The organism is Telluria sp. ZB2R32, assembly GCF_059685715.1.
Window position 1 is genome coordinate 230,687 of the sequence record NZ_JCASIG010000004.1, and the last position, 112,146, is coordinate 342,832.

Sequence of the window (112,146 nt, forward strand, 5' to 3'; positions counted from 1 at the left end):
CACGACCGGCCCCTGGAACGTCAACACCCGCGCCAGCTATTTCGGCGACGTGCAGGGCCAGGGTTTTACCCCTGGCTTCATCCAGACCTGGGAAGCCAAATGGCTGGTCGACCTGAGCCTGCGCTATGCCTTCACCAAGCGCCTGAGCCTGGCCGTCGGCGCGAATAACCTGTTCGACACCTATCCAACCAGGTGGGACCCGGTGCGCGCGGCACCGTTCCCGCAACTGGGCTTTACCCATTGCTGGGAAACCTGCCCAATCGGCATCAACGGCCGGCAAATGTACGCCCGTTTGGACTGGGCCTTCTAAGCCCCCAGGCACGCGGCGTCAGGGTTTCGACGCCTGCGTGCCGGCCGGCGCCGCTTCGAGCCAGGGCGCGCCGGACACGTCGGGCTTGGCTTCGACCAGGGCCACCTGCGCCCTGGTCGATTCGCGGATCGTGCGTACGACGTCGAGCATGGTCTTTTCGGCGAATTTTTCCGGGGTACCGAGCACCATGCCGGTGGCGCGCCGCGGCCATTCGAGCCATCCTCCCTCCTTCTTGGTAAAGCCGGCATACATGTCGAGGTGGTAGCCGGTTTTATAGGCGTACAGGCAGGCGACGATGTGCATGTCCTGGCCGCCGCGCACGTCGGGGCGCGCCTTGGCGGTCCAGGTGGCGCCGTCGCAGCTCGGTCCGCGCGCGGCGCCGGGGGCGTCGGCCAGTTTGAAGCGGCCCGGCTGGTCGAGGACCTCGGCCGTTTCCGGCAGCGGCGTGGCCAGCGTGGCGTTGCTGATGTTGCGGCTGATGCCTTCGCTGGCGGCACGGACCACGGCGGGTGCCGGCGCGTCGGTCTTGATGTCGAACACGCGCACGTATTCGATCGTCCGGTCCTGCGCGGCGAAGATCTCGCCCGCGCCCGTGCTGCAGCCCGCCAGCGCCGTTCCCACGGCAGCAGCCAATATGAATCGTTTCATTGCGCACCTCTCCTGTCCGTTGGAAGAATGGTATGGCGCGAAAGGAAAGACGCCGACCCAACAAGCGGGCTCGTCAAGTCGTGCGATCAATCTCTCGTCGTTACCAATCGATTGTCCGGGCCGGAACAGAGAGAAATGCTGAGAAAACTCAAGTGTGCGCGGGAGCGCGCCGACGTCTCACAGGACGCGCTGGAAGGTGCCGCGCACGCGTTCGCGGTCGCCGCAATCGAAATGCCACCATTCGGTATTGATGCCGACGAAGCCGGCGCCGAACATGGCGCCGCGCAACAGGCGGCGGTTGTCCACCTGCTGTTCGCTCAATTGTCCGGCGGCGAGAAAACCGTCCTCCAATGCCGGGTGCGACAGGTCGGTCATGTCGTCGAAGCCGGTGCCCATGTCGAGTTCGCGCCCATGCGGGTCGAGGATGGTGACGTCGAGCGCCATGCCGTAGGAGTGGATCGAACCGCGCGCCGGGTTGGCAAGGTACATCTGCAGGCCGGTGCCGGCCAGCGCATCCCACAACTGCTGCTGCACCCGCTGCGGACGCAGGGCGTCGAGCACGAGCAGGGTGTGGCCGGGCGCTTCCCTGCCCAGCCAGGCCACCGCCTTTTCCAGGGCCGCGGCCGCCTCGACGTGCAGCCAGGCGCAATCGAAGGGAGAATACAAATCGCGTCCGACGAAATTGTCGGGGCCGGCATAGCGCAGGTCGACCGCGATGCCGGCGATCGACGCCAGGTGGCGGAAGGCGGCGCTGGCGGCGATGTCTTCGCTGGCCAGCGTCAGGGCCGGGTCCTTCATGCGCACCCCTGGTCGAGGCAGGCGCGCGCGGTGGCGCCGATGCAATTGGCCAGTTCGCGCGCGCCGTGCGACAGCGGCGCGTGGTTCGCGGTCAGCAGGAACAGCTGGACCGGGATCGCCGGCGCCCACTGGCGCCGCTGCACCTTGTCGGATGCCGCCGAGGCCGCCGTAAACGGGTCGACCACGGCCGTGCCGGCGCCGGCTTCGACCAGCGAACGGGCGATCTGGTAAGTTTGCACCACGGTGCGAAACACCGGCTGCACGCCTTGCGCTTCACAGGCGGCGACGACGATTTCGCCCAGCGGGTCGTTGTCGGCCAGGCCGATCAATTCGCCAGTCAATCCGGCGGCGCCGATCGGCTGCGCGCACTCCGCTGCACTCCAGGTGCCGGCCGGCGCCATCACGGTGAGTACGCCTTGCGCGATCGGTTCGGCCACGATGCCGGGGTGGCGCGGATCCTGCAGCGACAGGGCCAGGTCGGCTTCGCCCAGGCGCAGCGCGTTGACGATCTCGCTGGTGTGGTAGGTCGCCAGTTCGCAGCGGGTTTGTCCGAAATCGCGGCGCCAGGCCGTCATCGCCTGCGGCAGCACACTGATCGCCAGCGTCGGTGTCGACACCAGGCGCACCGTTTCCACCGCCCGCCCCTTTAAACTGGCGGCGAGGCGGCGGATGCCTTGCAGGTCGCGGTTGAGCTTTTCGGTTTCGGCGAACAGGCGGTGCGCTTCCGGCTTCGGATACAGTTTTCCGCGCACGCGCTCGAACAGCGGCATGCCCAGTTGCAGTTCGGCATGCTGCAGCACCTTGGTGACGGCCGGCTGCGAGATGTGCAAGACCTGGGCGGCGCCGCTGATGGTGCCGACCTGCATGATGGCGTGGAAGACTTCGATGTGGCGCAAGCGCATGGTTCAATCCCTCAAAGGCCCATGCAAAGTGGGCAGGCCGAAGGATACAGGGAAACCCGATGCGCGGCGACCGTCACTGTGGGCCTTATGCAACCGGCGGCGTGTTCGGCGGTGTATAGGGCACCGGGGTTGGCGGCGCCGGCGGGGTGGCGGGTTGCACCGGCTGCGTCGGCTGCGTTGGCTGAGGCTGCACGGGCTGCAGTGGCTGAATCGGCTGCGCCGGTTGCACCGGACGCATTTCCGGAATCGGCGCCGGCGGCACTGGCGGCAAAGGTGCGTTGGCTGGCGTGGTCAGTACTTCCAGCATGGCCGCGGTTTCCGCATCCGGTTCGCCGGCAATGTTCGCCGGGCGGTATTTCATCTGGAAGGCGGCGATGACGGTCTTGGTCGGCTGGTCGAACAGGCCGGTCTGGGCCAGTGCGAAACCGTGGCTGGCCAGCTTTTTCTGGAACCATGCCGCATCCGGGGTCTGGACATCGAACACCTGGCGTACGGCGGCGACGCGGTTCATATCCGGCCACACCACCAGCCCGGCCTGCGCCAGCTGGTACCACGGGAACAGCGGCCCCGGATCCTGCTTGCGCAGCGGCGCGATGTCGCTGTGGCCGACGACGTTTTCCGGCAGGATGCCGTGGCGCGCGACGATATCCTTGACTAATGGAATCAGCGCGTCGATCTGGGTTTGCGGGAACGGCGCATACACCCGGCCCTGCGGCGTGTCCTTCCAGCCGGCGTTCACGATTTCAATGCCGATCGAGCTGTTGTTGAGCTGGGTGTAGCCGCGCCAGCTCGAGTTGCCGGCGTGGTAGGCGGAGCGGGTTTCATCGACCAGGCCGTACACGGTCGGGCTGGCGTCGTCGGTCAGCAGGTAGTGGGCGCTGACCTGCTGCTGCGTCAGGATCTTCAGCGAAGCCGGCTTGTCGGCCACCGTGTAGTGCAGCACCAGGAAGCGCACGCGGCTGCCCTGGCCCTTGGCGGTATACGTTTTGTCGATGCCGCCCGGGGCGGTGGCGCAACCGGCCAGCAAGGCGATCAGGAGGGTAGCTGCAAGGGATTTCATGGCGGTCCGTTCAGTTCAGTTCAATAAAATAATCAGGCAGCGGCGTCGCAGGCGGCCAGGCGGGCAGCGGCGTGGTGCGCACGCATCTCGGTGTGGGTGACGACGGTATTCGGCGGCAGGCTGGCGCGCATGCTGGCCGCGATCGCCGGGTGCAGGCCGGCGGCACGGCCGCTGAGCACTACCGGACGCGGCCCGAAGCGGCGAATCAGGGCGCCGGCCAGGCGGCCCAGCTCGCGCCCGGCGTCGTCCAGGATCGCGGCGGCGGCCGGGTCCTCGGCGGCGCTGGCGGCCACCGCCAGCGCCAGCTTGCCGACTTCGCCGCGCTCCTGGCCGTAGATGAACTGGCGCGAGTATGCCCAGTCCGCTCCGCCGACGTGGGCGAACACGGCGCGCGCCATGGCCGATTGTTCCCAGCTGCCGAGGGCTTCGTCTTCCAGGCGCCAGATATGGCGCAGCGCGGCGCGTGCGATCCAGAAACCGCCGCCGCCATCGTCGAGCACGACGCCGCGGCCGCCGGCGCGGTGGAACTGGCCCTCGCCATCGATAAAGGCGCCGATCGAGCCGGTGCCGGCGTACACCAGGTAGCCCTCGCCGGGATTGAAACTGGCGCGGTAGGCGATGTCGATGTCGTTGCACATGGCGATGGCGCCGGGCCCGATGCCGAGCAGTTCGGCCAGCCAGCGCGTCAATTGCTCGCCGTCGCCGCCGAAACCGGTGAGGCCGGCGCGCACCCGGGCCGGGCGCGCATGCGCCAGCACGTCGCGCGCCAGAGCGGCAAAGGTGGCATGCACGCTGGCGCGGCCATCGGGTTTCGCCATTTGCAGGGCCGACAGGCCGGCCACCGTGCCTTCGGCCAGGACCGCGCCGTCGGGCGCCGCCAGTGCCCAGCGGGTCTGGGTGCCGCCGGCGTCGATGCCGAGGCCGATGTCATGTGGATGCAGCATGCGTAAAAATATATGAATACAATTAATGAATCAGGCCGTTAATACATGAGTAGGCGTAATGAATGTAGGGTGGGCGCCTCCATCGCGATCGAAGCTTCCACGCTGGATGCTGCGGCATATCGAACGTGCGAACGTGCGAACGTGCGTTAACGCGTGGACGGCAAAGCCGTCCACCCTACGGTTTGCCCCACACCTGGATGCGGTCGCTTTCGATGCCGAGGCGATCCACCGCCGCCACGAACACCGCATCCACCGCGCCCAGCTGCGCATCGTCTTCCACCTTCCAGTCGACCTTCGAGGCCGGCACGACGGTGAACTTCCATTCGTCGCCATGGCGCGCCCACACCGTGTACAGCGCGTTCGACTTGCCGGCCGTCAGTTTCAAATCGATGCCCCGGCCGCTGCGCACCGCTTTTACGCGCGGCAGGCCAGGCTTGACGTTGCCGAGCCAGGGCGTGGCCGGCACCAGCGCCGGCGTGGCGTACGAGCCGGTACTCAGCTGGTCGGTGATGCCTTTGCGGTTTTGCATCAGGGCGATCATGCTGAAGTGTACGTGACCGCCGGCCTGCGGGCGCGCACGGGTCGAGGCGATCTGGTCGACGATTTCCTGCGGCGGATACGCCTTGGCCGGCGCGCCGATGCGGCTGGTGAACAGGCCCGGCCACAGGTGGCGGCCTTGCGTGTTCTGGCCGATCCAGTAATCGAGCAGCACGTCATACGCCTGCGGCGCCTGGCTGCGCGCCCAGTACAGCTGCGGCGTGAAATAGTCGAGCCAACCCTTTTGCAGCCACAGTTCCGCGTCCGCATACAGCTTGTCGTACTGCGAGAAGCCGGCGATGCCGGGCGGACGCCGGTCCGGACGACCGAGGCCGAAGGGACTGATGCCGAAGCGCACCCAGCTCTTTTCGCGGTGGATGCCCTGGTACATGTCCTTAATTAACTCGTTGACGTTCTGGCGGCGCCAGGACGCACGGTCGAGCTTGCCGCCACGGGCGAGGTAGCGTTCCCAGGCCGGCGTATCCGGAAAATCGAGTTCGCCCTTGGCCGGCGGCTTGCCGTCCAGCGCGGCCTCGTTGCCGGCCACGCTGACGGTCGCTTCGATCGGGTAAGGATAAAAATAATCGTCGATGTGGACGCCGTCGATGTCGTAGCGGCGCACCACGTCGAGCACCACGTCGAGGGTCTGCTTCGAGGCCGATTCCTCGCCCGGGTCCATCCACATGAACTTGCCATAGCGTTTGACCGCGGCCGGGTTCGAGCGCGTGATGTGGTTCGGCGCGGCCGGCGAACGGGCGCCGTCGTGGCGGGCGCGGTAGGGGTTGAACCAGGCGTGCAGTTCGAGGCCGCGCGCATGCGCCTCGGTGACCCAGAATTTCAGCGGGTCATACCAGGGCTGCGGCGCCTGGCCCTGGGCGCCGGTCAGATATTCCGACCACGGTTCCAGCGGCGAGGCATAGATGGCGTCGGCCGACGGGCGCACCTGCAGCACGATCGCATTCAGGTTCATGGCCTTGGCGCGGTCGAGGATGGCGATTGCCTCGGCCTGCTGCTGCGGCGCCTTCAGATTTTGCCGGCTCGGCCAGTCGATGTTGGCCACCGTCGAGACCCAGGCGGCGCGGAATTCGCGCGGCGCGGCGGGCGGCAGCTTGCCGCTGGCGTGGATCGTCCCCTTCGGCGCCGTCGCCACTTTTATTGGGGTGGAACAGCTCGCCAACAAACCGCTCAGGGCCAGCATGCCGGCCATCCCGCCCAGCGCAAACGCGCGTTTCTTCATATCTGCCACTACCGCTCCCTACCTCTCATAAATTTCATACTTTGACAAACCAGCGCCGGCGCCACATGGCCCAGGCCAGCGCGAACATGCAGGCATTGAACAGCAGCGCATACAGCAGCGAGGTGTTCACGGCGCCCAGCGGCAAATCTCGCAGCGGCGCATATAGCGTGCGGCCCAGCGCCAGCTGGCTGCCGTCGGGCTGCGCCAGTTTGATAAAACCGAACATCTTCGCCACCAGTCCCGAGAACGCGAAAATGAACAGCGCATTCATGCCGTAGATCCGCAACGGCGTGCTCCAGCGCGCCGCCACCCGGCGCACGGCTGCATGTGGATTCGCGTCGAGCAGCCAGAAGAAGGCGCTGAATAGTAGCAAAGCCCAGCCCGTCATCAGGAAACAATAGGATGGCGTCCACAGGCTTTTGTTGATCGGCATGAGGATGGCGTCGCCGATTGCACCGAGCCAGAGGAACAGCAGCCCGGCCAGCAACAGCCAGACGGTCTGCTCGGTGCGTGGCAGCGCCGTCAGCAAAAATCGTCCGGCCAGCACCCCGAACAGCTGGCTGCACAGGGCAGGCAAGGTGGAAAATAACCCTTCCGGATCCCAGGTTGTCGATTGCACCCACAGGTGGCCACCGAGCAGCATGCGGTCGATGTACGCGCCAAAGTCCTGGCCCGGTTCCAGCACGCCGGCGCCGATGCCGGGCACCGGGTACAACAGCATGAGCGCGCTGTACAGCGTGAGCAGCGCGGCGATGAGCGCCAGTTGCATGCGCCAGCCGCAGTAGACCACGATCGGCGCCGCCAGCAAGGTGCACAGGGCGATGCGCTGCAGCACGCCGGGAATGCGCACCGTCTGAAAATTGAAATGCGGGATCAGGTTCAGCAGGAAGCCGATCAGGAAGATCAGGCAGGCGCGTTTTGCCAGTTTACTCAGCAGCCGCGGCTTGTCGGCGCCTTGTGCAGCCAGGCGGCCCAGCGACAGCGCCATCGCGACGCCGCCGATGAACAGGAAGAAGGGGAAGATGGTGTCGGTGAAGGTCCAGCCATGCCACTTGGCGTGGGCCAGGGGCCCGTACAGGTGGCTCCAGTCGCCGGGGTTGTTAACCAGCACCATGGCGGCGATGGTAAAACCGCGCAAGGCGTCGAGCGAGTCCAGCCGGCTCACTTCTTCCCGAACTCCGGATCGATCTTCACCAGCGCCGCCATGATGAACGCCGGAATCGTCGCAATACACACCCAGATAAAGAAGTTTTTATACCCCAGGTATTCCTGCAAATCCCCGCTCCACATGCCCGGCACCATCATCCCCAGCGCCATCAGGCCGGTGCAGATCGCGTAGTGCGCCGTCTTGTGTTCGCCGTCCGCCACCATGATCATGTACAGCAGCATCGCCGTGAAACCGAAGCCGTAGCCGAACTGTTCGACCGCGAGGAACAGCGACACCAGGTAGACGCTGGTCGGCTGCGCCTGCGACAGGTACACGAACACCAGGTCGGGCAAGTGCACGGCAAACACCATCAGCCACAGGCAGCGCTTCAGCCCGACGCGCGAAATCAGGTAGCCGCCGGCCAGGCCGCCCAGGGTCAAGGAGATGATGCCGACCGTGCCGTAGGCCCAGCCGTACTGGGCGGTGGTGAGGCCGAGGCCTCCCTTTTCCAACGGATCTTTCAAGAAGGGCGCCACCAGCTTCAGCAGCTGCGCTTCGCCCAGGCGGAAGGTCAAAATAAAACCGAGGATCAGCCAGATGTCGCGCTTGCGGAAGAAGGAAATAAACGTGCCGAAGAATTCGCGCAGCGGGTTGGCGCCGGCTTTTACCGCGCGGTCGGCTTCCGGCACCGGCAGCATCAGCTGGTGCCAGGCGAAGGCGGCGGCGAACACGGCGGCCAGCACGAAGAACACGATCGACCAGGCCTGGTGCGCGTCGCCCAGCGACACGGACAGATAACCGGCCAGCACCACCAGCGGCCCCTGCCCGGCCAGCGTCGCCAGCCGGTAAAACGTGCTGCGTACGCCGACGAACGCGGCCTGGTCCTTCTGGCGCAGCCCGAGCATATAAAAGCCGTCGGCCGAAATGTCGTGGGTAGCGGAACTGAAGGCCATCAGCCACATGACGGCCAGGCTGACGGCAAAGAAGGCGGGCAAGTGCAACACCGTGCCGACCGCCACCAGAGAAGCGGCGACGACGAGCTGCAGCAGCACCGTCCAGCGCCGCTTGGTGCCGAACATGTCCACTACGGGCGACCACAGCGGCTTGATGACCCAGGGCAGATACAACAGGCTGGTATAGAAGGCGATGTCGGAATTCGAGACCCCCAGGTCCTTGTACATGATGACCGACAGGCTCATCGCGACGACATAGGGAATGGCCTGGGCAAAGTACAGCGATGGCACCCACAGCCACGGACTTTTCGCTTGAGAACTTTTCATGACGCTTTCGTGATCGGGCAAGGGGCCGGCCAGCGCCGCCGGCCAGCGCCATGCTGACTGGACTACTGGGCGAGTGCCTGGCGCACGCTGCCGCGCGCCGCTTCCAGCAAGGCCCGTGCTTGCTCGACACCGATGTTGTTGGACAAGGCCACGATCGCGGTCTTGACGTGGAAATCGCATTGTTCCAGCACCGCGCGCGCCGCTTCCTCGTCGGCGCCGGTAGCAAAGGCGGTCAGGCGGATGGCGCGGCGCACCAGCTTGGCGTTGGTGGCCTTCAAGTCTACCATCAGGTTGCCATAAACCTTGTTCAAACGCACCATCAAGGCACTCGAAAAAGTGTTCAAGGCAATCTTTTGTGAGGTCCCGGCTTTTAAGCGCGTACTGCCGGAAATGACTTCCGTGCCGGTATCGAGGGTCACGCCGATCTCGGCTTCGGTGGCAACCGGGGCGTCGACATTGTTGGCAAAGCCGATCGTCAGCGCACCCACCGCACGGGCGGCGCGCAAGGCGCCCAGTACATAAGGCGTGGCGCCGGAGGCGGCCACCAGCAGCACGACGTCGTCGTGGGTCACGTTCACCGAGCGCAGGTCGGCCGCGCCCTGTTCCAGATCGTCTTCGGCGCCTTCGACGGCGACGAACATGGCATCGTTGCCGCCGGCCAGCAGGGCCACCGCGCGCCCATGCGGCCAGGAAAAGGTCGGGTACAGTTCCACGCTGTCGAGCACGCCCAGGCGGCCCGAGGTGCCGGCGCCGACATACACCAGGCGCCCGCCCGCTTCCACCCGCGGCAGTGCGGCGGCGACGGCGGCGGCGATACGCGGCGCGGCGGCGCGCACGGCGTTCACCGCATTGACCTGGTCGTCCACCAGCACATTCACCAGCTCCGCGGTCAGGTATTGGTCGAGCAGGGCGTGGTCCTGGGCTGGGGTTTCGGTTTTCAGCATGATGGCGGTCCGGCGGGAGTATCGATAAAACCAGTGTAATACCAATTGAACAAGACTTCCCATGAAAGGAAGGGCCGGCGTCATTCCATCAGGTTATGCCGCTCAGCTTGCCGGGCGGCGCAGCTCCGCCACGAAATCGTAATAATCGCTGCGGCAATACGAATGGGTCAGCTCCACCGCCACGCCCGATTCGAGGTAACCGACGCGGGTGATGAACAGCACCGCCTGCCCTTCCGCCACGCCCAGCTGCTGCGCCAGCGCCGGCGACGCGTTCATGGCGCGGATGTGCTGCAACGCGCGCACCGGCATCTGGCCGCCGCGTTCCAGGTGCGCATACAACGAACGGTCGACCGCCGCCGGATCGGGCAGCACGCTGGCGGGAATCACGCTGGTCTCGTAGGCCATCACGACCTCGTCGGCCAGGCGCAAGCGCTCCAGGCGCGCCACCCGCGCGCCGGGCGACAGGCCCAGCGCCAGCTGCTCGTCGGCGTCGGCGGCCACCACCTCGCGTTTCAACCAGCGCGAATTCGGCGTATAGCCGCGCTGCTGCAACTGCTCGGAAAAGCTCGACAGGGTCGACAATGGCTGCTCGATGCGCGGCGCAATGTAGTTGCCCGACCCGCGCCGGCGCACCACCAGCCCCTGCTCGACCAGCTGGTCGATCGCTTTGCGGGCGGTGACGCGCGAGACGCCCTGCTGCTCGGACAGCGTGCGCTCCGACGGCAGCGCCTGGTCGGCCTGGTAGCGGCCTTCGCGCACATCCTGCGTGAGTTTGCGCGCCAGCTGCAGGTACAGCGGCGAATTGTCGTTGAGATCGATTTTGAAATCGGCAGTGGCTTGGTTCATGTTCTTGTTCTTGGGCGGGTATGCATCACCGCCAGTGTAAGGCGAGTGCGGGCCCGGCAGGCTGAAAATCGCGTGGACGCATCGATTATGATGTGGCAAACACGTCGCTACGGGAGACAGCATGAACAGAAGAACGGTGCTTGGATTGGCTTTATGTGGCGCGATCAACCCGTTGCTGGCCGCGGTGCCGGGCGGCAACCGCCACGCGCCACTCGATCGCGAACTGGCCGCCATCGCCGCCGACCCGGCCTGTACCCTGGCCAGCCTGTCGGTGCTGGCGATCCGCGCCGGCAAGGTCGTCTACGAAGGCCAGTTCGGGCGGCGCCGGATCGGCAATGGAGAGCGTCCTGACCTGCCTGCGAACCGGGACACCCTGTATCGGATCGCCTCGGTCTCGAAAATGGTCACCACGCTCGGCCTGATGCGCCTGGTCGAAGAACATACCCTCGATCTCGATGCCGACGTCTCCGTCTGCCTCGGTTTCAGTTTGCGCAATCCGCACTTTCCCGAACGCGCCATCACCCTGCGCCACCTGCTCACCCACACGTCCTCGCTGCGCGACGATGCCGGCTACTCCTTCCCGGCCGGGACCGCACTGCGCGAGTTCGTCACGCCGGGCGCGCGCCTGTACGGCAATGGCGCCATGTGGTCCAACAAGGCCGGCCCCGGCGACTATTTTACTTATTGCAATCTCGGCTGGGGCTTGATCGGCACCCTGATGGAACGTGTCAGCGGCGAACGCTTCGATCGCCTGATGGGCCGCCTGCTGCTGCAACCGCTTGGCCTGCAGGCCGGCTACAACCCATCGGTACTGGCACCGGCGGCGCTGGATAATCTTGCCACCCTGTACCGCAAGCGCACGGTCGACACCGAAATCTGGGATGCGAACGGTCCCTGGATTGCCCAGGTCGACGATTATCATGCGCAGCCGCCGGCGCCGCCCGCCATCGAACGTTACGTGGTCGGCGCGAATGCCACGCCCTTCAGCCCGACCGGCGGCCTGCGCATTTCCGCGCGCGATCTCGGTACCCTCATGCTGATGCTGATGAACGGCGGCGTGCACGAAGGCCGGCGCATCCTGGAAAACGCCACGCTCCAACGCATGTTCACGCGCCAGTGGACGGCGGACGGTGCAGGTAGCAATGGCGACACGATGAACGGCTTCTTCAACGCCTGGGGCCTGGGCAATGCCCAGTTTCCCGACCAACCGGGGCGGCGCCTGGTCGAGGGCGGCTTCGATGCGGTCGGGCACCTGGGCGACGCCTATGGCTTGCGTTCGGTGTTCGCGGCGGACCTGAAACGCCGCAACGGCATGATCGTGCTCGCCGGCGGCAGCTCGAGCGACCCCGGCCTGCAACAGGGTGCGTACTCGGCGCTGGCGCGTTACGAGGAACGCATATTGACGAGCATGTTCCGGCATGCCATCGCCGGCTAGCGGCAGATTGTCTCCAATATTCTCATGACTGCCGGTTATGGCGTGACGTGTCACTTTCATTGGCCGTGCACGCCGCCTGCCCCTAAGCTGTTCGCCCATGACAGCAAAATAACGGTACAGGGATGCAGCAGATAATCGTCATTGGCGGCGGCGTGGTGGGCCTGACGTCGGCCTGGTGGCTGCTCGAGGCCGGCTTTGGCGTGACCGTGGTCGAGCGGGCGCCGGAAGTGGCGACCGGCGCCAGCAACGCCAATGGCGGCCAGCTGAGCTACCGCTACGTCTCTCCCCTGGCCGACGCCGGCGTACCCGTGAAAGCGATCGCCTGGCTGTTCCAGGAACACGGCCCGCTGCGCTTCAAACCCGAATTCGACCTGCGCCAATGGACCTGGCTGGCGAGTTTTCTCGGCCAGTGCACGGCCGGCGCCAACCGCCGCACCACGGCCAAGCTGCTGGAACTGGGAGAACTCTCGCGTGCCGGCATGAAGCAGCTGGAACACATCGTCTCGCCCGACGATTTTGCCTGGCGCGACGCCGGCAAGCTGGTGGTGTACCGCTCTACTAAAATTTTCGAGCAGGCGGCCGGCAAGGCCACCGCCGGAGAAATCTGGAGCGGCGCCGAATGCGCCGCCCGCGAACCGGCGCTGGCGGCGGCGCGTGCGCAGCTGGCCGGCGGCATCTATAACGGCGGCGAAGCGGTGGCCGATTGCCACGCCTTTTGCGTGGCACTGGCCGACCGGGTGCGCGCCCACCCGCGTTTTAGAGGGTTTGTACAGGCCGAGGTGAGGCGCATCGCCGCCACCGGCGGCAAGGTGGTGGGACTGGACACGAACGTCGGCGCCATCGGCGGCGACGCCTTCGTGCTGGCCGCCGGCATCGACAGCCGCAACCTGGCCGCGCACGCCGGCGTCAAATTGCCGCTGTACCCGCTGAAAGGCTACAGCCTGACAGCGCCGATCCGTCCCGGCGACACCGCGCCCGAGATCAGCGTAACCGACTTCGAACGCAAGGTGCTGTATGCGCGCATCGGCGACAAACTGCGGGTGGCGGCGATGGTCGACATGGTCGGCGAAGACCTCACTCTCACGGCGAAACGCATCGCCAGCCTGACGCGCCAGGTGCGCGCCACCATGCCGCACGCGGCCGACTACGACCGGCTCTCGGCCTGGGCCGGCCTGCGTCCGGCGACCCCGAACAGCGCCCCGTTGATCGGCGCGACGCCGCTGTCGAACCTGTGGCTGAACGTCGGCCACGGCCCGCTCGGGTTTACCTTTGCCGCCGGCAGCGCGCGCGTGCTGGCCGACCTGATGCTCGGTAAAGCGCCGCCGTTTGCGCTGGACATGCTGGCGCTGAAGCGCTGAGGCACGCACACGCCACGTGTGACCCGCTGCCGCGGGTTTTTTCTTGCCCGGCGTTAGGTACGCCACGTCCGTCGGCGAGCGCATGCACTATCATGAAGCCAACATTATAAAAAGAGCATCAGCATCATGACCCAGTACAACTTGCAGCAAAAATTCTTCCTGATCCTGCTGACCATCGTCACCCTCGCCTTCGGCTGGATCCTGCTGCCGTATTCCGGCGCCGTGTTCTGGGGCGTGGTGCTGGCGATCCTGTTCGCACCCTTGTACCGCTACCTGCTGCGCGCCACCAGGTACAAGCCGACGGTGGCGGCGCTGCTGACGCTGCTGTTGATCGTCGTGATGGTGATCCTGCCGTTGTCGCTCATCAGTGCTTCGCTGGTCACACAAGCGCTTGCGATCTACGAGATGGTCAGCTCGGGCCAGATCGACTTCGGCGCCTATTTCCTGCGCATCGTGCATTCGCTGCCGCAGTGGATGGAAAACCTGCTGGAGCGGTTCGAATTGACCGATTTGTCGTCGCTGCAGCAAAAGCTGACCGAAGGCGCGGCCCAACTGAGCCAGACGGCGGCGCGCCAGGCGATTGCCATCGGCAGCCGCACCTTCGACTTCCTGGTGAGCCTGGTCATCATGCTGTACCTGCTGTTCTTCCTGCTGCGCGACGGCCAGTCGCTGGCGACCCGCATCAAGCGCGCCTTTCCGCTGAGCAGCAACTACAAGCAGCGCCTGTTCAGCAATTTCACGACCGTGATCCGCGCCACCGTCAAGGGCAACGTGCTGGTGGCGGCGGCGCAAGGCGCGCTCGGCGGCCTGATCTTCTGGTTCCTCGGCGTCCAGGGCGCCTTGCTGTGGGCGGTGGTGATGGCCTTCCTGTCGCTGCTGCCGGCCGTCGGCGCCGCCATCGTGTGGGCGCCGGTGGCCGTGTATTTCCTGGTGACGGGCGCGATCTGGCAGGGCGTGGTGCTGATCGCCTTTGGCGTGCTCGTCATCGGCCTGGTCGACAACGTGCTGCGTCCGATCCTGGTCGGCAAGGATACGAAAATGCCGGACTACCTGGTGCTGCTCTCGACCATCGGCGGCATGGCCTTGTTCGGCCTGAACGGTTTTGTGATCGGTCCGGTGATCGCGGCGCTGTTCATCGCCTGCTGGGACCTGTTCGTATCGACCGAGGAATTCCAGCTGCATTGAAGAGATCGAAGGGCTGGGGCAGAATGTCATTGTCGAGCGGCTGGCGTGAAACTATGACATCATGCTGCGCGCACCTTTCACGCGGCCAATCCTGCGGCCGCGACATCCTCGCTCCTGGACCCCATGTCGCCCGACTATCTATTCGTTTCTTCAGGACCCGACCCGCACCCCAGTTCCGAGACGCGCTTTCGCGAACTGTTCGAGCAGGCGCCGACCAGCATCCAGATCCTCGCCCCTGACGGGCGCACGCTGCGCGTCAACAAAGCCTGGGAAGACTTGTGGGAGATCCACGCCGGCACCTCGCTGCACGCCTTTATCCTGAGCAGCGAGTACAACCTGCTGAGCGACCCGCAGCTGGTCGACAGCGGCATCGCCGGCTACCTGCGCCAGGCGCTGGACGGGGAATCGGTCGAAGTGCCGGCCGTGTATTACGACGTGACTGTCCTTGGCGGCAGCGGCCGGGCGCGCTGGGTGACGGCGCGCGCGCACCCGATCAAGGATGGCGACGGCCGCATCCTCGAAGTCATGCTGATGCACGAGGACATCACCGAACGTGTACTGTCGGAAAACGCCTTGCGCGAGCGCGAACAGCGCTTTCGCTCGCTGGTGATGGCAACCTCGCAAACCGTGTGGAGCACCGCGCCCGACGGCCGCGTGCTGGAAGATTCGCCCTCGTGGCGCGCGGTCACCGGCCAGAGCTACGAAGAGTGGAAAGAAGACGGCTGGCTCGATGCCGTGCATCCGGACGACCGCGAACGCGCGCGCCAGACCTGGGTCGAATGCACCGCCACGCGCGCCGTCTACGAGACCGAATACCGCCTGCGCCAGCTGGACGGGACTTACCGCTGGACGGCGGTGAAAGGGGTGCCGATCGAGGGCGCCGACGGGACGGTACGCGAGTGGATCGGCTCCAACAAGGATATCCATGCGATGGTCACGGCCCAGGCCGAACTGGCCGCGCGCCTGGACCGCGAGCAGCGCCATTCGGCTTTATTGATCAAGGTGGCGCAGGCGTCGCGCACCCTCGGCAGCGCGCTGGCGAGCGAGGACATCGCCGCCGGGCTGGTCGAGGAAGTGCGCGCGATCCTGGAAGTGCACCAGGCGGTGGTGTCGCTGAACGTCGGCGGCGACCAGGAAATCAATGCGGTGTCGATGTCGGACAAATACGCGCGCTACCGCGACTATGACGTCAAACCGGACGGCAGCGGCATTTATGCGCACGTGTGCCGCACCAACCAGGTGCTGCGCCTGACCCAGGCGCAGCTGGAAGCGCATCCGGCGTGGAAGGGGTTCGGCAAGCACGCGGCGCAGCACCCGCCGATCCGCGGCTGGCTGGCGGTGCCGCTGGTCGACCGCAAGGGCCAGAACATCGGCCTGATCCAGGCGTCCGACAAGATCGAGGGCGAATTTAGCGAGCAGGACGAAGCGATCCTGGTGCAGCTGGCCTCGATCGCCGCCAACGGTTTCGAAAATGCGCGGCTGTACAGTTCGCTGAAAGAGCAGGACCGCCGCAAGGACGAATTTCTTGCCATGCTGGCGCACGAATTGCGCAACCCGCTGGCGCCGATTTCCGCAGCCGCCGAGCTACTGAAAATCCGCAGCGCCAACGAAGAACGGGTGCGCCGCTCGAGCGAAGTCATCTGCCGCCAGGTCAAACATCTCACCTCGCTGGTGGACGACCTGCTCGACATCTCGCGCGTCACCCGCGGCCTGATCCAGCTGGATAACATACCGGTCGACGTGAATGCCGCCATCGGCAGCGCCGTCGAGCAGGCGCGGCCGCTGATCGAAGCGCGCGCACACGCCTTGACGGTCCAGCAGGCGCCGCCGGGCAGCACCGTCGCGGGCGACCCCAACCGGCTGGTGCAGGTGCTGGCCAACCTGCTCAACAATGCGGCAAAGTACACACCGCGCGGCGGGCGCATCCTGCTGGCGGCCGAGTGCGATGCCAGTACCGTACACATCGACGTGCAGGACAACGGCATCGGCATCGACAGGCACCTGCTGCCGCAGGTATTCGACTTGTTTACCCAGGCCGAACGTACGCCCGACCGCTCGCAGGGTGGGCTCGGGATCGGGCTGGCGCTGGTGAAAAACGTCGTCCACCTGCATGGCGGCACGGTGACGGCGCATAGCGACGGGCCCGGTGCCGGCAGCAGGTTTACGGTGTCGCTTGCGCTGGCGGCGCCATAAAAAAACCCAGCGCGCGGCTGGGTTCGGGGGTGAAGCGGACTACGATCAGCCGCGCTTGCGGCGACGCACGCAGGCCAGGCCGACCATCGCCAGGCTCATCAGTGCCAGGCTGCCCGGTTCCGGGACCGGCTTCACGTCCAGGTCGGCGGCGCTGACCGTAAAGGCGACGCCATTGTTCAGGTTAGCCGTGCGATAACCGACGGTCGTCACTTCGGTCAGGGTGGTCTTGCCGGCGGCTTTCTTGCCTGGGACGGCATGCACGTCGGCGCCGCTCAGCGAGGCCAGTTCCTGCTTGGACGGGTTCAGCCAGGCGTCGAAATTATTGTAGACGGCGCTGTCGTCGGTCTTGTACAGGTAACCGAATACGCGGTAATCCTTGCCGGCTTGCAGGTTGCTGCCGGTGATGAATTGACCTTCCTGGCCGCCGAAGCGCACGAAGACGTCGTCGGTGCAGGCTTTGCCGCCGCCGCAGTTGGCTTTCACGCCGATGCTCGGGCTGTTCGAATCGCCGCCGAACCAGAAGGCGAAATAATCGTTGTCTTCCAGGCCACCCAGGAATTTCGGGTTGGTCGAACCGGTAAAGCTGAAGGTGAAGTCGATGCTGATGCCATCGCGGTCCGGGCTTGGCAGTACGACGGAAGCTGCCTTGACGTTGTCGCCCTTGTAGATGCCGGTCATGCCGACCAGGGGAGTGGCGTGGGCACTTGCAGCCAGGCTGAACAGGGTAGCGGCGAATACAGCGGAAATTTTGGACATGGTACGTTTCTAAAAATTAATTGTGATTTTTATTAAGCAATAGTCATGCCAATAAGCAATTAATGTTTTATTTCATGTACTTACGATTATTGGCGATTCAGACAAGTTGACGGTTGTAAGATTTTTCGACAAGGTCCAGCGTCCGCGCCTGCTCCTCCGAAAAATCCCCAAGTCGCGGATAATGCCAGGATGGCTACCACGAACACATTTCCTGCCGGCTGCCCATGCGGCGGCCCGGCGCTTGCCACCTGCTGCGGTCCCTTCATCGCCGGCGACGCCCTGCCGCCCACCGCCGAAGCCCTGATGCGCTCGCGCTACACGGCATATACCCAGCGCAACGAAGCCTACCTGCGCGCGACCTGGCATCCGGGCACGCGGCCGCATGACGCCATCCTCGACCCCGACGAACAGCTGCGCTGGCTGGGATTGGAGATAAAATCTGCTTTACGTTTACGTCAACGTAAAGCAGAATTGCCGCAAGATCCAGATAGCGATACGGTCGAATTCGTCGCGCGTTTCAAGGTCGGCGGACGCGCGCACCGCTTGCACGAGCTGAGCCGCTTCCTGCGCGAACCCGACCCGGCACTTGGCGGCCAGGTGCGCTGGTTCTATCTGGACGGCACATTTCCGAAGTAACGAGACAGAAGAATAGAGGACGGCATGCCCCATATCGAGAGCAAACTCAATCCACGCGGCGACGATTTCAAAGCCAACGCCACGGCCATGCAGACCATCGTCGACGACTTGCGCGCCAGGGTGGCGGCAATCGCCGCGGGCGGCGGCGAATCCGCGCGCGCCAAGCACGTCGCGCGCGGCAAACTGCTGCCGCGCGACCGCGTGCAGATGCTGCTCGACCCGGGCACGCCCTTCCTCGAGTTTTCCCAGCTGGCCGCCTACGAGATGTATGACGGAGCGGCACCCGCCGCCGGCATCATCACCGGCATCGGCCGCGTCGCTGGCCAGGAATGCGTGATCGTCTGTAACGACGCCACGGTCAAGGGCGGCACCTATTACCCGATGACGGTCAAAAAACACCTGCGCGCCCAGGAAATCGCCGAGCAGAACAACCTGCCGTGCATCTACCTGGTCGACTCGGGCGGCGCCAACCTGCCGAACCAGGACGACGTCTTCCCCGACCGCGACCACTTCGGCCGCATCTTTTACAACCAAGCGAACCTGTCGGCCAAGGGCATCCCGCAGATCGCGGTGGTGATGGGTTCGTGCACCGCCGGCGGCGCCTACGTGCCGGCGATGAGCGACGAATCGATCATCGTCAAGGAGCAAGGCACGATCTTCCTCGGCGGCCCGCCTTTGGTAAAAGCGGCGACCGGTGAAGTGGTCAGCGCCGAAGACCTGGGCGGCGGCGACGTCCACACCCGCCTGTCGGGCGTGGTCGACCACCTGGCCCAGAACGATTTACATGCGCTGTCGCTGGCGCGGAACATCGTCTCGAACCTGAACCGTGTCAAACCGGTGCAGGGCGCGATCCGCGAAAGCGTGGAGCCGAAATATCCGGCGCAGGAACTGTATGGCGTGATCCCGGTCGACACCCGCAAACCCTTCGACGTGCGCGAAGTGATCGCGCGCGTGGTCGACGGCAGCGAGTTCGACGAGTTCAAGGCGAGATACGGCACCACGCTGGTGTGCGGCTTCGCCCATATCTACGGCGTGAAAGTCGGCATCATCGCCAACAACGGCATCCTGTTCTCGGAGTCGGCCCTGAAAGGCACCCACTTCATCGAACTGTGCTGCCAGCGCAAGATCCCCCTGGTCTTCCTGCAAAACATCACCGGCTTCATGGTCGGTAGAAAATACGAAAACGAGGGGATTGCCCGCAACGGCGCCAAGATGGTCACTGCCGTCGCCACCGCCTCGGTACCGAAGTTCACCGTCATCATCGGCGGCTCCTTCGGCGCCGGTAACTACGGCATGTGCGGCCGCGCCTTTTCGCCGCGCTTCCTGTGGATGTGGCCGAACGCGCGCATTTCCGTGATGGGCGGCGACCAGGCGGCGTCGGTGCTGGCCACCGTCAAGCGCGACGGCATCGAGGGTAAAGGCGGGCAGTGGTCGCAGGACGAGGAAGCGGCCTTCAAACAGCCGATCAAGGAACAGTACGAACACCAGGGCCACCCGTATTACGCGTCGGCGCGCCTGTGGGACGACGGCGTCATCGACCCGGCCGACACGCGCATGGTGCTGGGCCTGGGCCTCTCGGCGGCGCTGAACGCGCCGATCGAAGAGACGAAGTTCGGCGTGTTCCGCATGTAAGGAGAGTCGACCATGAACTATGACACCCTCAGCATCGGCATCGCCGATAAGGTCGCCACCGTCACCCTGAACCGCCCGGAACTGCGCAACGCCTTCAATGAACAGGCGATCGCCGAACTGGCCCTCGCCTTCGATGAACTCGGCCGCAACGAACTGGTGCGCGCCGTGGTGCTGGCGGCGAACGGCCCGGCCTTTTGCGCCGGCGCGGATCTGAACTGGATGAAGAAGATGGCCGGCTACTCGCACGACGAAAACCGCGCCGACGCGGCGCGCCTGGCCGACATGCTGCGCACGATTTACCTGTGTCCGAAGCCGGTTGTCGCCAAGGTGCAGGGCGACTGCTATGCCGGCGGCATGGGCCTGGTCGCGGCCTGCGATATCGTGGTAGCCGCCGAAGGAGTAAACTTCTGCCTGTCCGAAGTCAAACTCGGGCTGATCCCGGCGACCATTTCTCCGTACGTGATCAAGGCGATGGGCGAACAGGCGGCGCGCCGCTATTTTTTAACGGCCGAGCGTTTCGACGCCGCCGCCGCGCTGCGCATGGGTTTTGCCCATGAAGTGGTCGTGGCGGAGAACCTCGATACGAGCGTCGCCGCCATCGTCAAGGCGCTGGTGTCGAACAGCCCGAACGCGGTGCTGGAAGCGAAAAAGCTGGTGCGCGAAGTCGTCGGCCAGCCGGTCACGGACGCGCTGCTGCTCGACACCGCCGAGCGCATCGCGGCGATTCGCGCATCGAACGAGGGACGCGAAGGCGTGGCCTCCTTCCTCGAGAAACGCAAGCCGGACTGGCTCAATTAAGACGTAATAGAAACAACAGGAATCATCGTGAAGCAGCACACCTCCTCCGACTGGATCGCACGCAGCCTGCGCAGCGTATGGCACCCCTGCACGCAGATGCAGCACCACGAAGAGGTGCCGCTGATCGCGGTCAAGCGGGGGGAAGGGCCGTGGCTGTACGACCACGAAGACAAACGCTACCTGGACGCGATCAGCTCTTGGTGGGTCAATTTGTTCGGCCACGCCAACCCGCGCATCAACGCGGCCTTGAAGGAGCAGCTCGATACGCTGGAACACGCGATGCTGGCCGGATTTACCCATGAACCGGTGATCGAACTGTCGGAGCAGCTGGCCAGCATGACCGGTCACGCGCTCGGCCACGCCTTTTATGCGTCCGACGGCGCCTCGGCGGTCGAGATCGCGATGAAGATGAGTTTTCACGCTTGGCGCAACGCGGGCTTCAGCGACAAGCAGGAATTCGTCTGCCTGCAGGGCAGCTATCATGGCGAGACCATCGGGGCCCTGTCCGTCACCGACGTGCCGCTGTTCAAGGATGCCTACGGCCCGTTGCTGCGCGCCTCGCACGTGGTGGCCTCGCCGGACGCGCGCAATGCGATGGAGGGGGAATCGAGCCAGGACGTGGCGCGCCGTGCATTGAAGGACGTCGAAAGCTTGTTCGCGGAACGTGGGAACAAGATCGCCGCGATGATCGTCGAGCCGCTGGTGCAGTGCGCCACCGGCATGGCGATGTACGACCCGCTGTACCTGGAGTTGCTGCGCGAACTGTGCGACCGTTACCACGTCCACCTGATCGCCGACGAAATCGCGGTCGGTTGCGGGCGCACCGGCACTTTCTTTGCCTGCGAACAGGCCGCCATCTGGCCGGACTTTTTATGTCTCTCGAAAGGCATCAGCGGCGGCTACCTGCCCTTGTCGCTGGTGCTGACAACCGACGCCATCTACCAGTCGTTCTACAGCGAAGACATCACGCGCGGCTTCCTGCACTCGCACTCGTACACGGGCAATGCGCTGGCTTGCCGCGCGGCGCTGGCGACCTTGCAGATCTTCCGCGACGACGACGTCTTGAACCGCAACCGTGAACTGGCGACCAAACTGACCATCGCCATGGCGCCGCTGGCCGAACACGAACGCGTGCGCCATTTCAGGCAGCGCGGCATGATCTTCGCATTCGATGCGGTCGAACCGGACAGCGACCGCGCCGCGACCTTTGCCCGGCGCTTCTTTACCAGCGCGCTCGACCAGGAACTGCTGCTGCGCCCGATCGGCCGCACCGTGTACGTGATGCCGCCGTATGTGCTGGACGAGGAAGAGATCGACCTGCTCAGTATACGTGTGAAAACCGTATTCGAATCCGTGATCGCAGGGTCATGATGGAGCTGATCGAGAACGTCAACCGCAAGCTGGCCGCGCTCGACGCACAGAGCCTGCTGCGCCGGCGGCGCATTGCCGACACCCGCTGCGCGCCGCTGCAGGTGGTCGACGGGCGCGCCATGCTGGCCTTTTGCAGCAACGATTACCTGGGCCTGGCCGCGCACCCGCGCGTGGTCGAAGCCCTGCGCACCGGCGCTCAGCTGTATGGCGCCGGCAGCGGCGCCTCGCACCTGATCAGCGGCCATAGCCGCGCCCATGCGCTGCTCGAGGAGCGCCTGGCCGAATTCGCCGCGCCCCATGTCGAGGAAGCGCGCGCGCTGTATTTCAGTACCGGCTACATGGCCAACCTGGCCGTCTTGACCGGACTCGGTGGCGACAAGGATGCGACGATCTTTTCCGAAGCGCTGAACCATGCGTCGCTGATCGACGGCGCCCGCCTTGCTCGCGCGGACGTCAAGGTCTACCCGCACGGCGATATCGCTGCGCTCGATGCGCTGCTGGACGCGAGCAGCGCCAGCACCAAAATCGTCGCCACCGACGCCGTCTTCAGCATGGATGGCGACCTGGCGCCGCTGCCGCAACTGCTGGCCCTGTGCGAACGCCACGGCGCCTGGCTGATCGTCGACGATGCCCATGGCTTCGGCGTACTGGGCGCCCACGGCCGCGGCGCGCTCGAACATTTTAATGTGCGCTCGCCGCATCTCGTGTACGTCGGCACCCTCGGCAAGGCGGCCGGCGTCGGCGGCGCGTTTATCGCTGCCCATGCCAGCGTGATCGAGCTGATGATCCAGCGCGCGCGCCCCTACATTTATACGACCGCGGCGGCGCCGGCGCTGGCGCATGCCTTGTTGACCAGCCTCGACATCATCAGCGGCGACGAAGGCGTGGCCCTGCGCAGCCATCTCGCCCTGCTGATCGCCCAGCTGGACGCGGAACTGCAGTTGCAGCGCTGGCAGCGGGTGGCGTCAAATACGCCGATCCAGCCGATCGTCATCGGTCCCAACGACGAGGCGCTGCGCATCGCCGCCGCATTGTACGGGCGCGGTGTGTGGGTGCCGGCGATCCGCCCGCCGACGGTCCCACAAGGCACGGCGCGCCTGCGCGTTACCCTGTCGGCCGCACACACGCACGACGAAGTGGCGCAGCTGGCCGGCGCACTGAACGAACTGGAACGGGAGACCCTGTGAGCAAGAACCTGAACGAGCCGCTGGAACCGGCCACCGAGATCGCGGCCGGACGCACCGCCACGCTGCCCAAGCCGGTCGAGGAACCGGTACCGGCGCCCGCCGAGGCCCTCGCCGCCGAGGGCATCCCGTCGCGCTTTTGCTGTTTCGTGACCGGCACCGACACCGAAATCGGCAAGACCCTGGTCTCCGCCGCCATCCTGCACACCCTGGTCGACAGCGGCCAGCGCGCCTGCGGCATGAAGCCGGTCGCGGCCGGCGCCGACATGGTCGAGGGCGAGCTGCACAACGAAGACGCCGACATGCTGGCCGCCGCCGGCAACGTGCACCTGCCGCAGAACATCACGACGCCCTACATGCTGCGCGCCGCCTGCGCGCCGCACATCGCGGCCGCCATGGAAAACGTGACGATCGAGCCGGTGCCGATCATCGCCGCCTATGCCGAGATCCTGGCGGCGTCGGATGCGGTCGTGGTCGAAGGCGTGGGCGGCTTTTGCGTGCCCTTTTCCGATACCTTCGACAGCGCCCAACTTGCCGAACAGCTGAATCTGCCCGTGATCCTGGTGGTCGGCATGCGCCTGGGCTGCATCAGCCATGCGCTCTTGACCGTCGAGGCAATCGTCGCGCGCAACCTGGTGCTGGCCGGCTGGGTCGCGAACACGGCCGACCCGGACATGGCCTATTTTGACGAAAACATCGAGGCGCTGGCAGCGCGCATCCCGGCCCCGTTGCTGGGTGTGGTGCCGCGCCTCGAACAAGCAACTGCCGCCAACGCGGCCCGATTCATCGATCTCGCGGGACTGCCGGGCTGGCCGTCGCGCGGGGTCGGCACCACCTGAAGGAAGTATCCAATGAACGCTCCCCACACCGTCGCCCTGCACCGCCCGACCGCCGCCATCAAGGAACGGTTTGATGCCACCTGGCCGCTGGCCGATGTGCTGTCCCTGTTCGAACTGCCGTTCAACGAATTGATGTTCCGCGCCCAGGAAGCGCACCGCGCCCACTTCCCCGACGGCGACGTCGAACTGGCGACCCTGCTGTCGATCAAGACCGGCGGTTGCGAGGAAGACTGCGGCTACTGCCCGCAAGCGGCGCGCTACGATACCGGTGTCGAAGCCAAGAAAATCCTCGACATCGACACCGTGCTCGACGCGGCGCGCCAGGCCAAGGCCAACGGCGCCACCCGCTTCTGCATGGGCGCCGCCTGGCGCAGCCCGAAAGAGCGCGACATGGAAAAGGTCGAAGAAATGGTGCGCGAAGTAAAAGCGCTGGGCATGGAAACCTGCGCCACGCTGGGCATGCTCGAAGAGGGACAGGCCGAGCAGCTGAAAAAGGCCGGCCTCGATTTCTACAACCACAACATCGACACCGCGCCCGATTTCTATAACAACGTCATCTCGACCCGCGAATACCAGGACCGCCTCGATACCCTCGGCCGCGTGCGCCAGGCAGGTTTAAAGGTCTGCTGCGGCGGGATCGTCGGCATGGGCGAGACGCGCGAGCAGCGCGCCGGCCTGATCGCGCAATTGGCGAACCTGAATCCGTACCCGGAATCGGTGCCGGTGAATCACCTGGTGCAGGTCGAAGGCACGCCGCTGCACGGCCTCGATCCGCTCGACCCGCTCGAATTCGTGCGCACCATCGCGGTGGCGCGCATCACCATGCCGCAGGCGCGCGTGCGCTTGTCGGCCGGCCGGCGCCAGCTGGGCGAAGCGGTGCAGACGATGTGCTTCATGGCCGGCGCGAATTCGATTTTCTATGGCGACAAGCTGCTCACCACCGGCAATCCGGAAGCGGAAGACGACCGCATCCTGCTGGCCAAGCTGGGCCTGAAAACCCGTTCGGCCACGCTAGAGTCGGCGCCGAAGGAAGCCTGCGGCTGCTAACGCCTGTACTACCCGATCAACGACAATATAAAGCGAGACAACACGCATGTTCACCAAAATCCTCATCGCCAACCGTGGCGAAATCGCCTGCCGTGTCGCCGCCACCGCGCGCCGCATGGGTATCCGTACCGTCGCCGTGTATTCGGAAGCGGACGCCGGGTCGAAACACGTGGCGGTCTGCGATGAGGCGGTGTTGATCGGGCCGGCCGCGGCCAAGGAAAGTTATTTGCGCGGCCAGAAAATCATCGAGGTGGCAAAGGCCACCGGCGCCCAGGCGATCCACCCCGGCTACGGTTTCCTGTCCGAGAACGCGGAGTTCGCCGAAGCCGTCCAAGCGGCCGGCCTGGTCTTCATCGGTCCGCCGGGTTCCTCGATGCGCGCGATGGGCTCGAAGTCGGCTGCCAAGCAGCTGATGGAAGGCGCCAACGTGCCGCTGGTGCCGGGCTACCATGGCGACAACCAGAATCCGGAATTCCTGCGTCAGCAAGCCGACGGTATCGGCTATCCGGTACTGTTAAAGGCCAGTGCCGGCGGCGGCGGCAAGGGCATGCGCGTGGTCGAACGCAGCGAGGATTTCGTCGCCGCGCTCGGCTCGTGCAAGAGAGAAGCGATCAGCTCCTTCGGCGACGACAAGGTGCTGGTCGAAAAATACTTGACGCGCCCACGCCATATCGAAATCCAGGTGTTCGCCGATAAACTCGGCAACTGCGTCTACCTGCACGAGCGCGACTGCTCGGTGCAGCGCCGCCACCAGAAGGTGCTGGAAGAAGCGCCGGCGCCGGGCATGCCGGCAGACCGTCGCGCGGCGATGGGCGAAGCGGCGGTGAACGCGGCGCGCGCCGTCGGCTATGTCGGCGCCGGCACCGTCGAATTCATCGCCAACCAGGATGGCTCGTTCTACTTCATGGAGATGAATACGCGCCTGCAGGTGGAACACCCGGTCACCGAAATGATCACCGGGACCGACCTGGTCGAATGGCAGCTGCGCGTCGCCTTTGGCGAACCGCTGCCGAAAAAACAGAGCGAGCTCGGCATCCACGGCCACGCGATCGAGGCGCGCATCTATGCCGAGAATCCAGAGAAGGGTTTTCTGCCGTCGATCGGCACGCTGCGCCACATGGATACGCCTGCGGCCGTCAACTTCGAGCTGGGCGGCGTGGCGGGCGTGGAACCGGCCGCCGTGCGCATCGATTCCGGTGTGCGCGAAGGCGATGCGATTTCTCCGTTCTACGATCCGATGATCGCCAAATTGATCGTCTGGGGCGCGGACCGCACGCAAGCGCTGGCGCGGCTGTCGCAGGCGCTGGCCGAATTCCAGATTGTCGGGCTGGCAACCAACATCGCCTTTTTGAAACGCCTGGTCGAAGGCGAGGCATTTGCCACGGCCGACCTCGATACCGGCCTGATCGAACGGAACACGGCGACGCTGTTCCCGCCGCTGCGCCCGGCGCCGGCCGGTGCGCTGGCCCTGGCCGCGGTGTCCCTGATCGAATCGGAACGGCGCCAATCGGCCGGCGCGTCGTCGAATGCAGCTGACCCGTGGGGCCAGGCGCAGGGCTGGCGCCTGAACGGAGACTATCGCCGCGTGCTGTCGTTCGGCGACGAGTATGCCGCCGGCCTGCCCGGCGGCGCGTACCAGGTGGGCGTGGTTTACCACCCGCAAGGCTGGGAACTCGACGTCGATGGCGTCAAACAGCCCTTGACGGTGAGCGGCCACGATGGCGCGACGCTGTCGGTGCGCCTGGGTGAACAATCGATGCACGGCGCCGTGCGCCGCGACGGAGATTTGTTCCACGTGTTCTCGAACGGCGAGCACCATACCTTCGCTTACAACGACCCGATGGCGCATGCCGGCGAGGCGGAAGCTGCCGGCGGACGCCTGACCGCGCCGATGCCGGGCAAGGTCGTCGCGGTGCTGGTCGAGGGCGGCCAGAGCGTGAAGAAGGGCGACCCGCTCGTCATCATGGAAGCGATGAAGATGGAGCACACGATTGCCGCACCGGGCGACGGCCTGGTCGAAGAAGTGCTGTACGCGGTCGGCGACCAGGTGGCGGACGGCGCGCCGCTGCTGGCGTTCAAGGCTGCCTGATGCGCATCCTGCTGTACCGGGGCGATGGGCAGGTCGGCGCCTGGGCCGAGGATGTCGCCCGCGTGCTGCCCGGCGCCGACACGCTCGGCTGGCAGGAAGGAGATATGCTCCCCGCCTGTGACTACGCAGTGCTGTGGAATCCATCGGCCGCGCTGCTGGCGCAACTCGGCGGCGTAAAGGCCGTGTTCCTGATGGGCGCGGGTGCGGATGCAATTCTCAAATTCGGAGATACGCTGCCGCCGGTGCCGATCGTGCGCCTGGGCGACGCCGGCATGGCGCGGCAGATGGCGGAATACGTGGCGTATGCGACGCTGCGCTACTTCCGCCGCTTCGACGAATACGAGGAACAACGGCGCCATGGCCTGTGGGCGCCGCTGCCAATATATGCCCGCGAAGAATTCACGGTCGGCGTCATGGGACTCGGCAAGCTGGGTTTATACGTGGCCGAGACCATGCGCGGGTTCGGCTTTCCGGTGCGCGGCTGGAGCCGCACGCCGAAGGAAGTGACGGGTGTCGACTGCTTCGCCGGCATGGACCAGCTCGATGATTTCCTGGGCGGCACGCGCGTGCTGGTGTCGCTGCTGCCGCTCACGGCCGAGACGAACAACCTGCTCGACCGCCGCCGCCTGGCGACGCTGCCGCGCGGCGCCTATTTGATCAACGTCGCGCGCGGCGCCCAGGTGGCCGAGCCGGATTTGCTGGCGCTGATCCGCGCCGGCCACATCGCCGGCGCCACCCTCGACGTGTTCCGCAACGAACCACTGCCGGCGCCGCACCCGTTCTGGGACGAGCCGCGCATCACGATCACGCCGCACATTTCGGCCGTCACCTTGCGCGCCGATGCGCTGCGCCAGATCGCCGACAAAATCGCCGCCTTCGAGGCCGGCCAACCGGTGGACGATATCGTCGACCGCAACCTGGGATACTGAAAATGAACCATCAGCCTGACCTGCCGAAGAAAGTCAAAATCGTCGAAGTCGGTCCGCGCGACGGCCTGCAAAACGAAAAGGAAACCATCAGTGCGGAAGTGAAAATCGAACTGGTCGACCGCCTGTCGCGCGCGGGCTTTTCCAATGTCGAAGCGGCGTCGTTCGTGTCGCCGAAATGGGTGCCGCAGATGGCGACCAGTACCGAAGTCATGGCGAAGATCATGCGCCTGCCCGGCACGATCTATTCGGCGCTGACGCCGAACATGCAGGGGTTCGAAGCGGCGCTGGCCAGTAAAGCCGATGAAGTCGTGATCTTCGGTTCGGCCTCGGAAGCCTTTTCGCAAAAGAACATCAATTGTTCGATCGCCGAATCGATCGCGCGCTTCGAGCCGGTGGCGAAAGCGGCCAAGGCGAACGGCTTGCGCCTGCGCGGCAGCATCAGCACCGCCTTTGGCTGCCCCTACCAGGGCGAGGTGTCATTGGACGCCGTGGCCGACGTGGTGCGGCGCATGCGCGACCTCGGCTGCGACGAGATCGACATTGCCGACACCATCGGCGTGGCCACCGCGCGCCAGACCCAGGCGGTGATGCTGGCCGCCGCGCGCGAATTCCCGCTGAAGCAATTGTCCGGCCACTTCCACGATACCTATGGCCAGGCACTGGCGAACATCTACGCCAGCCTGGAAGTCGGCGTCGAAATTTTCCACTCGTCGGTCTCGGGCCTGGGCGGCTGCCCGTATGCCAAGGGCGCGACCGGCAACGTCGCGACCGAAGACGTGCTCTACCTGCTGCACGGCCTCGGCATCGAGACCGGGATCGACCTCGACCAGGTGGTGGATGCCGGCCAGTTCATCGCGCAGCAGTTGGGCCGCAAGGGTTCCAGCCGCGCCGGGAATGCGCTGGCGGCGAAACGCCTGGGCTGAACCAATAAAAAAGCGCCCTGTCGAAGCTTGTTCGACGGGCGCTTTCTTTTTTATTCATTGCGTCGGCCTTGCGACAACGAAAAAAGCCGACAACTTTCGCTGTCGGCTTTTTTCTTCATACTGGTCGGAGTACAAGGATTCGAACCTTGGACCCCCTGGTCCCAAACCAGGTGCGCTACCGGGCTGCGCTACACTCCGAAGACACATATTATAGCGGCTGAGATTCCTTTGATCAAGGTCAGGTTTTCATTTTCTGGATTTTTCTGCAGAGACCTGGGAGACAATGAAGGAATGGCGCGTTTGGCAGCGGCGGGCGGCAGCGTTTTTGCAGGCGACATGCGCCAGCTACAGCGGCGCATCGGCGCCGGGCTCGCGCTCTCGCTGGCGATACACGCGCTGGTGCTCCACCTGCAGGCGCCGGCACCGCCCGCCGTGGCGCCGCCGCCGCGTCCGCTGGCGGTGCGCCTGCGCCCGCCTCCGCCACCACCTGCGCCCGCGCCCCGGGTCGACGAACCTGCACCTGCCGTCACCACGCCGCGTCCGGTGCGGCCTGCGCCGTCACGAAAGACGCCGCGGCCCGTGATTGCGGTCGATCCCGCGCCCGAACCCAGCCAGCCCGATCCCTTTACGATGGAGCAGGCACCGCAACCCGAAGAGGCGCCCGAGACCCCGCGCTTCGACCGCGAAGCCGCGCGCACGATGGCACGCTCGCTGGCGCACATCCGCGATCCGGCCAAGGAAGGCACGGCGATCGGACAGTTTCCCGACAAGCCTCTAGAGACCGAAACCCGCGCCGCGCGCGCGATCGGGGCGGCCAAGCGCAGGGATTGCAAGGATGGGATTCCAGGGGGGTTATTGGCGCCGCTGTTCCTCCTGGCGGACAAGAAGGACAGCGGCTGCAAGTGGTGAAATGCACCACGAACCGGCGCGTGGGCACTTTGTGCCCACGCGGTACGGCGGTTGATCAAGGATTGCGCATCAGGCGAATGCCGTGGCGACAGGCAATCAAAATAAACGGGTTGAATGCCGAGCCGACACAGGTTCGACGGTGAAAGCGCGTGGGCACAAGTGCCCACCCTACAACTACTCACCTCTAATCTGCAAGGCCCGCTCATACAAGGCATTCTTCTTGCGCCCGGTAATCTGCGCCGTCAGATTCGCCGCCTGTTTCACGCTGCATTCGCTCAATAAAATATTCAGGATGCGCTCGGCTTCGGCATCCTGGGCAGCGGTCTCGATCGTCGCGCCCTCGATCAGCACGACGAATTCGCCGCGCTCGCGGTGCTGGTCGGCTTTCACCCAGGCCAGCGCCTCATGCAGCGGGCAGCGGTGCACTTCCTCGAACAGTTTAGTGAGTTCGCGCGCGAACACGACCTGGCGCGCCGGCTCGAACACGGCCATCAGCCCCTCGACGCAATCGACGATGCGGTGCGGCGCCTCGTAGATCACCAGCGTGGCCGGTTCGCGCACCAGTTCCAATAACGCCGCTTCGCGCTGCTTCGATTTGGCCGGCAGGAAGCCGACAAAGTTAAAACGGTCGTTGACCAGGCCAGAGGCGGACAGGGCCGCCACCGACGCCGACGCGCCCGGCAGCGGGATCACGCGCAGGCCGGCCGCGCGTACGGCGTCGACGATGCGCGCGCCGGGGTCGGAGACGGCGGGGGTGCCGGCGTCCGACACCAAAGCGACACGTTCGCCGGCGTGCAAGCGCGCAACCAGCTTGTCGGCCGCTTCGCGCTCGTTGTGCTGGTGCGCTGCCACCATCTGCTTGTTCAAGCCGTAACGGGTGAGCAGGGCGCCGGTTTTGCGGGTATCCTCACAGGCGACCACGTCTGCCAGCGCCAGCAGGTGCAGCGCGCGCAGCGTGATGTCGGTGGCGTTGCCGATCGGTGTGGCCACCACGTATAAAGTTGCTGTAGGATAAGACTGTTGAGCTGCCTCGGCCATTACAGGAAGCTGGGCGATATCGATGGACTGGTTGTCGGTCATGTTGAGGATACGATGCGCATAAAAAGTCTGAACGGCGTGATTGCCACCGCTGCTACTGGTTTAATGGTTGGCCTGGCCGGCTGCGGCAGCACGCCTCTGCCGCCCGATCTGGGTTGCGGCGTACCGGGCGGATTGTGCGCGCCCCTCGAGCCAAACACAAGTGCGCGCCCGGTGGAACCGCCGCCGCCGACGCCGGCGCCGAGTTCGGAAACCCGCACGGTGCCGGTGGAACTGTATCCCGACGAGCGCGGGCCGCAGGCGCAGGCCGGCCCCGGCGGCACGGCGCGCATCGCCTTGCTGCTGCCGCTGGAGTCGCCCGGCCTCGGCCAGGCCGCCCAGGCAGTGCGTGCCGGTTTTCTCGCCGGCCACGAACGCGACCGCGCCGGCATCGAAGTCAATGTGATCGCCAGCGGCGATTCGCCCGAGTCGACCCTGCAAACCTATGCCCGCGCGGCGCTCGACAATGACATCGTCGTCGGTCCGCTGGCGCGCTCGAGCGTGGCGGCGATCATCGCAGCGAATGCCGTCACCAAGCCGACGGTGGCCCTGAACCATCCGCAAATCGACCGTCCCTTGCCGCCGCAAATGCTGGTGGTGGGTTTGTCGCTGGAAGAAGAAGCGCGCCAAGTGGCCGACTGGGCCGCGCAGGAACACCCGAGCGGACGCGCCCTGGTCCTGGCCGGCAAGGCGGCCTGGCAACAGCGCGCCGCCGGCGCGTTCAGCGAGCGCTGGACCCGTTTCGGCCACAACAACGCGGCCGTCGAATTGCCGATCCAGGATGGCTATGTCGACGCCAATGCGCTGGCCGAACTGCGTTCGCGCCTTGAAATCGACCGTCCCGAACTGCTGTTTGCCGCGCTCGACGCCGGCGCCCTGCGCCAGGTACGCAGCGCGCTCGGCACCTCGCTGCCGACCTACGCCATCTCGGCCGCCAATCCGGGCCGCGCGCCCGGCCTGTCGGTGCCGGAACTCGACGGCGTGCGCCTGGTCGACCTGCCCTGGACCATCCAGCCGGACCACCCGGGCGTGATGGTTTATCCGCGCCCGGTCGATGCCGACTCGCTCGACATGCAGCGCTTATATGCACTCGGCATCGATGCCTTCCAGGTGGCGCGCACGCTGGCGCAACGCCCGGGCGCCGACTTCGAGCTCGACGGCGTGACCGGACGCCTGTCGGTACGCCGCAACAATGGCGCCTGGACGCTGCGGCGCGACGAGGCCGCTGCCGTCTACCGCGACGGCGTCGGGTATGAGGCAGTGGCCGGGAAGTCGACCATCGGGCAGTGAGATGGCCCCTATCAAGCTCTCGGAGAAGCAGTCCCAGGGCCGCGACTGGGAGCAGACCGCGCTGCGCTACCTGCGCCGCCACGGCCTGGTCCTGGTCGAAGCGAATTTTACGTGCAAGGGCGGAGAGATCGACCTGATCATGCGCGACGGCGAGTCGCTCGTCTTCGTCGAGGTGCGCCAGCGCGCCGACCGCCGCCACGGCGGGGCCGCCGCCAGCATCACCCCGCATAAAATCCGCCGCCTGGTGCGCGCCGCCCAGGTCTACCTGCAGCGCCTGCCCACCCTGCCGCCCTGCCGCTTCGACGTCGTCGCCATCGATGGCGACGCGCTGGAATGGCTGCGCGACGCGATTCAAGTTTGACAATCTGCGCACGTAGTTGTAAGCAATTCTTAAATTGCTTTGCCGCCCCCGGTTGCTACTACACTATAATCTTTGGCTATGAATACTCAACGCATCCTCGCTCACTTCCAGGAGAGCGCCGACCTGAAACTGCAGTCGGCCCCGGCCCTGGCGCACCCTATTTCGCAGGCGATCGAACTGATGTTCGGCGCCCTGTCCAACGGCAACAAGATCCTGGCTTGCGGTAACGGCGGTTCGGCCGCCGACTGCCAGCACTTCGCGGCGGAACTGGTCGGACGCTTCGAGCGCGAGCGCTTCCCGCTGCCGGCCATCGCGCTGACCACCGATACCTCGATCCTGACCGCGGTCGCCAACGACTACAGCTACCGCGAGATCTTCTCGAAGCAGGTGCAAGCCTTTGGCCAGGCCGGCGACATCCTGCTGGCGATTTCGACGTCGGGCAATTCGGGCAACGTGCTGGCTGCCGTCGAAGCGGCGCTCGAGCGCGAGATGCGCATCGTCGCCTTCACCGGCAAGGATGGCGGCGCGCTCGCCAAACTGCTGACCGACGCCGACGTCCACATCAACGTGCAGCACAGCCGCACCGCGCGCATCCAGGAAGTGCACCTGGTCGCGATCCACGCCATCTGCGACGGCATCGACGTCGCGCTATTCGGAGGAGACGAGAATGAATAAGCCCGGCTTGAAGGGTTCCCTGGCGAAAGCCGTCCTGTGTGTGTCCCTGTTGGGTGCGCTGCAGGGCTGCGTGCCGCTGGTCGTCGGCGGCGCCGCGATGGGTGCGGCCGCCACCATGGACCGGCGCACGCTGGGCGCGCAGACCGAGGACAAATCGATCACCGTCAAAGCCGAGGTGCAGGTTCCAAAAATCGTCGGCAACGCCGGCCACGTGAACATCGCCAGCTACAACCGCAAGGTCTTGCTGACCGGAGAAGTGCGCGACGAAGCCATGAAGGCTGCCGTCGAGCGCGAAGTACGCAGCATCGAAAACGTCGCCAACGTCATCAACGAACTGGTGATCGCCGGCCCGTCGAGCTATACCTCGCGCTCGTCGGATGCGCTGATCACCGGCAACGTCAAGGGCAGCCTGATCGAAATGAAAACGATCTCGGCCACCTCGTTCAAGGTCGTCACCGAGCGCGGCACCGTGTACCTGATGGGCCGCGTGACCCAGCGCGAAGGAGATCTCGCAGCCAAGATCGCCCAGAGCGTCGCCGGCGTGCAGGGTGTCGTCAAGATCTTCGAATACATGAGCGAGGAAGAACTTCGCACCCAGTTCCCGAAATCGGGTTCGGTCGCCCTGTAATCATCCCGGCGGGGCCTGGCCCCGCTTTTTTTTCGCCAGCGCCATGACAGCCCATCATCCAGCTCAACCCCGTTCCTGGTTCAAACCCGCCGCCATCGGCGCGCTCGTGCTGGCGCTGGCGGGCGGCGGCTATGCCGCCCTGATGCGCGCCGAAAAGGCGCCCGAGGTCACCTTCATCAGCATCGCCGGCGACAAGATCGCTACCGCGAACTTGCGCGGCAAGGTCGTGATGGTCAATTTCTGGGCAACTTCGTGCACCACGTGTGTCAAGGAGATGCCGGCCATGGTCGACACCTACAACAAGTTCAAGGGGCAGGGACTCGAATTCGTGGCGGTGGCCATGCAATACGACCCGCCGAACTATGTCCTGAATTTCACCGAGACGCGCAAGCTGCCCTTCATCGTCGCCCTCGACGCCGGCGGAGACATCGCCAAATCCTTCGGCGACGTCACCCTCACGCCCACCACCTTCGTGATCGGCAAGGATGGCACCATCCTCAAGCGCTATGTCGGCGAGCCCGATTTCGGCGAGGTGCACACTCTCCTGCAGAAAGCCTTGAAGGCGAGCTGACGCTCCATGCTGCCGTGCTCGCCTTGCCGCGAGGCCGATCCGTCATTACACTGGGTCGCATGCCAGGGCGGCGCAAATGCTACAGCACGCCTGAGCTAGCGCAAGCCGGCGCCGCCGCAAGGGACCAAGCTTGATGCATTCGCGGGCCGGGACCGTGCGGCCATGCGCTTGTCAAGGAGATGCAATGGGTGAACTCTTACGCTGGACAGGCAGGTTCGCCGCGCTGCTGGCGCTGGCCGCGCTGGCCGCTTGCAGCAGCCCGCGGCCCAGGGCGCTCGCCGTGCTGCAATACCAGCACGTCGCGAATGCGCACGAAATCCGTTTTACCAATCCGATCGCGCTGTCGGCCGCGCTGTACCGCGTCGGCTACCTGTCGCCGGTCGATGCCGAGGGTTTCTGGGCCATCTTCGTGCTGTGCAATGCCGACGTCGCCGAACAGGCGCGCCGCGGTTTTTACTACAACGTCAATCAATTTCGCGTCAGCCATGGGGGGCGCGAATTCGGCGGCATGCCGCCCTATTCGCTGCGCTACCAGGGCCAAATCGACCTGAACAATGCCGGCGACACCATGCCGATCCTCGACGCCGTGGCCGCCGAAATCCAGGAAGGGCCGCCCGAGCAGATTTTCCAGAGCGGTTTCTATCCCGACCTGAACTACCGCTTCGCCATCTTCGTCCCCAAGGCGCTGCCCAACTACGCCGGCGAGGAACTGGCGCTTACCTATAAAGGCCAGCCGGCGATCCTGGTCGGCAACGGCAAGCCGCCGTCGGACTTGCCGGCCGTCGGCGGCAGCGCGGGCGGGGCGGCGGCGGCTTGCGTGCCGCCGCTGCCCTGACTTTAGAAGCGTTTGACAACGCTTTCAGGGCAAGGCGCATCGTCGAAGACAGTACACGGGTACGGCGAGACGATGCAACGCCGCCATGGGAGCGTTGTCAGGCGCTCTTCGGATACAGGATCATCTGGGTGCAGCGAAACAAGGCAATCGTCTTGCCGTTCGCTTTGTCCGTCACCTTCACGTCCCACACCTGGGTGGTGCGGCCCAGGTGCGCGACGGTCGCCACGGCGACGATGGTGCCTTCGCGCGCGGTGCTGAAGTGGTTCGATTTCAATTCGATCGTCGTGAAATTCTGCGCGCCTTCGGGCAGGTTGGCGACGCAGGCATAGCCGGCGGCGGTATCGGCCAGCGTCACCACGCTGCCGGCGTGCAGGTAGCCGTTCGGCGCCAGGTGGTGCGGCTTGATCGGCAATTGCGCGGTCAGGGTCTGGTGGCCGAGTTCGAGAACTTCGATGCCGAGGTAGCCGGGGAACTTGCCGATGCCGCGCTGGTTAAACGCTTCTAAGGTAGGTGCAGTGGTCATGGTGGATTCATCTGGTGGCGGATTGGATATCGTAACCGATACCGCACCACCCCATCCGCCATCACGCCCGGCGCTTGGGCTTGCTGACGATGCCCCCCTGGCGCTTGCGCGTGGCCGCATTCTGCTGCTGCAGCAGCGAGTCGACCCGCTCCGAGGCTTCGCGCGCCAGTTGCTGCGCTTCCTCGATACTCGGGAAATACTCCGGCTCGCGGTAACCGAGCCAGGCATAGGCCGAGTACATGCGGCAGGTGTCTTCGACTTCCTGCAAATTCTTCCATTGCAGCCCGCCCGGCTGCGGGGTCAATTTCGAGACTTTTTTCCTGGCCAGTGACAGCGCCCAGTGCTCCCAGGCGCTTTGCAGCATCGGCACCCGGTTCGAGATCGGCACCAGCGAGAGCATGAATTTCTCGGCCACCGTCAAGTCCAGGGTATCGAGCCATTCGGCGCGTTCGTTCTGGTCTTCGGTAATGCGCGGATAGAAAAAACCGTCCGGCACGTCGATGTTGTGGACAAAACGGCGCAGCAGTTTGACCAGCGAGGTCTCGCCGGTCACCGCCGAGATCCTGTGCAGTTGCTCGAGCGAGGGAGCGACGGCAAAGCCGCTGGCCGGTACCGGCGGGATCTTTTCCTTCATCAGGGCGCGCATGACTTCGTGGGTGTCGTCGTCGTAGCCGGCAACAAAGCCCTCTTCGTGCACGCCATAGCGACCGGCGCGCCCGGCGATCTGCTTCGCCAGCGCCGCCGAGATTTCCTCTTCCTCATAGCCGTTGTATTTCACCGCCGTCGTCATCACGATGCGCGCGATCGGCATGTTCAGTCCCATGGCGAGGGCGTCGGTGCCGACCACGATGTCGGCCTGCCCCTCCCGGAAACGCTCGGCCTGGGCGCGGCGCACTTCGGGCGACAAGTTGCCGTAGACGGTGGCGACCGACAAGCCTTTTTCGGTGATCATGTCGCGCCACATCAGGACGTCGCGCCGCGAAAAGGCAATCACGGCGTCGCCGCGGCGCAGGTTCGACAGTTTACGGACCGGCCCCGGCTCCATCGCCAGCGGCGCCATGCGTTTCAGTACGTGCACCTCGAGCGGCACTTCCAGGCGTTCGGCCAGCGCCTCGATCGCGCGCCGCGCTTCCGGGGCGCCGACCAGGTACACGGTGGCGGCCGGCGCGCCGCAGACGGCGGCGGTCCAGGCGGCGCCGCGGTCGCGGTCGGCCAGCATCTGGATTTCGTCGATCACGGCAACCTCGATCGGCGTTTTACTGTCGAGCATCTCGACGGTGCTGGCGACGTGGGTGCTGCCTTCGGTCACGCGCCGCTCTTCCCCCGTGATCAGGCTGACCTTCAATGGTTCGCCATGCGGGCGCGCCGCCTGGAGGCGTTCGTAGTTTTCCAGCGCCAGCAGGCGCAGCGGCGCCAGATAGGCCCCGCTTCTGGCTTTCGCCAGCGCTTCCATCGCGCGATGGGTTTTACCGGAATTGGTCGGCCCCAGCAGGGCGATGAACTTGCGCTGCATGCGGCTGGCCACCTCGAACGATTCCGGGTACTCGGCCAAATTGATGCTTTCCTTGGTGCGGGCGGCGTGGCGCTCTTCCTGCTCGCGCTCGATGGCGTGCTCGACGCGCTGGCGGATGCGCTCGAAGACATACTCGGCCGGCTCCGAGGTTTCCAGTTCGTCGAGCACGCCAAGAAACAGGCGCGGATCGAAGCCGGCATCGTCGGCCTGCTCGGCGATATCGCGCACGAATTCCTCGGCATCGAGGTGCAGTTCGGCCAGGGCCTTGTCGCCGGTGCGTTCTTCGATCAGCTCGCGCCGCGCGATCAAATCCATCTTGCGCCATTTGCTGGGTTTGGCGAGCACGCCGCGAGAGGGCACCAGCGCGTAGGGCACGCGCAAGCCTTCGTAGCGCACTTCGCCGGAAAAGCGCAGGAACACGCGCCCTTCCATTTTGACGAGTTCGATGCCGCGCGCGGCCAGGTCGAGTTCGCGTTCAAGGAAGGCGTCGTCGTCGCCCGTGTCGGTGTCGGCAGCGTCGTAGCGTGGATTGCTCATGTGTCTTGGAGGTGATGTCTGGTTGTTATCACTATAGCGCGGATGGCGCGCAGCTCCTGTTCCACTACGAGTGTGTGAAAAAATCGCCAGGGCGGCGTTGCACCGCCTCGCCGTACCCACGTACTGTCTTCGGCGGCGCGCCTTGCCCTGACGATTTTTTCACACACTCTACGCAGCTGCGGTAGTGCTCCCCGCTTCACGATTCGTCCGAAAGTGTGTCCTGGTATCGACAAAAGTTTGACCGGAGGGGCGATCCGGGCAGAATGTTATTTTCCTTGAAGAAATTTTCAACTATAGTCTGCGCTTCCCCATCACTTACTGTCGACCTGCGCTCGTATGCAACGCCAGGCAGGACGCCCCAGAATGAAAAATAACAGGATCGGCCTGATTCTCGTCGGCTCCATGCTGGCCGTGATCGCCCTTGTCGTCACCCTGCTGCTGCAGCGCCAGCAGGCGGACCACGCCGAACAGGTGCGCGTGCAGGGCCTGGGCATGGTGCGTTCGCTGGCCGCGCTGCCGCTGGCCGTGCTGGCGCCTGGCACCGGCCAGCCGGGGGTGCTCGAATCGATCCTGGCCTACCGCGACAACCCGGACTTCGCCTATGCCGCCGTGACCGGCGCCGATGGCCGCAGCCTGGCCGAAGTGGCCAGCGCCGGCGCCCTGGTGCCGCCGAGCGCCCCGCTGGCGCTGACCGGTTTCGCCGAACGCGCCATCCCCGCCGGCCAGAACGGCCGCGCGATCCGCGAATTCCACGGCCCGCTGGCCAGCGCCGACGCGAAAACGCAAGTGCGGATCGGCTATTTCGAGCCGCGCACGCCGTTCGACATGAAGGACCTGCCCTTCTACGCGCTGATCGCGCTGGCCATGTTCCTGCTGGTGCCGCTGATCTACCTGGTGATCAAGCGAGAAATGGCGCCGCTGGCGGCGCTGGGCGAACAGCTGCGCTCGGTGGCGACACAGGCGGCTACCCAGGCACCCGTTGCGGCGGGCGACAGCGATGCCGACGTGCGCGGGCTGGCGACTAAACTGAATCGCTACATCGACCAGGCCAGCGCGCGCATCCGCGAACTCGAACAGGAAAGCGTGGCCAGCATGGCCAGCGGCAGGCTGCTCGAATACGGCAGCAACAAGATGCAGGCGGTGCTGCAATGCCTGCCCGATGGCTTGCTGGTGCTCGACCCGGCCGGCGAAGTCACTTTCGCCACCGGCAAGATCGAGCCGCTGCTGGGCGTGCCGGTGGCGGACGTGCTGTCGCAGCCGGTCGAGGCCTGGTGCCGCGATCCCGAGCTGCGCGCGATGCTGGCGCGCTTCAAGGGCGCGGGGCTGGATACGCGCAGCCAGATGACGATCGAATTCAATCCGGCCGGGGTGCCGGATAAACGCCTGTGGGCTACCGCCCAGGCACTGCTCGGGCACGCGATGGGTTACGGCACCCTGGTGGTGCTGCGCGACGCCACCCGCGAACACCTGGCGCGCCAGGCCGGCAACGATTTCGTCGCCCACGCCGCGCACGAATTGAAATCGCCGCTGAACGTGATCGGCATGTACGGCGAAATGCTGGCCGACGTCGGCGAAGACGATCCGGCGGTGCGGGTCGAAGCGATCAACGTGATCCAGGACGAAGTCGAGCGCATGAATTCGCTGGTCAACAACCTGCTCAACGTCAGCAAGCTCGAAATGGGCAGCATGCGTCCGGAACGCCATCGCGTCAAACTCGACGATCTGTTACGCGACGCCTGGCAGCAGGCCCGTACCCGCGCCGAAAGCAAGGGCATCCGCCTCGAACTGCAGGTGGCGCGCGAACTGGCGGCGGTCTCGGTCGACAAGGACCTGTTCCGCATTGCCCTGAACAACCTGCTCAACAACGCGATCAAGTACAACCAGTCCGGCGGCAGCGTGGTGCTGGCTGCCGACGAGGGCGACGCCGACGTCGTCATCGCCGTGCGCGACAGCGGCATCGGCATGAGCCCGGAAGACACGGCGCGCGTCACCGAAAAATTCTATCGTGTGCGCGAAACCGGTACCGAACAGCGCGGCGGCCACGGCCTCGGGCTGTACCTGACCAACCAGATTATCGAGCTGCACCACGGCCGCCTGACGATCGAAAGCGAGCTGGGACACGGCAGCGTGTTCGCCATCCACCTGAAGAAAATGCCGGCCCTGGTCGACGGAGGCCAAGTCTTATGAAAAGAACCATCCTGCTCGTCGATGACGAGCCGCACGTGATCCGCGTGCTGCGCCTGATGCTCGAACGCGAGGGTTACGACGTCCTGAGCGCGAACGACGGCAACGAAGCCCTCGACAAGATGAGCGCGCGCCGTCCCGACGTGATGGTGAGCGACATCCAGATGGCGGGCATGGACGGGCGCGAGCTGTGCCGCACCGCGCGCGCACGCTATCCCGACGAGACCTTCCCGATCTTCGTGATGACCTCGATGACGGCGTCGCAGGAACGCGAATGGGTACGCGAACTGGCGAACGTCGAATTCCTCGAAAAGCCGCTCAGCCCGCGCCAGCTGATCGCCCGCCTGACCACTTATTTCACCAACGCCGCCGCCCCGCAGGAGAACCCCAATGCCCACTAACATCCTGAACGACCTCGATTTCACGCGCCACGCGCGCTGGCTGCGCCGCATCACCGGCGTCGATTACGATTTCGCGGTGTGCGGCGCGGACGGTACCCTCGCCTTTTGCAGCCTGGCCGGCAGCGACATCGGCGCCTGGATCGCCGGCGCTTGCGCCGCCGGTTTTAACTGGCCTTGCGACGGCGAGGGCATGCAGCGCTACGATGGCCACGGCGCCACCCTGCTCTACATGGCGATCCACGGCAAGACCGGCCTGCTCGGCTACCTGGCGGTACGCGTCGCCAGCGAAGCGGCCGCGCCGACCGCCTGGGATGCCCTGGCCGAAACCTTCGAAGACATCGGCGCCGGTATCGCCGACGAAGCCGCGGCCAAGCGCGAACTCGACAACATGGCGCTGGAACTGTCCGAGCGCTATGAAGAACTGCACTTGGTGTACGCGATCGACAAGACCGTGCAGCAGCTCGAACCCGGCGCCGACCTGTTCCAGCGCCTGCTGCAAAGCTGGGCCGAGCACATGGATGCCGACGTCGCCGCCTTCGTGAAACCGGGCGAGAATTTATGCGTGCATGCGACGAACCTGTCGGCGCCGATCCACAACCTGGACCTGGTGCTGGTCGAGATGCGCGGCGACCTGTACCGCTTCACGCACTCGGCACGGGCGCCGATCGTCATCAACGACGTCGACGACCCGCGCCGCGCCTACATTTTTACCGACCTGCCTTTCAAACTGCTGTGCTGCCCGGTGATCCACGACCGCAGCGTGGTGGCGATCCTGGTGCTGGCGAACCACCTGGCGAAACCCGACTTTTCGAACAGCGACCGCAAGCTGGGCGAACTGCTGGCGAACCAGCTGTCGGGTCTCTCCAAAATGTACGGCATGCTCGCCGAGACGCAGAAATTCAACGACCAGATGGCGAATGCGCTGATCGAGGCGGTCGAAGCGAAAGACCCGTACACACGCGGCCATTCCGAGCGCGTGCACTACATCACGATGGAGATCGGCAAGGCGATGAACCTCGGTTCGCGCGATACCGACGACCTGTTCTGGGGTTCGCTGCTGCACGACGTCGGCAAGATCGGCATTCCCGATGCGGTGCTGTGCAAGCCGGGCCGCCTCACCGCCGACGAGTTCACGTTCATCAAAGTGCACCCGGAGCGCAGCTACGAAATCCTGCGCCACATCGACCGTCTGAAGGGTGCCGTGCCGGGCGCGCGCCACCACCAGGAAAAGTACGACGGCACCGGCTATCCGCACGGTTTGAAGGGCAACGACATTCCGCTGCATGCGCGCATCATCGCCGTGGCCGACACCTACGATTCGATCACCAGCTCGCGCGCCTACCGCGCCGGGCGCAGCCATGAAGTGGCGATGGCGGAAATCGCACGCGTGGCCGGCAGCCAGCTGGACCCGGCCATCATCAAGGTGTTCGAGGACGTCTGCGCCCTGGAGCCGGAATGGATCGCGCGTTTCAATATCGCGCGTGACCGCGTGCAGGAGCAGGCAGCCTAAATGAGCGACGCAGTCACCCGCAGCCGCATCGGCTCGATGACCTACCTGGCGCCGTCGATGGCGCTGGTCGCAAGCGATGCCATCGATGCGGTCGAGAGTGCGATCGCCGAGTGCATCGCCCAGCACCAGGTCAGCATCGTGCTCGACCTGGGCAAGGTGCCGCTGTTGTCCGGGCGCGCGCTGGAATTGACGATGCGCGCGGCCAACCGGCTCGGATCGCTGGGCGGCTGGCTGAAGCTGGCCTATCCGAGCCCGCTGCTGCTCGATATCCTGAAGGTGACCGGGGTCGCCGACCAGGTCGCGCTGTACGACGCACCGCAGGCGCCGCCGAAAGCGGCGCGCACCGGTACGCAACCCAAGCTGGGCGACATCCTGGTCGAGCGCGGCATCGTCACCGCCGTCCAGGTGGCGGAAGCGGCGCGCCTGCAGGAGCAGACCGGCAAGCGCATGGGTTTCATCATGGTCGAGAAAAAATGGCTGTCGGAGTCGGCGCTGTTCCAGGCATTGGCCGAGCAGCTCGACCTGCCGTTCGTCAGCCTGCGCGCCGGTTTGTACGATCCGGTGGCGGTCTCGCTGCTCGAACGCGACGTGGCCAAGCGCCTGAACGTGATCCCGCTGTTCGTGGTCGAGAACACGCTGACGATCGCCACTGGCGAACCGCAGGCGGTGCACAGCATCGACGAGATCCGCGCCCGCACGGGCTGCCGCATCCGCGTGGCGATGGCGCCGCCGCTGGATATCAACCGGGTGCGCGACGATGCCTACGGCGGCACCATGCCGGACTTTATCCACAGCGAGGCGAACGACCTGGAGCTGGTGGAAAACCAGATCCCGGACGACTACACGCAGATCGACCAGATGGCCGGCGCCAGCCCGGTGATCAACATGGTCAACGCCGTGATCCAGCGCGCGATCCACGACAACGCCAGCGACATCCACATCGAAATCTCGCGCAACAAATCGCGCATCCGCCTGCGCATCGACGGCATCCTGTACGAGGTCATGTCGCCGCGCCCCGAGCTGCATCCGGCGATCGTCTCGCGTCTGAAGGTGATGGCGCACCTGGACATCGCCGAACGCCGCCTGCCGCAGGATGGCCGCATCCAGGTGATGACGCAGGGCCGCTCGGTCGACCTGCGCTTTTCCTCGCTGCCCGGCATCTATGGCGAAAAGGTGGTGCTGCGCGTGCTCGACAAAAACCAGTCGATCCTCGACGTCGATAAACTGGGCATGAACCGCGGCGCGGTCGACACCTTTAAACGCCTGCTTGGGCGCAGCCACGGCTTGATCCTGGTGACGGGACCGACCGGTAGCGGCAAGACCACCAGCCTGTATGCCGCGATCAACTACCTCAAAAGTATCGAAAAGAACATCGTCACGATCGAGGACCCGGTCGAATACCAGCTCGACATCATCAACCAGAACCAGGTGAACGATGCGATCGGCCTGACCTTCCCGAAAATCCTGAAACACGTGCTGCGCCAGGACCCGGACATCATCATGGTCGGCGAGGTGCGCGACCGGCAAACCGCGGAAATCGCGGTGCAGGCGGCGCTGACCGGGCACCTGGTGCTGACTACCCTGCACACCAACGATACCCTGGGCGCGGTGGCGCGCCTGGTCGAGATGGGCGTCGAGCCGTACCTGCTGTCGTCGGCCCTGATCGGCGTGATGGCGCAACGCCTGGTGCGGCGCATCTGCCCGGGCTGTAAAACCAGCTACCTGGTGCCGCCTGGTGCGGCGGCCGCCTACGGCTACAAGGGAGAAGGCAATCTGAAACTCCTGAAGGGGCGTGGCTGCCCGGCCTGCTACGACTCCGGCTACAAGGGCCGGCTTGGCATCTACGAGCTGCTCGAAGTCGGCCCCGACCTGGCGCGCATGATCGTGGCGAACGCCAGCAAGGATGCGATGTCCCAGCACGTGGCCGGCACTGGCCACCGCGACCTGTACGCCGACGGCATGGAGCGTGCCTTTGGCGGCGACACCACGCCCGAGGAAATCTCACGCGTCGTGCATTCGTTATAAGGAGCGACGATGGCACTCGAATGGGATGACGCGCCTGCAGCGGCCGCACCGGCACAGCCGCTACGCAAGCCAGCCTGGCGCCTGACGTCCGGAGAGCGCATCGGCACTGCCGACCGCGTGATGTTCACCGAGCGCCTGACCCTGCTGCTGGAAACCGGGGTGCCGCTGCACGACGCCCTGCGCGCCCTGCACGAGCAGGCCGGCAAGCCGCGTCTGAAAGCGATCGTCGGTGAAGTCGCGGACGACATCGTCGGCGGCCAGCGCTTTTCCGAAGCCCTGGCCCGGCACCCCGATCTGTTCCCGCCGACCTACATCAACCTGATCGGCGCCAGCGAGGAAGGCGGCTTCCTGGCCGAGGTGCTCGAGCAACTGGTCGAGATGGACGAAAAACAGGAACGGCTGCGCAGCACGATCGTCTCGGCGCTGTCGTATCCGGGTTTCCTGATCGTGTTTTCGGTGCTGGTGGTGGTGTTCATCCTGGTGGCCGTGTTCCCGAAGTTTTCGGTCATGTTCGCGGCGATCTACGACGAATTGCCGGTCACGACCAAGGTGTTCATTTTCGCCAGCGAGGTACTGACCAAGCACGGCGCGCTGTTCGGCATCGGCATCCTGGCGTTTGCCGGCGGCGCATTGCTGGCGCTGCGCCGCCCCGACGTGCGCGAAGGACTCGACCGCATCAAGCTGCGCCTGCCCCTGGTGAAGGACATATTCATCAAGATCTACCTGACGCGCCTGATGCGCGTGATGGGCATTTCGCTCGAGCGCGGCGTGACGATCCTGGCCACGCTTGGCGCCTGCCGCGACGTGATCCCGAACGCCGAATTCCAGCGTTTTATCGGCGCACTCGAAGTGCAGGTCACCGAAGGCCGCGGGATTGCCGCCGGCTTTCGCGACAGCCACCTGATCCCGGTCAGCGTCAAGCAGATGATCGAGACCGGCGAACAGACCGGCACCCTGGGACGCGTGATGGGACGCGTCGCCGACTTTTACGAGCGCGACCTGACGCGCCAGCTGAACAGCCTGGCCAAGATGGCGGAGCCGGTGATGCTGCTGGTGATGGGCGTGCTGGTCGGGACCATCGTGACCTCGATCATCCTGCCTATTTTCAAAATGTCACGGGCTGTGCACTGAAAAACCACAATTGGAAAAAGTTAATGCGCATCGGCAACAAATGAATTGGTGGTTCATGTTACTCTTCGTTGCTACCCGTTAAGAACTTGCCTATTGGCAAGCCCTCCTTGGCCCACCTACTAAAAGACCATGACCTCTACTTTCCGCCGCCGCGCCGTCCAAGGCTTCACGCTCATCGAGCTCCTGATTGTCGTGATCATCATTGCCATCCTGGCGGCGATCGCGATTCCGCAGTTTTCGAACACCTCGGGCGATGCGCAGGAATCGGCGTCGATCGCCAACCTGACTACCATGCGCTCGGCTATCGAGCTGTACCGTGCGCAGCATAACGGTAACTACCCGTCCAAAGCACCGGTTGGAACAGCGCCAGTGACGGCTTGCCCTACCGCCGGCGCCACGACCGATAACGATGCCACCACGTTCGCTGACCAGTTGACCAAATACAGCAGCGCCAGCGGCCATACGTGCAGCACCCAGGTTGCCGGCTACATTTATGGCCCTTACCTGCGCGCGATCCCGGCCGAACCGCTCACCAACGCGAGTACCGTGCTCGTTGTGACCGACAATGCTACTACGCCACCAGGCGCGGCGACTTCCGGCTGGCGTTTCCTCAACACGACGGGCGCGCTCCAGATCAACAGCACCAAGCTGGCACGCGACGGCGTCACTTTGTTGTCGGCAAAGTAATCTAGCAGGCCATCGTGACGCATTGCTCCGCCGTGCGGCATGCCGGCGTCACGCTGGCCGAGATGCTCGTTGTCGTTGCCATCCTCGGCATCGTCGCCGTCATCGCCATCCCCCAGGCCTCTTCGCTGTCTCCCGCCACGACCGCCGATGCGGCCGCCGCGGAGATTGCCCGCGCCCTGCGCTTCGCCCAGCGCGAAGCGGTGCGCACAAATAATTTTTGCGTCGTCAGCATCGATACCGCCACCCAGGTGCTGCGCATCGACCAGCCGACTCCCGCGGGCAGCACCGCCCCGGCTACTCACCCGATCGACAAGCGCGATTACCGGCTCAGCTTTGGCAGCACCAGCATGCTACGCGCGACCATTGTGAGTTCCGTTTTCAGGTACGAAGGGGGTTTCGCCAGCAGTTATGCCCTGTTCGGTCCGGACGGCATGCCTGTGTATGTCGACAAGAGCGCGGTTGGCCAACTGTTTGGCTTTCTGCTCGGTACGCCGGAAATCAAACCCCTGAAGGAAGAAGGCAGGATCACGGTGCGCTACAACAACGTCGAACGCGTCGTGCGCATCGCCCCGGTGACGGCCAGGATCAGCCTGTGAGGTGGCCTGCAAACGCGTCCGTTCGGGAGCGCGGTTTTTCTTTCGTCGAAATCATGGTCGCCGTCGTCCTGCTGGCCATCTGCGCGGTGCCGATGGGCGACGCCATCCGGAACGGCATCATGGCCTCGTCGGCCGGTGTCGACAAGGCACGCGAACTGCGCTGCATGAAAAACACGATGGAAAGCATCCTGGCCGAGCCCTATCCAACTCTGTGGAAAGCCGCCAAAGGCCGGGACACGGCCGCCGACTACGCGCTGCCCGACGACGCATCGTGCGCCAACGTCGTGCGCACCCTGACGATTGCGCTGTACGAGCAATCGGGCAGCCAGCCACCTGCCCTGCTCACCTCAACCACGACGGCGCGCCGCGAATCGGCGCTGCTGTTCGTCTCGCTCGGCTCGGACAAGGGCTATGCGTTCGCCACCCTGGTGTCGCGATGAGCAAGACTCCCCTGCGCCGCGCCCATGGCCTCAGCCTGGTCGAACTGCTGCTTGGCCTGGCCATCACGGCGCTGATCATGGCGCCGCTGGTGCCGATGCTGGGCATCGCATCGAACGCCGCGCGCGCTGCCGATGACCAGGTTGCGCTGGAACGCGACGCCGACTTCGCCCTCGCGCGCATCGTCGCGCGCATCCGCGCCACCGCGCCGGCGCCTGACATGCAGAACAAACCGCCCAGCGAGTGGCTGAAACCCGATGTCGTCTTCAGCGCGATCATGAATCCCGACACCGGCGCCGGCGTGCTGGTCGAACAGCGGGGCAAGGAGACCTACGTCCTGACCGAGCCCGAATCGGTGACCAGTTTCGAGCTCACCATGCCGGTCGCCGAGGCCGCCCAGCCGGCCATCACGGTCAGCCTGAGCATGCAACGCGGCGCCGCCCGCACCACGGCGCTGGCCACCGTCCGCATGGGAACGGCGCGATGAGCGCCCGGCGCCAGCGCGGCCTCCTGCTGTTGCCCGTTGCCTTGACGCTGGCACTGATCGGCGCGCTCGCCTATACGATGGCCTACGACGGCAGCATGAACGTGGCCGACGTGGACGCCCAGTACGAGATCGAGCGCGCGCGCTACCTTGCCGCCAGCGGCGTCCAGCTCGCCCGATGGCGTGCGGCCAAGAACGGCTGCGACGAGGACTACGCCCGCTTCGGCACCATCAGGTTCCTGGACAGCAGCGGCGCCGCCCTCGGAAAGGTGACTGTCGATGCCGCGAACACCAAGTTGGACAACGGTATCCTGACGCTCAGCCTGACGGCGACCACCGCGCGCGACGCGGTACGTGCACTGACGCGCAAGGAACAGGTGATGAACCTGGCCGAAGTCAAGAATGCGACCATCATCGGCGCCGGCGACGACGACACCACCATCATCGACGGCATTACCACCAGCCAGAACAATGCCGACACCTTGACTGCGACCCAGGACAAGGCGCACCCGCTGGTCCTGTTCAGGATGCCGGGAGACCTCGACAAGGGCGCCGTGATCCAGGCCACCCTGAAAATCACCAAGAACAATGGCAACGCCAACCAGCCGGGCCGCGCGCTCGCCGTGCACCGCATCACGCGCGAGTGGAAGGCCAAGGAAGCGACCTGGGACAAGGCGGGCCCGGGTCCATGGACGACTCGGGGCGGCGACTACGTGCCGACGGCCAGCGACAGCGTCGTGATCGACCCCGGCAATGGCGCCTTCAACGGCGCCTATACCTGGCGCGTCGATGCGCTCGCGGACAGCTGGGCCAATCGCTCGGTGCCGAATTACGGCGTGCTGCTGAAACCGACCGCCCTGGCGAACGTGGCCTTCGTCAGTTTTAACGGCGGTAACAAGCCGGAACTGATCGTCCGCTTTTACAAGCGCTGTACATAACAACAACAAGCCATGAAAACAACCGCCTCCACTCTCAGCGCGCTATCCGGCGTCTGGTCCTGCCTCGATTTCGGCGCGCCCGAACTGCGCGACTATGCCGCCCCCGTGATCACGCGCGAAACCCGGCGCGGCGTCGCCCTGTTGAGCCTGGTTGCCCTGCTGTTCCTGGCGCTGGCCGCCGCCATGTCGGCCGCGTTCGCACTCGGCGGCGCCTACACCTATACGTATTCGGTGCTGTGCCTGCTGGCGCTGCACGTCTACCTGTCGAGCGCGAAGGTGGCGCAGCTGCGCGCGCTGTACCTGCTGGCGATGCTGCTGCTGGTGGTATGCGGCTCGTCGCTGGTACTGCTGGCGCAGCGCTCGGGCCACCTGCACGCGATGCTGCTCTTGAGCGTGGCGGTATTGATCATGCTGGTGCCCGTCGTGCCCTGGGGCCTGCGCGAAGCGGCGCTCACCACCGGCGCCATCTACCTGATGTTCACCGCCTCCACTTACCTGAGCCGGCTGCGCTTCGCCGCGCTCGACCTGTGGGTGCTGCAATGCCTGATGCTGGTGGCGGCCGTGATTTCGCTGGCGCTGGTGGCGCGTGCACTCGGCCTGCGCAAGCATGACCTGGCGCTGCGCTTCCACCTGGAGCAGGCCCAGCGCGAATTGACCGAACTGGTCAACCGCGACCACCTGACCGGCGCCTGGAACCGGCGCCACATCGAACGCGATTTCGACCGCGTGGTGGCGCACCACCATGGCGCCGGCGTGGCCTGCTGGTTCGGCCTGTTCGACATCGACCGTTTTAAAGCGATCAACGACACTTACGGGCATGGCTGCGGCGACGAGGTGCTGCGCGCAGTGCATGCGGCCTTTGGCGGCCTGGCCGGCGACGTCGAATACCTGGCGCGCCTCGGCGGCGACGAGTTCGCGCTGCTGGTGTGCGGCGCCGACGCGCCGGCGCGGGTGCAGGCGGCGCTGGCATCGATCGCCGGCAAGATGGCGTGCACGGTGCGCTGCGGCGTGCAGCCGACGGTCAGCCTGGGCCTGGTGCAGCTGCCGCGCGCAGGCCGCATCGGCTTCGACGGCGCCTATAAGCTGGCCGACGAATTGCTGTACGCCGCCAAGCGCGCCGGCGGCAATGCGGTGCGCGTCAGCGCGCCGGGAGAATCGGAAAAGGCGGTAGTCACATGAAGTCCTGGCTCTCTTCGCTGGCAAACAAAAGTACGGCGCCCTCCCCGATCGGCCTGGATTTCGCCGCCCAGCGCCTGAACATGGTGCAGACCGCCACCACGCCCGGCGGCCTGGCCGTGCGCGCGGCGCTGTCGCTGCCCTATCCCGTCGAGCGCGCCCAGTTGCTGGCGGACCGGCGCCGCCTTAAAACCTTCGTGCGCGAGGCATTGGCCGCCGCGCCCTTCGCCGGACGGCGCGTGGTGTCGGTGCTGGCGCCGAGCGAGGTGCGCATCCTGCCGCTGACGGTGCACGTGCCGGGCGGCCAGAGCGAAGGGCAAGCCGTGGCCAAGGCGGTGCGCGAGCAGCTCGGCGCTGCCGCCGCCGAATCGGTGGTCGATTACTACCAGGTGCGCAGCGTCGAGGCGGCCGGCCCGGAAAAGCAGGTGCTGGCGGCGGTGGCGGCATCGGCCAACGTGCTGGCCTACCTCGAGACGCTGGGCAGCGCCGGCCTGGAACCGGTGGCGCTCGACATCGGCCCGGCCGCGATCGCACGCCTGCTGGCGGCGATGCAGGAAGATTTCGACCAGTCGGTCCTGTTGATCAATTTCGGCGCCAGCAAAAGCTATCTCACCGTGATCTGGGGACGGCGCCTGATGCTTGACCGCGAGATCGACTTCGGAGAAATGCAGCTGGTCGACCGCCTGTCGCGCGCGCTTGGACTGAATACCGAAGTGGCGCTGGCGCTGCTGCGCGAGCACGGCATCGGCACCCCGGCCGGCGCCCAGCATGGCCCGAACGGCGCCGCGCCCGACATCGGCCGCACGCTGCGCGAGATCCTGCACCAGGAATTCGCGGCGCTGGCCGAGGAACTGGTGCGCACGCAAGTGTACGTGGCCTCGCGCACGCGCGGCAGCGCGATCAGCCGCGTCTACCTGAACGGCAGCGTGGCGCGCTACCGCCATATCGAACAACGGGTCGAGGAACTGGTGCGCCTGCCGGTCGAACTGCTCGACCCGATGCGCGCCTTTAGCGGCACGCCGCTGTCGGCGCCGGTCGGCAGCGACACCCACGGCATCGCCCTGGCGGCCGGACTGGCATTACGGAGAGAAGTACGTGGCTGACATCGACATGATCCCGCGCAGCTACCGCGAGGGCGTGCGCGTGCGGCGCACGTTAACGGTGTATGGCAGCGCGCTGGCGCTGCTGCTGGTGGCCGGTGGCGGCGCCAGCGCGCTGCTGCACTGGCGCCTGGCGCTGGAAACGCCGCGCCTGGAACAGAGCCGCACCGCCTCGGGCCAGGCCAGCGCGCTGCGCACCCAATTGATCAACGCCCAGGCACGCAAGGATCTATTAGCCGACAACGTCGCGGCCCTGGCCGCCCTGCGGGGCACCGGCGAGGTGACGGCACTCGCGGCCAGCGTGGACGGCGCGATCAACGACGGCGTCTGGTTCGACGGGCTGCGCTTGTCGCGTTCCCAGGAATTGCTGCAGGCGGCGCCACCCGCGCCGCTGCCGGCCGGCGTGGTGCAGGCGCGCGGCACGGCCGGCGCAGTACAGGGCGCAGTACAGGCCTGGCGCCTGGGCAGCCAGATCGAGATCGCCGGCCAGGCCCTCGACAACGCTGCCATGACGCGTTTCCTGGCGGCGTTGTCGAGCGATCCGGCGCTTGCCGACGTGCGCTTCCTGAACAGCAGCACGGCGCCGGCCGCTGACGGTGGCGCCGTGCAGTTCAGGGTCGCCGCGTCGCTCGTCAAACAGGAGAACAAACAATGAGCACCATGCACCCTACCCTGCTCCACAAGGCGGCCGCGCTGCCGCCGCGCCAGTTGCACCTGATCGGCGCCGGCCTGCTGCTGGTCGTGGCGGCCGCACTCTGGTTCTATGCGCTGCGCGCGCCCTTGACTGCCTTGCGCGCGGTCCGCGCCGAGCAGGCCCAGCTGGAACTGGCCGGCACCGACCCGCGCCCATTCGCGCTGCAGCTGGCGGCGCTCGCGCAGGACACCGAACTGCTCGCCAAACGCCTCGGCGGCGCCCCCGCGGGCGGCGCGACGCAATTGCAGGTGCGCCTGATCGGCGAACTGGGCGCGCTGGCACAGGCCGAGGGCGTCACCCTGCACGGCATCGTTCCCGCGCCGGACGAGATGGTGCTGGCCTTTGTCCAGAGCGGCTTCGACGCCGAGGCCAGCGGCCCGTATGCCCGCCTGCTGGCGTGGATGGCGGCGATCGAGCGCGCCCAGCCGAACCTGTCGATTGCCGCTTTCGAGATGCACGCGGCGGCGACGCCGGGCCACGTGACCATGAAAATACGCATCGCGGCATTCCGGCCGCAGGAAGGCACACCATGAAGCGCATCTTGAGTGCGGTCCTGGCGTTTGCACTGGCGAGCGCCGCCGCCGCGCCGGCGCCGCTGCGCGATCCGTTCGCGCGCCCTGCCGCGCCGGTCCGCGCCGCCGAACCGGAGGAGCCGACGCCGCAAGCGTTGCCGCAGCTGCGCGCCGTCATGGTGACGCCGGGGCGCGCACTGGCAAACATCAATGGCCAGATCCTCGCCGTCGGCGAGTGGTTCGGCGATTATCAACTGATCAAGGTGGAAGAACGCGGCGTCACGCTCGCCAAGCGTGGCGTCATCAGCGTTCTGGTACTGAACGAGGCAATACGCAAATGAAGCATACTGTTTATCACCTGGCCGCCGCGGGGGTGTTGTGCGCCGCCGCGCTGCATGCCACCCCCACTACCGCTGCCGAGCCGCAAACGGCGCCCGCGCAGCCGGCCACCGCCGTGTCGTCGACGACCACGCCGCCGAAAATCGCGCCGACCTCGTTTGTCTTTCGCGATACCCCGATCGCCGAGCTGTTCGAAATGATCTCGCGCCACGAGCGGGTCAACATCATGCTCGGCAAAGGCGTGACCGGCAACGTCGCCGTCAGCCTGTACGACATGACGCCGCGCCAGGCGATCTACGCAATCGCAGAAGCCGGCGGCTACCAGGTGCTCACGCGCGACAACGGCTACGTGATCGTCAACCCGGCGCAGCCGGCGGCCGAGGTGGTGCCGGGTGGGCAGATGGAAGTGCGCGCCATGAAGGTGCTGTATTCGGAACCGCAGCTGGTGGCCGACATCCTGGCGAAACATGTCGGCCGCGGCGGCAAGGTGACGGTACTGCCGGCGCGGCGCATGGTGGTGGTCGAGGACACGCCGGAGGGAATCAAACGCATCGCCGCGCTGCTGCGCGAGATCGATACCCAGCCGCAGCAGATCATGATCGAAGCGAAGATCCTCGAGATCACGCTCGACGACAACCAGAACTTCGGCATCGAGTGGAACAAGGTTTTTAGTGGCGACGGCGGCACCGACATCAGCAATATCGGCACCCGCGGGCTGGTGCCGCCCGGCGGACCGGGCTTCGTCTTCAACCTCGTCAACAAGAACGTCGACGTCTACCTGAATGCCCTCAGCAACAAGGGCCGCGTGCGCACGCTGGCGACTCCGAAACTGCTGACCCTGGAAAACCAGGAAGCGACGACGAATGTCGGCGACAAGCTGGGGTACCGGGTGACGACGACGCTCAACAACATCACGACGGAGACCATCGAATTCCTCGAGACCGGCGTGATCCTGCGCGTAACGCCCTCGGTCGACAACGACGGACGCATTGCGATGCGGGTGCGCCCGGAAGTGAGTTCCGGTACCTTCCTGGGCGGCATCCCGTCGAAGAAGACGACCGAAGTCAACACCCAGCTGGTGGCGGAAAACGGTCAATCGATCCTGATCGGCGGCCTGATCAAGGCGAATGCGGGCCTGCGCCGCACCGGCGTGCCGCTGCTGGGCGACGTGCCGGGCTTGGGTAAACTGTTTTCGAACAGCGAGCAGACCGGCAGCTCGACCGAACTGATCGTCGTGATCACGCCGCGCATCGTGCCGACCCACGCCGTCGGCGCCGATGCGCAGGTGGTCGAACGGGTGCAGCGCAACGAAAAAGAATTGAACGACACCTTCAAGGGGACGGCGACCCTGCAGTGAACGTTTGGCTACGCCATGAAAGACGGCCTCCGCGGAGGCCGTTTTTATTTGTGCTGCGAGCCGGATCGCTTACGCCGCCACGCCCGCGTTGTGCGCCTGCACGTCCGCATGGTACGAAGAGCGCACCATGGCGCCGACGGCGGCATGGACAAAGCCCATCTCGTAGGCAGCTTCCTCGAATTTCTTGAATTGTTCCGGGTGCACATAGCGGCGCACCGGCAGGTGCGAGTTCGACGGCGCCAGGTACTGGCCGATGGTCAGCATTTCGACGTTGTGCTCGCGCATGTCGCGCATCACCTGCAGGATCTCTTCGTCGGTTTCGCCGAGGCCGACCATGATGCCGGACTTCGTGACCGCGTTCGGATACAGCGCCTTGAAATCGCGCAGCAGTTCGAGCGAGTGCTTGTAGTCGGCGCCCGGACGCGCTTCCTTGTACAGGCGCGGCACGGTTTCCAGGTTGTGGTTCATCACGTCCGGCAAGCCGTCGGCGAAGATCGCCAGCGCTTTGGCCAGGCGGCCGCGGAAGTCCGGCACCAGCACTTCGATCTTGGTGTTCGGCGACAGCGCGCGCGTCTTGCTGATGCACTCGACGAAGTGGCCGGCGCCGCCGTCGCGCAAATCGTCGCGGTCGACCGAGGTGATCACGACATACGACAGGCGCAGGTCGGCGATGGTCTTGGCGAGATTGCCCGGCTCGTTGACGTCGAGCGGATCGGGACGGCCGTGGCCGACGTCGCAGAACGGGCAACGCCGGGTGCACTTGTCGCCCATGATCATGAAGGTGGCCGTGCCCTTGCCGAAGCATTCGCCGATGTTCGGGCAGCTCGCTTCTTCGCAGACGGTGACCAGGTTGTTGGCGCGCAGGATGTCCTTGATTTCGTAGAAACGCGAGGACGCCGTCGCCGCTTTGACGCGGATCCAGTCCGGCTTTTTCAGGCGCTCGGCGTCGGCGATCGGTACGATCTTGATCGGGATGCGCGAGGTTTTGTTGGCGCCCTTCTGTTTGTCGGTGGCGTTGTAGGCGGGATTCAGACCGGTATCGGTGTCGGTAGTCATGTCGCTCTAGCCCAGGCGGGCTTCAGTTGGTTTGTTCGGTTGTGGCGGGCGCCAGGTGCTGCACGAGTGCGTGCGCCAGCGCCTGTTGTACGTCCGCCAGCGGCGCCTCGATGCCCATGGTGCGCATGTCGACGGTGGAGAGGCCGGAATAGCCGCAGGGATTAATCCAGGTGAACGGTTGTAAATCCATCGCCACGTTCAGCGATACGCCGTGATAGGTGCAGCCGTTGCCGCGCACTTTGAGACCCAGCGCGGCGATCTTCGCGCCGCGGCGCGGGCCGGCGGCAATGTAAATGCCGGGCGCGCCGGCAACGCGTTCACCGCCGAGATTATACGCCGCCAGCACGTCGATGACCGCCTGTTCGATTTTTTCCACAAATTGCCGCGCATACAACTTGCCGCCCGGCTTGTTGCGGCGTAAATCCATCAGCAGATAAATGACGACCTGGCCGGGACCGTGGTAGGTCACTTCGCCGCCGCGGTCGGTTTGCACCACGGGAATGTCGTGCTGCGGCACGCCGGGTCCGGCCAGCAGGTGGCCGCGGTCGGCGCCCAGGCCCAGGGTGAACACCGGCGGATGCTCGACGATCCAGAGTTCGTCGGGCGTCTCGGGGATGCGCGCATCGGTAAACGCGCGCATCCCCGCAAACACGGGTTCGTAGTCGGCACAGCCCAGCGCGCGAATCAGCGGGCTGGCGGGGCGGGTGGGGTGCATGGGATCCGGTGGGAAGGTGGACAGCCCCGACATTATATGCCAGTGCCGGGCGGCTTGCCCGGCCCCCTCGCCCACGAGACAACTTACATAACGATCTTGACCATCGGATGCGCCGACAAGGCGCGGTATAAATCGTCGAGCTGGGCGCGGCTGGTGGCGCGCACGGTGCAGGTCAGTCCCGTGTAGTTGCCCTTGCCGGACGGACGCACTTCCATGCGGCCGTCGTGGAAGGTCGGGTCGTAGCCGCAGACCACTTCGACGATCGTGGTCGGGAAGGCGTCGTGCGTCGGGCCCATCACCTTGATCGGGAAGTCGCTCGGGTATTCGATGAGGGAATCTTTCGGGTCCATGATGGCTCCTGTGCAAAACGTCATTGTAGCCAATGCGCGACGGGCGCGTGAAACCGCGCCCGCCATCAGCGCATCAGCGTTCCATCTGGCGTACGCCGTCGCGCTGGCGCGGACCGTCATTGCCGCGCCAACGCGGCCCCTCGTGCCGCGCCGGTGCAGCCTGGGGCGGCGCCATGGCGGGCGCGGGGGGCGGGCTCGGCATCGCCTGCGCCGGCGCTGGCGCGGCCGCCGCCTGCCGTTGCATCTGCGCCTGTGCTTGCGCACGGGCCGCGGCCGCTTCCATCATCCCGGCCGCACCGCCACGCTGTTGCTGGATAAACGGTTGCGGTTGCGGTTGCGGCTGCGGGACCGCCGGCGCTGCGGCGCCGCTGGCCGGCGCGGCGTCGCGCCGTTGGCCGAAGCCACGCTGGCGCCCGCCATCCTCGAAGGCGCCGCGTTCTTCGCGGCCATCGCGGCCGCGCCAGTCGCGCTGCCGGTCGGGCTGGGGAACGGTCGTGATCACGCCCGGCTGGCGCACGAAGCCCGGTTGCGGCGACTGCACCACGGTGGGCGGCGCCGTCATCAAGGGTGCGGCCGGCACCGGCTGGGCGGCAGGAGGCTGGCCCTCGCGTCCGGCCGGGCGGCCATCGCGGCGCCAGCTGTCGTTGTCGCCGCGGCCCATGCGCGGCCCATCCGGACGGCCGACGCCATCCCCATCGTTGCCGCGCCGTTCGCCGATGCGGCCATCGCGGCCATCGCGCCCATCGGCACGGCGCGCATCGTCGCCATTACGCTCGCGCCAGCCGCGCGGTACCGGCGGCTGGGCGCCCGGCGCCGCCTGCCAGTTCGCCGGCGGCGTAGCGCGTGGCTCGTGTTTGACGACGACCTCGCCGCGCTGACCAAAACGGTCTTGCGGCACCACGGTGAGGCCACGCTGGCGGTAGTCGTGACCGCCGTCGCGCTTGCCGTCATGGCGGCCCTCATGATTATTCAAGCGCCGTAAACGCTTGTCCGACAGGCGGTAACCGGGCACGAAGCGATCCCGCGGCGACAACGGATACCAACCCTGGGCGATCGCCGTCCCGGCATTGATGCTCCAGCCGGCGCCGCCGACCCAGCCGACCAGGGCCGGCGCCCACACCGGATGGCGTTCGAGGCGGCCCGGCGCCCAGGCCCAGCGGTTGTTGACGTGGACCCAGCGCCCATAGTGGAAGGGCGCATAGCCCCAGGGTGCATTGTCGACCCAGGTCCAGCCCCAGGGCGCCACCCAGGTCCAGCGGCCGTCGCGGTAGGGCACCCAGGTCGAACCCACCGCCGGCAGCCACAGGGCGCCGTATTCGCTGTCGTCGCGCCAGCTGCCGTAGCGGTCGAGGTCTTCGTAGCCGGTCATCTCGGCCGGCACGTAGCGGGTGGCGCGCACGGCCTCGGTGTCGCGGTCGCGCGCCAGCGCCCAGTCGTCGAAGGCGTCGGCCAGCGCTTGCGTCGTGCGCAGGTCGCTGCCCTGCACCTCGGCGCTGCGCCCACTGCGCACGGTCAGGCGCTCACCGCCGCCTTCGACGGTCGCCACGCCGTCGAACACGCCGACGCTGCTGGTATCGCGCACACGCTCGGCATCCACGCGCAGCCGGCCCGGCCCCTGCAGCAGCACGCGCGCCTGTGGCGTGGTGAGCTCGAAACCGCCGGCCACTTCGGCGTTGACGACGCGGATGCTGGCGCTGCCGTAGTGCAGGCGCAGGCGCAACTGCTCGTCGTCGAGCTGCAGCACTTCCAGCGCCGAGTCGCCGTCGAGGCGGATCGCGGTCGAGCCGACCCGCAGTTCGGTGCGCGCGCCGGGCGCCGTGGAAATGGTCTGGTTCGAGGTGACCGGCCAGTTCACCAGCGCGGCATTCGCGGTCTCGCCGGCGCTGCTGATGCTCACTTGCCCTTGCGCCAGGGCGACGCGGCCGACTCTGGCCGGCGGATCTTCCTGCGCATGCACGACAGTGGAGTGAACCGCCAGCGCCAGCAGCGTTGCGGTGGTGAGTAGACGGAGTGTCATCGAAAGCTCCAGGCGGTGGGGACGGAATGCGTCGACCTGATTACACCGCACGCGGGCAGGCCACGACAACCGGGGTTACAGACGGTTGCACATCGTGCACAACCGAAACATGCCGACGCACTATCCGCGGCGCCTGAGACGGCCCTCAGGGCAAGGCGCGGCGTCGAATACAGTACGTGAGCACGGCGAGACGATGCAACGCAGCCATGGGGGTCGTATCAGGCGCCGCCTGCGCGCTTCACGAAGAACAGCATCGAACCGACGACGACCAACACCGCGCCAAAGAACCGGTTCTGGATGCGCATCGCGCGCGGATCGCGGAACAGTCTCTGCATCGAGGCGGCCAGGGTCGCGTAACCGTGCATCACCAGGCTGTCGATGGTGACCATGGTCACGCCCAGGATCAGCAGTTGCGGCAGCAGCGCCGCATCCTTTGAAATAAACTGCGGCAGCACCGCGACCATGAAGATGATGCCTTTCGGGTTGGTCGCATTCGTCAGGAAACCGGTCAGCACGCGCTTGCCGAACGAGGGGTGCGCGGCCAGGCCGGCACTGCTCGCCGTCGGCCCGGCCTCGGCTTTCGAGCGCCACTGGGCGATGCCGAGATAGATCAGGTACAGGGCGCCGATGATTTTCACGACCAGGAAGGCGGTGGGCGAGGCCAGCAGCAGCGAGCCGACGCCGGCGCCGGCGATCGCCAGTACCAGGATCAAGCCGAATTGCAGGCCGAGCACGGTGGCGCTGGCTTTTTTGACGCCATACGCCAGCCCGTGCGACATCGACAGGACGGCACCGGAGCCGGGAGAAATGGCGATCACGGTGCCGGCGATGACGAAGGCGAACCAGGTAGCGAATGACATGTTGAAACTCGGGGAAACGGACGGGCGGGGAACAGGAGGGAAATGGCGCGCGGCATTGTGCCGCCGCGCCATGCAGGCCTACGAATTACTTTTTGCGTGGGTTGACGGCAGCCTTCAGCGTGGCGCCGGCCGAGAAACGCGGGGTCTTCGATGCACCGATCTTGATGACCTCGCCCGTCGCCGGGTTGCGGCCCTTGCGCGCTGCGCGCTTGGTGATCGAGAAGGTACCGAAACCGGTGATACCGACCGTGTCGCCCTTTTTCAGACGCTCGGTGATGATCTCGATGATCGTGTTGACCGCGCTGTTGGCAGCGCTACCGGACATCTCGGTACGCTTGGCAAATTCCGCGATCAGTTCGCCTTTTTTCATGGTGCCTCCGGGGTTGAAAGAGCGGAAAGAGTAGCACAAATGTTTGCCACTTGTAACTTTCCCGTACCCTTCAAGCGGACGGCCATGTTTCAAGGCGCGCCCGTCACAGCAGGCTCGGTTCGATGCCGGCCGCCGCCAGTCGGGTGCGCAGGGCAGCGTTGATCAGGGTCTGGTAGCCGGTGCCGCAGCGCTCGGACAGGTTGCGGAATTCGTCCAGCACTTCGTCGTCGAGATAGATCGTGATGCGCGTCTTGCGTTTCGGCGGACGCGTGCGGCGCAGCGGGGCAGCGCTCTGGCCGTGGGTCGAATTCGGGGTGTCGCTGGGGGTCGGTGTCATCATCATGGTCTCCGTCGGCAAGGGCGAGGCTGGGATCAGGGCGGTAGGTGCGCAGCCTTCGATACTGACTATACGTATGCCGGCCGGAACCCACGTTGCCAAAGCGACGAGCTGCAGATTTTCGGGCGTGAAACGCATTTTATCGCGCTGAACCGTGTGGCCGCGCCATCGGCCCTCGGTTAAGATGCTGCCATATTGCTAATTCTCAGGAGTAGGTTATGGCTGCAGGCAGTTTGCTCGCTTTACTCGACGATATCGCCACCGTCCTCGACGACGTGTCCGTGATGACCAAGGTGGCGGCCAAGAAGACCGCGGGCGTGCTCGGCGACGACCTCGCCCTGAATGCCCAGCAGGTGACGGGCGTCGATTCCTCGCGCGAACTGCCGGTGGTGTGGGCGGTCGCCAAGGGGTCCCTCTGGAACAAGGCGATCCTGGTGCCGGCGGCACTGCTGATCTCGGCCTTCGTTCCCTGGCTGATCATTCCATTGTTGATGATCGGCGGCGCCTTCCTCTGCTTCGAGGGGGCGGAAAAACTGGCCCATAAATTCCTGCACAGCCCGGAAGAAGACACGGCCCACAAGGAACGCCTGGCGGCGGCCGTGGCTTCCAAGGAAGACCTGGTCGCGCTCGAGAAGGACAAGATCAAGGGCGCGGTGCGCACCGATTTCATCCTGTCGGCCGAGATCATCGTGATTTCGCTGGGCACGGTGTCGCAGATGCCGTTCATGCAGCAGCTGGCGGTGCTCGTCATCATCGCCCTGGTGATGACAGTCGGCGTCTATGGCCTGGTGGCCGCCATCGTCAAAATGGACGACGCCGGCTTGTACCTGACCCAGAAATCGAGCGGTGCAGCCCAGGGCCTGGGCCGCATGCTGCTGGCGCTGGCGCCGCGCCTGATGAAATTCCTGGCGATCGTCGGCACCGCGGCGATGTTCATGGTCGGCGGCGGCATCGTCAGCCACAACTGGGCATTGCTGCACCATTACTCGGAAGGTTTTGCGACCGCTGCGGGCAACGTGCCGGTCATCGGCGGCGTGTTGCATGCCATCGGCCCGGTGCTGTTCGATGCCCTGGTCGGGATCGCGGTCGGCGTGGTGGTGCTGCTCGTCGTTACCCTGATCAACAAGATGCGCGGCAAGAAGCCTGCCCTTGCACACTGAACCTCACATTGAGGCCCGACAGGCTGATTTTCCTTACGTCATCCTTACGTAATTACAACTGTTGCTTTCTGTACTACAGCGCCCGTGGCAAATTGACATGCCCGGGTGCGCCCTCCAGACTGAACTGAGCAGGCAGCGATGCAAGCAGCTGCTCAGTTCAATCATGCGAGGGGAATTCAATGCAAGGAACGACGAAGAAAACGGTGCTGGCCCTGTCCATCGCCGCGCTGTTTGCAGGCACGAGTCAAGCACAAACCCAGCCCCAGAGCCAGGACAGCACCGCTACCGAAGGGGCCGCTGCAACGGTCGTGGTCACGGGTACGCGCGTGGCCAACCGCAGCGCGCTCGACACCGCCGCCGCGGTCGACATCATCTCGGCCGAGACCCTGAAAAACACCGGCACCACCGAGATGAACCAGGCGCTGTCGGTGGCCTTACCCTCGCTGAACTTCCCCCGTCCCTCGCTCACCGACGGCACCGACACCATCCGCCCGGCCACGCTGCGCGGCATGGCGCCCGACCAGACCCTGGTGCTGGTCAATTCCAAGCGCCGCCACAGCTCCTCGCTCGTCAACCTGAACGGCAGCGTCGGGCGCGGCTCGGCGGCGGTCGACATGAACACGATCCCGACCGCGATCGTGAAAAACATCGAGGTGCTGCGCGACGGCGCCGCCGCCCAGTACGGGTCGGACGCGATCTCCGGCGTCATCAACCTGCGCCTGCGCAACGACCGCGACGGCGGCGAAGCCAGCGTCACCTATGGCGCGCGCTTTACCGAATACGACCTGTTCAACGACGTCACGCCGGCGGGCGGCACCTGGTCCGGCCCCGCTTCGCGCGAGCGCACCGACGGCCAGAGTGCCACCGTCAGCGTCTGGAAAGGTTTGGCGCTCGGCGAGACCGGCCACCTGACCATCGCTGCCGAATACAAGGACCAGTCGCGCACCGAGCGCGGCGGCTACGACGTGCGCCAGCAATACCCGAGACTGGCGAACGGCGCCTTTGACCCGCGCGAAAACACGATCGACCGCTTCAATGCCTGGTACGGCGACCCGGAAATGCAGCAGACGACCCTGTTCGCCAATGCCGGCAACGACCTTGGCAACGGCGTCAAGGTGTATGGCTGGGCCAGCTACCAGAAGAGGGAGGCGCGTTCGTCCGGCTATTTCCGCCCGGCCCAGGATGCGCGCAACATCCCGGCGATCTATCCGGACGGCTTCCTGCCGGTGATCGCTCCCACCGTGGACGACTTCAGCCTCACCGGCGGCGTGACCTGGTCGCTGGGCAGCTGGGACATGGACACGTCGCTCGGCTACGGCAAGAACAAGATGCAGTTCGAAATCCAGAACACCCTGAACCGCTCGATCGGCCCGTCCAGCAAAACCGAATTCGACGCCGGCGGCTTCGCGTACGACCAGCTGGTGTTCAATCTCACCGGCGTGCGTACGCTCGACCTCGCCGGCCTGTCCTCGCCGCTGAACATCGCCGTCGGCACCGAAGTGCGGCGCGAAGGTTACGAACTGTTTGCCGGTGAACCGGACTCCTACCGCTACGGCGGCCAGGTGCTGGCCAACGGCACCCCGGCCGCGCCGGGCGCCCAGGTGTTCCCGGGCTTCCGTCCCTCCAACGAAATCGACACCCACCGCACCGCGGTCGGCGCCTTTGTCGACCTGGAGGCGAACATCACCCCGCAACTGCTGGCCTCGGTTGCGGTGCGTGGCGAACATTACTCGGACTTCGGCGAAAGCCTGGCCGGCAAGATCGCCGGCCGCTACGATTTCACCAAGAATTTCGCCCTGCGCGGCTCGCTGCAGAACGGTTTCAGGGCGCCGTCGCCGCAGCAGCAGAATTTCACGTCGACCTCGACCAATTTCGTCGACGGCGTGCCCTACGAGATCACCACCTTCAAACCGACCGATCCGGTGGCCGTGGCGCTCGGCGCGCAGCCGCTCGATGCCGAAAAATCGGTCAACCTGTCGCTCGGCGCGGTGCTGCGCTTCGACCGCGTCAGCCTGACGATCGACGCCTACCGCATCAAAATCCGCGACCGCATCGTCTTGTCGGAAAACCTGCTGCAGGCGAACGTGCGCAATTACATCGTGTCCCAGGGGTTCATCGGCGTCGGCGGCGGACGCTTCTTCATCAATGGCGTCGACACCACCACCGACGGCGTCGACATCGTCATGAACTGGCCGGTGAATGCCGGCGCGGCCGGGCGCTTCGACACCACGCTGGCGGCCAATTTCAACAGTACCGAAGTCACCAGGACCCCGGTCACGGCCCAGCTGGCGGCGCTGAACCCGGCGCCGGCGCTGTTCGACCGCGTCAACATCATCGCCATCGAGGAAGGCCAGCCGAAGAACAAGTTCAGCGCCAACCTGAACTGGAAACTGGGGCAATGGGGCGCCACCGCGCGCGCCACCCGCTATGGCAAGACCATGACGCCGGGCACCACCGCGGCGCTGGACTTCCAGCTGGGCGCGAAAACCATCGTCGACCTCGAGGCGCGCTACGCCCTGACGCCGAAGATGACGCTGGCGCTCGGCGCCGACAACGTCTTCGACCAGTACCCGGAAACGCTGCCGCCGGCACTGAACACGACCGGGAATACGCCGTTCTCGAACTATTCGCCATTCGGACGTTCCGGCCGGTTTGTGTACGCACGCGCCAACTACGCGTTCTGAAGACCATCAAATGAAACGCGCCCGGGATGTTGCCGCGGGCGCGTTTTTTCATTCAGTGTTTATTGCGCCGCCGCGACCGTCCGGCGCCTGCCGGCCGCGACGCCATCGCGCACGGCCCACACAAAGGAGAGCACCGACATCGCCGTCAGCGCCCAGCTGGCCCAGCCGTAATCGACGCGCACGACCGCCGTCGGCGCGCCATGCCACCATACGAGCGCATACGCGACCAGGGTGATCAGCACGCCGAGACTGATGAACAGCAGCAGGTGCAGTACCCGTTCCGATGTCGGCAGGATGCGCGTATCTCCCTCGACGATGACGTCGCGCGCCGAGACGATCACTTCGCACAGCAGCAGCGCGCCGATCCACCAGACCCAGGCGCCATGCCACTCGTACCAGGCCAGGCAGGCGAACAGGCTGGCGAAGATGGTTTCGCGCGCGGCGTGCAGCGCTTCCTCGGGTGCGGCGTCGCCGCGTTTCGGCAGTTTCGCCAGCAATTCGTGGTTGACGACGATGTCGAGAAAGCCCAGCACACCATGCAGGAGCAGCACGTAGATATAGGGCGGCACGATTTCCTCGCCTGCTCTAGACTGGCCCGGCTGTCAACGCTTGCGCAGGGCGATCGCGCCCAGCGCCAGGCCGACGGCGAATGCCGCATACACACCGGCCAGCGATTTTTTCGAGAGGCGCTTTTCGTAACCCGGTTTCAGGCGCTGCGGCGTCATCTTGTAGTCGGCGAAGCAGGCAATGGCGGAAGTGGCGGCGGATGCGGCCAGTGTCACCCTTAAATCCTTGCGGTCGAGCTTTTCGCCGACCAGTTTTTCGAACAGCACCGACCAGAAGGTGGAACTGGCGTGGTGGATCAGGTAGCCGGTGATCGTGTACTTCAGCGAAAAGCCGTCGTGCTCGGCCGCTTCGTCGCCCCAGATCCAGTGGCTGACGGCGTTGGTCGGCGCATACGCGCTGCCGGCTTCGGAACGGCCGAGCAGGGCCAGCGCGGCGGTCGAGACGACGCTCGATGCGGCGCCACCGATCAGGCCGCGTTGTAATGAAGTGTTCCAATCTGACATAGTGATCGTCCTCGCTAACTTGTCATGACTCGATAAATCGGTCGGTAAAAGGAATTGCATGCGGATCTTGCTCACCGGCGCCAGCGGTTTCATTGGACAGCATCTGGTACAGGCCTTGCTGGCCGAAGGCCACCACGTCGTCTGCGCCGTGCGCACACCCAAAACGAGCACCGATCCGCGCCTGAGCTATATTCAAGCTGACTTCGCCAACGATACCGACAAATCGGTTTGGCTGGCGCGCCTTTCCAGGGTCGAAGCCGTCATCAACACGGTCGGGATTTTCCGCGAGTCGGGCCGGCAAAGCTTCGAGCGCCTGCATACGCTGGCCCCGCGCGCGCTGTTCGCCGCCTGCGCCGAATCCGACGACGTGCGCATGGTGATCCAGTTGTCCGCGCTGGGCGCCGACGCCCAGGCCGACAGCCGCTACCACCTGTCGAAAAAGGCGGCCGACGACTACCTCGCTTCTCTGCCGCTGCGCGCCTACATCGTCCAGCCCTCGCTGGTCTACGGCAAGGAAGGCGCCAGCGCCGCGGTGTTTAAAACCCTGGCCAGCATGCCCTTGTCGCTGCGCTTCGGCAGCGCGCCGCAACTGGTGCAGCCGGTGCACGTCGACGACGTGGTGGCGGCGATCGTCGCCCTGCTGCGTCACCGCCTGCCGCTATCTCCGGGCAGCACCGCCATGCGCGTACCGCTGGTCGGCCCCGAGGCGCTGTCGTTCAGCGATTACCTGGCGCGCCTGCGTAGTGCCCTCGGTATTCGAGGACGCCAATGGGTGCTGCCGTTGCCCGGCCCGATGGCGCGGCTGCTGGCCAAGGCCGGACGCTGGCTGCCCGGCGCGCTGCTCGACGAAGACGCGCTACGCATGCTCGACCGCGGCAATACGGGCGACGCCGCCGTGATCACCCATTTGCTGGGCCGGCCGCCGGCGCCGATCGCCAGTTTCGTTACCGACGCGCGCGCCGAGCGCACCCTTGCCAAACTCGGCTGGCTGCTGCCGACCCTGCGCTGGAGCATCGTCGTCGTCTGGATCGCCACCGCCATCGTTTCCTTTGGCCTGTATCCGGTCGAGGCCAGCTACGAGCTGCTGGCGCGCACCGGCATCCCGCCGGCGCTGCAGCCGCTGATGCTGTACGGCGCCGCGAGTTTTGACTTGCTGCTCGGCCTGGGCATCGCTTTCCTGCCGCGGCGGCGCTGGCTATGGCTCGCACAATTGGGCTTGATCGGTTTTTATACGGTCGTGATAGCGTTCAAATTGCCTGAATTTTTATTGCATCCGTACGGGCCGCTGACGAAAAACCTGCCGATGCTGGCGGCCATTTGGCTGTTATACGAGCTGGAGGAATAATGGAGTATGTCGTTATCAAATGGCTGCACATCCTGTCGTCGACCTTTTTGTTCGGCACTGGCATTGGTTCGGCCTGGTACATGCTGTTTGCGAATATCAGCCGCGACGTGCGCGCGATCGCCGTGGTCAGCCGCAACGTCGTGATCGCCGACTGGGTGTTTACGGCGACCACCGCCATCATCCAACCGGCGACCGGCTTCTACATGATCCACCTGGCCGGTTATCCGCTGCACAGCACATGGATCATGTGGTCGATCGCTTTATATGTGCTGGCCGGCGCCTGCTGGCTGCCGGTGGTGTGGATCCAGATGCGCTTGCGCGACCTGGCGGCCGAGGCGGCGCGCACGAACAGCGCGCTGCCGCCGCAATACTGGCGTCTCTTCAAAACCTGGGTCGCGCTCGGGGTGCCGGCATTTGTCGCGTTCGTCGTGATCTTCTGGCTGATGGTGGCCAAGCCGATGTGAGTCCCGGCAAACGGAACACGGCGCTGCGGCGCGCGCAGTAGAATTGCCGGCTACTAGACCACTTCCAGGAGAAGACAATGCGGGCTTACCAGATTCTGCCGGGCGACAATATCGACGGTTTGCAGTGCGTGGATTTTCCCCAGCGCGAATTGGCGAATGGCGAGGTGCGGGTGCGCGTGCACGCGGTGTCGCTCAACTACCGCGACTTGATGGTTGCCAGCGGCAATTATCTGGTGAATGTGGATGACCCGATCATTCCCTGCTCGGACGGCGCCGGCGAAGTGCTGGCCGTCGGCCATGGCGTGACCCGGCTGCAGGTAGGCGACCGCGTCGCCGGCTCCTTCTTCCCGCACTGGCAGGATGGGCGCACGTCTCCGAGTAAAATCCGCCATGCGCTGGGCGGCGACATCGACGGCATGCTGGCGCAAGAAGTCGTGCTGCACGAAGATGCGCTGGCAAAAATTCCGCCGCAGTTGAATTATGTCGAGGCGTCGACCATGCCGTGCGCCGGCGTCACCGCCTGGAATGCGATGTTCGAGTCGAGCAACGCCATCAAGCCGGGCGATACCGTGCTGCTGCTGGGCACCGGCGGCGTGTCGGTGCTGGGCTTGCAGCTGGCGCGCGCGGCCGGGCTGCGCACGATCATCACCTCGTCGTCCGACGAAAAACTGCAGCGTGCCCGTGAACTCGGTGCGCACCACACCATCAATTACCGCACCACGCCGGAATGGCAGGACGAAGTCTTGCGCGCGACCCACGGCGTCGGCGCCGACGTGGTGCTGGAAGTGGGCGGGCAGGGCACCGTGAATCGCTCGGTGGCGTCGTGCGCGATGGGCGGCAGCGTGGCGATCATCGGCGGCGTCAGCGGCTTTGGCGGCGAAGTCAATCCGGCGACTTTACTGGGCGGCGCCAAGCGCATGGTCGGCATTTTCGTCGGCAGCCGCCTGATGCTGGAGCAGGTGATGCGCTTTGCCGCGATCAACGCGATCAAGCCGGTGGTCGACCGCGTGTTCGGTTTCGATGAGGCGAAGGAAGCCTACCGCTACATGGAATCGGGTTCGCACTTCGGCAAGGTGGTCATTTCGGTGGTCGGGTAATTCATCTGCCTTCGAAGCGTACCAGCTCGATCTCGAACAGTTTCGGCCAGAACTTGCCGGTCACGTAGAGCTTGCGGTGCTTGCCGTCCCAGGCGATGCCGTTGAGGACGGCGTCGGCCGAGCTGGTGCCGCGTTTTTCGCGCGGCAGCAAGTTTGTCAGGTCGATCCAGCCGGTCACCTTGCCCGAGCCGGGATCGATGCGGGCGATGATGTCGGTGCCCCAGACGTTCGCATACAGTTCGCCGTCGACGATCTCCAGTTCGTTCAGGGAGTCGATCGGCTTGCCGTCGGCCGTCACCTGTACGCGCCGCACTTCTTTTAACGAGCCCGGATCGAGCACGCGGATGCTGGCGCTGCCGTCGCTCATGTAGACATATTTCGCATCGCTGGCCAGGCCCCAGCCTTCGCCTTGGTAGGGAAACTTGCCTTTCAAGGTGAAGGTTTTGGCGTCGAATACATAGCCGGTCTTCGATTGCCAGGTCAGGCCGAGGATGTTGTCGCCGACGGCAGTAGACCCTTCGCCGAACACGTCGTTCGGCAAGTCGGTCTTTTGCAGCACCTTGCCTGTTTTCAGGTCGAGGCGGCGCAGGGTCGAGCGGCCGGTCAGTCCGGTCGTCTCGAACAGGTGGCCGTCGCGGAAGAACAGTCCCTGCGTAAACGCCTGCGGATCGTGCGGATAGGTGTTCTTGACGATAAAGCCGTAGACGGGGATGGCCGCCACGGCGGCATTGCAGGCGCAGCCTGCGAGGACGATTGCGGTGAGGGCGGCGGCGGGTTTCAGCATGCTGGCACGGATGCGGTTATTCGGGATGGTCACTGTAGCATGCAGCAGGCCGGGCCGCAGGCGCGACTACAGATAGGCCAGCAGGCGGCCGCAGGTGATCACGCCCAGCCAGAGCAGGATCGACAGCGCGGCGCCGCAGCGTGCCAATGGCGGCGCCGCATGCTCGCGGTCCCAGCCGGCGACGCTGCGATACGGCAGTAAATGAAAAGCGAGCGCATTCAGGCCGGCCAGGGCGATCAACACCAGTTTCAGCAAAAAGGCGGGATTGTTCGCCAGCTCGACCGGGTGCGCGCTGAACAGCAATACCCCGGCCGGCACCACCAGCAACATGCTCGCCAGCGCCCAGCGCAGCAGGTGGTTGCCCAAGGCGACGACCGGCAGCGTGCGCGCCCAGCCGAGCACACGCAGGTCGAACAGCACGACGCTGCCGACCAGCACCGCAAAGCCGGCGATATGGACGATCTCGACGATCGGGTACAGCCAGGTACCCTCGCGCATTGCCACCGACAAGGGCGTTGCCGCCAGCGTATCCAGAACGCGGGCGTCCGCCATCAGCGCAACTCCACCTTCTTGCCCTCGATCGTGATGTTTTCGGCGCGCAATTCATCGCCCTTGCTGCGGTGCGGGTAGCCATGCACGCTCGCCTTTTGGCCGGCGACCAGTTTTTCGCGCGCCAGACCCCGGCTTTCCATGCGCGAGGGCGGCGCCAGTACGACCAGCCAGGTCTTGTCGGCCGTTTTCAGGCGCACGAAGCCGTGCGGCTGTTCGTAGCCGGCCTGTTCGATGGTGCCGGACAGGTCGAGCGGCTTGTCGGCCTGGTATTCGCTCCAGCCGTGGTGGGCCAGGGTGCCGGCGCTGAACAGCAGTCCGGCGGTGAGCAACATAAAACGTTTCATGACGGGTCTCCCGGGAGGTGTTCTCATCAATCTGCCGTGCCGATTCTACGCCCGAACACGGCCACGCGCGCGCATGTGCACATTCACGGCGCCGCTTTTCCGGCGGTGGGTACCGGAAGACGCCCCAGTACCGCCAGCTTGCCGCCGCGTCCTGCCAACAGCACTATTTCTCCCTGCGCCAGCGATTCTCCGGTAAGGGCGCGGATGTTGACGTCGTGCGTCACCAGCACCAGCGGCGTGGTCTCGGTGCGTGCGGCCAGGCGTGCGCGCAGGTCGCGCAGTTTCGCGGAGGAGGCGCCGGCGTCGTCCTCGAACATCGAGTCCAGGCTTGGCTCCGGTTGCGCGCGGCCGAAGGCCAGGCGCGCGGTGTCCAGGCAGCGGCACCAGCGGCTCGACCAGACCGCGCCGGGGTTGACCTGGTGACGGCGGAAGGCGGCGCCGACCGCGCGCGCATCGGCGCGGCCGCGTTCGGACAGGTTGCGCTGGGTCGGGCACTGGTCCAGTTTGAAACCGGGTGGGTCGCCGATGCCGGGCACCGTCGCCGCGTGGCGCATCAGGACCGTGACGCCGCCGCCGCGCAGCTTTTGCCAAAGCGCGTCCTGGTCCATGTCGGCTGCCTGGGAGGGCAGGGCGGCGGGCAGCAACAGCAGAGACAGCAAAAATGCGGGCGCGTTCATGGGATCTCCCTGTGGATAAACGCCGGGTTATCCCAGCACCTGCTTATGCTACGCTTTATTCATTGCTTTTTTGAGAACGAAACGATGAAACGTCTTCGCAGACTGCAGGCAATGGCTGCGCTGTCGGCCGCACTGGCGGCGCCGGCCCAGGCCGCGCCCGATTGCAGCGCCTATGCACAGGAACTGGCCACCATGGCGGAAGCGGCCGATGCCGTGCGCAGCCGGGTCGATTACCTGGCGCCGCCCGAGGATGCGGCGGCGGCACGCCACCTGGCCCAGCTGGCACTGGTCGAGCGCGCCAACGGCGCGCGCCTGGGCGCCCTGATGGCGGCCTGCGGCTGGCCGCGGCGCAGCGTCGAAGGAGAAGAAGCGGCGCGCCAGGCCTGGCTGATCGTCCAGCAACGCGCCGACGACCTACCCTTGCAGCGCCAGGCCGTGCGCCAGCTGGAACTGGCCGCCCTCGACGGCGAAGCCGCCATGACCCACCTCGCCACGGCATCGGACCGCCTGGCCGTCAGGGAAGGGCGCCCGCAGCGCTACGGCACCCAGCTGCGCCCGGTCGACGCCTGCAGCTGGGATTACTACCCGCTGGACGACCCGGGTCGCGTCGAGGCGCGCCGCCGGCGCATCGGCTTGCCGACGCTGGCCGACCACAAACGCAGCATCGACGCGCTGATCATCACGGAAAACTGCCCGGCGCCGCGCATGAACAATCCCGGCACCAGACGGTAAAACATACAGTATATATCGTTTAATTCATATTAATAATATAAACGATAATACCGTTTAATTGATGCATTTTCAGGCAGTTTTTTCTTTCGACAATAAATGCCAAAAGACAATTTAAACCGCCTGAAATCGTTCCTTTAAAACCCGGCCAGCACCACCTTGCCGCTGGCCGCGCCGCTTTCGATAAAGGCGTGGGCGCGCCGCAGGTTGTCGGCGTTGATCGTCCCCATGTTCTGCGCCAGCGTGGTGCGGATGCGGCCGTCGTCGACCAGTTGCGCCACCTCGTTCAGCAGGCGGTGCTGGGCCTGGATATCCGGGGTGGTGAACAGCGAGCGCGTAAACATCAGTTCCCAATGCAGCGAAATGCTTTTGCGTTTTAATAAACGCACGTCGATCGGCTCCGGGTCGTCGATCAGCGCCAGTTTTCCTTGCGGTTTGATGGCGTTGACGAGTGAAATAAAATGTTTATCCGTGTGGGTCAGGCTGATGGCGTAGTCGACTTCGCCCAGGCCGGCGTCCTGCAAGGCCGTATCGAGCGGGGTGCTGTGGTCGATCACGTGCTGGGCGCCGAAGATGCGCGCCCATTCTCGCGTTTCGGGGCGCGAGGCGGTGCCGATCACGGTGATGCCGGTCAGCTGGCGCGCCAGCTGCACCAGGATCGAGCCGACGCCACCGGCCGCGCCCACCACCAGCAGTTTTTCACCCGCATGGCCGCCAAACTCCAAGCCGAGGCGGTCGAACAGCAATTCCCAGGCCGTGATCGCCGTCAGCGGCAGCGCCGCCGCTTCGGCAAAGCCAAGCGAGGTCGGCATGCGCCCGACGATGCGCTCGTCGACCAGCTGCAGTTCGCTGTTGCTGCCGGGGCGGTTGATCGCCCCGGCATACCAGACGCGGTCGCCCGGCTTGAACAGCGTCACCGCCGGGCCGACGGCGCGCACGATGCCGCTGGCATCGAAGCCCAGCACTTTCGGTTCGGCTTGGCCCTCTGCCGGCAAGCCGCGCCGCACCTTGGTGTCGACCGGGTTGACGGAGACCGCATGGACTTCCACCAGCAGGTCGTGGCCGCTGGCAACCGGATCAGCGAGAACGACGTCCTGCAGCGCATTGCTGTCGGAGGCGGGGAGGGATGCGTAGGCGGCGATGGCTTTCATGGGTAACCTCTTATTGAATGGACATGGCCCAGTGTAGCGGCTCTGGATTACGATGATTAGTCGTTATAATCCGGAAAGACTATCCACCGGGGTGAACAATGAAGCTGGACGCCATGGCGCTGTTCGTGCAGGTCGCCGCCAGCGGCAGTTTTACGGGCGCCGCCAGCGCCACCGGTTTGCCGAAGTCCACTGTCAGTGCACGCGTGGCCGAGCTGGAAAGCACCTTGGGCGTGCGCCTGCTGCACCGGACCACGCGCCGCCTGAGCCTGACCGCGGCCGGGCAACTGTACCTGACGCATTGCCAGACCATGCTCGACGCCGCGCACGCCGCCGACGCGGCGATTTCCCGCCTGCGCGATCAGCCGGCAGGGCACCTGCGCCTGACGGCCCCGGAAGCCTCGGGCATTCTGTTGCTGCCGCCGCTGCTCGCCGCCTTTTATGCGCGTTACCCGGCCGTCACCGTCGATTGCGTGATCACCGACGCCCACCTCGACCTGGTGGCCGAACGCATCGACCTCGCCCTGCGCACCGGCCAACTGGCTGACTCCTCGTTCGTCTCGCGCCGCATCGGCCCGGTGCGGCGCGTGCTGGTGGCTTCTTCTTCCTACCTGGCGGCGCATGGCGTGCCGGAACACCCGGCCGAGCTGGCGCGCCACCAGTTGCTGCTGCACGACGTGCTGCCGCACTGGCCACTGCAGTGCGAGGGCAAGGTGTTGCAAGTGGCCGCCGCCGGCGCGCCGCTGCGCGCCAACAATTTGAATACCCTGCGCGGCCTGTGCCTGGCCGGCGCCGGCATCGCCTTGCTGCCCTGGTTCATGGTGCGCGCAGACCTGGCCGCCGCCAGCCTGCACCCCGTGCTGCCGGCCTGCCCGCCGCTCGACAACACCTATTACGCCGTCTATCCCGGCCGCAGCCACCGCCCGGCGGCGCTCAGCGCCCTGCTCGCATTCATCGACGAGTTCGATCTGGCCAGCCAGCTGGCCTGAGCCGGCGCGGGTTTCGGGCAAGCCTTCCCTACACCCGCGTTCTCCCGGCTATTGTGCGCCGGTCACCAAGTGCTTGCTACTAAGATGGTTGTAATGGAATGACAACAGCATTCCCGGCCATTCCACGCCGCCTGCACAGCACGCCGACACCACCCAGAAAGGATTCACCATGACCGCTCCCGAGCGTTATCCGCTCACCCTGCGCATCAACGGCCAGCAACACGACATGGAACTCGAAGCCTGGGTGACCTTGCTGGACCTGCTGCGCGAGCGCCTCGACTTGACCGGTTCCAAAAAGGGCTGCGACCATGGCCAGTGCGGCGCCTGCACCGTCCTCGTCGACGGCAAGCGCATCAATTCCTGCATGACGCTGGCCCTGATGCAGAACGGCCGCGAGATCACCACCATCGAGGGTCTGGCAGAGGGCAACAAGCTGCACCCGATGCAGCAAGCCTTCATCGACAACGACGCCTTCCAGTGCGGCTACTGCACCCCGGGCCAGATCTGTTCGGCCATCGGCCTGATCAACGAAGGGCAGGCCAAAACCGTCGCCGAGGTGCGCGAACTGATGAGCGGGAACGTGTGCCGCTGCGGCGCCTATCCAGGCATCCGCAAGGCGGTGTGCGCCATCGCCGGCATCGATGGCGGAGACAATGCCGAACGCCCGGTCGTGACCGGAACGGTGCCGGCATGAACCCGTTTACTTTTTCCCAGGCCGACAATCCGCAAGCCGCGCTGGCGCAGGTGGCGGGCAACGCCAGCTTCGCCGGCGAGGCCGTGCGTTTCATCGCCGGCGGCACCAACCTGCTCGACCTCATGAAAGAAGGCGTGATGGTGTCCGGCCGCCTGGTCGACATCAACCGGCTCACGCTCGATGCCATCGAGGAGGACGAAGGTGGAGAAGAAGCGGGCCTGCGCCTGGGCGCCCTGGCGCGCAATGCCGATACCGCTTACCACCCGCTGGTGCGCGAACGTTATCCGCTGCTCACGGCCGCCATTCTCGCCGGCGCCTCGCCTCAGCTGCGCAACATGGCAAGCAATGGCGGCAACCTGCTGCAACGGACCCGCTGCTTTTACTTTTATGACGTCGGCACGCCTTGCAACAAGCGCGAACCGGGCAGCGGCTGTTCGGCGATCGGCGGCATCACCAAACAGCACGCGATCCTCGGCGCCAGCGAGCACTGCATCGCCACCCACCCGTCCGACATGTGCGTGGCGCTGGCCGCATTGGAGGCGACCGTGCACGTCGAATCGGTGCGCGGCAAACGGGCCATCCCCTTCGCCGAATTCCACCGCCTGCCGGGCGACGCGCCGCAGTACGACACCGTGCTCGAAGCCGACGAACTGATCACCCATATTTCTTTGCCGGACGCCCGCCGCTACGCGGCGCACTCGGCCTACATCAAGGTGCGCGAGCGCCTGTCGTATGCGTTCGCACTGGTGTCGGTGGCGGCGGCGCTCGACATCGGCGCCGACGGCGTCATCCGCAGCGCGCGCATCGCGCTCGGATCGGTCGCCCACAAACCGTGGCGCAAGCCGGAAGCCGAGGCGCTGCTGGAAGGGCAACGCGAAGACCCTGCCCTGTTCGGGCGCGTGGCCGACGTCCTGCTGGCGGACGCCGCCGGCCAGGGCCACAACGATTTCAAGATCGGGCTGGCGCGCAAGGCGATCGTGCGCGCGCTGCAGACCGCGGTGCAAGGCACCGTTCCCAATACCGGAGAGCCGAATGACTGACCTGATCCAGGACCTGAAAACGCCCGTCGCCGAACCGGGCACCGGCCAGGTCGCCACCGGCACCGCCGTGGCGCGCGTCGATGGCCGCGCCAAGGTCACCGGCGACGCCCGCTACGCTGCCGAATATGCGTCGACCGACATGCTGTATGGCGTCGTCGTCAGCGGCACCGTCGCCAAGGGCCGCATCCGCGACATCGATACCTTCGACGCCCTGCAGATCGAGGGCGTGGTCGAGGTGATGAGCCACCTGAACCGCCCGAAGGTACGCTCCTTCGACATCGCCTACAAGGACATGACGGCGCCGGCCGGCTCGCCATTCCGCCCGCTCTACGACGACCGCATCATCTACAACGGCCAGCCGGTGGCGCTGGTGCTGGCCGAGACCTTCGAAGCGGCGCGGCGCGCGGCGGCACTGGTGCGCGTGCGCTACGAGGAAGAGGACCACGACACCCGCCTTACCGCAAACCTGGACCGCGCCTACAAGCCGCGGCCCTTAAAAGCGGGCTACGAGCCGCCGCCGCCGGAAAAGGGCGATGCCGACAAAGCCTATCATGCCGCCCCGGTCAAGATCGAGGCCGAGTTCTATCACGGCGTCGAGCATCACAATCCACTCGAGCTGTTCGCCTCGACCGTGATCCGCGACGAGGATGGCCACCTGACGATTTACGACAAGACGCAAAGTTCGCAGAACAGCCGCTGGTACGTATCGCACGTGTTCGGCCTGTCGAAGGACAAGGTCACCGTGCGCAATCCCTACGTCGGCGGCGCCTTCGGTTCCGGCCTGCGCCCGCAATACCAGCTGACGCTGGCCGTGATGGCCTCGCTGCACATGAAACGCTCGGTGCGGGTGCAGCTGACGCGCCAGCAGATGTTCAGCTTCGGCCACCGTCCGGAGACGGTGCAATGGGTCAAGCTCGCGGCCGAGCGCGACGGCACGCTGACCTCGATCCGCCATGAAGCGATCGCCGAAACCTCGCAGATCGAGGATTACGTCGAGGTCGTGGTCAACTGGTCGGGCCTGCTCTACGCCTGCGCCAACATCAAGCTCGGTTATAAACTGGTGAGCCTGGACCAGTACACGCCGATCGACATGCGCGCCCCCGGCGCCGCGCACGGCATGCATGCGCTCGAAGTGGCGATGGACGAGCTGTCCTATGCGCTCGAGATGGACCCGCTGGCGCTGCGCCTGAAGAATTACGCCGAGCGCGCGCCGATCGACGACCAGCCGTATTCGAGCAAGGAGCTGCGCGCCTGCTATGAACAAGGCGCCGAACGCTTCGGCTGGTCGCAGCGGCCATTGGCGCCGCGCGCACGCAAGGAGGGCAGCGAATACGTCGGCTGGGGCATGGCGACCGGGGTCTGGGATGCGATGCAAATGTTCGCGCGCGCCAGCGCCGTGATGCATGCGGACGGCAGCCTGGTGGTGTCGAGCGCCGCCACCGACATCGGTACCGGCACCTATACCGTGATGGCGACCATTGCCGCCGAAGCGATGGGCTTGCCGCTGGAGCGCGTGACCTTTCAACTCGGCGATTCGACCTTGCCGGCGGCGCCGATCGAGGGCGGTTCGTCGCACGTGGCGACGGTTGGTTCGGCGGTGGCGGGCGTGTGCGAGAAGCTGCAACTGACGCTGCTGCGCTACGCCCAGTCGGCGGCGGATTCGCCCTTCCGCGACAAACGTTTGAAAGACGTGGAATTCGCGGGCGGCGTCATGCGTCTCAAAAAAGATCCGCACACCTTCATTTCGCTCGGCACCATTGTCGGGCGCGCCGGGCGCGAACGCATCGAGGAAAAATACCTGATGCTGCCGAACATGCTAAAGCAGCGCAAGTTCCGGCGCATGGTGCACTCGGCCGTGTTCGTCGAAGTGCGGGTCGACGAAGACCTCGGCGTGGTGCGCGTCACGCGCGTGGTCAGCGCCGTGGCCGCCGGGCGCATCATGAACACCAGGACCGCCGGCAGCCAGATCGTCGGCGGCGTAGTCTGGGGCATCAGCCAGGCGCTGCACGAGGAAAGCCTGACCGACCACCGCTTCGGGCGCTTCATGAACCACAATCTGTCCGAATACCACGTGGCGGTGAATGCCGACATCCACGACATCGACGTCATCTTCGTCGAAGAGGACGACCGCATCGTCAGCCGCCTGGGCGCCAAGGGTGTCGGAGAGATTGGTTTAGTCAGCGTGGCGGCGGCGGTCAGCAATGCGATCTACCACGCGACCGGCAAGCGCATCCGCAGTACGCCGATCACGCCGGACAAGGTGCTGGCCGGCGGGCCTTGACACGGCCATGAAGGCGCTGCGCACGGTAGTCGGTATGCTGGCGGCGAGCCTGCTGGCGGGCTGCGTGTCGACATCGCCCAGGGTGCACGTGCCCGCCGATGCCGCGGTCGCGCGCCTGATGGCCGGTGCGCAGGTGCAGGGTCTGGCGCTGGCCGTCATCGAAGGCGGCCAGATCGTCAAGGTCGCCGCCTACGGCTGGCGCAATGCCGAACGGCGCCTGCCGCTGACGAGCGACAGCATCATGTACGGCGCTTCGCTGACCAAGACCGCGTTCGCCTACATGCTGCTGCAACTGGCCGACGAAGGCAAACTCGATCTCGACGCCTCGGTGGCAACGCTGCTGCCGCGCCCCTTGCCCGATTACCGTACGGGAGACCACGACTACGGCGACCTGGCGGCTGATCCGCGCTGGCGCGCCATCACCCCGCGCATCCTGCTGACCCACAGTGCCGGCTTCGCCAACTTCCGCTGGCTGGAACCGGACCGGCGCCTGCGCATCCACTTCGATCCCGGCACCCGCTACGCCTATTCCGGCGAGGGTTTCTATTTGCTGCAGCTGATCGTCGAACAGGGACTCGGGCTCGACGCCGGCGCAGAGATGCAGCGCCGCGTATTCGACCGTTTCGGCATGCGCCACACCAGCATGCGCTGGCGGCCCGACTTCGCCACCAACCTGGCCGACGGCTATGGCGCGGATGGCACGATGGAACCGCACGACGAGCGCAGCCGCGTCAGCGCCGCCGGCTCGATGGACACGACCATTGCCGACCAGGCGCGCCTGTGGGCCGGCATCATGCGCGGCGAAGGACTCTCCGCCCGTGCCCGCGCCGACCTGGTCCGGGCCCAATTGCCGATCCGCTCGCGCCACCAGTTTCCGACGCTGGCGCCGGAAGAGGGCACGCCGGTCGCTGGCCTGGCCGCGGGACTGGGCCTGGTGACTTTTCACGGTAATAACGGCAGCGGCTGGTTCAAGGGTGGCCACAACGACTGGACCGGGAACATGGTGCTGTGCCTGGAACAGGGACAGCGCTGCGTCGTGCTGCTGGCCAACGACGTGCGCGCCGAGCGCATCTATCCGCAGCTTGCGCATTTGGTACTCGGTGCGAGCAGCATGCCATGGCGCTGGGAATATGGCTGGTACGAGGCGTCCCAGTCGCCGCCCTGAGCCGTCCAACCGGCGCGCGGCCGTAGCGGCAAGCAGTCCATACTGAACACGCCCCTCAACCGGAGCCTTGCCATGCGAACCGACATGTCCATTTCCGATACTGCCAGCGCGCGCGACGACCTGGGACGGCTGGTCTTGCGCGTCACCCTCGCATTGTTGCTGCTCTTTCACGGCATATCTAAACTGTTCGGCGGCGTCGGTTTCATTACCGGCATGCTCGGCAAGATGGGTTTGCCGGAGGCGATCGGCTACCTGGTGTATGTGGGCGAAGTAGTGGCGCCGCTGCTGATCCTGGTCGGCGTGTGGACGCGCCTGGCCGCGCTGATCGTTGCCGGCAACATGGTGGTCGCCATCCTGCTGGTGCATACAAAGGAATTTTTCACGATGACGGAGACCGGCGGCTGGGCGCTCGAGCTGCAAGGGATGTATTTGTTTACTGCCATCGCGCTGGCCCTGCTCGGGGCGGGACGCTACAGCATCGGCGGGCGCGCCGCTAAGTGGAACTGAGTGGAACTGAACACGACACAGACAAGGAGGTCACATGGCGGAACAGGATAAAAAAGCGGCGATCGTCACCGGCGCCTCGCGCGGCATCGGGCGCGCGATCGCGCTGCGCCTGGCGCAGGATGGGTATGCGGTGGCAGTCAATTACGCCAGCCGCGCGGCGGACGCCGAGGACGTGGTGGCGCAGATCACGGCGGCCGGCGGACAAGCCATCGCACTGCAGGGCGACGTGGCGCAGGCCGCCGATTGCGCGCGCCTGTTCGAGGAAACAGCTAACCGGTTTGGCGGCGTCGACGTCGTCGTCAACAACGCCGGCGTGATCCAGCCCGGCACCACCATGCTGGCCGATACCGACGACGCCCTGTACGAACGCATCTTCGCGATCAACACGCGCGGCACGTTCAACATGCTGCGCCTGGCCGCCACCCGCCTGCGCCAGGGCGGGCGCATCGTCAATTTCTCGACCAGCGCCATTGGCCTCGCCATGCCCGGTTATGCCGTGTACGGGGCGGCCAAGGCGGCGATCGAAACCATGACCAACATTTTTGCCAAGGAAATGCGCGGCAAGGGCATCTCGGTGACCGCGGTGGCGCCGGGTCCCACTGCAACCGAGCTGTTTTTGGACGGCAAACCGGCGGACCTGGTGGAACGGCTGGCCAAGGCGGCGCCGCTCGAACGCCTCGGCACGCCGGAAGATATCGCCAATACGGTCGCCTTCCTGGTCGGGCCGCAGGGAGAGTGGGTGAATGGGCAGACGCTGCGCGTGAATGGCGGGATCGTGTGAGGGGGCGATCAAACACACGTTTACTGGTCTTGCCGCTCTTGCCGATATTGCCGACTCGGCCAAGTTACCGATATTGCTGACCTTGCCGGTCTTGCTGTTCCAGCCGATATTGCTGCTCCTGGAAGCGCCTGCTGGCATTAAAGATTGCAAAATTGCATCATATCCCAGCTTGTGCGCGTGTTCTAGCGCAATCTTTCGGCGCCTCGGCTACTCGATGCGTAAATCGTAGTGCACGTCGTTGCGATCGTGCCGTTGCGGACCGCTGACGAGGTACGTTCCCCATCCCAGGCGGCCGGCGTGGCGCTCGCCGGACAAGGTGGCGCCGCAGACGTCGGCCGCGCGCAATACCAGCTCGACCTCGTATTCGAGCGCCAGCCCGGTGAACATCGTCGTCAGGCTTTTGAGCGCACGCGCGGCCAGGCCGCCCGGCAAAAAGGCGTCGAAGCCGGCGCGGTCGAGCGGTCCCACCACCAGGCGCAGGCGCAGGTCGCGCTGCCAGACCCGTTCGCCGGCAATCGCGCAAGTGCCGAGGGTGGCGCTGGCGCAGCCGAGCGTGCTTTGCTGCGGCGGCGGCACCGGATACCAGGCGCCGACGAATTGTTCGATCCGCACCGGCTGGCCGAAATAGGCGGACAGCACGCGCGCCATCTGCACGCTCGAGACCGGCCGCTGGCGGATCGAAGCGGCGAAATAGCCGAGCGATTCGTCGAGCACGGCGCCGCTTTCCGGACGCGCCAGGCGCCGCCGCAGCGCCGGGTTGCCCAGGCCCGCCAGGCCCAGCAGCAGCGGCAGGAAGCCGTCCTTGCCGTCGAGTTCGTATTTCAGGTGCAAGCGGTACTTGCGCCAGGCGGCATAGAACAGCGCCAGCGAGCGGTTCGAAAACGTGTCGAGAAAGGCACGCGCCCCCTCGTCCTTGTCGGCATATTGCTGATCGGCGATGCGTTCCGTGTAATGCGGCGGCAGCACGCCATGCCCGCCCAGGAGCCCCATGAAGGTCGGCGTAATCCGAATCCATTTGAGTTGGGACGCCTGCAGCGCCGCGCCGAGCGACGCCACGGTCGGCTCGATCGTGCGCGGTTCCACCTGCACCGCTTCCAGTTGGCTGGCCGGAAAGCGCAGCGAGATCGAATTCTGGAAACGCAAAAAATTGGCGACCAGGCCTTGCTGGGGCGCGCCATGTTTGCGCAGCCAGATCTCCAGCATGCGCACCGCCTGGAAATACTCGAAGCGGTAAGGTTCGCGGAACAGGCGCTCGATTACAGCAGGCTCAAAGCGCCGCTTTGGGGTAGGCATGTGAATAATTCTTCTCCGCTTTTCGCCGACACGATCACCAGTTGCGTAAAACTGTTGGCGTGGACGTACAGGGCCAGGAAACGTTCGACGATGTGGGTAAATGCGTGGATGCCGCTGCCGATGAACGCTTCCTCGTCGATCGCGAGGCGCACCTGCACCCCGCGCACCAGGCAATTGAATGGGTTGCCGGCGAGCCAGGCGCTGGTGGCGCGCTGTTCGATGGCGTGGATGCCGCCGATCTGGCGCTGCGAGGAAGCCGAGCGCGGCAGGTCGTACAGCGCCAGCATCTCCCTGAACGCCTCGACGCCGCCGGCACTGATCGACAGGTGGTTCAAGGCCAGGTGCGAGATCAGGCGCCAGTGCGCGCTGCGCCCGCTGGTAAACCGCCAGGATTTACTGGGTTTGCGCAAGAAGTGGATCACGCGCACGTTCGAGCCGCCTTCCATGAACAGGTCGCCGCCGGCCTGGCCGTAACTGAGCAGGGCGGGCAGGTCGCGGTTCGAGCAGGTCAGTTCCAGGTTCAGCGTATCGGTTTCCACCGCGGCCGGATCGAAGTCGATGTCGACGATGGCGATTTGCGTTTCGAAACCGGGGCTGCGCTCGGCCAGCGTCTCGTCGCGCCGCATGGCCCAGTAATGGCCGTTCTGCTCGGCCGTTTGCGCATGCTGCAGCGAATAAAACGGGCGAAACTCCACCACGCTTTCCCCTTGCGGCGTCTGGCGCACCAGGTTCACCGAATCGATCGATTGCACCTCGAAGGCGAACGCGCGCCGGGCATCGGCCAGCACCGGATAGCTGGCCGTGGTATGGGTCAGGCGGATCGGCTCGCCGCGCTGGCGGAACAGGTTGATGACCGGCGTGCAGCCGAGCAGCAAGTTGTTGGTCGAGAGGGTGGCGAGCATGCGCGCCGTGTTCGAATCGCTGCGGATGCCCCCCAGGGCCAGGTGCAGGGTCACCGCTTTCGCGCCCGGCACGGCGCCGGCCAGCGCGGCCAGGTCGATATCGAAGAAATTGAATTTATCCGGAAAACAGAAGTATTCGGTGAGCAGGCGGTAAGCAACGTGCGAACGGGACGGAAAGTCGATCAGGGCATCGTCTTCGTCGAAGCCCGCCGGCCGCACCGGAATGGCCGGCAGCGCCACCCAGCGCCCGCTGCCGTCGGCTTCGACCCAGGCGGCCAGCGTGCGCATGAACAGGGCGTCGCGCAGGGCTGCGCAAAACGAGGGTTCGCCATCGATGAAGACGCGCAGCGCCGGCAAGTCGCTCCCTTTGATGCCTGCCTGCTCGGCAGTGAGCGTGATGCTGATGCCGGCGCTGGCGCCCGCCGGCGCACGCACCGCCTCGGGGGCGCGCAGGATGTCGCAAAAGGCGGCGCCGGCCAGCGCCAGCGCCAGCGGGGCGATCGTCACCGGATACACAGTGCGGAAGGTGCAGGGCGCGCCGCGCACCGGACGCGTGCTCAGCTGGGTGCCGCGCGCCACCGTGGCGGCTGCGCTTTGCTGGGCGCCGCTGACATCGAAGCGCGCGATCGAGCACGAGGGAAACGGCCGCAGGTAGTGCGGATAGAGCACGTCGAACAAGGCTTCCGTAAATTCCGGATAGTCGTCGTCGAGGCGCTTGGCGATGCGCGCATTGAGCAGGGCGAAGGATTCGATCATGCGTTCGGTATGCGGGTCTTCGCACACTTCTGCGCTGATCAACAGGCGGCCGGCGATCTTCGGATAGCGCTCGGCGAATTCGCGCAGGTTGCGGCGCAGGTAGCCCAGTTCGCTTTCGTAATACGGCAGTAACTGGTCCACGTCGTTATGCTCCCGCCGGCGCGGCGCGGCCGGCCTTGCCGATGCTGTAACTCAGGGTCGACGGCTGCAGCACCGCATCGAAGTTGACGGCTTCCTGCGAAGCGCTGGCAACCAGCACCCCGGTAATCGAAAAATCGAGCCGGTTGACGGCGCCTTCGCGCATTTCCAGCTGCGCTTTGACGTTGCGCAGGCGCGGCTCGTGGCGGGAAATCGTCTGCTCGATGCACATGCAGATAAAGGCGCGGTCCGACGGGCTCGACAGGGACAACTCGGCGAAATCCTGCATGCCGTAACTGACGACCGAGCGCTCGCATTCGGGCCAGTCGGTCAGGTAATCCGGCGGCAGCACGGCGCGGGTATTCAAAAGGGCTTCCAGATCGCGCGCCACTGCATCCTTCATGTCTTCGACCGACATGCGCGCCAGATTGCCATGGCTGTGTAGCGATAACCCGCCACGCAGCGATACCCCCAATAAACGGTCGAACAACCCTGGCGTAAACCCTTTCATCGGCGTCTCCTGTTGAGTGGCAACAAGCTCCGTAGTGTTACCGCGCATGGAGAGGCGAATGTTGAAAAAAGATAAGGAAGCGGCATCGCCCATGCTGGCGTTGTGCAAACCCGACGGTTGAGGAATGTCAAATCCCGACCATCAGGGGCAGTGCTACTGTTTCCGCTGGTAAAAGTTGCGCGCAACGAAAAATCACACACAGGGAAGACAGCCGATGACCAGCAAAGTACTCTGGGCGAGGGTTTATTGCTGCGCCCCCAGCATTTCCAGCGCCAGGACCAGTACCACGAGCATTGCCTGCAAAAGGGCATCAAGGCGGTACACCCGTATGCCTGGGGCGTGGAACGGTTGCAGGTCGACCGCGAAGCGCTGGCGAACAACGTGCTACGCATCCTCGACCTGGCGCTGCGCTTCCAGGACGGCGAACTGGTCGACGCACCGAACGTGGATGCGCTGCCCGACACGGTCGACCTCAGCCTGTTGGGGCAGGCGCAGCAAAGCGTGACCTTTTACGCGGCGCTGCCAGGACTAAAACCCTTCAGCGGCAATTTCGCGCCCCAGGGCCAGGCGGCGAACACGGCGCGCTTCATCCAGGCTAACCAGGAAACGGCGGACCTGTACACGCAGGCGGCGCCGGTGCAGCTGGCCTACCTGAAAAAATCGGTGCGCCTGGTGCTCGAATCGGACCCGCGCGACGCCTACATCCACTTCCCGCTGCTGCGCCTGCGCCGCGCCGCCGCCGGCGGTTTCGAAATCGACCCGAGTTTCGTGCCGCCCAGCCTGTCGATCGGCGCGGCGGTGCCGCTGTTCCAGCAATTGCGGCGCCTGCTCGACGCGCTGCAGGCCAAAGTCAGCGCCTTGTATGGCCACCACCGCGAGCCGAGCCGCAACGTCATCGAATTTCGCTCGGGCGACATGTCCTCGTTCTGGCTGCTGCACACGGCCAGCTCCGCCTACGCCACCCTGAGCCACCATTACCACCATCCGAACCTGCACCCGGAGCGCCTGTACGAACAACTGCTCGACGTCGCCGGCGGCCTGATGACCTTTTCCAAAAGCTGGACCCTGGCCGACCTGCCGCATTATCAACATGCCGACCCGGGCCCGAGTTTTACCAAGCTGCACACCATCATCCGCGAACTGCTCGATACCGTCATTTCGTCGAAATACTTTGCGATTGCCCTCAGCGAAGTGCGCCCCTCGTACCACATCGGCGCCCTCGACTCGGGCAAGATCGACGACAAGACGACGTTTTATATTGCCGTCTCCGCCGACATCCCGGCCGTGCAACTGGTCGACGTCGTGCCCCTGCGTTTCAAGGTCGGCGCCCCGGACGACGTCGAAAAATTCGTCCTGTCGGCGCTCCCCGGCGTGCGCCTGCAATACACCCCGCAACCGCCGGCCGCCCTCGCCGTGCGCCCCGACACCTGCTACTTCATGCTCGAATCGAAAGGGCAGATGTACGAACGCATGCTCAAGGCGCAATCGATTTCGCTGTACGTGCCGGCCGGGATGAAGGAACTTAAATTGGAACTGCTGGCAGTCGCGGCCTAGCGTATTTCGTAGGTGGGCACTTGTGCCCACGCGGATCCACCCCACCACCAACCCCACACGCAACAGCATTGTTTGCGCGACTGCCTCGCTTGGAGATACCCCATGTCCGGACCATTGATCCTGCTCGGCGACAAAACCTCCCATGGCGGCTCCGTCATCGAAGCCTCTCCCCACAGCGACAGCGGCGGCGTCCCCATCGCGCGCATGGGCGATAAAACCGTCTGCCCGAAACACGGACCGAACCCCATCGTCAGCGGCGATTCCACCTTGATCATCGACGGCAAGCCCGCCGCCCGCCACGGCGACAAGACCGCCTGCGGCGCTTCCCTGATCGCCAGCCAGCAAGCGACCATCGACAACCTTTAGATTGAAACGATGACTTCGACTACCGTAGCGCCAGCGCGGCCCATGCCCGGCTGGCTGAAAAACACCCTGTTCGCCGCCGGCATCCTGACCCTGTGCTGGGGCGGCGCCATCGTCTACTGGCGCACTTCCACCAACACCCCCGCCACGGGCGACCTGCTGCTGGTCCTGCTGGGCGCGCCGCTGGCCGTGCTGGCCGCCGTCTGGCTTGGCAGGAAAGTTGTCTTCGCCCGTCCCAAGGCTGCCCCCGCTGCTGCTGCCGTGGCTCCGGCCCAGGCGGCGGCCCCTGCGACCCCGTCCGCACCGCTGGCAATCCTGGCTACTTCCCTGCGCGCCCCGCACGGCGCTTCTGCCGAAGAACTGGCCGCGGCGATCGCCGCCAACCAAGCCCGTCCCGACCTCGACCCGGAACTGGTCGACGACGACGGTTTTCCCGTCACCAGCGCCCGTAGCGACCAAGCGGTGGATGAGGCGCTGCAGGAAGAATTCACGGAGTGGCTGACGCTGGCCGGCATGGCCGAATTGCAGCTGGGAGAAACGCACTGGCGCGCCTTGACGCTCGGCACGGCCGTGGTGCGCGACCTGGCGGGCGAAGCGCTGCTGCAATTGCTGCCCGAGGGCGGCACGCCGCCGCCCCTGCGCCTGCTGCCGCTCCTGCCGGCGAGCTGGACCGTCGAGCAGCGCCATGCGGCCGGACTCTGGTTCAAGCATACGGTGGCGCAATTTGGCTGGCCGGTCGAACACCTGACCCGGGCCGAGGTTGCGCGCGACGCCACCCTTGCCAGCGTCCTGGGCCAGTGTGTGGCGGACAGCCAGGCCGTGACCATGCTCGTTGCCTGTGATTCGCATATCGCGCAGGAGACAGTAGACGAATGGGCGGCCAACGAAACCTTGTTCAAATCGGAGCGGCTGCAAGGAGGAGTCCCAGGCGAAGGTGCTGCTGGGCTGCTCATCACGAGTTCGAAACATGCGCAATCACTGCAAAGGCGCTCCTTTGCATTGCTCGACCCTATGAGGGAAGTAGGTATGGCGTCGGTGAATGACAACAAACCTTTGGCTGCAGCGCCGCTCAGCAATCTGGCACGTCAGGCTTGTAGCGAGGCGAATGTCGAGCTGGGAAACGTCGGGATGATCGTTGCTGATACGGGATCGCGTATCAATCGTGTTGGCGAACTGATGGAGATGGCATCAAGTGCATTTCCGCATCTCGACACTACGGCCGATGTGGCCTGTGTTGGTATTAGCAGCGGTAATTGTGGCGTTGTATCTTGCGTGACCACGTTGGCGTTAGCCCAGTACCAGGCTGCCTCGCGTACCACGCCAGTGCTGTATGCAAGTAACGAAGAGGCCTACGTTCGCTATGTAGCGCTTATTCATCCAATGTCTTTACATACGTAACCACCATTATTTTTCTGCTCTCTTTGTCCTCGCAGTCGTAGCGATTGGTCCGTCTGTTGTCCTCTTTACTCTCAATCATGCACACTTCAAAAATTCTTGTTTTTTCGTTGCTGACCGGCTTGCATACTCTGGTGCTCCGTGGAGAAACAGCTTCCTCTACAGAGAAACCCAGCTTGGATGCGAGTGTGGAGGCACGCGTCAATAACCTGCTGACGAAAGTAAAAGCATCGCTCCGGCCATTAAAAGGAGGCACGTTTGAGATGGGTGACTGGGGTAACGAAGAAGGTATTCCTTATGACTTCGATGCGCATTCCCGGCCCGTGCACAAGGTAACACTGAACGGTTTTTCGATGATGGCTTACAAGGTTACATTCGAGGATTTTGACGTTTTTACGGATGCCACTGCCAATGAGCGCATTCTCATGCGTCCACGCGACCTGGAGGTTCGGGCACCGAAGCGACCTGCGGGAGTGAGCTGGTATGGGGCGAAAGCTTATTGCGGATGGCTAGCGAAGGTGACAAAACTCCCTTTTGATCTACCTACCGAGGCCCAATGGGAATACGCAGCCAGATCAGGTGGAAAAAAAGTTCTTTTTGCCACAGATAACGGCAAAATTGAAAGAGGAAGGAATTTTCCAGAAAAATGGCGACATGGCGAGAAAGAGCCCTCAATTCCTGATGTTGGAAGTTATCCTCCTAACCCAGCCGGGTTGTATGGCATGTCCGAAGATACAGGAGAATGGGTAAATGATTGGTTTAGTGAAGATTACTACAAAATCTCATCTAAAAATAATCCAAGCGGCCCTCCAAGCGGTACTGAAAAATTGATACGTGGAAGTGTAGGAGGCACCTCTGAGATCGCCGCTATGGTTTTCATGCGCGCTGGGAGATCACCTCAACCTTTGCAAACCATCTATCCAAATGGAATTAGAGGCGGGGAAGTCATGGTGCCGTTCCCCGGCTACTCGGGATACCGATCCGATAACTTCCGATGTATTGTTAACTAAATTATCAGCACGCTTCAAGCTACATTGTAAGCTGGATGATGCAAAGGGAACTGGGCCATTTTAAATTCTGGCTCATCGTTACGAAGAAATGCACGGCCAAACAGAGGCTTAGCTTGCGCCAACTCCGATGTACAGCGACTGATACAGTTAGCGAATTGGGTTCCATCAACGACTGAGTTTATTATCGCTACCCCTTGGTTACGACCTGACTCGCTTCCTAAGGCAATGTTAACACGATCCAAGGTATTGTTCAGGTGGCCACTTGATTGAGTAGTTGACAGTAATTCATTGATCGAAAAAGCAGCCAGCGTTTTCAATTCAAAATCGTTTGAGTAGGCAGGTTGGTTGATAACATTAGCAATACTGCTAATCAAGGCACCTCTGGACTCAGGTGGCATATAGGAAAACCAACCCCAACCGGACTGGAGCTGATCTTCAATTTTTCTTATCATTTCCTTTCCATCGTACTTTATCGCTTCAAGGGCATCTGTATATCTTTCTGAAATGGCACCGGCTGTCATGCCAATGAAATCTTTCATTTTCTTACCAGTTACAACGTGCAAATACAATATTTTATTAAAAATTATGAATGCTACCTCAGCCATTATGGCGGGCATTTTTCGGTAATCTACTTGCTTTAATTGATGTGCAATACACATGACAAACTGCCCAATCTGTTCGGCGCCAACCTCGCACGCCACACTTCCTGAGCCGCCGAGTCCGAGACAGGCTCCTGCCTTGGCCGCGATCACAAACCGTCCTCCACGATAAGTACATTCAAACCCTAGGGTCGCAGCGAGACCCTGAATCGCGCTGACGCCGGCGCTCACCTTGGCTACGTCCGCATAGACGGCAATTGTTTTATTCGGATCAGTTTTTTTCGGACCTGACGGATCGATGAATCCCTCTGGATTCAACCATTGCAGCGCACCAGCCAGGTCGACTGATTCTTTCAGTCCGACGAATATGTCTGCTTTACCCTTGACACCGGCTTTCGCTGTCGCGGCAGATCGGTGTCTTGGCGTACCGCGTACCCCTTGCGTGTGACCGGTAATCATGAGTGCCGCGCCTGCTTCCAGGGCAATGCTAGCACCTGCGATCGCCGAAAGCGTGAGGTCGCCACGCATGCGAAAAAATCCAAAATCCAGCGGCTGGCCACCAAGGTTACAGTCCAGATGCCAGCCGGCGGCGTGTGGTAAGTACAGTGTGGTATCGACTTTGGCTTCGCCGACGGCGAACGACGCCTCGGCATTGGCCTTGATACCGAACTGGGCCGCTTTCGCAGCACGTTTGAAACGTTGCGTCCAGGTCCTGTCTCGCGCATTAAAAAAGTCGCCTTGAAATGGCATGAAAGTGGCTTCTGCCCCGGCGCCCGCCGACCAACGCAAGAACTGGGCTTCTGCTTTCGTGTCGATTTTTCGATTCGGATTGTTGGGATCAGCGGCCTTGGCCCCGAATCTCCCTTCAAGGATCTCTTTCTGGCTTCGCTCCAGCCAGATAGAGGCATCTGCACCCATCACCTTCGCCCAATCCGTCAGAATGCCGCTGAAATTATCTGCATCTCTTGGAGCAAGCTTCCATTTCTTGCTGAATTTTGCCCTGTCCTGCACCTGATTCAGAATACGATTGCGGACCTCCGTCGTATTCAGCGAAATGCCGTTAAAAAGCTTCTGCTCGGAAGGTTTGTTTCTTTCAGCTGAGCCTTCTACCACATAAACGCGACGATCGGATAAAGCACTACGCAAGCGGTCGACGTTGACGTAGATTGGCGTACGGGTTCTTCCTTCTATCCGCTTCATTGTCAGCGGCACGAGTTCAATCAATTTGCTGGGATCGACTTCCTGACTGCCCAGCGCTTCCACCCTGGCCTTGGCCGCATCGCTTTTTTGCGACAGCGTGTCCAAGGCAGCGTCGAGATCCTTCCTTGCCTGGGCAATCGCCGCTTTTGCCGCGTTCGGTTGCTCGATCAGTTCTTGCAGAAGCAGCGACTTGGCTGTGACGTCGCAGTTGGCTTCTTGCAGCTCTTCGATGGCGGTTTTATTCTTAAAACCATCTTCGCGGCACATGAGCCACTCGTCAGGGTAAAGCGCGATGAAGGAGTTATCACCTGGCCGGTACACGAGAACACCTTCGGTCGACGTATGCGTCACCTCGACATAGGTTTCTCGTGGCGTCGTCGTCGGCGTGGATTTAACAGCAGTCAGTATTTCGCTCATGACTTCCTAATGATCTGATGGCGTTACAAAATTAACTGCCGAGGTCACTCATCGGTTGGCAAATGCAGGGTGAGGTCTTCCCGTTTCGCGGTGAAGATGCGCTGCGTGCGCCCTTGAGCATCGGTAATACCCTTCACGACGACACCGCTGGCCGATTTCAGCCAGTACTGAACGTGGGCCATCGGCTGCTTCGTTTCTTCGTTCATGACGACGAAGGCTTCGTTGTAGATTTCCTTCGCTTTCGGCAGGTCTGGCTTGCTGATGCTGCCATCGGCAGGGCCTGTCACTTCTTTCATCGACGCCTTGAAGTCGATCTTTCCTGGAGCATGGAGCATGATGTTTCCGTCCTCGAGCTTGAGGCAGGCATCTTGGGCAGTGAGCAAGACATGCTTTGCTGCTGCGATACGGACGTTCTTGTTCACACTGGCGACGGTCACTGTCTTGTCTGCTGTAAGGCGGGTGGTGCCGGACTGGCTCTGGCTGCTCAGCTTGCCGCTTGCCGCATGTAACTTGACGCCTGTTTCCTGATTGGGCTTGTCCTTATTGGCTTTACCGTAGGTGAACAAAGTGATTCCTTCCTTTACAGCGTGAGCACTGCTACCTGAAGCAACCAAGTTCACGTCCTGTCCAGCTGCAATGCTCGTTGTGCTCCCCGCGGCAAAAATGGCATCTGCCAATGTACTCATCACAATTCCAGCCGGGCTCGACAGTTGAAAGTGCGGTTGACTAAAGGCAGCAACGCTGCGCGGCGCACCGTCATGACTCACGTTCTTAAGGATGTCGATCGTTGTTCCGATTGCACTGATTGCCGGCAATTCGGCGGGCTGGCTGCTTTCCGTTTCCAGTACCGCGTTATGCTGCTTCGCCGTGCGTGCCATTGTGCTCTGTAGTTCCCTGCTTTCCTCGTTCTGGGCTTGCGCTTCGCGCGCGTCGAGTTGGTCGCCGTTGGCGCCGGCGTGCGCATCTGTCGACAACAGCAGGCCTTTACCGGCCCGTAGCGCAGCACTATGTGCCGTCTTCAGTTCAGCACCGAACCCGACAGGATGAAGACGCTGGTTATCGGTCTGGTGACGCAGACTCCCCAGGTTGAGTTCCGCAGTGCCCGCATGTGGCCGCATATGACTTTGCAAAGCCAGGCGCGACTGCGCTGCGCTGTCATCGAACACCAGCTGGTTATAGGCCCCGTTGCCGTTCTGGCTGGTGCTCATACCTTGCGTCTTGATGCCGGAAAGAACTGCTGGATGTGCATGTGCACCGGTTTCGCCAGGAAACCAGGAAGCGGCATTGCCGGTCGCAATGCCGGCGCCATACGCTACCGAACTGTGCTGTGCATTGCTGTTGCCCTTGCCGTTGTATAGGGCGCCGATGACGACTGGCCGATCAATATCGCCGTTCAAAAAATCGATCAAGACTTCAGTACCGACGCGGGGAATGGCAACGGCGCCCCAGTTTGCGCCAGCAATCGCCGCCATCGAACTTGCGACTCGCACCCAGGTACAGGAGCGGTCGTCGGCCGGAGCTCCTACTTGGGCGTTGGGAGCGGGATGATCCAGGCGGCTGTGGCTTTGATGGCTCGTGGTGCTATTGCGCTGCCAGTGAAATTGCACTTTGATGCGATGATCGCGATCCGTGTGGATTACCGCACCTGGTGGACCAACGACGATCGCTGTTTGTTGTCCTATCACCGTCGGTTTTGGGTGCAACAATGTTCCGTGGTCGTCGATGCCGCTGCTTCGGTAAGGGACCACATTACGGATCGCATCAATGCGATTGCGATAGAGAGGACGCTCGGCTATCGCGGTTCCAAGGTGCAGACCATCTTGCCGCTCATTCCCGAACCTGGGAACAGACTCTGGGCCAAGCGCCTGCGCAATTGCTGAACGCAATTCGGCACTGAGATTGTTATGCGCTGAATGCACCACGCGGGTGATGGCAAAAGTGCGCCCATCATTGGTTTCAGCCTGATCCAGATGTGCATGGCCGCGCAGGAGAAAGGTCGTGCCGGGTGCGAAGGTCCGTACAGTTCCGGCGCCGGTGTGCTGTTCTTTCGCCACCCAGGGCCTGCAAATGGTTGTCGGCGATGCGCTGTCCACGTGCGCGGGTTGGATAACCGTAAGCACCGGGCGTGTCGCGACTTGCCGGTTTCGATACACTGCGATCTGTACCAGTACTCGCCTCGACTGGACGATTGTTCATCGACCGATAATCCCAGCTGTCCATTCTAGTCGCCCCGACGACTGAGCGGGTTGTGATGCGCCAGCGGTCGAGGCTGTCTTCCCGCATAATGGCACCGGGCTGGGTAAAGCGAACTTCCGCCTGCGTATTCGGCCGAAATGCGCCGTTATGGTCAGCAATAACCAAGGTGTGGCTAGCTTGGTGTTCATTTGTGGCAGGGTTGTGCTCGAAATAATAGAACAGGCCTTCTTCATGCATCAGGCGTTCAGCAAAAGCATAATCCGACTCCTGATACTGGCAAGTCAACGAACGCGAAAGATAAATACTAAGGTCGGCAATGTCGTACCGCCACTTCGGCGCAAGCCTGCCTTTTCCCTGCAAGCTTTCAAAAACGCCATCGAGTATCTGGAAGACCGTCTTGTCCTGGAACATTCGACTGTCCCGGCCAAGCTGGAGAAATGCTGTCCATGGTTCGATGGTCACCGTATAGCGAGCGAAACCTCCATTAGCGCCGACGCATTTTGCAGAGGTAACGTAACCGTGAAACGGTCGCCATTTCATCCCGGCGTTGGCCGTCAGGAGTTCAAGCAAGGCTGGTTGGCCGAGCAGCGATTTCAGGGAAATATGCGCATCGGTAGAAAGCAGCGAGACATCGAAGCAAAAATTATTGCTCAGGCTTTCTTCGCCTCGCAGACACTCGACCAGCAGTTTGTCGGTTCCAAGTGGCGTAGCAATACGAAGCAGGCGGGTGTCCTGGGTAAAGCGTGGAAAAAGCTCGACCAATCGATGCTCCTGTCAGGTTGTACAACGCATCAGGAAAACGCAAATCGTGTTGCGTATCCCAGCCAAGGCCAGAAGAGTTTGGCCACAAAGGCGCATTGTTGTCCGCAAGACGGTGTTAATCGTTGAGAATCGGCAAGAGATAATAGGGTGTGGATTTCTCGCCTCATTTCACAGCCGTTATTCAGAAAAAGTAGAAATCGCTGTACGTCGCTTCCTACACTCCCTCAGTCTTCTCTCCTATTGGTGTGCCCCGATAATTGACTAACATCGAACCCATGGGTCAATTATCAGGAGTCGAACATGGCTGGAAATCAAGAAAACGAGATCGGTGCCGACAACAATGGCACGCATAACCCCGGTACGCGCGGGCCGGATTCACTGTCGGGCCGCTCCGATCCCGCCGATCCGGACAGCGGCCAGCGTCAGCAGGACGCCGGCCATTACACCGGCGCGCCGGAAGCGGACCAGGGCGAGCGTCCGGGCGGCATCGTCAGGGCGCCAGCGGAAAGCAATGTCGGGCCGGCCGGCGCCGCGCAGAGCAGCCGCGGCAGTGCGGGCGAGGGCGCGTCACAGGAAATGAGCGCGGCGGCCGGCGGCGGCCGGCCCGGTACCTCGGCCGCAGCCGATGACGAGGGCGCGAACGCATCCGTCGATGCCGGCGTGACCGGCACGGGCGTCGACGAACTGGCCGAGCAAACCCCGGACAAGCCCGGCGCTGCCGATTCGCGCTGAAAGTACAGGAATCGCCTGGACATGCCGCTGGAGACAGCGGCATTTTTTATGGACGCTTGGATCACTGTGACAATTCGATAGTCTTTTGGGCCAGGGCAACAGTTACCATGCGCCCTTACTCGGTAGCTCTGGGTCTATCAATAAAATATCCTGAAAGAAAACATGAACCAGCGTCTTCTCCCGCTCGCCCTGTGCTGCGCATTGTCCCTGTCCGCCTGCGGCGGCGGTGGCGGCAGTCCCGGCAACACCAACAATCCCGGCGCGCCCGCACCGGTATCGACCTTGTCCGTAATCACCGCGGCGAATGCCACCGACGTTGCCGCCGCTGCCTATGCGGGTACCACCGCGGTCAGCGAATCGTCGTCGGCCCTGAGCGCCATCCTGACCGGCGTCAGCGTCGGCGGCGCCAACATCAGCGTGGTGACGCCGGCCCTCGGCCTGGTCCGCAGCGCCTATCCGCGCGCGAAAGCGCAATTGCTGACCGGCGTGACCATGACCGAAGCCTGCAGCGGCGGCGGCAGCGTCACCCTCGAAGCCAATCTGCGCAACGAGCAGATGGCAAGCAACGGCGACACCATCACGCTGACGGCCAACAATTGCGTCGAAGATGGCGAGACCATGAACGGCAAGCTGTCGACCACATTGTCGAACGTCACGGGCGACGTGTTCAATTCGTGGAACTGGTCAGCGACCATGGACACCACGTTCACCAATTTCGGCGTCACCAGCGCGGGCGAAACGGTCAGCGTGAATGGCGACATGAAGATCGCACTGACGCAAACCAATTCCAGCACCAGTACGCTGGCCCTGTCCGGTAAAACCCTGGGCATGACCGTGCTGCGCAATGGCGTGACCCTGGGCACGATTACCCTGGCCGATTATTCGATGAACGGCAGCACCCGCAGCACGACCATCAGCAGCGCCGCCAGTTTCGCGATGTCGGGCAGCGCCAGCGACCTCGGCCAGTTCTCGTACACGGTAAAGAACCTGCAACCCTTCGTCAGCACGGGCGGCGCCATGCCGGCCAGCGGCTCGCTGATCGTCAACGGCAACGCCTCGTCGGTGACGCTCAGCGTTGCCTCGGCCAGCGGCGTGCGTCTCGACTTCAGCGCCAAGGGCGATGGCGCGATCACGCAAACGAATACGCTGAGCTGGATGGAATTCATGGCGGCGTTCTGACACGCGATTTGAATGTGTGTATGCGGTGCCGCTGCGACAGCGGCACCTTTGCAGGTGGATATTGAATGAACCCGTTATACAGTGCCGCCCTCGGCGCGGCTCTTTCCATGTCGCTGGTCCAACCTGCCAGCGCGCAATGGCAAGCGCAAGCCGGCGCCGGGATGCGCGCCGTCAGCCATACCGAAACCGACAACGCGGGGCGCCGCCTGGTGCGCGAATCGGGCTGGCTGCCGGGCCTCGCCCTGCAGGCCGATTACACGAGCGGCAAGCTCACCTGGTCTGGCGCACTCGACTGGTACCGGGGCGACATCGATTACCGTGGCCAGACGCAAGCGGGCGTCGCCGCCGCCTCGCGTACGGCGACCGGCCTGACGTCGCTGCGCGTCGGCGCCGCCTATGTCATCCAGAACGGCTATGCAGCCACAGCCGCCGTCGAAGCCGACCGTTGGAAGCGCGACATCCGCGGCACGGGCAACAAGGTCGGCTTGCAGGAGCGCTACCGCTCGGAGCGCTTGATCGTCGGTTTGCGTAAAGCCTGGCAACTGCCGGGTGCGCTGGCGGCGGCCGATGTCGCCGTTCTGTTCTCCACTCCGGAACGGATGCGCGTCGGCTTTTCCGGCGTCCTCGATCCGGTCGCGCTCAAGACGAAACCCGCGCGCGGCATCCGCATCGGCGCCCAGTACCGTCCGGCGTTCGCGCCGGCGCTGGAATTGCGCGCGGCCTTCGACTGGATCAAAGTCGGGCGCAGCGAGGAGGCGTCGGTGACGCGCGATGGGCAATTTGCCGGCAGCGTGGCGCAGCCGGAACATGTGCGGCAGGGATTGAGTGTGACGGTCTCGCGACTGTTCTGAGCTGAGACGCTAGCCCTGATGTGACAACGCGGCGGGTTCGGCCTGCCATCCTGGAAAAATCCATGGATGGAAGCCGGGCCCGCCGCGTGGTTTCCCTTGAGGGAATAAACCGCTTTATTCCACCGTCACCGATTTGGCCAGATTCCGCGGCTTGTCGACATCGGTCCCGCGCGCCAGCGCCGTGTGATACGCCAGCAATTGCAGCGCGCACACGTGCAGGATTGGCGACAGTTCTCCGTAGTGTTCCGGCAAACGGATCACGTGCAAGCCCTCTCCCGAGGTGATGCGCGAATCGACGTCGGCGAACACATATAATTGGCCGCCACGGGCGCGCACTTCCTGCATGTTCGATTTCAGTTTTTCCAGCAGCGCATCGTTGGGGGCGATGGTCACCACCGGCATCTCTTCGGTCACCAGCGCCAGCGGGCCGTGCTTCAGTTCACCGGCCGGGTAGGCTTCGGCGTGGATGTACGAAATTTCTTTCAGTTTCAATGCACCTTCCAGCGCGATCGGGTAGTGCATGCCGCGACCCAGGAACAGGGCGTTTTCCTTGCGGGCGAATTCCTCGGCCCAGGCGATGATCTGCGGTTCCAGCGCCAGCACCGAGGCGATCGCGACCGGCAGGTGGCGCATCTGCTTCAGGTGCTCGGCTTCTTCTTCGTCGCTCAGGCGGCCGTTGACTTGCGCCAGGGTCAAAGTCAGCAGGAACAGGGCGGCCAGCTGAGTGGTGAACGCCTTGGTGGAGGCGACGCCGACTTCGACGCCGGCGCGGGTGATGTAGGCCAGTTCGCATTCGCGCACCATGGCGCTGGTCGAGACGTTGCAGATCGTCAGGGTGTGCGGCATGCCCAGGCTGCGTGCGTGTTTCAGCGCGGCCAGGGTGTCGGCCGTCTCTCCCGATTGCGAGATGGTGACGACCAGGGTGTTCGGGTGCGGCACGCTGTCGCGATAGCGGTATTCGCTGGCGATCTCGACATTGACCGGCAGCTTGGCGACGCACTCGATCCAGTATTTGGCGGTCAGGCCCGCATAATAACTGGTGCCGCAAGCCAGGATCAGCACGCGGTCGATTTCCTTGAAGACTTTATAGGCGTTGTCGCCGAACAGTTCCGGCATGATGCCGGTTACGCCCTCGAGGGTGTCGCCGATGACGCGCGGCTGCTCGAAGATTTCCTTCTGCATGTAGTGGCGGTAGGGGCCGAGTTCGGCCGCGCCGGTGTGGGCGTGCACGGTCTTGACTTCGCGCTCGACCGGCTTGCCGTCGACGTCGACGATCCAGTAGCGCGCCAGTTGCAGGTCGACGACGTCTCCCTCTTCCAGGTAGATGATCTGGTTCGTGGTGCCGGCCAGCGCCATCGCGTCGGAAGCGACGAAATTCTCGCCTTCGCCGACGCCGAGGATCAGCGGCGAGCCCTGGCGCGCAGCAACGACGCGGTGCGGTTCTTCGCGCGCGAAAACGGCGATCGCATACGCGCCGTGCAGGCGTTTCACGGCTTGCTGCACGGTGTCGAACAGATCGCCGTTGTACATGTGCTCAACCAGGTGGGCGATGACTTCGGTGTCGGTCTGGCTGGTAAAGACGTAGCCAAGCTCGCTCAGTTCACGGCGCAGTTCGTCGTGGTTTTCGATGATGCCGTTGTGGACCAGCGCGATGCGCGCGTTGTCTTCGGCTGGCGAAAAGTGCGGGTGCGCATTGTGCGAAGCCGGGGCACCGTGGGTGGCCCAGCGGGTGTGGGCGATCCCCGTAAAACCTTGCAGGCCGCTGCCGGCGATTTGCGTTTCCAGGTCGGCTACGCGCGACGTGCTGCGCGAACGCGCCAGGCGGCCTTCGACGTGCAGGGCGACGCCGCAGGAATCGTAACCGCGGTATTCGAGGCGTTTCAGGCCCTCGATCAGGATAGGGGTGATGTTACGTTGAGCGACTGCGCCGACGATACCGCACATGGAAGACCTCGTTTATAAAAATTGAGCAATGGGCCGTATCGTAGGGCAACGCTCATGAAATATGCTTTCAGAATCGAGCCATTTTCGTTATAAAATTTCACCGAACATGAAAGATGAAATATTATTTCATTTATTAAAAAATATTGAGTGAAAATTTTATGACAACCGATCTTACGACGCTGGACGAACTAGATCGTCGCATCCTGAATGCCTTGCAGGCTGACGCATCGCAGACGAATACCGAACTGGCTGCGCAAGTCCACGTATCGCCGCCGACATGTTTGCGCCGCGTCAAGCAGTTGACGCAGAACGGTGTTATCTCTCGGCAAGTTGCGATCGTCGATCCGGACAAGGTCGGGGCGCGCTTGAGTGCCATCGTCGAGATCACGCTCGACATCCAGGCGGCCGAGCGGATGGCGCAATTCGAACAATTGGCGGCGCATGAGGATGCGGTCATGCAGTGCTACCGCGTCGCGCCGGGACCGGATTTCGTGTTGATCATCCAGGTGGCCGACATGCCGGCCTATCACGCACTGGCGCACCGCCTGTTTGCCACGCACGCAAATGTGCGCAACGTAAAAACCTATTTTTCCACGTTCAGGAGCAAGTTCGACACCCGTATCGCGGTCTGACTGTCCCCAATGAGGCCTGTGGATAATTCTGTGTAGAACAGTGTGGAAGTTCAGGGGGTATCCCGTGCATAAGCCAGTGGATACCCCTGTGATTTTCCAGTCAATAAGCCTTGTACAAACGGTGGATTACTTCGGCTTTTTCACTGGACGGCTCCAGCCATCGATGGTGATTTGCTTCGAACGAGAAATCGTCAGCTTGCCGGCCGGCGCATCCTTGGTCAGGGTGGTGCCAGCGCCCAGGGTCGCGCCCTTGCCGACCGTGACCGGGGCGACCAGTTGGCTGTCGCTGCCGATAAACGCGTCGTCTTCGATCACGGTGCGGAATTTGTTGGCGCCATCGTAGTTGCAGGTGATGGTGCCGGCGCCGATGTTGACGCGCGAACCGACGGTGGCGTCGCCGACATAGGCCAGATGATTCGCCTTGCTGTGGGCGGCGACCTGGCTGTTCTTGACTTCGACGAAGTTACCGATGTGGACATCCTCTCCCAATTCGGTGCCCGGGCGCAGGCGCGCATACGGACCGATCTGGGAAGCGGCGCCGACCACGGCATCCTCGATATGGCAGAACGGTTTGATGGTGGCGCCGGCGCCAATCCGGGCGTCCACCAGCACGCAGTGCGGTCCGACCTTGACGCCGTCGGCGAGTTCCACCCGTCCCTCGAACACGCAGCCGACGTCGATGACGACATCGCGCCCGCACACGAGTTCGCCGCGCACGTCGATGCGCGCCGGGTCCATCAGGGTGACGCCCTGTTCCAGCAGCGCATTGGCAATGTTCAGCTGGTGGCGGCGCTCGAGTTCGGCCAGTTGCACCTTGCTGTTGACGCCCGCGACTTCCCACTCGCCGGCGGGGGAGGCCGACACCACCTCGACGCCATCGGCTACCGCTTGCGCGACGATATCGGTGAGATAATATTCGCCCTGCGCATTGTTGTTCGACAGCCCAGTCAACCAGCGTTTCAGGTGCCGGGTCGGCACCACCAGGATGCCGCTGTTGATTTCGCGGATGGCGCGCTCGGTGTCGCTGGCATCCTTTTCTTCGACGATGCGCACGATGCAGCCATTCTCGCGCACGATGCGGCCGAGACCGAACGGATTGGCCTGCTCGACGGTGAGAATGCCGAGTTTGTCGGCGCCGGCGGCATCGACCAGGCGGCGCAGCGAATCGGCGCTCGTCAGCGGCACGTCGCCGTACAGCACCAGCGTCGGCACGTTGTCGTCGAGCTGGGGCATGGCCTGCATCACGGCGTGGCCGGTACCCAATTGCGGCTGCTGCAGCGCGGTGTCGATCGGCGCCTCGCCGGTGGTAGTTAAACCTGCCACCATCTCGGGCACCGCTGCGCCCCCGTGCCCGTAAATCACGCATAATTTACTCGGCCGCAGTTGGCGGGCGGTATCGATTACATGCTGCAACAGCGGCTTTCCAGCCAGCGGGTGCAACACTTTAGGCAGCGCGGATTGCATGCGCTTTCCCATGCCGGCGGCGAGGATCACAACGTTCATAAGCCGTATTCAATAAGAGTTAATAAGATGAAAAATTTTAGCATGCATGCCCCTCTATTCCAGCGCGCACGTGGGTTGTTTCTGATCGTTTTGCTCGCTTGCCTGGGCGCTTGCAGCACGATCCGTTTTAGTTACAACCATGGCGACACCTTACTGTACTGGTGGCTCGACGCCTATGTCGATTTTGAGGGGGAGCAGTCCGATTGGGTCAAACGCGACATCCGCGACCTGTTTCAATGGCACCGCAAAACCCAGCTCGACGATTATGCCCAGTTGCTCGGCACCTTCCAGCGCCAGCTGGGCGGCAATCCGACCCAGGCCGATTTATTGGCCGATTACCGCATCATTCGCACCCATACCGAAACCCTGGCCATGAAGGCCGTTCCCCACATGGTCGACCTCGCGCGCTCCCTGACGCCGGACCAGATCGAACAAATGGAAGAACGCTTTAAAAAGAAAAACGACGAATACCGCCGCAAGTTCGTCAGCGGCAGCGCCGAAAAACGGCAAGAGGCGCGTTTCGACAAATCGATGGAACAATTCAAATTGTGGTTCGGCAGTTTTAGCAACGAACAGGAAAAGGCGCTGCGCCGCGCTTCCGACGCGCGCCCGCTGGACAGCAATGTCTGGCTGGAAGAGCGCATCCTGCGCCAGCGTAAAATCCTGGCCCTGGCGCGCAAGATTCAGCAGGAAAAGCCGAGCAAGGAACAGGCGAGCGTGATGATCACGGCGCTGCTGCACGAGTTCTTTACGCGCATGGATTCGCCTGAGCGCAAGGCGTTTTATGACGCCTATATCAATACCACCAGCAATTACATTTTAAGCGCGATCCGGATCGCAACGCCGGCCCAGAAAGCCCATGCCCAGCAGCGCATGCAGGGCTGGATCGACGATTTCAGGGTGCTGGCCAAGGAGGCGAAATAAGCTATAGTGCGCGCCATGCAAAAACGACCGACGAATAAAACCCAGGGCCAGCATGGCCGTCCGCGCCTGGCGCCGCAACAGGTACGCATCATCGGCGGAGAATGGAAACGGCGCCTGCTGCCGGTGCTCGACGCCCTCGGCCTGCGTCCCACGCCCGACCGCGTGCGCGAAACCGTGTTCAACTGGCTGCACCACCAGGTCGGTGGCGACTGGGGGCAAATCGATTGCCTCGACCTGTTTGCCGGCAGCGGCGCACTCGGCTTCGAGGCGGCCAGCCGCGGCGCGCGCAGCGTCACCATGCTCGACTTTCACGCGCCGGCGGCGCGCCAGCTCGAAGCCAACAAAGAGATGCTGAAAGCGGAAAACGTCACCGTCCTGCGCGCCGACGCATTTGCGGTCGCACGCGACCTGGCCGCGCGCGGCCAGCGCTACGACGTGATTTTTCTCGATCCCCCTTACCAGCAGGATTTCATTGCCAAGGCTTTACCGCTGTGCGTCGCGCTGCTGAAGCAAGACGGCATGGTGTATGTGGAAGCGGAATTTGCACTGCCGCAGGAAGCCGCCACGGGCGTCAACCTCGACTGGCTGGCCCCCTGGGAAGTCGTGCGCGCCGACAAGGCGGGCATGGTGTTCCATCACTTGCTGAAGTTGAACGGCCAGGTGCACGAAAACGAAGCCTGAACAGCCAGGTTTGCCCAATTTACGGGCAAAACTGGCCCCTTGCTGGGGCAATTGCCAGATTTTCAGGCATAATGCGCGTTCCAAGGGGCGTACCGCGCGTTCCCATCAATGTTTCTCTTCCAGGGAGCTGCAATGGTAGTAGCCGTTTATCCGGGTACCTTCGATCCGCTCACCCGCGGCCATGAAGATCTGGTCCGCCGTGCATCGGGTTTGTTCGACACGCTCGTCGTCGGTGTCGCCGACAGCAAGAACAAAAAGCCGTTCTTTTCGCTCGAGGAACGCCTGGAGATTGCCAACGAGGTGCTGGGCCATTACCCGAACGTGAAGGTCGAGAGTTTTTCCGGCCTGTTGAAAGATTTCGTGCGCAAGCACGATGCGCGCGTCATCGTACGCGGCTTGCGCGCCGTGTCCGACTTCGAATACGAGTTCCAGATGGCGGGCATGAACCGCTACCTGCTGCCCGACGTCGAGACGCTGTTCCTGACCCCGTCCGACCAGTACCAGTTTATTTCCGGCACTATCGTGCGCGAAATCGCGATGCTCGGCGGCGACGTCTCGAAATTTGTCTTCCCTTCGGTAGACCGTTGGCTGCAACGCAAAATTGCATCCATGAACCTGCCGAGCGCCTGATCCAGGCGTTTACTCCGTTAAAGCAGCATCATCATGGCCTTACTGATTACCGACGAATGCATCAATTGCGACGTGTGCGAGCCCGAGTGCCCGAACGACGCCATTTCGATGGGCGCGGAGATCTACGAGATCGATCCGCATAAATGCACGGAATGCGTCGGCCACTTCGACGAGCCGCAATGCCAGGCCTTGTGCCCGGTCGCCTGCATTCCATTCAACCCGGCCTGGCGCGAAACGCGCGAAGAATTGCAGGCCAAGTACGAACGCCTGACCGCCGGCAAGAGCGCCGCCTGAGCGGCGTTGCTTGCGCGGAACGCCGGTGCGCCATGCGCCGCCAGCGCCATGCTATGCTCGGCCATGGCCACTTCGGACCCTTCTCCCGGCAACGCGCTGCCCTCGACCATCGACGAGAACATCGGCACCATCGCCGACTATTGCGAACGTAATGAGCAGCGCGCGACGCCTGCCCAGAAAATTGTCGAAAAGATTAGCTTGTTCCTGGGCAGTGCCACCTATTTTGCGGTGAATGCCCTGTTCATCGCGTGCTGGATTGCCTGGAACGCCAGCGCCTCGACCTTCGACCTGCCCCAGCCGGACGAGCCACCCTTTTTCTGGCTGCAGGGTTTCGTGTCCCTGAACGCTTTCATCATTTCCACCACCGTGCTGATTCGCCAGAACCGGATGTCGAAGCTGGCCGACCGCAATGCCCATCTGGATTTGCAAATCAGCCTGCTGGCCGACGAAAAGACCAGCAAGATCATCGCCATGCTGGAAGAGATCCGGCGCGACTCGCCCAATCTCGCCGACAAGCCCGACCGCGAAGCCGATGCGCTCTCTACACCGGCGGACACCACCAGCGTGCTGGAAGCGATCGACCAGAAGACGAAATAGTCCCCTCTGTATTGTGCTCTTGCAGCATCGAAATATTCCTCCCTAATTGATTCTCGACAATATTTCGATGCTATATTGCGGTTTTAGCACGACCATACTTTTTTAGTGGATGCGCCCGGCGCGACAACAAATAACAATCCCCAGGAGACAGCATGACTTTTAAAAAACACGTATTCACCGGCGCCGCGCTGGCCATGGCGTTCGCCGCCAGTGCCCAGGCCGCCATCGACGTCAACGGCATCAAATTCGAAGACACGAATCGGGTCGGCGGCAAGGAATTGACATTGAACGGCGCCGGCATGCGCACCAAACTCGTCATCAAAGTGTATGCCGCCGGGCTCTACCTGCCGGAAAAGAAGACGACGGTCGCCGACATTTTCAATAGCGAAGGTACGCGCCGCGTCACGCTGGTGATGGCGCGCGACATCGCCGCCGAAGACCTCGGCAAAGCCTTTATGGATGGCATCAACGACAACCTGGACAAGGCGGAAAAGGCAAAGCTGGTCAGCCAGATCGGCAAGTTCGGCGAGATGTTCGCGAATGTCGACGCCATCAGCAAAGGCGATACGCTGCACATGGACTGGATCCCCGGCACCGGCACCGTCTGCGAACTGAACGGCAAGCGCATCGGCGCACCGGTGTCGGACCTGGCTTTTTATAATGCCGTGCTGCGCATCTGGCTCGGCGACAAGCCGGTCGACCGTTCGCTGAAACCGGCATTGCTGGGCGACGCCCGTTAACAACAAGCACGCATAAAAAGACGCGGCGCCGGGTGACCGGACGCCGCGTTTTTTATATGCGAAATACAGTTGCGCGCTTGTCAGGCGCCAGCGCCGCGGGCCGGGCGGGCAGGGCGCGGACGCACGGTCAATACCAGCGCGCGCACCAGGCCGGACAGCAGGGGGCGGAAGAACATCGCCACGCTGGCCAGCAGCGCCAGCACCAGCGCACCCTGCAACAGTTCAGTCAACGACAGCAGCGGGAACGAAAATTGGGTGACGGCGGACGCGAACGACATGGTTATTTACTATGAGATGTTGTTTTGGAAAACTATAGTGCATTGCAACATATAAATCTAATTTCGATTCCTGATGTGGCTTATATTGATCGTGAATGAAATGCGGTACACTTTGATGCAGACCAATACCTGCACCGCTACCGAGACATTGCCATGAGCTTCCTGACGCTGGACCTGAATTTGCTGCGCGTGTTCGACGCAGTCATGACCGAACAAAATCTGACGCGCGCTGCCGGCCACCTGGCCATGACCCAGCCGGCCGTATCGAATGCCATTAAACGCCTGCGCGAAAGTCTGGGCGACGAACTCCTGATCCGCACCGCCTACGGCGTGAAACCGACCCCGCGCGCCGAAGCGCTGTGGCCATCGGTGCGCGCGGCGCTGCAATCGCTGGAAGCGGCCGTGATGCCGGAAACCTTCGATGTCTCGAAAGCGCAAGCCACCTTCCGCATGGCGATGGCCGACGCCACTGCCGCCTACTGGCTGCCCTCCTTGATGCGTTCGATCGAAAGCGAAGCGCCCGGCGTGAATATCCGCATGGTGCCGCTGACCACGCGCGAACCGCGCCCGATGCTGCTGCGCGGCGACATCGACCTCGCGGTCGGCTTTTTTCCCGGCGTGGCGGCGCAGTTGTCGTACGAAACGGGTTCGCCGATCCGCCACGAGCGCCTGTATTCCGGGCAGTACGTGTGCGTGATGCGCAAGAACCACCCGCTTGCCAACAACAAGCTCGACCTCGACACCTATTGCAAGGCCAACCATTTATTGGTCAGTTTTTCCGGGCGCGCGCACGGCCTGGTCGACGAGGCGCTGGCGCAAATCGGGCGCGAACGGCGTATTTTATTGACCGTGAACCAGTTTTTTACGGCGGGACGGGTGGTGGCGAATTCGGATTTGATTACCGTATTGCCGAAACATTTGATGGTGTCGACTGGCATGACCGAATCGCTGGTCTGGCGCGAACTGCCGTTCGCCCTGCCGGCGGTGCACCTCGACATGCTCTGGCACGAACGCGACGGCCGCAGCCCGGCGCACCGCTGGCTGAGAAATAACCTGGAAACGACGGCGGCACAGGCGACTGCGCCGAAAGGCGAACGCGCGGCGGCGTAAAGGGATGTGTAGGGTGGGCACAGGGGTCCTGCGCGGCCCGGCCCACGCTACCGGATCGGCAACTTCGTCGTATTTTTGACTTCTTCCATCACCGCATAGGTATGCGTTTCGCGCACACCCTTCTGCAACAAGGTTTTACCGAGGAACTCGCGGTACGCCGCCATATCCTTGACGCGCGCTTTCACCAGGTAATCGAAGCCGCCCGCCACCATGTGGCATTCCAGTACTTCCGGAATCAGCTGCACGCTCTGTTTAAAGGCGTCGAACACTTCCGGCGTGGTGCGGTCCAGCACGACTTCGATGAATACCAGCAGCGAAACGTCCAACAATTGCGGGTTCAGTTGGGCCGTATAACCCATGATGTAGCCGGACTCGTGCAGCTTGCGCACGCGCTCGAGGCAAGCCGCCGGCGACAGGTTCACCCGGGTCGCCAGTTCGACGTTGCTGATGCGGCCGTCGTTCTGCAATTCGGCGAGAATTTTCTTGGAAATCTTGTCCAGCATGCCGTCGCTCCTGCGCGTAAATATTATTTGGTCGAATTCTCGCACCAAAAACTATCTATTGCTAGTACCCGTTAAAAACAGAATTAATCCAGAAGATTTCCTTCTACAATCAAACGATTGCAGCACCTGACAAAACCCGCGCCGGCTGTGGCTACAGACCGGCGCGTTTTGCTGTGCGCACCCTCTATTTTTCTTCATAAAAGACCCGCCATGCAGATCGCCGCCACTCCGGCCACCACCTTCGTCCCGTTCGACGCCTTCCAATCCGAGATCAAGCCGGAGCAGACGCCGCTGCGCGCCGCCATCACCGCCGCCTACCGCCGCGACGAGCGCGAGGCCGTGCAATGGCTGCTGGCGCAAGGCGCGCGTCCGAGCCTGGAGGCAAAACCGCTGGCGCACCGCCTGGTCTCGAGCGTGCGCGCCAAGCGTACCCGTGCGTCGGGCGTCGATGCGCTGATGCATGAATTTTCGCTGTCGTCGGAAGAGGGCGTCGCCCTGATGTGCCTGGCCGAAGCGCTGCTGCGCATTCCCGACAGCGCCACCGCCGACCGCCTGATCGCCGATAAAATCAGCCGCGGCGACTGGCGCAGCCACCTGGGCGAATCGCCATCGCTGTTCGTGAACGCCGCCACCTGGGGTTTATTGATCACCGGTAAGCTGGTCGGCAGCAGCAGCGAACGCGGCCTCGGTTCGGCCATGACGCGCCTGATCGCCAAGGGCGGCGAGCCGCTGATCCGCAAGGGCGTCGACCTGGCCATGCGCATGCTCGGCAACCAGTTCGTCACCGGCCAGACCATCGACGAAGCGCTGAAAAACAGCCAGGCCAACGAAGCGCGCGGCTATCAATATTCCTACGACATGCTGGGCGAAGCGGCGCTGACGGAACTGGACGCCCAAAGCTATTACGCCTCGTACGAAAAGGCGATCCACGCAATCGGCAAGGCCTCGAATGGGCGCGGCATCAAGGATGGTCCGGGGATTTCGATCAAACTGTCGGCGCTGCACCCGCGCTACAGCCGCGCGCAATCGAGCCGCGTGATGAGCGAACTGCTGCCGCGCGTGCGCAGCCTGGTGCTGCTCGCTAAACAGTACAACATCGGCATCAACATCGATGCCGAAGAAGCGGACCGCCTGGAAATCTCGCTCGACATGCTCGAAGCGCTGGCGTTCGATGCGACTCTCGCCGGTTTCGAAGGCATCGGCCTGGTGGTGCAGGGTTATCAAAAGCGCTGCCCGTTCGTGATCGATTACGTGGTCGACCTGGCCAAGCGCAGCAATCGCAAGTTCATGGTGCGCCTGGTCAAAGGGGCATATTGGGATGCCGAGATCAAGCGCGCGCAAGTCGACGGCATGCCGGGCTATCCGGTGTACACCCGTAAAGTCTATACGGACGTGTCCTATCTCACCTGCGCCGAAAAACTGCTGGCCGCGACCGACGTCATCTACGCCCAGTTCGCCACCCACAATGCGCACACTTTATCGGTGATCTATACCTGGGCCCAGGAACGCGGCATCGACAATTATGAATTCCAGTGCCTGCACGGCATGGGAGAAACGCTGTACGACCAGGTCGTCGGCAAGGAGAATCTGAACAAGGCTTGCCGCATCTATGCGCCGGTCGGTTCGCACGAAACCCTGCTGGCTTATCTCGTGCGCCGCCTGCTGGAGAATGGCGCGAATTCCTCGTTCGTGAACCAGATCGTCGACGAAAAGGTGGCAATCGATACCCTGATCAACGATCCGTTCGAGATCGCGCGCGCCAGCGCCGGTGCGCCGCACACGGGGATTGCCCTGCCGCGCGCGCTGTTCGGTACCGAGCGCAAGAATTCGGCCGGCATCGATTTGACCAATGAGGATGCACTGCGCGAACTCGGCACCGAGCTGGGGCGCCAGCGCAGCTACCATGCGACGCCGCTGATCGCCGGTGACGTACAGGGCGCCGATACTTTATCGGTCATCAATCCGGCACAGCACGCCGATGTCGTCGGCCAGGTGCAGGAAGCGGCGAAAGCCGACGTCGACACCGCGCTGGCTGCCGCCGCCGCCTTTGCCGGCGCATGGAATACCAGCGCCAACCGCGAACGCGCAGCGATCCTCGACCGCGTCGCCGACCTGTTCGAGGCCAATTGCGCCGAGTTGATGGCCCTGGCCGTGCGCGAAGCGGGTAAATCGCTGCCGAACGCGATCGCCGAAATCCGCGAAGCAGTCGACTTTTTGCGTTACTACGGCGCCCAGGTCAAAGATGCGACGCATGCCAATGCGCTCGGACCGGTCACGTGCATCTCGCCCTGGAACTTCCCGCTCGCCATTTTCACCGGCCAGGTCGCCGCGGCCCTGGCCGCCGGCAATGTCGTGCTGGCAAAACCGGCCGAGCAGACGCCACTGATCGCGCACCGCGCCGTCGAACTGTTTTATGAGGCCGGCATCCCACGTGCGGCCCTGCAATTGCTGCCAGGGCGCGGCGAAGTGGTCGGCGCCGCCTTGACCAGCGACACGCGCGTCAAAGGCGTGATTTTTACGGGTTCCACCGAAGTCGCGCAATTGATCAACCGTACCCTGGCAAAACGGGGCGAAGCCGAAGGCATCGACATTCCGCTGGTGGCGGAAACCGGTGGCCAGAACGCCTTGATCGTCGATTCGTCGGCGCTGCCGGAACAGGTGGTGCAGGACGTGCTCAGTTCGGCCTTCGACAGCGCCGGCCAGCGCTGCTCGGCGTTGCGCGTCTTGTTCCTGCAAGAAGATATTGCGGACAAGACGATCCGGATGCTGAAGGGTGCGCTGGGTGAATTGCGCGTCGGCAGCCCGGACCGGTTGGCGACCGACATCGGCCCGGTCATCGATGCCGAGGCGCAGCGCAACCTGCTGGGCCACATTGAACGGATGAAAGCCACGGCGAAACAGCATTTCGCGCTGGAGTTGCCGGCGAACGTGACGGCGCAAGGCACTTTCGTGCCGCCGACCGTGCTCGAAATTGGCTCGCTGGGTGAACTGAAACAGGAAGTATTCGGTCCGGTGCTGCACATCGTGCGCTATCGCCGTGCCGATCTGCCGCGAGTCGTCGATGCGATCAATGCCACCGGATATGGCTTGACGCTGGGTATCCACTCGCGCATCGACGAAACCATCGATTTCATTACCACCCGCGCCCACGTCGGCAATATCTATGTGAACCGGAATATCGTCGGCGCTGTCGTCGGCGTGCAACCCTTCGGTGGCGAAGGCAAATCCGGCACCGGCCCGAAAGCGGGCGGCCCGCTCTACATCAAGCGCCTGCAGCGCCAGGCGGCGCCGCTGCTGATTCATGCAAACTCGGCAAACCCGGCCTATGCGGCGCTGTCCGCACTGCTGGTCTGGGCGCGAAGCAATGGCCATACCGACATCGTCAGCCTGGGCGAGGGGTATGCCCGTACCCAGCTGAACGGGACGACGATCGCCTTGCCGGGTCCGACCGGAGAGAAGAACAGCCTGGCGTTCTTCCCGCGCGGCGTGGTGCTGTGCGCGGCCGGTTCCGTAAAGGGCATGCTAAACCAGCTGGCGGCGGCGCTGGCGACGGGCAACCGCGCCTTTGTGCTGGCCACCTCGCAGGCGGCAGTGCCGGAAGGCTTGCCGCCCGAAGTCAAGGACCGCATCCGCTTTATTGGCGCGGCCGAAGTGGCGAATTGCGAATTCGCGATCGCGCTGGTCGAGGCCGGCCTGCAGGGCAGCCTGCGCACGCAGCTGGCGGCGAGACAGGGCGCGATCGTCGGCATCGTCGATACCGATGCGGGCTCTCCGGTTGCCCTGTGGCGGCTGGTGGCGGAACGGGCCGTGTGCGTCAACACGACCGCGGCTGGCGGCAACGCAAGCCTGATGACGCTGGGGCTGTAATCATGCTGTAGTTGTATAAAACCATTGGAGGAAGACATGTTAGTTGGCGTTCCAAAAGAGATCAAAAACCATGAGTACCGGGTCGGCCTGACCCCGCCTTCCGTGCACGAGCTGGTCGCACGGGGGCATCAAGTGATTGTCCAGAAGAACGCCGGCAGTGAGATCGGCCTGGCGGACGCGCAATACGTCGACGCCGGCGCCAGCATCGTCGACACGGCCGAAGAAATCTTTGCGCGCGCCGAGATGGTCGTCAAGGTCAAGGAACCGCAGCCGGGCGAATGCGCACTGCTGCGCGAAGGGCAGATTTTATATACCTACCTGCACCTGGCGCCGGATCCGGAGCAAACCGCCGCCCTGGTGAAATCGAAGGCGGTTTGCATTGCCTACGAGACGATCACCGGCCCCGGCGGCGGCTTGCCGCTGCTGGCGCCGATGAGCGAAGTGGCGGGGCGCATGGCGATCCAGGCCGGCGCCGCGCACCTGGAAAAATCGAAGGGCGGCATGGGCCTGCTATTGGGCGGCGTGCCGGGCGTGGCGCCGGGCCACATCGTCATCATCGGCGCCGGCGTGGTCGGCACCAATGCGCTTCAAATGGCGGTCGGCACCGGTGCCCGCGTGACGGTGCTCGATAAAAACATCGAGCGCCTGCGCCAGCTCGACCTGGTCTACGGTAACCGCATCGCCACCGTGTATTCGACCGCGCACGCGATTTCAGAAGCGGTATTGGCGGCCGACCTGGTGGTTGGCGGCGTGCTGGTGCCGGGTGCGGCGGCGCCCAAGCTGGTCACGCGCAGCATGATTTCTCAGATGAAAAAGGGGGCAGTGGTGGTCGACGTGGCGATCGACCAGGGCGGCTGTTTCGAAACCTCGCATGCAACCACCCACGCCGACCCGACGTTCATCGTCGACGGCGTGGTGCATTACTGCGTGGCGAACATGCCGGGCGCCGTCGCCCGTACCTCGACCTTTGCGCTGAACAACGCGACCATCGGACATGCGCTGGCACTGGCGAACAAAGGCTGGAGACGCGCGCTGCTGGACGATGCGCACCTGCGCCAGGGGCTGAATGTGGGCCTGGGCCAGGTGACCTACCAGGCGGTGGCGCAGACGCTGGGTTACGACTACGTGCCGGCCGATTCCCTGCTGGCCTGAACTTTTATTATTTCCTCGTCCTGTCGGCAAAACCGGCGGACGATATACAACGCATACTGCGCGGCTACCGATTTTACGAAACGTAAGAAATCGGTGGCCGCGTTTTCATTGGCGTTGTCCGAAATCGTGCGCATCACGGCGCATGGAATAGCCAGCTCATAGCACGCCTGCGCCACCGCCGCTCCTTCCATTTCCACCGCCACCAGCCCGGGCAGATCCGCATTCAAGCGGTTGATGTGCGCCGGGTCGTCCATGAACTGGTCGCCGCTGGCGATCAAGCCACGGTGCACGCGTGGCCGGCTCAAGCCGAACGCTGCCCGTTCCTGCGGCGCGATTGCCGCTGCGAAGTCGTCGTCCAGGAAAGCGTGGGCGGCATCGGCCAGGCGCGTACTCAGGCGGTGAGCGGCCGGGAAGTGGGTCAGGCCCGTCAGCGGCACCTCGAAACGCGGGAATAGCGGACTGGCATCCATGTCGTGCTGGACCAGTGATTCGGCCACCACGATGTCGCCTACCTGCACCGATTTGTCGCCAGCACCGGCAACACCCGTAAACAGGATGTGGGTAACTCCGAACTTCTCCACAAGCGTCGTCGCTGTCACTGCAGCGGCAACCTTGCCTATACGCGACAGAACGCACACAGCGGCGATTTCCCACAGCTGTCCGACCCAGTAGGTGCGTTGACCATGGACGAGCTTGTAGGGGCTCTGCATGGCTTCCACGAGTCCCTGCTGTTCTTCAACCAGCGCGCTGATGATCCCAAGACGCATGTTTTACCTGATTCATGAAGGTTTTGAAGGATGAAAGCAGCGTTTTCACCCTGGTTTTGGTCTTGCAGACGGATTTGTCCACGTTGTTCGCGTTCTTCTCTGTTTACAGTAATAAAGTAAGTATACAAACTGGTAATGATAGTAAACGTACAGTTTACTGTGGATAAGATCGGTTTACTCCACAAGATCAGCGGTTTACGCCATCGCGAACGTGCTGGACAAGGATTGTATCGGCCTTGCACCGATGTTGGAGAAAAAACGGCTTGCTTCCAGTAAACGCCGTTTTGCACATCGGGTCCTGTGGATATGCAGTGGCTTGTCCACAGCCGAGGTGGCTGTTAGCCGGTTTTTTTGCCGACTTTGCCGAGCTTTTAAGAAATCACGGTCTCTCAACATCAGCCTGGAACAGCCGCGCACCGTACAAGGTCATGGAGAACAGTGGTCTCGATGACAGTTTCAGCGGGCTCTCCAGTCCATGCGTTCGCAGCTGTCGAACCGACGCCATGTCATTGCGACCTCGAGCGCCCGCATTCCATTTCCTGCCAAACCATTCAAGGTGCGATTGTCTGCAAGGTCACGCCTGGTCACGGACACATGCCGACCGTTTTTTTGCGACATGCGCATCTCACCATCCCGTCTTTAGCCAGCTCATCTGCATCGCGTTTTCCTGCAGACCATTCATCAGTCGACAAAATCCGGCTTGTCTCCTGGCCAGGAACGGGCGCAGCCGGGTTTTTCACAGCGCGCGGTCCGTTATCTGTTTAATCAAAAGGTATACATAAAAAATAGTAGTAGTAGTAAACGCGCCGTTTACTGTGGATAAACCGGATTTTCTCCACAAGCTCAAGGGTTTACGGGCCTGCCGATGTGCTGGACAAGCCGTGTATCCGGCTTGCACCGAAGGTGTACAGATTTCGGGTGGCAGCGAATGGCGGCGCTTCTGCACATTCGCTCCTGTGGATATGCATGGGCTTGTCCACACCCAGTTGGCCAGGGAAGCGTTTTGACTTTCAACTGAAGCAACTGCCGGGCAGAAAAGCGATGCACTGGCCGGCAAGGCATGGGGAACGGACTGCCTGGAGCTGAATCTGACGCAGGAGGCCAACAATCGATGGTGCGAGCAAAAAAAAATTTTCGCGCGCACGCAGCGTTCGCTCCTCAGGTTTACAACCAAAATAGGTATACAACGGTAGTAGTAGTGTTAACAACCGGCATTTTCTGTGGATAAGCCTGTTAACAGCCGAGAAATCATCGGTTTACGCGCTGTACAAGCCTGTGATGGCGTCTGTATCGCCGTGATGACAAATCTGGACAAGATTTTTGAAGGCGCGGAAATCGGCGTTTTTGCACAATCGGTTCCTGTGGATATCAAGAAGCTTATCCACAGATGAGCTGGCGAGAGGGTACTGGCGCGAAGTTTACGATCTGGTAAGCTTGCCTTAGTGAATTGAAATGAATTGAAATGCATCGATAACGACAACGGAGGCGGACATGGGAATCGACGGCTTGTTCCAGATACCGGTCATCCAGGGCCCGATGGCGGGCGGCGCTTGCACGCCGCAACTGGTCGCCTCCGTGTCGAACGCCGGTGCGCTCGGCGCCTTGCCTTGTTCGCTGCTGAGCCCGCAAACCATCCAACAGCAGGCGGCGCAGATCCGCAGCATGACGAATTCTCCGTTCATGCTGAATTTTTTCGTCCAGGGCAAGCCGGCGCCGAGTGCGCTTGAGGTGGCCAAGGGCATGGAATTGCTGCGCCCGGTCTGGGAAAACCTCGGCTGGGACAGCCTGCCGCTGCCTCGTAACTGGTGCGAGGATTTCGAGGCGCAGTTTGAAACGCTGATCACGCTGCGTCCGCCGGCAGTCAGTTTTACCTTCGGCATCCTGGAAAGCGTGCAAGTCGAACGCTTGCACGGCGCCGGCATCCGCGTGAT

109 protein-coding genes and 1 tRNA gene (2 of these 110 only partly in view) are annotated in these 112,146 nt (G+C 64.0%); 70 read left to right on the forward strand and 40 right to left on the reverse strand.

All coding sequences use genetic code 11. The features are described 5' to 3' along the window. On the forward strand, positions 1-310 hold the 3' end of the coding sequence (locus tag AC56LG_RS13435; protein WP_497166581.1) for a TonB-dependent receptor plug domain-containing protein. Its footprint begins 2,159 nt before the window's first position; 310 of the gene's 2,469 nt are visible here — the last part of the coding sequence; its start codon lies off the left edge, out of view; its stop codon occupies positions 308-310. An 18-nt stretch (positions 311-328) separates the two neighbouring features. On the opposite strand, the gene AC56LG_RS13440 is transcribed toward AC56LG_RS13435, so the two are convergent. The 10 genes from AC56LG_RS13440 to AC56LG_RS13485 all read right to left on the reverse strand — a co-directional run bounded on the left by AC56LG_RS13440 (position 329) and on the right by AC56LG_RS13485 (position 10,653). Then, positions 329-958, reverse strand: a complete 630-nt coding sequence (locus AC56LG_RS13440; RefSeq protein WP_497166582.1) for a hypothetical protein — start codon at positions 956-958, stop codon at positions 329-331. Between the two features lie 177 nt (positions 959-1,135). Then, positions 1,136-1,756, reverse strand: coding sequence for a M15 family metallopeptidase (locus AC56LG_RS13445; RefSeq protein ID WP_497166583.1), 621 nt, complete (start codon positions 1,754-1,756; stop codon positions 1,136-1,138). Beyond that, positions 1,753-2,658 carry a LysR family transcriptional regulator gene (locus tag AC56LG_RS13450; protein ID WP_497166584.1) on the reverse strand — a complete coding sequence of 302 codons (906 nt, stop codon included), beginning with the start codon at positions 2,656-2,658 and terminating at the stop codon, positions 1,753-1,755. The genes AC56LG_RS13445 and AC56LG_RS13450 overlap by 4 nt, the downstream gene beginning before the upstream one ends. Positions 2,659-2,743: 85 nt before the next feature. After that, a complete protein-coding gene (locus tag AC56LG_RS13455; RefSeq protein WP_497166585.1) occupies positions 2,744-3,718 on the reverse strand; it encodes an N-acetylmuramoyl-L-alanine amidase in 975 nt (324 codons plus the stop codon). A 32-nt stretch (positions 3,719-3,750) separates the two neighbouring features. Next, entirely contained in the window at positions 3,751-4,662 is a 912-nt protein-coding gene (locus AC56LG_RS13460) for a BadF/BadG/BcrA/BcrD ATPase family protein (RefSeq protein ID WP_497166586.1), read from the reverse strand. 175 nt (positions 4,663-4,837) lie between these two features. Then, complete coding sequence (locus AC56LG_RS13465; protein WP_497166897.1) at positions 4,838-6,436, reverse strand: glycoside hydrolase family 10-like protein; 1,599 nt, start codon at positions 6,434-6,436, stop codon at positions 4,838-4,840. Between the two features lie 34 nt (positions 6,437-6,470). Then, the gene (locus AC56LG_RS13470) at positions 6,471-7,601 is read right to left on the reverse strand and encodes an acyltransferase family protein (protein WP_497166587.1); all 1,131 of its coding nucleotides are present in this window, start codon (positions 7,599-7,601) and stop codon (positions 6,471-6,473) included. Further along, entirely contained in the window at positions 7,598-8,863 is a 1,266-nt protein-coding gene (locus AC56LG_RS13475) for an MFS transporter (RefSeq protein ID WP_497166588.1), read from the reverse strand. The genes AC56LG_RS13470 and AC56LG_RS13475 overlap by 4 nt, the downstream gene beginning before the upstream one ends. Positions 8,864-8,925: 62 nt before the next feature. Continuing rightward, positions 8,926-9,807 carry an N-acetylmuramic acid 6-phosphate etherase gene (gene murQ / locus AC56LG_RS13480; RefSeq protein ID WP_497166589.1) on the reverse strand — a complete coding sequence of 294 codons (882 nt, stop codon included), beginning with the start codon at positions 9,805-9,807 and terminating at the stop codon, positions 8,926-8,928. Between the two features lie 102 nt (positions 9,808-9,909). Next, positions 9,910-10,653 (reverse strand): GntR family transcriptional regulator, encoded by a 744-nt coding sequence (locus AC56LG_RS13485; protein ID WP_497166590.1) that lies wholly within the window; start codon positions 10,651-10,653, stop codon positions 9,910-9,912. 121 nt (positions 10,654-10,774) lie between these two features. On the opposite strand from AC56LG_RS13485, the gene AC56LG_RS13490 reads away from it, so the two are divergent. The 4 genes from AC56LG_RS13490 to AC56LG_RS13505 all read left to right on the forward strand — a co-directional run bounded on the left by AC56LG_RS13490 (position 10,775) and on the right by AC56LG_RS13505 (position 16,824). Next, positions 10,775-12,088, forward strand: coding sequence for a serine hydrolase domain-containing protein (locus AC56LG_RS13490; protein ID WP_497166591.1), 1,314 nt, complete (start codon positions 10,775-10,777; stop codon positions 12,086-12,088). Positions 12,089-12,210: 122 nt separating this feature from the next. Then, entirely contained in the window at positions 12,211-13,446 is a 1,236-nt protein-coding gene (locus tag AC56LG_RS13495) for a D-amino acid dehydrogenase (protein ID WP_497166592.1), read from the forward strand. A gap of 126 nt (positions 13,447-13,572) precedes the next feature. Then, positions 13,573-14,631: an AI-2E family transporter gene (locus AC56LG_RS13500; RefSeq protein WP_497166593.1), complete on the forward strand. Its 1,059-nt coding sequence runs from the start codon at positions 13,573-13,575 to the stop codon at positions 14,629-14,631. Positions 14,632-14,754: 123 nt separating this feature from the next. After that, positions 14,755-16,824, forward strand: coding sequence for a PAS domain-containing sensor histidine kinase (locus tag AC56LG_RS13505; protein ID WP_497166594.1), 2,070 nt, complete (start codon positions 14,755-14,757; stop codon positions 16,822-16,824). Between the two features lie 45 nt (positions 16,825-16,869). Here AC56LG_RS13505 and AC56LG_RS13510 read toward each other — a convergent pair whose 3' ends face one another. Beyond that, positions 16,870-17,580, reverse strand: a complete 711-nt coding sequence (locus tag AC56LG_RS13510) for a PEP-CTERM sorting domain-containing protein (protein ID WP_497166595.1) — start codon at positions 17,578-17,580, stop codon at positions 16,870-16,872. A gap of 189 nt (positions 17,581-17,769) precedes the next feature. On the opposite strand from AC56LG_RS13510, the gene AC56LG_RS13515 reads away from it, so the two are divergent. The 10 genes from AC56LG_RS13515 (at position 17,770) to AC56LG_RS13560 (ending at position 29,028) form a co-directional block, all read left to right on the forward strand. After that, entirely contained in the window at positions 17,770-18,216 is a 447-nt protein-coding gene (locus AC56LG_RS13515) for a YchJ family protein (RefSeq protein ID WP_497166596.1), read from the forward strand. Positions 18,217-18,240: 24 nt separating this feature from the next. After that, on the forward strand, positions 18,241-19,848 hold the full coding sequence (locus AC56LG_RS13520) for a carboxyl transferase domain-containing protein (RefSeq protein WP_497166597.1): 1,608 nt from the start codon (positions 18,241-18,243) through the stop codon (positions 19,846-19,848). 12 nt (positions 19,849-19,860) lie between these two features. Continuing rightward, positions 19,861-20,646: an enoyl-CoA hydratase/isomerase family protein gene (locus AC56LG_RS13525; RefSeq protein WP_497166598.1), complete on the forward strand. Its 786-nt coding sequence runs from the start codon at positions 19,861-19,863 to the stop codon at positions 20,644-20,646. Positions 20,647-20,673: 27 nt separating this feature from the next. Beyond that, positions 20,674-22,017, forward strand: a complete 1,344-nt coding sequence (gene bioA, locus AC56LG_RS13530) for an adenosylmethionine--8-amino-7-oxononanoate transaminase (RefSeq protein WP_497166599.1) — start codon at positions 20,674-20,676, stop codon at positions 22,015-22,017. Continuing rightward, on the forward strand, positions 22,017-23,204 hold the full coding sequence (gene bioF / locus AC56LG_RS13535) for an 8-amino-7-oxononanoate synthase (RefSeq protein WP_497166898.1): 1,188 nt from the start codon (positions 22,017-22,019) through the stop codon (positions 23,202-23,204). The genes bioA and bioF overlap by 1 nt, the downstream gene beginning before the upstream one ends. A gap of 62 nt (positions 23,205-23,266) precedes the next feature. Further along, the gene (bioD, locus tag AC56LG_RS13540; RefSeq protein ID WP_497166899.1) at positions 23,267-24,040 is read left to right on the forward strand and encodes a dethiobiotin synthase; all 774 of its coding nucleotides are present in this window, start codon (positions 23,267-23,269) and stop codon (positions 24,038-24,040) included. Positions 24,041-24,052: 12 nt separating this feature from the next. Continuing rightward, positions 24,053-25,087 carry a biotin synthase BioB gene (bioB, locus tag AC56LG_RS13545; protein WP_497166600.1) on the forward strand — a complete coding sequence of 345 codons (1,035 nt, stop codon included), beginning with the start codon at positions 24,053-24,055 and terminating at the stop codon, positions 25,085-25,087. A gap of 46 nt (positions 25,088-25,133) precedes the next feature. Continuing rightward, on the forward strand, positions 25,134-27,176 hold the full coding sequence (locus AC56LG_RS13550; RefSeq protein ID WP_497166601.1) for an acetyl/propionyl/methylcrotonyl-CoA carboxylase subunit alpha: 2,043 nt from the start codon (positions 25,134-25,136) through the stop codon (positions 27,174-27,176). Beyond that, positions 27,176-28,105 (forward strand): 2-hydroxyacid dehydrogenase, encoded by a 930-nt coding sequence (locus AC56LG_RS13555; RefSeq protein ID WP_497166602.1) that lies wholly within the window; start codon positions 27,176-27,178, stop codon positions 28,103-28,105. The genes AC56LG_RS13550 and AC56LG_RS13555 overlap by 1 nt, the downstream gene beginning before the upstream one ends. Before the next feature lie 2 nt (positions 28,106-28,107). Then, the gene (locus AC56LG_RS13560; protein WP_497166603.1) at positions 28,108-29,028 is read left to right on the forward strand and encodes a hydroxymethylglutaryl-CoA lyase; all 921 of its coding nucleotides are present in this window, start codon (positions 28,108-28,110) and stop codon (positions 29,026-29,028) included. Between the two features lie 121 nt (positions 29,029-29,149). Here the strand turns inward: AC56LG_RS13560 and AC56LG_RS13565 are convergent. Further along, positions 29,150-29,226: transfer RNA gene (locus tag AC56LG_RS13565), tRNA-Pro, on the reverse strand. Positions 29,227-29,364: 138 nt separating this feature from the next. Here AC56LG_RS13565 and AC56LG_RS13570 point away from each other — a divergent pair. Beyond that, on the forward strand, positions 29,365-29,937 hold the full coding sequence (locus tag AC56LG_RS13570) for a hypothetical protein (RefSeq protein WP_497166604.1): 573 nt from the start codon (positions 29,365-29,367) through the stop codon (positions 29,935-29,937). Positions 29,938-30,111: 174 nt separating this feature from the next. Here the strand turns inward: AC56LG_RS13570 and rsmI are convergent, their stop codons facing one another. Then, complete coding sequence (gene rsmI / locus AC56LG_RS13575) at positions 30,112-31,017, reverse strand: 16S rRNA (cytidine(1402)-2'-O)-methyltransferase (RefSeq protein ID WP_497166605.1); 906 nt, start codon at positions 31,015-31,017, stop codon at positions 30,112-30,114. Positions 31,018-31,029: 12 nt separating this feature from the next. On the opposite strand from rsmI, the gene AC56LG_RS13580 reads away from it, so the two are divergent. The 6 genes from AC56LG_RS13580 to AC56LG_RS13605 all read left to right on the forward strand — a co-directional run bounded on the left by AC56LG_RS13580 (position 31,030) and on the right by AC56LG_RS13605 (position 35,374). After that, positions 31,030-32,304 carry a penicillin-binding protein activator gene (locus tag AC56LG_RS13580; protein ID WP_497166606.1) on the forward strand — a complete coding sequence of 425 codons (1,275 nt, stop codon included), beginning with the start codon at positions 31,030-31,032 and terminating at the stop codon, positions 32,302-32,304. 1 nt (position 32,305) lies between these two features. Further along, entirely contained in the window at positions 32,306-32,665 is a 360-nt protein-coding gene (locus AC56LG_RS13585) for a YraN family protein (RefSeq protein ID WP_497166607.1), read from the forward strand. Positions 32,666-32,743: 78 nt separating this feature from the next. Continuing rightward, a complete protein-coding gene (locus AC56LG_RS13590; protein WP_192053891.1) occupies positions 32,744-33,340 on the forward strand; it encodes a phosphoheptose isomerase in 597 nt (198 codons plus the stop codon). Then, entirely contained in the window at positions 33,333-33,968 is a 636-nt protein-coding gene (locus AC56LG_RS13595; protein WP_497166608.1) for a BON domain-containing protein, read from the forward strand. The genes AC56LG_RS13590 and AC56LG_RS13595 overlap by 8 nt, the downstream gene beginning before the upstream one ends. Before the next feature lie 43 nt (positions 33,969-34,011). Continuing rightward, the gene (locus AC56LG_RS13600) at positions 34,012-34,539 is read left to right on the forward strand and encodes a peroxiredoxin family protein (protein ID WP_497166609.1); all 528 of its coding nucleotides are present in this window, start codon (positions 34,012-34,014) and stop codon (positions 34,537-34,539) included. A gap of 184 nt (positions 34,540-34,723) precedes the next feature. Beyond that, positions 34,724-35,374, forward strand: a complete 651-nt coding sequence (locus tag AC56LG_RS13605) for a hypothetical protein (RefSeq protein WP_497166610.1) — start codon at positions 34,724-34,726, stop codon at positions 35,372-35,374. 97 nt (positions 35,375-35,471) lie between these two features. On the opposite strand, the gene AC56LG_RS13610 is transcribed toward AC56LG_RS13605, so the two are convergent. Then, the gene (locus AC56LG_RS13610; RefSeq protein WP_497166611.1) at positions 35,472-35,897 is read right to left on the reverse strand and encodes a PaaI family thioesterase; all 426 of its coding nucleotides are present in this window, start codon (positions 35,895-35,897) and stop codon (positions 35,472-35,474) included. Between the two features lie 61 nt (positions 35,898-35,958). Then, the gene (locus AC56LG_RS13615; protein WP_497166612.1) at positions 35,959-37,947 is read right to left on the reverse strand and encodes a helicase-related protein; all 1,989 of its coding nucleotides are present in this window, start codon (positions 37,945-37,947) and stop codon (positions 35,959-35,961) included. 363 nt (positions 37,948-38,310) lie between these two features. On the opposite strand from AC56LG_RS13615, the gene AC56LG_RS13620 reads away from it, so the two are divergent. The 16 genes from AC56LG_RS13620 (at position 38,311) to AC56LG_RS13695 (ending at position 53,519) form a co-directional block, all read left to right on the forward strand. After that, entirely contained in the window at positions 38,311-40,134 is a 1,824-nt protein-coding gene (locus AC56LG_RS13620; protein WP_497166613.1) for a sensor histidine kinase, read from the forward strand. Next, positions 40,131-40,532: a response regulator gene (locus AC56LG_RS13625; protein ID WP_497166614.1), complete on the forward strand. Its 402-nt coding sequence runs from the start codon at positions 40,131-40,133 to the stop codon at positions 40,530-40,532. The genes AC56LG_RS13620 and AC56LG_RS13625 overlap by 4 nt, the downstream gene beginning before the upstream one ends. Beyond that, positions 40,522-42,042, forward strand: a complete 1,521-nt coding sequence (locus AC56LG_RS13630; protein ID WP_497166615.1) for an HD domain-containing phosphohydrolase — start codon at positions 40,522-40,524, stop codon at positions 42,040-42,042. The genes AC56LG_RS13625 and AC56LG_RS13630 overlap by 11 nt, the downstream gene beginning before the upstream one ends. Next, the gene (locus AC56LG_RS13635; RefSeq protein WP_497166616.1) at positions 42,043-44,067 is read left to right on the forward strand and encodes an ATPase, T2SS/T4P/T4SS family; all 2,025 of its coding nucleotides are present in this window, start codon (positions 42,043-42,045) and stop codon (positions 44,065-44,067) included. Between the two features lie 9 nt (positions 44,068-44,076). After that, on the forward strand, positions 44,077-45,198 hold the full coding sequence (locus AC56LG_RS13640) for a type II secretion system F family protein (RefSeq protein WP_497166617.1): 1,122 nt from the start codon (positions 44,077-44,079) through the stop codon (positions 45,196-45,198). Positions 45,199-45,327: 129 nt separating this feature from the next. After that, positions 45,328-45,885 (forward strand): prepilin-type N-terminal cleavage/methylation domain-containing protein, encoded by a 558-nt coding sequence (locus AC56LG_RS13645; RefSeq protein WP_497166618.1) that lies wholly within the window; start codon positions 45,328-45,330, stop codon positions 45,883-45,885. Positions 45,886-45,899: 14 nt separating this feature from the next. Then, positions 45,900-46,481 carry a pilus assembly FimT family protein gene (locus AC56LG_RS13650; protein ID WP_497166619.1) on the forward strand — a complete coding sequence of 194 codons (582 nt, stop codon included), beginning with the start codon at positions 45,900-45,902 and terminating at the stop codon, positions 46,479-46,481. After that, on the forward strand, positions 46,478-46,921 hold the full coding sequence (locus AC56LG_RS13655) for a type II secretion system protein (RefSeq protein WP_497166620.1): 444 nt from the start codon (positions 46,478-46,480) through the stop codon (positions 46,919-46,921). Before AC56LG_RS13650 ends, AC56LG_RS13655 begins: the two co-directional genes overlap by 4 nt. After that, a complete protein-coding gene (locus AC56LG_RS13660; RefSeq protein WP_497166621.1) occupies positions 46,918-47,406 on the forward strand; it encodes a prepilin-type N-terminal cleavage/methylation domain-containing protein in 489 nt (162 codons plus the stop codon). The genes AC56LG_RS13655 and AC56LG_RS13660 overlap by 4 nt, the downstream gene beginning before the upstream one ends. Further along, positions 47,403-48,341, forward strand: a complete 939-nt coding sequence (locus tag AC56LG_RS13665; RefSeq protein ID WP_497166622.1) for a DNRLRE domain-containing protein — start codon at positions 47,403-47,405, stop codon at positions 48,339-48,341. Before AC56LG_RS13660 ends, AC56LG_RS13665 begins: the two co-directional genes overlap by 4 nt. A 12-nt stretch (positions 48,342-48,353) precedes the next feature. Beyond that, a complete protein-coding gene (locus tag AC56LG_RS13670; protein ID WP_497166623.1) occupies positions 48,354-49,520 on the forward strand; it encodes a GGDEF domain-containing protein in 1,167 nt (388 codons plus the stop codon). Then, positions 49,517-50,620 carry a pilus assembly protein PilM gene (pilM, locus tag AC56LG_RS13675; RefSeq protein WP_497166624.1) on the forward strand — a complete coding sequence of 368 codons (1,104 nt, stop codon included), beginning with the start codon at positions 49,517-49,519 and terminating at the stop codon, positions 50,618-50,620. Before AC56LG_RS13670 ends, pilM begins: the two co-directional genes overlap by 4 nt. After that, a complete protein-coding gene (locus AC56LG_RS13680) occupies positions 50,613-51,272 on the forward strand; it encodes a PilN domain-containing protein (RefSeq protein ID WP_497166625.1) in 660 nt (219 codons plus the stop codon). The genes pilM and AC56LG_RS13680 overlap by 8 nt, the downstream gene beginning before the upstream one ends. Next, on the forward strand, positions 51,269-51,844 hold the full coding sequence (locus AC56LG_RS13685; RefSeq protein ID WP_497166626.1) for a hypothetical protein: 576 nt from the start codon (positions 51,269-51,271) through the stop codon (positions 51,842-51,844). The genes AC56LG_RS13680 and AC56LG_RS13685 overlap by 4 nt, the downstream gene beginning before the upstream one ends. Continuing rightward, complete coding sequence (locus AC56LG_RS13690; RefSeq protein ID WP_497166627.1) at positions 51,841-52,164, forward strand: hypothetical protein; 324 nt, start codon at positions 51,841-51,843, stop codon at positions 52,162-52,164. The genes AC56LG_RS13685 and AC56LG_RS13690 overlap by 4 nt, the downstream gene beginning before the upstream one ends. Beyond that, entirely contained in the window at positions 52,161-53,519 is a 1,359-nt protein-coding gene (locus AC56LG_RS13695) for a type II secretion system protein GspD (protein WP_497166628.1), read from the forward strand. Before AC56LG_RS13690 ends, AC56LG_RS13695 begins: the two co-directional genes overlap by 4 nt. A 69-nt stretch (positions 53,520-53,588) precedes the next feature. Here AC56LG_RS13695 and lipA read toward each other — a convergent pair whose 3' ends face one another. From lipA to AC56LG_RS13730, 7 genes are all read right to left on the reverse strand, one after another. After that, on the reverse strand, positions 53,589-54,575 hold the full coding sequence (gene lipA / locus AC56LG_RS13700; protein ID WP_497166629.1) for a lipoyl synthase: 987 nt from the start codon (positions 54,573-54,575) through the stop codon (positions 53,589-53,591). A 22-nt stretch (positions 54,576-54,597) separates the two neighbouring features. Further along, positions 54,598-55,290, reverse strand: a complete 693-nt coding sequence (gene lipB, locus AC56LG_RS13705; RefSeq protein ID WP_497166630.1) for a lipoyl(octanoyl) transferase LipB — start codon at positions 55,288-55,290, stop codon at positions 54,598-54,600. An 83-nt stretch (positions 55,291-55,373) separates the two neighbouring features. After that, a complete protein-coding gene (locus AC56LG_RS13710; RefSeq protein WP_267874632.1) occupies positions 55,374-55,664 on the reverse strand; it encodes a DUF493 family protein in 291 nt (96 codons plus the stop codon). A gap of 49 nt (positions 55,665-55,713) precedes the next feature. Then, positions 55,714-57,657 carry a DUF6600 domain-containing protein gene (locus AC56LG_RS13715; RefSeq protein ID WP_497166631.1) on the reverse strand — a complete coding sequence of 648 codons (1,944 nt, stop codon included), beginning with the start codon at positions 57,655-57,657 and terminating at the stop codon, positions 55,714-55,716. Between the two features lie 218 nt (positions 57,658-57,875). Then, on the reverse strand, positions 57,876-58,517 hold the full coding sequence (locus tag AC56LG_RS13720; protein ID WP_497166632.1) for a LysE family transporter: 642 nt from the start codon (positions 58,515-58,517) through the stop codon (positions 57,876-57,878). 85 nt (positions 58,518-58,602) lie between these two features. Next, positions 58,603-58,887 carry an HU family DNA-binding protein gene (locus AC56LG_RS13725; protein ID WP_192053947.1) on the reverse strand — a complete coding sequence of 95 codons (285 nt, stop codon included), beginning with the start codon at positions 58,885-58,887 and terminating at the stop codon, positions 58,603-58,605. A 103-nt stretch (positions 58,888-58,990) separates the two neighbouring features. Then, positions 58,991-59,230: a BrnA antitoxin family protein gene (locus AC56LG_RS13730; RefSeq protein ID WP_497166633.1), complete on the reverse strand. Its 240-nt coding sequence runs from the start codon at positions 59,228-59,230 to the stop codon at positions 58,991-58,993. 212 nt (positions 59,231-59,442) lie between these two features. Here AC56LG_RS13730 and AC56LG_RS13735 point away from each other — a divergent pair, with 212 nt between their 5' ends. Beyond that, positions 59,443-60,384 (forward strand): DUF808 domain-containing protein, encoded by a 942-nt coding sequence (locus AC56LG_RS13735; protein WP_497166634.1) that lies wholly within the window; start codon positions 59,443-59,445, stop codon positions 60,382-60,384. A gap of 179 nt (positions 60,385-60,563) precedes the next feature. Beyond that, positions 60,564-63,068: a TonB-dependent receptor plug domain-containing protein gene (locus tag AC56LG_RS13740; protein WP_497166635.1), complete on the forward strand. Its 2,505-nt coding sequence runs from the start codon at positions 60,564-60,566 to the stop codon at positions 63,066-63,068. 59 nt (positions 63,069-63,127) lie between these two features. Here the strand turns inward: AC56LG_RS13740 and AC56LG_RS13745 are convergent, their stop codons facing one another. Then, positions 63,128-63,637: a hypothetical protein gene (locus AC56LG_RS13745; RefSeq protein ID WP_497166636.1), complete on the reverse strand. Its 510-nt coding sequence runs from the start codon at positions 63,635-63,637 to the stop codon at positions 63,128-63,130. 33 nt (positions 63,638-63,670) lie between these two features. Beyond that, positions 63,671-64,138: a hypothetical protein gene (locus AC56LG_RS13750; protein WP_497166637.1), complete on the reverse strand. Its 468-nt coding sequence runs from the start codon at positions 64,136-64,138 to the stop codon at positions 63,671-63,673. 58 nt (positions 64,139-64,196) lie between these two features. On the opposite strand from AC56LG_RS13750, the gene AC56LG_RS13755 reads away from it, so the two are divergent. From AC56LG_RS13755 to AC56LG_RS13765, 3 genes are all read left to right on the forward strand, one after another. Then, positions 64,197-65,483 (forward strand): SDR family oxidoreductase, encoded by a 1,287-nt coding sequence (locus AC56LG_RS13755; RefSeq protein WP_497166638.1) that lies wholly within the window; start codon positions 64,197-64,199, stop codon positions 65,481-65,483. Further along, complete coding sequence (locus tag AC56LG_RS13760; protein WP_497166639.1) at positions 65,483-65,947, forward strand: DUF2269 family protein; 465 nt, start codon at positions 65,483-65,485, stop codon at positions 65,945-65,947. The genes AC56LG_RS13755 and AC56LG_RS13760 overlap by 1 nt, the downstream gene beginning before the upstream one ends. 77 nt (positions 65,948-66,024) lie before the next feature. Then, the gene (locus tag AC56LG_RS13765) at positions 66,025-67,044 is read left to right on the forward strand and encodes a zinc-dependent alcohol dehydrogenase family protein (protein WP_497166640.1); all 1,020 of its coding nucleotides are present in this window, start codon (positions 66,025-66,027) and stop codon (positions 67,042-67,044) included. Position 67,045: 1 nt separating this feature from the next. Here the strand turns inward: AC56LG_RS13765 and AC56LG_RS13770 are convergent, their stop codons facing one another. The 4 genes from AC56LG_RS13770 to AC56LG_RS13785 all read right to left on the reverse strand — a co-directional run bounded on the left by AC56LG_RS13770 (position 67,046) and on the right by AC56LG_RS13785 (position 69,401). Next, on the reverse strand, positions 67,046-67,861 hold the full coding sequence (locus tag AC56LG_RS13770) for a glutaminyl-peptide cyclotransferase (protein WP_497166641.1): 816 nt from the start codon (positions 67,859-67,861) through the stop codon (positions 67,046-67,048). A gap of 33 nt (positions 67,862-67,894) precedes the next feature. Then, entirely contained in the window at positions 67,895-68,380 is a 486-nt protein-coding gene (locus tag AC56LG_RS13775; RefSeq protein ID WP_497166642.1) for a DUF6644 family protein, read from the reverse strand. After that, positions 68,380-68,724: a DUF6152 family protein gene (locus AC56LG_RS13780; RefSeq protein WP_497166643.1), complete on the reverse strand. Its 345-nt coding sequence runs from the start codon at positions 68,722-68,724 to the stop codon at positions 68,380-68,382. Before AC56LG_RS13780 ends, AC56LG_RS13775 begins: the two co-directional genes overlap by 1 nt. An 83-nt stretch (positions 68,725-68,807) precedes the next feature. After that, positions 68,808-69,401, reverse strand: coding sequence for a histidine phosphatase family protein (locus tag AC56LG_RS13785; protein ID WP_497166644.1), 594 nt, complete (start codon positions 69,399-69,401; stop codon positions 68,808-68,810). 84 nt (positions 69,402-69,485) lie between these two features. Between AC56LG_RS13785 and AC56LG_RS13790 the strand changes: the two genes are divergently transcribed. Continuing rightward, a complete protein-coding gene (locus tag AC56LG_RS13790; protein ID WP_497166645.1) occupies positions 69,486-70,133 on the forward strand; it encodes a DUF6624 domain-containing protein in 648 nt (215 codons plus the stop codon). 134 nt (positions 70,134-70,267) lie between these two features. Here AC56LG_RS13790 and AC56LG_RS13795 read toward each other — a convergent pair whose 3' ends face one another. Further along, positions 70,268-71,281, reverse strand: a complete 1,014-nt coding sequence (locus AC56LG_RS13795) for a zinc-binding alcohol dehydrogenase family protein (protein ID WP_497166646.1) — start codon at positions 71,279-71,281, stop codon at positions 70,268-70,270. Positions 71,282-71,379: 98 nt separating this feature from the next. On the opposite strand from AC56LG_RS13795, the gene AC56LG_RS13800 reads away from it, so the two are divergent. From AC56LG_RS13800 to AC56LG_RS13830, 7 genes are all read left to right on the forward strand, one after another. Continuing rightward, positions 71,380-72,267, forward strand: a complete 888-nt coding sequence (locus tag AC56LG_RS13800) for a LysR family transcriptional regulator (RefSeq protein ID WP_497166647.1) — start codon at positions 71,380-71,382, stop codon at positions 72,265-72,267. Between the two features lie 169 nt (positions 72,268-72,436). Next, positions 72,437-72,961: a (2Fe-2S)-binding protein gene (locus tag AC56LG_RS13805; protein ID WP_497166648.1), complete on the forward strand. Its 525-nt coding sequence runs from the start codon at positions 72,437-72,439 to the stop codon at positions 72,959-72,961. Further along, complete coding sequence (locus tag AC56LG_RS13810; protein ID WP_497166649.1) at positions 72,958-74,001, forward strand: FAD binding domain-containing protein; 1,044 nt, start codon at positions 72,958-72,960, stop codon at positions 73,999-74,001. The genes AC56LG_RS13805 and AC56LG_RS13810 overlap by 4 nt, the downstream gene beginning before the upstream one ends. Beyond that, on the forward strand, positions 73,994-76,282 hold the full coding sequence (locus AC56LG_RS13815) for a xanthine dehydrogenase family protein molybdopterin-binding subunit (RefSeq protein ID WP_497166650.1): 2,289 nt from the start codon (positions 73,994-73,996) through the stop codon (positions 76,280-76,282). Before AC56LG_RS13810 ends, AC56LG_RS13815 begins: the two co-directional genes overlap by 8 nt. A 7-nt stretch (positions 76,283-76,289) precedes the next feature. Next, a complete protein-coding gene (locus AC56LG_RS13820; RefSeq protein ID WP_497166651.1) occupies positions 76,290-77,447 on the forward strand; it encodes a serine hydrolase domain-containing protein in 1,158 nt (385 codons plus the stop codon). Positions 77,448-77,531: 84 nt separating this feature from the next. Then, positions 77,532-77,954 (forward strand): DoxX family protein, encoded by a 423-nt coding sequence (locus AC56LG_RS13825; protein ID WP_497166652.1) that lies wholly within the window; start codon positions 77,532-77,534, stop codon positions 77,952-77,954. 34 nt (positions 77,955-77,988) lie between these two features. Continuing rightward, the gene (locus AC56LG_RS13830; RefSeq protein ID WP_497166653.1) at positions 77,989-78,735 is read left to right on the forward strand and encodes an SDR family oxidoreductase; all 747 of its coding nucleotides are present in this window, start codon (positions 77,989-77,991) and stop codon (positions 78,733-78,735) included. A gap of 207 nt (positions 78,736-78,942) precedes the next feature. Here AC56LG_RS13830 and tssG read toward each other — a convergent pair whose 3' ends face one another. The 3 genes from tssG to tssE are packed head-to-tail and all read right to left on the reverse strand — an operon-like array spanning position 78,943 to position 82,335. After that, entirely contained in the window at positions 78,943-80,028 is a 1,086-nt protein-coding gene (tssG, locus tag AC56LG_RS13835) for a type VI secretion system baseplate subunit TssG (protein ID WP_497166654.1), read from the reverse strand. Next, positions 79,992-81,827 (reverse strand): type VI secretion system baseplate subunit TssF, encoded by a 1,836-nt coding sequence (gene tssF / locus AC56LG_RS13840; RefSeq protein WP_497166655.1) that lies wholly within the window; start codon positions 81,825-81,827, stop codon positions 79,992-79,994. Before tssF ends, tssG begins: the two co-directional genes overlap by 37 nt. 4 nt (positions 81,828-81,831) lie before the next feature. Beyond that, entirely contained in the window at positions 81,832-82,335 is a 504-nt protein-coding gene (gene tssE / locus AC56LG_RS13845) for a type VI secretion system baseplate subunit TssE (protein ID WP_497166656.1), read from the reverse strand. Positions 82,336-82,581: 246 nt separating this feature from the next. On the opposite strand from tssE, the gene tssK reads away from it, so the two are divergent. The 4 genes from tssK to AC56LG_RS13865 all read left to right on the forward strand — a co-directional run bounded on the left by tssK (position 82,582) and on the right by AC56LG_RS13865 (position 86,657). Further along, positions 82,582-83,889: a type VI secretion system baseplate subunit TssK gene (gene tssK, locus AC56LG_RS13850; protein ID WP_497166657.1), complete on the forward strand. Its 1,308-nt coding sequence runs from the start codon at positions 82,582-82,584 to the stop codon at positions 83,887-83,889. A 102-nt stretch (positions 83,890-83,991) separates the two neighbouring features. Continuing rightward, positions 83,992-84,255 (forward strand): PAAR domain-containing protein, encoded by a 264-nt coding sequence (locus tag AC56LG_RS13855; RefSeq protein WP_497166658.1) that lies wholly within the window; start codon positions 83,992-83,994, stop codon positions 84,253-84,255. A 42-nt stretch (positions 84,256-84,297) separates the two neighbouring features. Continuing rightward, the gene (locus AC56LG_RS13860; RefSeq protein ID WP_497166659.1) at positions 84,298-85,650 is read left to right on the forward strand and encodes a hypothetical protein; all 1,353 of its coding nucleotides are present in this window, start codon (positions 84,298-84,300) and stop codon (positions 85,648-85,650) included. Positions 85,651-85,727: 77 nt separating this feature from the next. After that, entirely contained in the window at positions 85,728-86,657 is a 930-nt protein-coding gene (locus tag AC56LG_RS13865; protein WP_497166660.1) for a formylglycine-generating enzyme family protein, read from the forward strand. Between the two features lie 14 nt (positions 86,658-86,671). On the opposite strand, the gene AC56LG_RS13870 is transcribed toward AC56LG_RS13865, so the two are convergent. From AC56LG_RS13870 to AC56LG_RS13880, 3 genes are read right to left on the reverse strand one after another with little or no spacing between them, the layout of a single operon-like run. Then, positions 86,672-88,873: a hypothetical protein gene (locus tag AC56LG_RS13870; RefSeq protein WP_497166661.1), complete on the reverse strand. Its 2,202-nt coding sequence runs from the start codon at positions 88,871-88,873 to the stop codon at positions 86,672-86,674. A 44-nt stretch (positions 88,874-88,917) separates the two neighbouring features. Further along, positions 88,918-90,927: a DUF2345 domain-containing protein gene (locus AC56LG_RS13875; protein WP_497166662.1), complete on the reverse strand. Its 2,010-nt coding sequence runs from the start codon at positions 90,925-90,927 to the stop codon at positions 88,918-88,920. Further along, entirely contained in the window at positions 90,830-91,831 is a 1,002-nt protein-coding gene (locus AC56LG_RS13880) for a type VI secretion system Vgr family protein (RefSeq protein ID WP_497166663.1), read from the reverse strand. Before AC56LG_RS13880 ends, AC56LG_RS13875 begins: the two co-directional genes overlap by 98 nt. A 300-nt stretch (positions 91,832-92,131) precedes the next feature. Here AC56LG_RS13880 and AC56LG_RS13885 point away from each other — a divergent pair, with 300 nt between their 5' ends. The 3 genes from AC56LG_RS13885 to AC56LG_RS13895 all read left to right on the forward strand — a co-directional run bounded on the left by AC56LG_RS13885 (position 92,132) and on the right by AC56LG_RS13895 (position 94,593). Further along, positions 92,132-92,563, forward strand: coding sequence for a hypothetical protein (locus AC56LG_RS13885; RefSeq protein ID WP_497166664.1), 432 nt, complete (start codon positions 92,132-92,134; stop codon positions 92,561-92,563). 162 nt (positions 92,564-92,725) lie between these two features. Beyond that, positions 92,726-93,742 (forward strand): hypothetical protein, encoded by a 1,017-nt coding sequence (locus tag AC56LG_RS13890; protein WP_497166665.1) that lies wholly within the window; start codon positions 92,726-92,728, stop codon positions 93,740-93,742. Between the two features lie 65 nt (positions 93,743-93,807). Continuing rightward, entirely contained in the window at positions 93,808-94,593 is a 786-nt protein-coding gene (locus tag AC56LG_RS13895) for a hypothetical protein (RefSeq protein WP_497166666.1), read from the forward strand. Positions 94,594-94,707: 114 nt separating this feature from the next. Here the strand turns inward: AC56LG_RS13895 and glmS are convergent, their stop codons facing one another. Further along, a complete protein-coding gene (gene glmS / locus AC56LG_RS13900; RefSeq protein WP_497166667.1) occupies positions 94,708-96,537 on the reverse strand; it encodes a glutamine--fructose-6-phosphate transaminase (isomerizing) in 1,830 nt (609 codons plus the stop codon). A gap of 158 nt (positions 96,538-96,695) precedes the next feature. Between glmS and AC56LG_RS13905 the strand changes: the two genes are divergently transcribed. Continuing rightward, positions 96,696-97,169: an Lrp/AsnC family transcriptional regulator gene (locus AC56LG_RS13905; RefSeq protein ID WP_497166668.1), complete on the forward strand. Its 474-nt coding sequence runs from the start codon at positions 96,696-96,698 to the stop codon at positions 97,167-97,169. 126 nt (positions 97,170-97,295) lie between these two features. Here AC56LG_RS13905 and glmU read toward each other — a convergent pair whose 3' ends face one another. After that, positions 97,296-98,672: a bifunctional UDP-N-acetylglucosamine diphosphorylase/glucosamine-1-phosphate N-acetyltransferase GlmU gene (glmU, locus tag AC56LG_RS13910; RefSeq protein WP_497166669.1), complete on the reverse strand. Its 1,377-nt coding sequence runs from the start codon at positions 98,670-98,672 to the stop codon at positions 97,296-97,298. Between the two features lie 42 nt (positions 98,673-98,714). Between glmU and AC56LG_RS13915 the strand changes: the two genes are divergently transcribed. The 6 genes from AC56LG_RS13915 to AC56LG_RS13940 all read left to right on the forward strand — a co-directional run bounded on the left by AC56LG_RS13915 (position 98,715) and on the right by AC56LG_RS13940 (position 102,538). Beyond that, positions 98,715-99,596, forward strand: a complete 882-nt coding sequence (locus AC56LG_RS13915; protein WP_497166670.1) for a DUF6279 family lipoprotein — start codon at positions 98,715-98,717, stop codon at positions 99,594-99,596. Between the two features lie 15 nt (positions 99,597-99,611). Further along, a complete protein-coding gene (gene rsmD, locus AC56LG_RS13920) occupies positions 99,612-100,277 on the forward strand; it encodes a 16S rRNA (guanine(966)-N(2))-methyltransferase RsmD (RefSeq protein WP_497166671.1) in 666 nt (221 codons plus the stop codon). Between the two features lie 132 nt (positions 100,278-100,409). Next, complete coding sequence (coaD, locus tag AC56LG_RS13925) at positions 100,410-100,907, forward strand: pantetheine-phosphate adenylyltransferase (RefSeq protein WP_497166672.1); 498 nt, start codon at positions 100,410-100,412, stop codon at positions 100,905-100,907. Between the two features lie 33 nt (positions 100,908-100,940). Beyond that, positions 100,941-101,201, forward strand: a complete 261-nt coding sequence (locus tag AC56LG_RS13930; RefSeq protein WP_497166673.1) for a YfhL family 4Fe-4S dicluster ferredoxin — start codon at positions 100,941-100,943, stop codon at positions 101,199-101,201. Between the two features lie 63 nt (positions 101,202-101,264). After that, positions 101,265-101,798 (forward strand): DUF1003 domain-containing protein, encoded by a 534-nt coding sequence (locus AC56LG_RS13935; protein WP_497166674.1) that lies wholly within the window; start codon positions 101,265-101,267, stop codon positions 101,796-101,798. A 152-nt stretch (positions 101,799-101,950) separates the two neighbouring features. Beyond that, a complete protein-coding gene (locus AC56LG_RS13940; RefSeq protein ID WP_497166675.1) occupies positions 101,951-102,538 on the forward strand; it encodes a chalcone isomerase family protein in 588 nt (195 codons plus the stop codon). An 80-nt stretch (positions 102,539-102,618) separates the two neighbouring features. On the opposite strand, the gene AC56LG_RS13945 is transcribed toward AC56LG_RS13940, so the two are convergent. Further along, positions 102,619-102,816, reverse strand: a complete 198-nt coding sequence (locus AC56LG_RS13945; protein ID WP_497166676.1) for a hypothetical protein — start codon at positions 102,814-102,816, stop codon at positions 102,619-102,621. A gap of 153 nt (positions 102,817-102,969) precedes the next feature. Between AC56LG_RS13945 and AC56LG_RS13950 the strand changes: the two genes are divergently transcribed. After that, entirely contained in the window at positions 102,970-103,926 is a 957-nt protein-coding gene (locus AC56LG_RS13950) for a LysR family transcriptional regulator (protein ID WP_497166677.1), read from the forward strand. A gap of 47 nt (positions 103,927-103,973) precedes the next feature. Here the strand turns inward: AC56LG_RS13950 and AC56LG_RS13955 are convergent, their stop codons facing one another. Further along, positions 103,974-104,429, reverse strand: a complete 456-nt coding sequence (locus tag AC56LG_RS13955; RefSeq protein WP_056340766.1) for an Lrp/AsnC ligand binding domain-containing protein — start codon at positions 104,427-104,429, stop codon at positions 103,974-103,976. A gap of 210 nt (positions 104,430-104,639) precedes the next feature. Between AC56LG_RS13955 and putA the strand changes: the two genes are divergently transcribed. Both putA and ald read left to right on the forward strand, forming a co-directional pair. Beyond that, a complete protein-coding gene (gene putA / locus AC56LG_RS13960) occupies positions 104,640-108,296 on the forward strand; it encodes a trifunctional transcriptional regulator/proline dehydrogenase/L-glutamate gamma-semialdehyde dehydrogenase (RefSeq protein WP_497166678.1) in 3,657 nt (1,218 codons plus the stop codon). 36 nt (positions 108,297-108,332) lie between these two features. Further along, positions 108,333-109,448, forward strand: coding sequence for an alanine dehydrogenase (ald, locus tag AC56LG_RS13965; RefSeq protein ID WP_497166679.1), 1,116 nt, complete (start codon positions 108,333-108,335; stop codon positions 109,446-109,448). Here the strand turns inward: ald and AC56LG_RS13970 are convergent. After that, complete coding sequence (locus tag AC56LG_RS13970; RefSeq protein ID WP_497166680.1) at positions 109,418-110,215, reverse strand: 5'-methylthioadenosine/adenosylhomocysteine nucleosidase; 798 nt, start codon at positions 110,213-110,215, stop codon at positions 109,418-109,420. The genes ald and AC56LG_RS13970 overlap by 31 nt on opposite strands. Before the next feature lie 1,220 nt (positions 110,216-111,435). Here AC56LG_RS13970 and AC56LG_RS13975 point away from each other — a divergent pair. Then, positions 111,436-111,606, forward strand: a complete 171-nt coding sequence (locus AC56LG_RS13975; protein ID WP_497166681.1) for a hypothetical protein — start codon at positions 111,436-111,438, stop codon at positions 111,604-111,606. A gap of 100 nt (positions 111,607-111,706) precedes the next feature. Beyond that, positions 111,707-112,146: the beginning of an NAD(P)H-dependent flavin oxidoreductase gene (locus AC56LG_RS13980; protein WP_497166682.1), read on the forward strand. 598 nt of this gene lie beyond the right edge of the window; the window shows 440 of its 1,038 coding nt (coding positions 1-440); its start codon is at positions 111,707-111,709; its stop codon lies beyond the right edge, outside the window.

What these genes read in the sequence shown, in the direction of transcription:
- AC56LG_RS13525 (WP_497166598.1), top strand. Translation starts at nt 19,861, where the DNA reads ATGAACTATGACACCCTCAGCATCGGCATCGCCGATAAGGTCGCCACC.
- AC56LG_RS13730 (WP_497166633.1), bottom strand. Translation starts at nt 59,230, where the DNA reads ATGATGATGACACCGACCCCCAGCGACACCCCGAATTCGACCCACGGC.
- AC56LG_RS13865 (WP_497166660.1), top strand. Translation starts at nt 85,728, where the DNA reads ATGCACACTTCAAAAATTCTTGTTTTTTCGTTGCTGACCGGCTTGCAT.
- AC56LG_RS13800 (WP_497166647.1), top strand. Translation starts at nt 71,380, where the DNA reads ATGAAGCTGGACGCCATGGCGCTGTTCGTGCAGGTCGCCGCCAGCGGC.
- AC56LG_RS13815 (WP_497166650.1), top strand. Translation starts at nt 73,994, where the DNA reads ATGACTGACCTGATCCAGGACCTGAAAACGCCCGTCGCCGAACCGGGC.
- AC56LG_RS13690 (WP_497166627.1), top strand. Translation starts at nt 51,841, where the DNA reads ATGAAGCGCATCTTGAGTGCGGTCCTGGCGTTTGCACTGGCGAGCGCC.
- AC56LG_RS13455 (WP_497166585.1), bottom strand. Translation starts at nt 3,718, where the DNA reads ATGAAATCCCTTGCAGCTACCCTCCTGATCGCCTTGCTGGCCGGTTGC.
- AC56LG_RS13695 (WP_497166628.1), top strand. Translation starts at nt 52,161, where the DNA reads ATGAAGCATACTGTTTATCACCTGGCCGCCGCGGGGGTGTTGTGCGCC.
- coaD (WP_497166672.1), top strand. Translation starts at nt 100,410, where the DNA reads ATGGTAGTAGCCGTTTATCCGGGTACCTTCGATCCGCTCACCCGCGGC.
- AC56LG_RS13505 (WP_497166594.1), top strand. Translation starts at nt 14,755, where the DNA reads ATGTCGCCCGACTATCTATTCGTTTCTTCAGGACCCGACCCGCACCCC.
- AC56LG_RS13750 (WP_497166637.1), bottom strand. Translation starts at nt 64,138, where the DNA reads ATGTCAGATTGGAACACTTCATTACAACGCGGCCTGATCGGTGGCGCC.
- AC56LG_RS13825 (WP_497166652.1), top strand. Translation starts at nt 77,532, where the DNA reads ATGTCCATTTCCGATACTGCCAGCGCGCGCGACGACCTGGGACGGCTG.
- AC56LG_RS13460 (WP_497166586.1), bottom strand. Translation starts at nt 4,662, where the DNA reads ATGCTGCATCCACATGACATCGGCCTCGGCATCGACGCCGGCGGCACC.
- rsmD (WP_497166671.1), top strand. Translation starts at nt 99,612, where the DNA reads ATGCAAAAACGACCGACGAATAAAACCCAGGGCCAGCATGGCCGTCCG.
- ald (WP_497166679.1), top strand. Translation starts at nt 108,333, where the DNA reads ATGTTAGTTGGCGTTCCAAAAGAGATCAAAAACCATGAGTACCGGGTC.
- AC56LG_RS13780 (WP_497166643.1), bottom strand. Translation starts at nt 68,724, where the DNA reads ATGAAACGTTTTATGTTGCTCACCGCCGGACTGCTGTTCAGCGCCGGC.
- AC56LG_RS13495 (WP_497166592.1), top strand. Translation starts at nt 12,211, where the DNA reads ATGCAGCAGATAATCGTCATTGGCGGCGGCGTGGTGGGCCTGACGTCG.
- AC56LG_RS13440 (WP_497166582.1), bottom strand. Translation starts at nt 958, where the DNA reads ATGAAACGATTCATATTGGCTGCTGCCGTGGGAACGGCGCTGGCGGGC.
- AC56LG_RS13520 (WP_497166597.1), top strand. Translation starts at nt 18,241, where the DNA reads ATGCCCCATATCGAGAGCAAACTCAATCCACGCGGCGACGATTTCAAA.
- AC56LG_RS13890 (WP_497166665.1), top strand. Translation starts at nt 92,726, where the DNA reads ATGAACCAGCGTCTTCTCCCGCTCGCCCTGTGCTGCGCATTGTCCCTG.
- lipA (WP_497166629.1), bottom strand. Translation starts at nt 54,575, where the DNA reads ATGACTACCGACACCGATACCGGTCTGAATCCCGCCTACAACGCCACC.
- AC56LG_RS13510 (WP_497166595.1), bottom strand. Translation starts at nt 17,580, where the DNA reads ATGTCCAAAATTTCCGCTGTATTCGCCGCTACCCTGTTCAGCCTGGCT.
- putA (WP_497166678.1), top strand. Translation starts at nt 104,640, where the DNA reads ATGCAGATCGCCGCCACTCCGGCCACCACCTTCGTCCCGTTCGACGCC.
- AC56LG_RS13620 (WP_497166613.1), top strand. Translation starts at nt 38,311, where the DNA reads ATGAAAAATAACAGGATCGGCCTGATTCTCGTCGGCTCCATGCTGGCC.
- AC56LG_RS13945 (WP_497166676.1), bottom strand. Translation starts at nt 102,816, where the DNA reads ATGTCGTTCGCGTCCGCCGTCACCCAATTTTCGTTCCCGCTGCTGTCG.
- AC56LG_RS13580 (WP_497166606.1), top strand. Translation starts at nt 31,030, where the DNA reads ATGCGCATAAAAAGTCTGAACGGCGTGATTGCCACCGCTGCTACTGGT.
- AC56LG_RS13485 (WP_497166590.1), bottom strand. Translation starts at nt 10,653, where the DNA reads ATGAACCAAGCCACTGCCGATTTCAAAATCGATCTCAACGACAATTCG.
- AC56LG_RS13885 (WP_497166664.1), top strand. Translation starts at nt 92,132, where the DNA reads ATGGCTGGAAATCAAGAAAACGAGATCGGTGCCGACAACAATGGCACG.
- AC56LG_RS13710 (WP_267874632.1), bottom strand. Translation starts at nt 55,664, where the DNA reads ATGACGTTTTGCACAGGAGCCATCATGGACCCGAAAGATTCCCTCATC.
- AC56LG_RS13950 (WP_497166677.1), top strand. Translation starts at nt 102,970, where the DNA reads ATGAGCTTCCTGACGCTGGACCTGAATTTGCTGCGCGTGTTCGACGCA.
- AC56LG_RS13775 (WP_497166642.1), bottom strand. Translation starts at nt 68,380, where the DNA reads ATGGCGGACGCCCGCGTTCTGGATACGCTGGCGGCAACGCCCTTGTCG.
- AC56LG_RS13810 (WP_497166649.1), top strand. Translation starts at nt 72,958, where the DNA reads ATGAACCCGTTTACTTTTTCCCAGGCCGACAATCCGCAAGCCGCGCTG.
- AC56LG_RS13615 (WP_497166612.1), bottom strand. Translation starts at nt 37,947, where the DNA reads ATGAGCAATCCACGCTACGACGCTGCCGACACCGACACGGGCGACGAC.
- AC56LG_RS13450 (WP_497166584.1), bottom strand. Translation starts at nt 2,658, where the DNA reads ATGCGCTTGCGCCACATCGAAGTCTTCCACGCCATCATGCAGGTCGGC.
- AC56LG_RS13955 (WP_056340766.1), bottom strand. Translation starts at nt 104,429, where the DNA reads ATGCTGGACAAGATTTCCAAGAAAATTCTCGCCGAATTGCAGAACGAC.
- AC56LG_RS13550 (WP_497166601.1), top strand. Translation starts at nt 25,134, where the DNA reads ATGTTCACCAAAATCCTCATCGCCAACCGTGGCGAAATCGCCTGCCGT.
- AC56LG_RS13725 (WP_192053947.1), bottom strand. Translation starts at nt 58,887, where the DNA reads ATGAAAAAAGGCGAACTGATCGCGGAATTTGCCAAGCGTACCGAGATG.
- AC56LG_RS13795 (WP_497166646.1), bottom strand. Translation starts at nt 71,281, where the DNA reads ATGAAAGCCATCGCCGCCTACGCATCCCTCCCCGCCTCCGACAGCAAT.
- AC56LG_RS13765 (WP_497166640.1), top strand. Translation starts at nt 66,025, where the DNA reads ATGCGGGCTTACCAGATTCTGCCGGGCGACAATATCGACGGTTTGCAG.
- AC56LG_RS13715 (WP_497166631.1), bottom strand. Translation starts at nt 57,657, where the DNA reads ATGACACTCCGTCTACTCACCACCGCAACGCTGCTGGCGCTGGCGGTT.
- AC56LG_RS13935 (WP_497166674.1), top strand. Translation starts at nt 101,265, where the DNA reads ATGGCCACTTCGGACCCTTCTCCCGGCAACGCGCTGCCCTCGACCATC.
- AC56LG_RS13595 (WP_497166608.1), top strand. Translation starts at nt 33,333, where the DNA reads ATGAATAAGCCCGGCTTGAAGGGTTCCCTGGCGAAAGCCGTCCTGTGT.
- glmU (WP_497166669.1), bottom strand. Translation starts at nt 98,672, where the DNA reads ATGAACGTTGTGATCCTCGCCGCCGGCATGGGAAAGCGCATGCAATCC.
- lipB (WP_497166630.1), bottom strand. Translation starts at nt 55,290, where the DNA reads ATGCACCCCACCCGCCCCGCCAGCCCGCTGATTCGCGCGCTGGGCTGT.
- AC56LG_RS13625 (WP_497166614.1), top strand. Translation starts at nt 40,131, where the DNA reads ATGAAAAGAACCATCCTGCTCGTCGATGACGAGCCGCACGTGATCCGC.
- AC56LG_RS13555 (WP_497166602.1), top strand. Translation starts at nt 27,176, where the DNA reads ATGCGCATCCTGCTGTACCGGGGCGATGGGCAGGTCGGCGCCTGGGCC.
- AC56LG_RS13785 (WP_497166644.1), bottom strand. Translation starts at nt 69,401, where the DNA reads ATGAACGCGCCCGCATTTTTGCTGTCTCTGCTGTTGCTGCCCGCCGCC.
- AC56LG_RS13465 (WP_497166897.1), bottom strand. Translation starts at nt 6,436, where the DNA reads ATGAAGAAACGCGCGTTTGCGCTGGGCGGGATGGCCGGCATGCTGGCC.
- AC56LG_RS13735 (WP_497166634.1), top strand. Translation starts at nt 59,443, where the DNA reads ATGGCTGCAGGCAGTTTGCTCGCTTTACTCGACGATATCGCCACCGTC.
- AC56LG_RS13630 (WP_497166615.1), top strand. Translation starts at nt 40,522, where the DNA reads ATGCCCACTAACATCCTGAACGACCTCGATTTCACGCGCCACGCGCGC.
- AC56LG_RS13640 (WP_497166617.1), top strand. Translation starts at nt 44,077, where the DNA reads ATGGCACTCGAATGGGATGACGCGCCTGCAGCGGCCGCACCGGCACAG.
- glmS (WP_497166667.1), bottom strand. Translation starts at nt 96,537, where the DNA reads ATGTGCGGTATCGTCGGCGCAGTCGCTCAACGTAACATCACCCCTATC.
- tssE (WP_497166656.1), bottom strand. Translation starts at nt 82,335, where the DNA reads ATGAAAGGGTTTACGCCAGGGTTGTTCGACCGTTTATTGGGGGTATCG.
- AC56LG_RS13660 (WP_497166621.1), top strand. Translation starts at nt 46,918, where the DNA reads ATGAGCAAGACTCCCCTGCGCCGCGCCCATGGCCTCAGCCTGGTCGAA.
- AC56LG_RS13500 (WP_497166593.1), top strand. Translation starts at nt 13,573, where the DNA reads ATGACCCAGTACAACTTGCAGCAAAAATTCTTCCTGATCCTGCTGACC.
- AC56LG_RS13635 (WP_497166616.1), top strand. Translation starts at nt 42,043, where the DNA reads ATGAGCGACGCAGTCACCCGCAGCCGCATCGGCTCGATGACCTACCTG.
- AC56LG_RS13855 (WP_497166658.1), top strand. Translation starts at nt 83,992, where the DNA reads ATGTCCGGACCATTGATCCTGCTCGGCGACAAAACCTCCCATGGCGGC.
- AC56LG_RS13820 (WP_497166651.1), top strand. Translation starts at nt 76,290, where the DNA reads ATGAAGGCGCTGCGCACGGTAGTCGGTATGCTGGCGGCGAGCCTGCTG.
- AC56LG_RS13805 (WP_497166648.1), top strand. Translation starts at nt 72,437, where the DNA reads ATGACCGCTCCCGAGCGTTATCCGCTCACCCTGCGCATCAACGGCCAG.
- AC56LG_RS13570 (WP_497166604.1), top strand. Translation starts at nt 29,365, where the DNA reads ATGCGCCAGCTACAGCGGCGCATCGGCGCCGGGCTCGCGCTCTCGCTG.
- AC56LG_RS13475 (WP_497166588.1), bottom strand. Translation starts at nt 8,863, where the DNA reads ATGAAAAGTTCTCAAGCGAAAAGTCCGTGGCTGTGGGTGCCATCGCTG.
- AC56LG_RS13930 (WP_497166673.1), top strand. Translation starts at nt 100,941, where the DNA reads ATGGCCTTACTGATTACCGACGAATGCATCAATTGCGACGTGTGCGAG.
- AC56LG_RS13895 (WP_497166666.1), top strand. Translation starts at nt 93,808, where the DNA reads ATGAACCCGTTATACAGTGCCGCCCTCGGCGCGGCTCTTTCCATGTCG.
- AC56LG_RS13940 (WP_497166675.1), top strand. Translation starts at nt 101,951, where the DNA reads ATGACTTTTAAAAAACACGTATTCACCGGCGCCGCGCTGGCCATGGCG.
- AC56LG_RS13790 (WP_497166645.1), top strand. Translation starts at nt 69,486, where the DNA reads ATGAAACGTCTTCGCAGACTGCAGGCAATGGCTGCGCTGTCGGCCGCA.
- AC56LG_RS13915 (WP_497166670.1), top strand. Translation starts at nt 98,715, where the DNA reads ATGCATGCCCCTCTATTCCAGCGCGCACGTGGGTTGTTTCTGATCGTT.
- AC56LG_RS13720 (WP_497166632.1), bottom strand. Translation starts at nt 58,517, where the DNA reads ATGTCATTCGCTACCTGGTTCGCCTTCGTCATCGCCGGCACCGTGATC.
- AC56LG_RS13970 (WP_497166680.1), bottom strand. Translation starts at nt 110,215, where the DNA reads ATGCGTCTTGGGATCATCAGCGCGCTGGTTGAAGAACAGCAGGGACTC.
- bioB (WP_497166600.1), top strand. Translation starts at nt 24,053, where the DNA reads ATGAACGCTCCCCACACCGTCGCCCTGCACCGCCCGACCGCCGCCATC.
- murQ (WP_497166589.1), bottom strand. Translation starts at nt 9,807, where the DNA reads ATGCTGAAAACCGAAACCCCAGCCCAGGACCACGCCCTGCTCGACCAA.
- AC56LG_RS13685 (WP_497166626.1), top strand. Translation starts at nt 51,269, where the DNA reads ATGAGCACCATGCACCCTACCCTGCTCCACAAGGCGGCCGCGCTGCCG.
- AC56LG_RS13560 (WP_497166603.1), top strand. Translation starts at nt 28,108, where the DNA reads ATGAACCATCAGCCTGACCTGCCGAAGAAAGTCAAAATCGTCGAAGTC.
- AC56LG_RS13600 (WP_497166609.1), top strand. Translation starts at nt 34,012, where the DNA reads ATGACAGCCCATCATCCAGCTCAACCCCGTTCCTGGTTCAAACCCGCC.
- AC56LG_RS13860 (WP_497166659.1), top strand. Translation starts at nt 84,298, where the DNA reads ATGCCCGGCTGGCTGAAAAACACCCTGTTCGCCGCCGGCATCCTGACC.
- rsmI (WP_497166605.1), bottom strand. Translation starts at nt 31,017, where the DNA reads ATGACCGACAACCAGTCCATCGATATCGCCCAGCTTCCTGTAATGGCC.
- AC56LG_RS13755 (WP_497166638.1), top strand. Translation starts at nt 64,197, where the DNA reads ATGCGGATCTTGCTCACCGGCGCCAGCGGTTTCATTGGACAGCATCTG.
- AC56LG_RS13610 (WP_497166611.1), bottom strand. Translation starts at nt 35,897, where the DNA reads ATGACCACTGCACCTACCTTAGAAGCGTTTAACCAGCGCGGCATCGGC.
- AC56LG_RS13870 (WP_497166661.1), bottom strand. Translation starts at nt 88,873, where the DNA reads ATGAGCGAAATACTGACTGCTGTTAAATCCACGCCGACGACGACGCCA.
- AC56LG_RS13490 (WP_497166591.1), top strand. Translation starts at nt 10,775, where the DNA reads ATGAACAGAAGAACGGTGCTTGGATTGGCTTTATGTGGCGCGATCAAC.
- AC56LG_RS13740 (WP_497166635.1), top strand. Translation starts at nt 60,564, where the DNA reads ATGCAAGGAACGACGAAGAAAACGGTGCTGGCCCTGTCCATCGCCGCG.
- AC56LG_RS13445 (WP_497166583.1), bottom strand. Translation starts at nt 1,756, where the DNA reads ATGAAGGACCCGGCCCTGACGCTGGCCAGCGAAGACATCGCCGCCAGC.
- AC56LG_RS13590 (WP_192053891.1), top strand. Translation starts at nt 32,744, where the DNA reads ATGAATACTCAACGCATCCTCGCTCACTTCCAGGAGAGCGCCGACCTG.
- AC56LG_RS13645 (WP_497166618.1), top strand. Translation starts at nt 45,328, where the DNA reads ATGACCTCTACTTTCCGCCGCCGCGCCGTCCAAGGCTTCACGCTCATC.
- AC56LG_RS13670 (WP_497166623.1), top strand. Translation starts at nt 48,354, where the DNA reads ATGAAAACAACCGCCTCCACTCTCAGCGCGCTATCCGGCGTCTGGTCC.
- tssG (WP_497166654.1), bottom strand. Translation starts at nt 80,028, where the DNA reads ATGCCTACCCCAAAGCGGCGCTTTGAGCCTGCTGTAATCGAGCGCCTG.
- AC56LG_RS13605 (WP_497166610.1), top strand. Translation starts at nt 34,724, where the DNA reads ATGGGTGAACTCTTACGCTGGACAGGCAGGTTCGCCGCGCTGCTGGCG.
- bioF (WP_497166898.1), top strand. Translation starts at nt 22,017, where the DNA reads ATGGAGCTGATCGAGAACGTCAACCGCAAGCTGGCCGCGCTCGACGCA.
- pilM (WP_497166624.1), top strand. Translation starts at nt 49,517, where the DNA reads ATGAAGTCCTGGCTCTCTTCGCTGGCAAACAAAAGTACGGCGCCCTCC.
- AC56LG_RS13515 (WP_497166596.1), top strand. Translation starts at nt 17,770, where the DNA reads ATGGCTACCACGAACACATTTCCTGCCGGCTGCCCATGCGGCGGCCCG.
- AC56LG_RS13830 (WP_497166653.1), top strand. Translation starts at nt 77,989, where the DNA reads ATGGCGGAACAGGATAAAAAAGCGGCGATCGTCACCGGCGCCTCGCGC.
- AC56LG_RS13905 (WP_497166668.1), top strand. Translation starts at nt 96,696, where the DNA reads ATGACAACCGATCTTACGACGCTGGACGAACTAGATCGTCGCATCCTG.
- AC56LG_RS13665 (WP_497166622.1), top strand. Translation starts at nt 47,403, where the DNA reads ATGAGCGCCCGGCGCCAGCGCGGCCTCCTGCTGTTGCCCGTTGCCTTG.
- AC56LG_RS13760 (WP_497166639.1), top strand. Translation starts at nt 65,483, where the DNA reads ATGGAGTATGTCGTTATCAAATGGCTGCACATCCTGTCGTCGACCTTT.
- AC56LG_RS13585 (WP_497166607.1), top strand. Translation starts at nt 32,306, where the DNA reads ATGGCCCCTATCAAGCTCTCGGAGAAGCAGTCCCAGGGCCGCGACTGG.